We start from the raw sequence: 108,307 nt of genomic DNA on the forward strand, positions 1-108,307 counted from the left end.
CCTGTGCCGGATCCTCGCTCTCACAGCGGCGATATGGCACAACGACAAGACCGGACAGTCGATCAAGCGGTCACTGACTGCCTATGATCACTGACTGCAACGACACTCCTTGGACTCATTCATCTAGGAGGGCCAGCATCAGGGCGGCCCCATCGGTACGCATGTCGACCGCCCAGGTCACGGTCTCGGCCAGGCCGATGACGTCGGCCAGGAGTCTCACCGGCGGGTCCTCGTCATTGGCGACTCTCCGCGACAGTGGCCGGTTTCCGTCGGCGTCGATCACCACCGCGTGGTGGTGGGTCTTGCCGATGTCCACCCCGGCCCACACCTGCTGCTGCATCGTGCCTCCCCCGATCGGGTCTGATCACGGTTCCCGCAGACGGCTCGCCGGCCAAGTCCCTACGCAGCGACGGTTCGCAATTCTCAATCGGCGGCCGAGTCGTCATGTGGGTACCGGGCGGCCAATCAAGAGCAACCACACCAGCGGCAGACAGGTTCCAGCCACACCCGGTACCCCTGGGGCACCAGCACCGCACTTAGGAGCGAGTGACCCGTGAGCCAGAAGGTAGGGACAGGTTCCGGCCGCCGCCATCATCGACGGCGCGGGGTCGGGGGGAGCCCCGCACCCTTCCAGCCCAGCCACGCGACTACAGGTCCGTGGCGTACCCCTCGATGTAGTAGGACTTGCCGACCTCGGGAGGTGGGCAGTCCAGTACCTCGATGAGCCGCGGCCAGTGCTCGGCCCTGACTGGTTACGAATTCACGAACCACTCATCGTCGCCGTAGTCGAAGAGGTCACGGACCCTGATGAACTGCTCCCGGCTGATGGGGAGGGCGGCACTGGGCTGCTCGTCGCTGTCGTTGAACGAGATCTCCGGGCATGGCGCGATCTTGGCAGTGCTTCGGGCGGTGGTGCGACCCCGGGGCGGCCGGACGGGGCGGAGCCGGCGGACGCGTCGCGATGCGCGGCGCGGCCAGGGGCGGGGCCGCGCCAGCGGCCCAAGCGCCGCCGCCCCTTGATCCCAAACAGCCCAATTCGGCAAGCCACGATCTGGTCTATGTCCTGTCCCGGGTGATGCTTGAGACCTCTGTCACATCACGAGTCTGTCGTTCCTTCCACGCTCCAAGTAGGCCCAACGGAGCGCTCAAGCGGACGGTGGCTGCGTGGCGGGTCGGCCTGCGTACGGCTATGGCTCCGTAGGAGAACAACGCAGCACGGCTTTCAAGCCGAGGGACATCCAAATCCCAGTCGTGTGTCCGACACCGCCCGGAAGGTCGCGATCAGCAATGTCTCGAACGCGGTGAGTTGGAGGACAACCAGGCGGTATGCGCAAGCCTGGTGCAGACAGAGCCTGCTTTTCGTGCGGCTCTTACGATCACGGCCATGTGTCTGCAGGCTAGGTGCGAGGTAGGGTGGGTCCATGCTGATCAGGTTCGAGGCGAGGAACTATCGCTCCATCTGGGAACCAGTTGAGCTCTCGATGGTTGCGATCGATCTGGACCGCGAAGCAGTGCGCCCCGCCCCCCGTCTCGGTGTAAGCCTCCTTCCACTCGCTGCTGTCTACGGACCGAACGCTTCCGGGAAATCTAACGTACTTGCAGCGCTCTCATGGGTCCGTGATGCAGTCCAGCAATCCCTTCGTTTCTGGGAAGACGAAATTCCGATTGAGCAATTCGCCTTCGGGGAAGGGGGTGCGTCATCAAGTGAGTTTGTACTCGAACTTGAAATTAAGGGGATTCGTTTCGAGTATGTTTTGGAAGTAGATCGTGAGCATGTAATCTATGAAGGCCTGTTTCATTATCCAGAAAAGAAGCGCAGGCGAATTTTTGAGCGGGAGGAAAATGACCTAAAGTTGCAACGCGGTTTGGGTGAATTGTCCGGAACTCGAGAGTTGCTCACTCAAAGGGTTCTTGCGCTTTCAATTGCAAGAAGATTTGAGGAGCGACTTGTTTCTGAATTTACAGAAGCACTTCTTGGCATGCAAATTCTGGGCCATCGTCCTATCAATCGTATGCAGCAGGGTGTCATAGTCGGATCGCGACCATACATGAGTCGCCCTACATTGCGGTGGTTTGATGACCAACGCAATGATCAGCTGTCACTGTTCTCCGAAGAGGATATCGAGGATCCAGTCCTAAGGGGACGAAGGCAGGCATTGGCCCTGCTGCGAATGGCAGATCTTGGCATCGAGGACGTGGTTGTTGATAACCAGGAGATCCGCTACTCCGATTCATCGGAAGTCCGCACAAGGCGCAGGGTTCGCCTAGTACACAAAACAACGGATGAGAGTATTCCGTTCGATCTCGGCGCCGAATCTGAGGGTACGAGAACTTGGTTCAATCTTATCGGGCCAGTTCTCTCTGCTCTGCAATCGGGATCGGCAGTAATATTCGATGAGTTGGATGCTAGTTTGCATCCAACTCTGTCAGCGGAGCTGCTTCGGGTTTTCCATAGCCCGACTACCAATCCTCGTGGAGCCCAACTTATCTTCTCTTCTCATGACACTAGTCTGCTTAATCATCTAAACCGTGATGAGGTTTGGTTGACCGAGAAGCAAGATGATGGCTCAACTCGATTGGGGGCATTGTCTGATTTTGCAGGAGAGCGTGTGCGTAAATCTCAGAATCTTGAAAACGCGTATCTTCATGGCCGGTTCGGCGCGCTGCCTCAGGTAGACCAAGTCGATCTACTAAAGGCCCTAGGGTTGATCGGCTGATGGCCGCCCGAGAGCAAAGGAGACGGGGAAGCCGTACTCTTAAGAGGACCACTGAAAAGCGGCCAGAACTTCGCACGGTCGTAGTCTTCTGCGAAGGCGTTAATTCTGAGCCTGACTATGTTCGTGCCCTGAAGAAGTTGCCAAATGTGGCCTCGAATACTGCTCTCGATCTACAAATTCATCCCGAGCAAGGCGTGCCCCTCACTTTGGTCCGCAGAGCCCAAGAATATAAGCGTGATCCTGAGGTTGATGAATGCTGGTGCCTCTTTGATGTTGAATGGCCAAAGCATCATCCCAATCTTCAAGAAGCGATTGATTTAGCGCATGCCAGCGACATAAATCTGGCTATTTCTAACCCCTGCTTCGAAATTTGGCTTATTTTGCATCATCAAGATCAGGCGTCGTTCATAAATACGGCTCCTGCTGAGCGTCTGTCTCGAAAATTGGATAACCGTCCAGGAAAAAGTATCGATGCGGCGGTCTATATGCCGCTACGAAAAGAGGCGGCTCGACGGGCCCGTCTGTTCGATAAGAGACATGATCGAGACGGCACTCAATTTCCCCATGACAATCCGTCGTCGGGGATGTACAAGTTTCTGCAAGAAATTGAAAAAGAGTGATGGATGTCGACTGCATCCCCTTGGCCTTTATAGATGATGTAACTCGGATTCCTGTATCCTCTGAGTGGCTCAAGGTGTGTCTACGGCGAGAATGCTCGAATTTCATTCGAGAAGGTTCCTGGCATGCTTTAGTCAACCCAGTCGAGCACTTGACTCCAAGGATAACTATCTAGACGACTGTCGCCGCTTCCGGGAGCATGAGGTTCAAATCCGCCAGACCCGAGGAGAATGCGGATGCCTTCGTCATGAAGGGTGTTGACGCTGTGTTGGAAGGCGGTGCGCCCCGCTAGCGCGGTGTTGACGAAGGGGAGGACTACTACGGGAATGCCTAGGCCAGGGGCTTCGGCGAGGATGCCGAGGGCGTAGGTGTCGCTGATTCCTGCGGCCCATTTGTTGATGGTGTTGTAGGTGGCGGGGGCGACGATGATGGCGTCTGCTTTGGGGGAGCGGGGTTCGCCTGGTTTGCGGTAGTGGCTGCGGACGGGCCGGCTGGTTTGAGTTTCAAGGGCTTCGGCGTCGATGAAGTCCAGGGCTGAGGGTGTGGCGATGATTTGGACGTCCCAGCCTCGTTGGTGGGCGAGGGTGACGAGTTTTCCGACGTCGCCGGCGGGGCCTGCTGCGCAGACGATGATGTAGAGGACGCGGCGGCGGTCGTCGTCGGTCATAGGCGCACCCCGATCTCTGTTGTGAACTCCTTGAGCTGCCGCTTGATGCTAGGCGGGGCGGTGGCCATGAGGTCGTCGAGCAGGCGGTGGACGGCGGGGCGGGCTGAGATCTCCTCGGGCGCGAGCTGGTGTGCGAAGAGCAGGACGTCGTATGCCTTGTCGTGCTTGCCCCATTGGGTGAGCGCGCGGGAGGTGTCGACGAGGAGTTTCGCCTTGCGTTCGGTGAGGGGAATGCGGTTGAGGTCGACAGCGCGGGCGTGCTGGATGGCGGCTCCGGCGTCGCCGAGTTGGAGGGCGATGTTGACGCGGTGGAGTTGGACGTTGGTAGGGCCGAATGCGGTCCAGCGGTGGTTGTAGTCGCCGCCGAGTTCGCGGCCTGCGGCTTCGGCCTCGTCCAGGAGGGTGGCTGCGGTGTGGCGGTCGGAGCGTTGGGCGGCGGCGACCGCGCCGCGGAGGAGGAGCGCGCCGTAGACGGACAGGAAGTCAGGGGTTCGCTGGTCGACGTCGTGATCGATGCGTTCGGCGTAGGTGCTGGCGGTCTTGGTGGCGGCGCCGTGGTGGCCGCCGTTCATCAGGGCGTGGGTGATGATGCGGGCGCTGGATCCGATGATGGTGAGGTCCTGGCTGCGGCGGCTGGCCTGCATGCTGCGGTCGGCGGCGAGCCAGGCGAGTCCTTCGTGGTCGAGTTTGAGCAGGATGCTCGCGGCGACGTGGTGGGCCTCGGCCGACAGCGCTTCGGCCTGAAGGCGGGCGTCTGCGTCGTGGGTGGCGCAGGCGTTGCGCAGGTCCGCCAGCAGGGCGGGCAGAGAGTTGACAACGGTGGAGTACTGGCAGTTCTGGTAGTCGCGTTTGGCTGCGGCTACGGCGGCGTCCAGGCGGGCGATGCTGAGGGCGACCGGGGACGGGGCGTCATTGATGGCGGGGTATCCGGCCAGGGCGGCGGCGAAGGCCTCGACGCCTTCCAGCGGTGCGCCGTCGGACGGTAAGTCGGCGAGGATGGCGCTGAACACGCCGGCTCCGGCGAGCTTGCCGAAGGTTCTGCGGTGCACGGGGTCCCCTTCCTCGACGTCGGGATCTACGTCCAGGGAACCCAGGAACGCGGGCGGAACCAAGTCCGCGAGGGCATCCCGTGGTGTGAAGGCCGTCGCGCCCGTGGTGGCGAGCGCGGAGATGGCGCGCGGGGCCAGACCCAGGGCCATGCGGGCGGGATCGGGCATCCGGAGGCCGTCGGCGATGCGCTCGAACACCTCCAGGGTGGTGACCTGGCGGCCGCCCTTCTTCATGATCTCGCTGACCTTGCCCTGCGACATACCGCAGGCGATCGCGATCTGAGTTTGGCTGGCGCCTGCGTACTGGCGCAGCAGGTGGAAGACGGCTCGGATGTCGCGGGCGGTCAGGGCTTCGATCATCTGCGGGCGCCGCCACAGTGAGCCGGGGATGATGATGAGGTCTGACGCCCGTCCCGACATCGGGCCTCCCTCCCTGTAACCGGCAATCACTGAGCGTATATCCCGTCGCGGAATACCGCCTGGGAATGGGAGCCGCCGGGGATTTGGCGAATCTTGGTCGGCATGACGCAGCAGCAGGGAACCGGCAAGCCGGGAAGCCGTTCGTGCGGTGACCGTAGCCGGTTCGGTCGCCTGCCCGTCAGCCGGTCCCGCTTCAACCCTGGGAGTTCTCGGTCATGAACGTGGTCAACAGGCGTCCTCTGACAGACACCGCGTGGCGTCCGGCGGCGCTGGCGCTGGTCGACGCATTGAAGCGGCGGGGCCTGGATGCGCAGGTGTGCGGGCATAGTGCGGTGCGGGTGAACAACCCGGCCGGTGAGCCCGACCCGGATGATCCGCACGGCGCGTTGATGCATCCGGGGATGCGGCAAGAGGTTCTGTGCCGCCGTCACGAGGGGGCGTTGTGGTGGCTGTGGGTGTGGTCGGGGCCGACCCGCAAGTCTCCGCCGGAGCTTGAGCCGTTGTGTCCTCTGCTGGAGACCGATACAGCGGCGGACCGGATCGCGCGAGTGTTGGCGGTCCCGTTCACCGGATCGCCGGACGGCTCGTGATGGGCGCGATACCGGTGGTGCTGCCGGACGGGCTGAGTGGACGGCCGGTTGCCGCGCAGATCGAACGCGAGTTCTCCGGCGTGTGGGCCTGGTACGGCGAAGCCACCGGTTCATGGTGGGCGATGGTCCGGCTCGGCGGTGAGGCTTGTCTTCTAGAGGCGCTCAACCCTGACGAGCTGCGGAACGCGATCGTCCACGCGCGGGGCCGGCCCTGGCCAGGGTGATGTGTCCGCTTGGGTGCGGTTAGAAGACCGAGATGTGGACGTGGTCGTAGTGGTTGGCGGTTACGCCGCCGCGGTTCTCCATCATGCGCCAGCCGGGGCTGCGGAGGTCGTAGATGCGCTGGCGCCAGATGATGTACTTGATGCCGAGGGCGCTCGCGTGGGCGATGGCGTAGGCGGCGGTGGCGTCGCCGTGGGCCTTGGCGGCGCCGGTGGCCATGACACCGCCGGTGGTGACCATGAAGTCGCAGGCGTGGCCGGTGCCGTGGTCCTGCGGGTCGCCGGTGTGGCGGACGCAGCCGATCGTGGGGAAGGGGCCCTCTTCCTGGTCGATGACGGTCTTGACGTGCGCCATGCGGGCGGTGACGCCGCCCATGCCGACGCTCGGCGACTGCGGCTTGTACTTCTTGACCAGGGCCTCGATGCGCTTCTTCTGCGACGCGAGGTCCTTGATCTCCTTCTGCAGGTCGGTGATCTTCTGCTGGGCCTGGTCGTGCGCCTTGGCCTGCTCGTCGACGAGCTTGCCGATCTGCGCGACCTTCGCGGTCTTGTTCTGCGCGAGGTGCTCGATGAGGGTGTAGCCGCTCAGCATGTCGGACGGGTCGCCCGCGGCGAGCATGGAGATGGTGGGGCCCTGGCCGTCCGTCATGTACTGGTTGGCGGCCATCTCGGCGACGAGGGAGCGGGCGTCGTTGAGGTCGCCCTGCAGGCTCTCGGACTTCTGCAGCGCCTTCTTGGCGGCGTACTGCGCGTCCTTCAGCTTGGCGAGGTCGCCGCCGTAGGCCTTGTCGAGCTTGGTGATCTGGGCGTTCAGCTTGGCGAACTTGGAGCTGTCGCCGGGGTCGGCCGGCAGGGCGGCGGGCGAGTGCGGCGCGGCGGAGGAGGGGGCGGCGGTGCCGGCCAGGGGGAGGGCGACGGCGACGAGGGTCAGGGCCGCGCGCCGGATCCGTCTCCGGAGGGTGGAGGTGGGGGACTCCACGTCTGCTCCTCTCCGGCCGGACCCGGGGGCGCCCGGCCGAACGCCAAGGGACGGTGAGGGGGACCGTCCTAGTCCTCGCCAAGATTAAACGGCTGTGACGGGTGGGGCGGTTCAACCGCCAAGAAGCCCGGCTCCCCGTGGGGGAGCCGGGCCATCCTACGGGAGTGTCAGAGGTTGCTCTTGTAGAGCAGCCGGTTCGCCTGGCTGCGCATGCGGCCGAGGACGTTCTTGGTGGAGTTGTCGTTCAGCCACTTCTGCACCGTGGGGAAGGTCGCCTTGGGGTGCGTCTGCAGGTAGAGCGCGGCGGTGCCGGCGACGAACGGGGAGGCCATGGACGTGCCGCTCATCAGGCCGGTCTTGTTGCCGGGCAGCGTCGACCTGATGTCGTAGCCGGGGGCGTTGATGTCGACGCACTTGCCCCAGTTGGACCAGGTGGCGCGGTTGTCGTAGGACGTGCTGGCGCCGACGGCCATGACCCAGCCGGCGCTGGCCGGGGAGCTCTTGCAGGCGTCCTGGTTGTCGTTGCCGGCGGCGACGGAGACGAAGACGCCGGACTTGGACAGGTTCGTGATGGCGGTGTTGAGCGCCGTGGACTTGGCGCCGCCGATCGACATGTTCGCGACGGCCGGCTTGGCGGCGTGGGTGCGCAGCCAGTTCACGGCGGACATGATGTCGGAGACGTAGCCCTCGCCGTTGCAGTCGAGGACGCGGAGCGCGCGCAGCTTGACGCCCTTGGCGACGCCGTAGGTGGACGAGCCGATGATGCCGGCGACGTGGGTGCCGTGGCCGTTGCAGTCGCCGCCGTTGCCGTTGAAGGTCGGCGCGACCCAGGCGACGGCGGCGCGGCCGCCGAACTGCGGGTGGCCGGTGGCGAGGCCGGAGTCGATCACGTAGGCGGTGACGTTCTTGGCGAGCGAGCTGTAGTGGTACGACTTCGACAGCGGGCGCTTGCGCTGGTCGATGCGGTCGAGGCCCCAGGGCGCGGAGCCCTGCGTCGACTGGGTCTTCATGACCTGGTCGTGCTCGATGGCGGCGACGCGGCTGTCGCGGCGCAGCTTGTTGAGCTGGTCGGGGGTCAGCTTGGCGGCGAAGCCGTTCAGGACGCCGTCGAAGCGCTGGGCGCCGGTGGCCTTGACGGTCTTGACGGCCGACTCGGCGGACGCGCCCTGCTTCAGGGTGACGATGTAGCGGCCGGGCACGGGGGTGCCCTCGGCGGCGGTCACCTTGACGAGGGAGGGGGAGGAGGAGTCCGCGAGGACGGGGAAGGCAGCCGCGCCGCCGACGCATGCCGCGACGACGCCGGCCAACAGGAGCCTCCGGTGGACAGCCCGCAAGGCTTGTCTCCTTCTGCCGGGGGGCCGCGCTCTCGGCGGCCCGTCAGAAGATCGAGGAATTCGATCGAGGGGACACCATAGCGGAACTGTCCCGATATAGACGGAGAAAATGGACGGGTCGGACGGGGCGTGAAAAGGCCGGAGTCGGCCGTCAACCGGAAGGCCCCGCCAGGAGACGCCTCCGATCCGTCAGGGCGGGCGGGGCTCAGCCGCGCGACAACTTCCCGGCGTAGGCGAGGTTGGTGCCGGGCTTGCTCCACGCGTACTGGAGCGTCCCGTCCAGCATCCGCTTGATCTGGACGGTCCCGGGCGTGCACGGCGCCGGGATGGCGAGGTCCATGGTCAGGTTGCTCTGCGTGCCCTTCTTGAGGGTGAGCGTTCCGGTGCAGTGCTCCTGCGGGTACACCGCGCGTGCGGTGGTCGCGCCGGTCTGGAAGGTGACCTCGACGGGGAAGGCCGCGTGCTGGGCGGTGTTCACCAGCGTGCCCTTCCAGGTGCCCGCGAACGACCCGGGCACCGTGCTCACCGGCTGGTTGGCGGACGTGTTGGTCTGGTTGGGCGGCGGGGCGCCGTCGTCCTTCAGCTGCGGCCACAGCACCAGCACGATGATCGCGATCCCCACGCTCACGCCGATGACCAGGGACAGCGCGAGGCCCAGGACGTGGTTGCTGGGCCGCCGCATCCGGCCGAGGGCGAGGCGCGCCGACGTCCTGCGCTCGCCGCGCTCGGCGCGCAGTCCGGGGATCAGGTGCGACGCCGTCGTCTCGTCCGCCGCCGGCATGTCGAGGGGGTCGAAGACGGCGGTCGGGGTCGGGTCGGGCCGGTCGGCGTGCTCGGTGACGGCGCTCATCGTGGCCGTGGCGTCCGCGGACGGGGCGGCCACGTTGAACGTGGTGGTCGCCTCGAACGCCGAGGGGTCGAGGTCCGGCGCGGACGTTCGCGGCCCGCCGGAACCGCCGAGGTCTTCCGGCGCGGGCTTCTGCTTCGCCTTGCCCGGAGAAGCGGAGGACAGGAGCTGCGAGAGCTTCCGGAAGGGACGCGACGGCGGCGGATGGTACGCGTGCCGGGCGGCCGTGGAGGGCGGCGGCGTCGTCTGCGGCTCCGTCTGCGGCTGGGGCGGCGTGTTACCGGGCTGCGGAGGCTCGAACCACATGAACCCCTGCTGAGGCGGGCCGGATGGGCCGCCCATAGGCGAGCGCGGCGGTCCCGGTGGCATGGGTGCGGACCCGGCGCTCGGCGGTTGCACAGGAGGCGGCCCTGCGGGCTGCCCTTGGCCGGTGGACGGCGGAGGCGGTGGAACCGGTGGCCGTGCCGGAGGCGGAGGCGGCGCGGGGGAGGGCTGCGCCGCCGGCACGGCGTTCGTCGCGAGCGCACGGCCCTCGTCCGCCATCGATGCGGGCATCCGCGCCGCGAGCGCGCTGTTCTCCTCGAGAAGCCGTTCGAGGAGCTGCTTGGAGGTGGGACGTGCGGCGGGGTCCTTCGCGAACGCGGCGCGCATCACGTCGCGCAGTGACGGCGGCACCTCGGACAGGTCCGGGTCCTCGTAGAGGATGTGCCGCATCACCTCGGACGGGGAGCCGGTTCCGAAGGGCGCCTTGCCGGTCGCGGCGAAGAGCATGGTGGCGGCCCAGGCGAAGACGTCGGCGGCGGGGCCTACGCCGCTGCCGGTGAGCTGCTCGGGCGCCTTGTAGGCGGGGTCCTCGGTGATACGTCCGGTGGGCGCGGCGTTAACGGCCTCCAGCGCGCGCGCTATACCGAAGTCGGCCATCCGAGGACCGTTCCTACCGAGCAGGATGTTCCCCGGCTTCAGCCCGTGGTGGACGGCGCCGGCCCGGTGCACGGCGGCCAGTGCGACCGCCGTGCCGACGGCGACGCGTTCCACTACGGCGCCGCCGCGCTTTCCTTCCTCGTCCACGAGCTGCTGCAGGGAAGGACCGTCCACCCACTCGCTCACCACGTAGGGGCGGTCGCCCTCCACGTCGGCGGTCAGGATGGCCGCGGTGCAGAAGCCGGAGACCTTCTGCGCGGACGCGAAGGCGTTGGCGAACCGGGAACGGGCCACCGGCTCGCCGCTCAGCCGGACGTGCAGCAGCTTCACCGCGACGAGGCCGCCCGCGGGGTCCCGGCCGAGGAAGACGGCGCCCTGCTCGCCGACGCCCAGCCGGCCCGTGACCTCGTACGAGCCGAGCCGTCGCGGGTCACCGGGCTGCAGGGGCAGCGCCTCGGGCATCTGACGAACCTCCGTGTCCTCCGGGGACCGCGTCCCCGGCCTCCCCGTTCCTCTCACTCCCCCATGCGTGCTGCTGCCGGGGTCCATTTTTACCGTGTGCGCGGCGTCAGGGCGCCATCGACGGCCGAGCGCGCCCGCCGCGACGGCTCCGGTGGCCTTCTTGCCCGGCGGCTCCCGCTCCTTCCTTCGGCGGCGACCCGGTAGCGTCGGGTCGATGCCGCGAACACCGCTCTCCACCGCCGTCCTGAACGAGCAGCGCGCCCTCCTGGGCCTGCCGCCCCACGCCGGCCCGGACGAGCCCGCCGCGCTGCGCCGCGCGGCCCTGGAGACCGTGCTGGCGGCGCTGGACGCCGGCAAGGACCCGGCCGGGGACGTGTCCCGCCCGGTCGTCCGGGGCGCCGTCCGGTTCCTGCTCGACCGGCTCGCCGAGTCGGCACCGGGCCGGTCGGTCGAGGTGCGCGTCCCTCCGCACGCCGCCGTGCAGTGCATCGCCGGCCCGCACCATACCCGGGGAACCCCGCCGAATGTGGTGGAGATGGACGCCGGAACCTGGATCGCGCTGGCGACGGGACGGCTGACCTGGGCGGACGCGGTCGCCGCGAACCGGGTGCGGGCCAGCGGCGCGCGCGCGGACCTGTCGGAACAGGTCCCGCTGTCCCTGGGCTGATCCGGGTCCAGCGCCCCTTCCGTCCCGTTCCGGGACTTTCTCCGTCGCTGACCTGCGGTATTGGGCGAAAAGTCCAACTCGGGTCTTGCCTGGCGCGCCGGGCGCTGCGAGCGTGGGTGCCGACCGTCGGGGCACCGCATCGGCGAGACGCCGTGCAGGAGGTGGACCCGTGCTCGTTGCGCATTGGACGTTCGACGTCGAGACCGTCGACGGCCGCCGGGTGGCGGACGCCGCCGGCGGCGGACCGGTCGCCGAGCTGAACGAGTCCGCGCAGATCGTCCCGGGCCGGGACGGCGGAGCCCTGAGCCTGGACGGCCGCGGCCGCGCGCTGATCCCCGCCATGCCGCAGCTCGTGCTGAGCCAGGTGTTCGGGTTCAGCGTGGCGTTCTTCGTCCAGGTGGTGGAGGAACCGACCGGGGAGTGGCGCAGCCTGCTCTACAAGCCCGTCGCGGAGCACGATGCGCGCGCGCTCGGCATGTGGCTCTACCCGGACGAGATGCGCATGCGTGTCCAGTTGTTCACCGTCAAGGGCCCCGAGTATGTGGATGGTCACACAAGGCCGGTCGTGGGGGAGTGGACCCACGTCGCCTTCGTCGTTGACCAGGAAGGCATGTTCCTCTACATCAACGGCCGTCTCGATACCGGCATGTCGCTGGAGCACGCCGTCGTGACGCCCGCCGGCCCCATCTACCTGGGCAGCGAGCCCACCAAGCCCGGTTTCGGCGGCCTGATGGACGATTTCCGTGTGTACGCGTCCCCGCTGACCGCCGAGGCCGTAGCCGCCCTGGCCGGCCAAGAGCGCGGTTAGGAAACCACAGGTCGAACGTCAGGGATCCGTCGTCTTGCGGACGAACGGGAACTCCTGCTCCACGCACCTCTGCCGCGCCTCGTCGTTCGGGTAGCGGGATGTGTCCCCGCATATGGCCGCTTTACTCAGCAGCCAGAAGAGCGCCAAGGCGCCCACCACGACGGCTATGCCGCAGCACACGACCCCCGCCACAGCAGGCCACCGCTCGGACTGTCCGCGGACGAGGGCGACCGTCCCGAGGACGAGCCCCACCAGCGCAGGGATCAGCCCCAGGAGGCACAGGGCGAGTCCTAGGAGGCCGACGATGCCGAGCACCAGCGAAGCCCGTGCCAGCCCGCTCCGCATGGGCGGAGCGGGAGGCGAATAGGTCCGGTACCCAGGCAGCGTCATGGCTTCCTCCACGTGTCGGCCACCAGATTTGCGCGCGGACGCCGAAAGCCGTGCTCGCGTGGAGTAAAGGTCGCTTAAGGAGATCCACCGATCCGAGCAGGTGAAGGGGGCATCTAGACTGGCTGGTGTGCCTCTCCGTGACGGACGTCTGAGCCACGACATCGATCCCTCCGACCGCCCCCCGCAGGACGCCTGCGGCGTGTTCGGCGTCTGGGTCCCCGCGGACCAGGCGCCGAAGGCGGAAGTGAGCAAGCTCACCTACTACGGCCTGTACGCGCTCCAGCACCGCGGGCAGGAGTCGGCGGGCATCGCGGTAAGCGACGGCTCCCGGATCGTCGTCTACAAGGACATGGGCCTGGTCGCCCAGGTCTTCGACGAGTCGGTGCTGAACACCCTGCGCGGCCACATCGCCGTGGGCCACTGCCGCTACTCCACGACCGGCTCGCCGACGTGGGAGAACGCCCAGCCCACATTCCGCTCGACCGACACGGGCGGGTTGGCGCTGGTGCACAACGGCAACTTGATCAACACGCCGGACCTGGCCGCGCGGCTGGAGCCCGGCGTGCTGACCGCCACCAGCGACACCGAGGTCCTGACCGCGCTGCTGGCCACCCGCGCGGGCGGCCCGCTCGCGGCGGCGCGGGAGATCCTCCCGGTCACCCGCGGCGCGTACTCCCTGGTCTTCATGGACGAGGGCGTCCTGTACGCGGCCCGCGACCCGGAGGGGATCCGGCCGCTGGTGCTGGGCTCGCTGGAGGACGGCGGCTGGGTCGTCGCGTCCGAGACCGCCGGTCTCGACATCGTCGGCGCCCGGTTCGTCCGGGAGATCGAGCCCGGCGAGCTGATCGCGATCGACGGCGGCGGCGTGCGCTCCGAGCGGTTCGCCGAGCCGCGCCCGAAGGGCTGCCTGTTCGAGTACGTGTACCTGGCCAGGCCGGACACCGCGATCGCCGGGCGCAGCGTCCAGGCGACGCGGGTCGAGGTCGGCCGCCGGCTGGCCCGCGAGCACCCGGTCGAGGCCGACCTGGTGATCCCGACGCCGGAGTCGGGCACCCCGGCCGCGATCGGCTACGCCGAGGCGTCCGGGATCCCCTACGGCCAGGGCCTGGTGAAGAACTCCTACGTCGGCCGGACGTTCATCCAGCCGTCGCAGACGATCCGCCAGCTCGGCATCCGGCTCAAGCTGAACCCGCTGCGCGAGGCGATCGAGGGCAAGCGCCTGGTGGTGGTGGACGACTCGATCGTCCGCGGCAACACCCAGCGGGCGATCGTGGGGATGCTGCGGGACGCGGGCGCCAGGGAGGTGCACGTGCGCATCTCCAGCCCGCCCGTGTCGTGGCCGTGCTTCTACGGCATCGACTTCGCCACCCGGGCCGAGCTGATCGCCGGGAACCTGTCGGTGGAGGAGATCCGCGACTCGATCGGCGCCGACACGCTCGGCTACATCTCGCTGGACGAGCTGATCTCCGCGTCGCGGATCCCCAAGGACAACCTGTGCCGGGCCTGCTTCGACGGCGTCTACCCCATCCCGGTGGAGGACGCCGCCCGCGGCAAGCACCTGCTGGAGGCCACCCGATGACCTCGTACGAGGCCGCCGGTGTGGACATAGCGGCGGGCGAGCGCGCCGTGGAGCTGATGAAGTCGCGGGTGGCGCGCGCGCGGCGTCCCGAGGTCGTCGACGACGCCAGCGGCTTCGCGGGGCTCTTCGACGCGTCCGCCCTTTTGCGCTACAAGCGGCCCCTGCTGGCGACGTCCACGGACGGCGTCGGCACCAAGGTCGACCTGGCGCGGCGCCTCGGCGTCTACGACACGGTGGGGCACGACCTCGTCGGCATGGTCATCGACGACCTCGCCGTATGCGGCGCCGAACCGCTGTTCATGACGGACTACATCGCCTGCGGCAAGGTCGTGCCGGAACGCATCGCCGACATCGTCGGCGGCATCGCGGACGGCTGCGCCCTGGCGGGCTGCGCGCTGGTCGGCGGCGAGACCGCCGAGCACCCGGGCCTGCTGGAGGCGGACGAGTTCGACATCGCCGGCGCCGGGACGGGCGTGGTGGAGGCCGGGGAGCTGCTAGGGCCGGACCGTGTCCGCCCTGGGGACGCGGTCATCGCGATGGCGTCGTCCGGTATCCACTCCAACGGGTACTCGCTCGTGCGCCACATCCTGGCCACGACCGACCTCGCCCTGGAGGCGCAGCCGGTGGAACTGGGCCGGCCGCTGGGTGAGGAACTCCTCACCCCGACCCGCATCTACGCGCAGGACTGCCTCGCCCTGACCCGGGCCGGGGGAGTGCGCGCGTTCGCCCACATCACGGGCGGGGGGCTCGCGGCGAACCTGGCGCGGTCCCTGCCGCCGACCGCGGACGCGGCGCTGCGCCGCTCGTCGTGGGAGGTGCCCGCGGTGTTCCGGGTCCTGCAGGGCCACGGCGACGTGCCGCAGGCGGAGATGGACAAGACGTTCAACCTGGGCGTCGGCATGGCCGCCATCGTCGCCGCGGAGGCCGCCGACGAGGCGCTGCGGCTGCTGGCGGCGCGCGGCGTGCCCGCGTGGGCCCTGGGCGAGATCACCGAGGGGACCGGGCAGGCCGTGCTCGCCTGAGCCGTCCGTGCCGGCCGTTCGTCCTTGATCGTCTGTTCCGTCCCGTCCGATGCCCGAATGGGGCGGTACGGCGCTGAGCGCGACGCTGGGACGGCTGAGAGGCTCGCGTGCCCGCTGATGTGCCGGAGGCGCGGAACGCGACCCCTGGCGGCTCTCAGCCTCGCACGCGGCCGCTCGTGACAAACGCCACCGCCCGCGCGAGCGGGCAGTGGCGTGTTGTCAGCCGGTCAACCGGAGGTGCCGTCCTTGCGGTCCTCGGTCCCGTAGTCATCGGCGTAGTCCGCGTACTTCTCGGCGAGCTCGTCGTAGGAGTCGTCGCCGGAGTCGTTGACTCCGAGTTCGTGCTTCAGGCGGTCGAGGTCCGTGTTGCCGCTGTTGTACTTGAGCTGGCGGGCAACCTTCACCTGCTTGGCCTTGGCTCGGCCGCGACCCATTGGCTCGACCCCCTCGATGGTCAGGGCTTTCGTGGGCCCATCAACGCGCGCGTGTACCACACGAACCGGTGCCTGATGAGCCATGCGTCAGTCACGGGTACAACCGTACCCGTTTTGCGCCCGGCTCGGTACATCGACGGTACGTGGCGGCGCTCTTGTTGCTGCTCGCTCCAGTGTATCCGGTGGTCAGGGCGGCCCCGCAGGGCGGTGTGCGGGGCCCCGCGACGCGCGCACCAGGGCGGGAGCTATTGGTAGAAATGTGACGACCGCCGCGGAACCGGACATCCGGCGTCCGCGGCGGTCCGCGCGGTCAGTGACGGTCGGTGACGTCAGTGACGGTCGGCGACGCCGTCCGCTCAGAGGAGAATGCCGCGCAGCCGTCCGATCTCGGACATCCGCCGCTCGGCGAGCCGGTCGGCCGCCACCGCCGGCGGGACGCCCTCGTCGGCGGCCAGCGCGAAGATCTTCCGGGTCGTGTCGTAGATCTTCGACGCGCGCGCCTTGGCCCGGTCGAAGTCGAAGCCCTCGATCTCGTCCGCGACCTGGATCACGCCGCCCGAGTTCACCACGTAGTCGGGGGCGTACAGCACGTCCCGGTCGGCGAGGCGCTTCTCGATGCCGGAGTGGGCGAGCTGGTTGTTGGCCGCGCCGCAGACGACCTTCGCCGACAGCACCGGCACCGTATCGTCGTTGAGGGAGCCGCCCAGCGCGCACGGTGCGTACACGTCCAGCTCCGTGCGGACCATCTCGTCCTTGTCCGCGACGACGTCCACCTCGGGGTGCAGCGCCTGCACGCGCTCCACCGCCGCCTCGCTCACGTCGCAGACGACGACGTCCGCGCCGTCCTCGCGCAGGTGCTCCACCAGCCTGTGGCCGACCTTCCCGACGCCCTCCACGCCGACCCTCCGGCCGCGCAGGGACGGGGTGCCCCACACCGTCTCCGCCGCGGCCCGCATGCCCTGGAACACGCCGTACGCGGTCAGGATGGACGAATCCCCGGCGCCGCCGTGCGCGACCGTCCGCCCGGTGACGAACCGGCACTCCCGCGCCACCACGTCCATGTCCTCGCTGTACGTACCGACGTCGCACGCCGTGTAGTAGCGGCCGTTCAGCGACTGGACGAACCGCCCGTACGCCCGAAGCAGCGCCTCGGACTTGTCCTTGGCGGGGTCGCCGATGATGACGGCCTTGCCGCCGCCGAGGTCGAGGCCCGCCATGGCGTTCTTGTAGGCCATGCCGCGGGACAGGTTCAGCACGTCGGCGAGCGCCTCGTCCTCCGACCCGTACGGGTAGAAGCGGGTGCCGCCCAGCGAGGGGCCGAGCGCGGTGGAGTAGATCGCGATGATCGCGCGCAGGCCGCTGGCCTCGTCCTGGCAGAAGACGACCTGCTCGTGTCGGGGCTCTGTGCCCTTGTGGGGCGACCCGAAGACATTAGGCACGGTAGTGCCCTCCTCTCTGTCTGCAGATCAGACTAAGGGGCGCGGTATGGCGTGTTCGCGGCAGCGTTCGTCCGGTCTCATGTAACGATGCGGTTGTGTTTCCGTACGCGGCGTACCTACGGATATATGAACCGGTGACCGCCTTCCCGGAGCCCGCGCGGACCCTGTGGACGGCCTATGCCGACTCCAGGCGGCGGCCCCGCCGGATCCACGCGCTCGGCGCCGAGCACCGCGACGCGGCGCGCCGCGTTGTCAGCGCGCCGCCGGAGGTCGCGCCGGACCGGGAGAGCCGGGACGCCTACGTCCGGCGCGTCGACGACACGATCTACGTCTCCCCGTGGGAGACGCGGCTGCGGTCCTGGCTGGCGTTCGAGCGGTTCCGCGGCGAGCACGCGGCGGCGCTCGCCGCCGCGTTCGTCCCGCCGCCGCAGGCCGAGCGCGTCACGCGCCAGTTCGAGCAGTGGAAGCGGGCCGGCCGCCCGCTGCGGCCGCACATCCTGACCAGTACCTGGCACGTCCCGCTGGACTGGTTCGTGCCGTTCGCCCGCGGCGAGCGGTGCCTGATGCTGGGCGCGCCGAGCACCGGATACGCCGCCGCGGACGGCCGGGCGGCCGACGCGCCCGAAGAACATGCAGGTCATGGCCCTGCTACGGCGGCTCCTGCGCGTACCCTCATCTACGTCACCTCGATGGGTGAGGCGCGCCGCCGCGTCGCCGCCGCCCTCCCGGTGGTGCGCGAGAACCTCGGCGACGGGTCGGGAGAGGTCTTCCTGCTGTCGGCGGGCCGCCTGGACACGCTCGCCCGGTGGCTCGGGGAGTTCCATCCCCGGGCGCTGGTGGAGCTGGACTACGGCGGCCTGGTCCACCTGCTGGACGACCGGACGCTGCAGGGGGACGAGTCGGTCGCCGAGATGGCCGTCGCGCTCACCGGGATGGAGCGCGGTGAGGTCGAGCTGACCGTGGCGATGTACAAGCGTCTCCTCGCGCGCTGGAGGCCCGTGCGGGCCCTCGAATCGGCGAACTAAAACAAATTTCCCGAATCCGCGCGCGATACGACTATACGTGTCGCTAGAATCACACAGCGTGACCCAGTCATCACCGGACACGCGCAGCTCCCGGCCTCGGCGGGGATGTTTGCACGCAACTACCGCCAGGAACTTGCTTGTTGCGCTGAGTGGTGGCAAGGTTACACGTTGTGATGTCATAGTGGCTCTTTCGGGCCATAGGGGACATCAGTGACCGCGCGAGGATCAATCGCAGGATCGCTGTCATCGGTCCACGGAGGAGAGGCCGCAAACATGTCAGCACGTACGCCAGAGGCCGAGCCCCTGTTGACGCCGGCGGAGGTGGCGACGATGTTCCGCGTCGACCCCAAGACCGTCACGCGGTGGGCGAAGGCGGGAAAGCTCACGTCCATCCGCACGCTCGGGGGGCATCGGCGCTACCGCGAGGCGGAGGTGCGCGCGCTGCTGGCGGGCATCCCGCAGCAGCGGTCGGAGTAGCCGCTCCGGCCGGCCGGGCTCGGTCCGAGCCCTGCCGGAAGCACCCGGCCGAACACATGGGGGGGCGGTCAGGAGGCCCCTGGACGACCTCGCACGCCGATTGCGCGCGGGGAAGCCGCAGCGGCCTCCTGGACGAACGGGCCGGGACCACGGTCATCCGAGAATCGCGGTCCCGGACCGATCACCGTCCGGTCTGGACGTCCCGCTCGCAACCGGCGAGCGGGACGGTCCTTATCGGCCTCCGGGCCGAGGACCGGCCTCCGGGCTGAGGGCGCTCGCCTCCGGGCCGAGGATTCACGTCCGGGCCAGGGGTTCGCCTTCCGTCGTCCCACCGGCCGGCCGACGCGCCCGCGCGGATGATCGGGCCGGGCGGCGGCTCGCACGGCGGCTCCGGCCGACCGCGCGCGTGACCGGATCAGGTCACCGGGTCTTCCCGGAGCGGCAGAACGGGCCGGCGGTCAGACGCTCAACTCTTCCTGGGCGAGACGGTCGAACAGGGCAGCGGTCGACGGGTCGTGCTTGCCGGCGACGTGCAGCATCACCACCAGCTGATCCACCACGAGCGCCTCCAGCTCGGGGCGGGTCACGTCGCGGTTGTCCAGCCAGTCCAGGCCCGCGGTCTCCACCGACGCCATCCACGAGCGCAGCGTGATGCGCAGGATCGGCGGCGGCGTCCGCACGTCCAGCGAGTGCAGGATCCGGTCCAGCAGCAGCTGCCGGATCCCGTCGACGATCTCCCCGACCTCGCCGGACCGGTCCGCGGGCCCGCCGCGCAGCAGCGCGGTGTAACCGGCCGCGTGGCTCTCCACGAAGTCGAAGTAACGCTCCAGCGACACCCGCAGCCGCTCCAGCGGCTTGCCCTCCGCCGGCGGCTCCAGCAGGACCGACAGCTGCTTGGCGGCGCTGCCGAGCGCCGCGAGGTACAGCTCGTACTTGCCGCCGAAGTAGTGGTACACCAGCGCGCGCGAGGCGCCCGCGGCGGCCGCGACGTCGTCGATCGAGATGTCCTCGGGCGAGCGGGTGCTGAACAGCTGCAGCGCCGCCTGGATCAGTTCCTCTCGCCGTTCGTCCACGCTGAGCCTGCGGCGTCCTTGCCCGCCGCCCTGCCGGCTCCGCGCCTTACCGCCGGCCACCGCACGTTCTGCCACGTGGGCAGCGTATCCGAGGGCGGCGCGGGCGGGTCCCGGTCGCGCCGGGCGCAGCGGGCTCTTCACCGGGTCGTGATCGCCCGCCGACACCGTTGTGATCCGGAACACCACAGGCCGCAACTGCCATTGTCGTATGCCCGTTACTCACTGTTGCGACGATTCGGGGCGAAGGAGGGGCATCATGGCATCTCCTCCGCGGCGCAGGAGGCGTGCCGGCCCCTGCGGCGCGCCGCCGCGGCAGGTGCCGCCAAGACCCTTTGAGGCATGCCTAGGCCCCCCTGGACGGAGTGCCATGTCAGCTGGTGAAGCAAGCCCCCCGCACGAGACGCCCGTGGTGGGAGGGGGCGCGGTGCCCCCGCCGCGCGAGCCCGCCCCCGCGGCGCGCGGCGACGAGGGGAGGCCGGTGCCCGCGCCGAAACCGACCATCCGCAACGTCGCCGAGCGGGCCGGCGTCTCCAAGTCGCTCGTCTCGCTGGTGATGCGGGGGTCACCGCACGTGAGCGAGCGGCGCAGGCAGGCGGTGCTGCAGGCGGCCCGGGAGCTCGGCTACCGGCCGAACGCGGTGGCGCGCAGCCTCGTCGAGGGCCGCACCCGGCTGATCGGCGCGATCGTCGCCGACCTGCACAACCCGTTCTTCGCCGAGTTCCTGGACGGCCTGCAGGAGAGCCTGCACGGCGCCGGGCTGCGGATGCTGGTCGGCAGCGGCCGGTGGGACCCGCTGTTCGAGGCGGAGGCCGTGGAGGCGTTTCTGGAGATGCGGGTGGACGGCCTGGTCCTGCTCAGCGTCGTCCCGGAGTCGCTGAAGGAGGCCGCGGCGAGCGTCCCGGTGGTGGTCGTCGGCGAGCGCGACGTCGTCGGGGTCGACATCGTGGTGGACGACGACGAGCTGGGCGCGAGCCTGGCCGTCGACCACCTGGTCGGCCTGGGGCACCGGCGGATCGCGCACATCGAGGGGACGCGCTCGACGACCGCGCGGTACCGGCGGGCCGGGTACGAGAAGGCGATGCACCGGCACGGGCTGAGCGACGAGATCGTCGTCGAGCCCGGCGACTTCACCGAGGACGGCGGCTACCGGGCGGCCCGCGAGCTGCTGCGCCGCGAGCACCGGCCCACCGCGATCTTCGCGCCGAACGACCTGGTCGCGACCGGCGCGCTGTCGGCGGCGGACGAGCTGGACATGCCGGTGCCCGAGCAGCTGTCGATCGTCGGCTACGACAACACGCATCTCGCCGCGATCCGGCACATCTCATTGACCAGCGTCGACCAGCCGCGCCGGGACATGGGGAGGGTGGCCGCGGAGCTGCTGACCGCGCGGATCGGCGACCCGTCCCGGGCCGCGAAGCAGAACCTCGTCGTCCCGCACCTGGTGATCCGGTCGACGACCGGCCCCGTCCCCGCCGTCTAGCCGCGGCCCCCGCCGTCCTGCGCGGCCGCGGCCCGCGGGTGCTCCCCTCGCACTGCCCGCCGGTTCCCTTCGCGCTCGCCCGGGTCTCCCCACGATGCTCGCGGGCGCTCCCCTCGCACGTGCTTCGGGCGCTCCCGCGCGCCCGGCCCGCGGCTCTGGACGGCCCGGCGAGTCTCGAAGTGGTGTGGCGCGGGTAAGGGGCTGGCCAAGCCTGCCGCATTCACCGGTCCGCGTGCGCTTTCCGGCGCCTTAATGGACTCACCGCTCGGCGTGGCGTGCGGGCGGCTCCGGTATGGAGCCGTCCGCACGGCCGGGCGGACGGGCAAGGGTCGTGTTCACCCAAGGGGGTTCAGCTCGTGCGTGATCCGGAACTGGTGTCGTGCGCGCAGCGTGCGGCGAGCGAACTGGAGCAGGCGTGGTCGCAGTGGCGGCACGCGCGCGGCCTGGCCGAGCAGGTCTCGGAGTCGGTCGCCAGCTACGTCGCTCATTCGATCGACCACCCCTGGGGGCGCCCCCGCGTGGTCCTCGGCCTGGACGCGGACGAGGCGCGCGCGCTGGCGGCGCTGCTGGGCAAGGAAGACCCGCTCCTCTGACAGGGCCTGCCACTCCGGGCCGGTCGCGTCGCATACCGGCCCTGTACGGCCGTCCCCGTTGACCGGGTACGGCCGGGACTCGCCGTACCCGTTTCACCGACTTCGTTTGACGAACTCCCGCGCGTGTGCAGACTGTCAGGGTCGGTAACGGAGTCATCACGGAGGACGGCCTGTGCGCATCCAACGAGGCGGCCCAGCGGTCGCCGGTCTCGCGCTGTGCCTCGGCGCGCTCGCCGCGTGCGGCGGGTCGTCCGGAGGGAAGGCGTCGCCGGCCGGTGACACCGCCGAGCCGCCGACGGCGGGAGCGACGAAGGGCACCTCGGCGGGCGGCCCCGCCTCGCCCAAGGGGTCCGGCGGGCGCCCGCTGGCGGGCAAGGTCGTCGTCATCGACCCCGGCCACAACGGCGGCAACGCCTCCCATCCGCGCGAGATCGCCAAGCAGGTGTACGTCGGCAACGGCACCAAGGAGTGCGACACCACCGGCACCGACACCGTCTCCGGCTACTCCGAGCACGCCTTCACCTGGGACGTGTCGAACCGGCTGGCGAAGATCCTGCGGGCCGAGGGCGCGAAGGTGACGCTGACCCGCAAGAACGACACGAGCGTCGGGCCGTGCGTGAACCAGCGGGCGGCGATCGGCAACGAGGCGCACGCGGACGCCGCGATCTCCATCCACGGCGACGGCGCCGCCGCGTCCGGGCACGGGTTCCACATCATCGAGCCCCTCGCCGTCGGGAAGAACGCGAAGATCGTCGCGCCGTCCGCCGAGCTGGGCACGGCGCTGCGCGACGCCTACCACTCCGGCACCGGCATCGCCTACTCCACCTACCTGGGCAAGAAGGCCATCGACAAGCGCAGCGACCTCGGCGGGCTGAACATGTCGACGGTCCCGAAGGTCTTCATCGAGTGCGGCAACATGCGCAACAAGGGCGACGCGGCCAAGATGACCAGCGCCTCGTTCCGGCAGCGCATGGCGGAGTCCCTCGCGAAGGGCTTCGAGAACTACCTGTCCTGACCGGCGGCCGAACCGGTCGGCGGGCGCGCACCGGCGTGCCGGAGGGCGGCGGTCGGGCAGGATGGGCGGATGCGTGATCTTCGGGAGCCGCTGCGCCGCGTCCGTGCCGCGTTCGAGGACGCCGGCTACACCGTCGGCGCGGTGCGCGAGCTGCTCGGGCCGGTCGCGGGCGGTGCGCTGGCGCGCGACGAGATCGTCCCGGCGCTGCGGGCCACGGGCGGCGGGTCGCCGCTGGAGCTGCTGACCCGGCTGTTCTGGCTGCAGGTTCCGGTGGACGCGGCCGCCCTCGACGCCGCGGGCCTGGACGGCCGCGACCTGGTCGCGGCGGGGCTGGCCGAGCCGTCCGGTGCGCAGGTACGGCCGCTGCTGCACGTCGAGCCGCTGGAGTCGGTGAGCGGCGAGGGGCACGCGGGATACGCCGTCTCCGACCTGAAGGTGCGGCCCGGCTCCGGGACGGTCCCGGCGCCCGGACACGTCGTGGGGACGGGCGGCGCGTCGGGGAATCTGGCCCGCCTCGTCGTCCACAGGCCTGTGGATAACGTGCTCGACCTCGGCACCGGATGCGGGGTCCAGGCGGTGCATCTGCACGACCGGCTGCGCCCCGGCCGGATCACCGCGACGGACGTGAACCCGCGCGCGCTGGAGCTCGCCGCGATGAGTTTCGAGCTGTCCGGAATGGACGGCGTCGAGCTGCTGGAGGGCTCGCTCCTGGAGCCCGTGCGGGGCCGCCGCTTCGACCTGATCGTGTCGAACCCGCCGTTCGTGGTCGCGCCGCCCGGCGACCGGCGGTTCACCTACCGGGAGTCCGGGTTGCCGGGCGACGACTTCTGCCGGCGGCTCGTCGGAGCGGCGCCGGAGATGCTGGAGGACGGCGGATACTGCCAGCTCCTGGCCAACTGGCTGCACGTCGAGGGCGTCCCGTGGGAGGAGCGCGTCGGCGCGTGGACGGCCGGGTGCGACGCGTGGATCGTCCAGCGGGACGTCCAGGACCCCGCCGAGTACGCCGAGTTGTGGCTGCGCGACTCGTGCGAGGCGGGGACGCCCGAATACCGGGCGCGCTACGACGCGTGGCTCGGCCACTTCGAGCGGCAGGGCGTCACGGGCATCGGCTTCGGGTGGATCACGTTGCGCCGCAGCGAGCGCCCGGCCGTCCGGATCGAGGAGCTGCGGCAGGCCGTCGACCAGCCGGTCGGCGCCTATGTGGAAAGCATCCTGGACGGGTTCGGGAACGCCGAAAAGTTTTCCACAGGCTGTGGATCGCGCTTGCGGGCGGCGGCCGGGCTCGTCCAGGAACAGCACGGCGCGCCGGGCGCCGAGGACCCGGAGCGGATCGTGCTGCGGCAGACGGCGCGGCTGCGCCGGGCCGCCGGCGTCGGCACGGTCGAGGCGGCGCTCGCCGGGGTCTGCGACGGCACCGTCCCGCTCGACCGGCTGCTCGCCGCGATCGCCCAGCTCACCGGCATGGACGCGGACCAGGTCCGGGCGCACGCCGAGGCCGTCCTGCCCGAACTGATCGCCGACGGCTTCTTCGAACCGGCCTGACCGGCGGGCTAGCGGCGGAAGACGGCCTCCATCGCGCGGCCGAGATCGCGGTACCGGTTGATCAGGACGGTGAAGCCGACCGCGAGGTAGATCCCGGAGAGCACCAGCCGGGCCTGCTCGCCCGGCAGCGCGAACTGGATCACGAACAGCACGAACAGCAGCGCGGCCTCCCATCGCCGCAGCACCAGGTCGATGAGCAGGCCGAGGCCGAGGACGGTCTGCGACGCGGTCAGCAGCACCTCCTCCACCTGCCGCGAGTCCAGCGGCAGCGACCAGGCGCCGCCGCCCGCCTTGTAGGCCAGGGGCAGGCTGCCGATCAGCAGCGTCCACTGGTTGACCTTGCTGGACAGCAGCGCGCCCATCGCGTCGGCGTCCCGCAGCCGCCACGCGAACACCACCGCGACGATCAGCTCCGGGGCCTCGGACGCGAGCGGCGCGAGCCACTGCACCAGCAGGAACTCGTCGATGCCGAGCGCGGACCCGGCGTCCACCAGCGCGTTCGCGAACGGTTCGGCGGAGATGAACACCAGCACCGCGCCGATCGCGAACCCGGCGGCGGTGGCGGTGCGGCGCATCCGGCGCGGCAGCGTGACGAGCCGCGCGGGCACCCCGGCGAGGTCCTCCACGTCCTCGCCGCCGCCCCGGGCGATCCGCCCGAGGTAGACGATGTACACGCCGATGAGGACGATCGCGATGTACCACCCGATCTCGGCGGTGAGCGCAGGGACGAAGCCGAGCACGGTCGCGAGCGCGAGGAAGCCCAGCTCGGTGCGGTGGTGCGGGGTGAGCCGCACGTCGCGCTTCTCGCCGCGCGGCAGTGCCCGCCGCCTGCCGTGCCGCCCGCCCCGTCTGCCGCTCCGGGCCGTCCGGCGGACGCCGAGTGTGAACGCCAGCACGACCAGCGCCCATCCGACGCCGACGAGGAGCCGGTTCGCGCCCGTCATGTTCGCCGCCGCATAGCCCGCGTACTGCGGTTTCGTGCCGGCCGCGTACGCGTAGTACACGTCGACCGCGTACTCGGGGAGTACCGCGATGAGGGCGAGCAGCGCCAGCGCGAGCGCGCCGGACATGTCGGCGCGGGCCGTCTCGGCCGCCCACATCAGCAGGACGGCGGCGGCCAGCACCCCGGCGCCGTAGATCACCGCGGCGGCGACGGCGGACGGGTGCAAACCGGCGACCCGTGTCACGACCGCGGGGAGCGCAATGGCGAGCGCGGCGCCGATGCGGACGAGCAGGGTCGTGCGGGGCACCAGGTCGCCGGGCATACCTGCACTCGTGCCCGCGCGATGCCCAGCTCACGGCAAAGCGCCGATCTCCGTTGCGTCGCGGCGTGCCGCGCTCACCCGCCGCCGCGAAACGGCGGCGTGCCGCGGCTCAGGAGTGGTGGCGTGCGGCGGCGAGGGTGGGGAACGCGCTGCCCTTCAGGCGGGCCGCCAGGTCGCGGTGGACGCGGCGGGCCCAGAGCGGGCCGCCGTAGATCATCCCGGTGTAGCCCTGGACGAGGGTCGCGCCGGCGCGGATCCGCTCCCACACGTCGCCGGCGTCCTCGACACCGCCGACCGAGACCAGGACGAGCCGGTCGCCGGCCCGGGCGCGCAGCCGGCGCAGGACGTCCAGGGAGCGGTCCTTCAGCGGCGCGCCGGACAGCCCGCCGGTCTCCTTCGCGAGCGCGGCGTCGCCGCGCAGGCCGGCCCGCTCGATCGTGGTGTTGGTGGCGATGATCCCGTCCAGGCCGAGGTCGAGGGCGAGGTCGGCGACCGCGTCGACGTCGTCGTCGGCGAGGTCCGGCGCGATCTTGACCAGCAGCGGGACGCGGCGCGGCGCGGACCGGTCGGCGGCCTCGCGGACGGCGCTGAGCAGCGGCCGCAGGTGCTCGACGGCCTGCAGGTTCCGCAGCCCCGGCGTGTTCGGGGAGCTGACGTTGACCACGAGGTAGTCGGCGTAGGGGGCGAGCCGTTCGGTGCTCGCGACGTAGTCGGCGGCGGCCTCGGCCTCCGGGACGACCTTGGTCTTGCCGATGTTGACCCCGACGATCGTCCCGGGACGGCGGTTCCGCAGCCGATCGGCGGCGGCCTCTGAGCCGGCGTTGTTGAACCCCATCCGGTTGATGACCGCCCGGTCGCGGACGAGGCGGAACAGCCGGGGCCGCGGGTTGCCGGGCTGGGGCCGCCCGGTCACGGTGCCGATCTCGACGTGGCCGAACCCGAACGCGCCGAGCGCCTTGTAGGCGACGGCGTCCTTGTCGAACCCGGCGGCGAGGCCGAGCGGGCTCGGGAAGTCCAGGCCGAGCGCGTGCACGGCGAGCGCCGGGTCACGCGGTGCGAGGACCCGCCGCAGGAGCGGCGCCGCCCCCGGGACGGCCTGGATCGCGCGCAGCGCCCGCAGTGTCAGGTGGTGCGCGGCCTCAGCGTCGATCCGGGCGATGACCAGTGAGAACAGGAGTCGATACATCGCCGCCAGTATCGCAGCCCCGGCCCGCCGGAGAACACGTCGCCCGCCGCGCGGGGCCGGGCCGCGGGTCAGGGGCCGAGGAAGGTGCGGCGCAGGGTCCGGCGGACGTCGCGGCTCGCCTCCCGCAGCGTCCGGCGGACGGCGCGCAGCGGGTCGCGGACGGTGACGCGCCACGCCGCGCCGATGCCGCGCCCGACCGGCGCCAGGACGTTCCGGCCGAACCAGCGGAGCGGGATCACCACCAGCACGCGCACGGGCGCGACCACGAGAGTGCGCCACAGCCAGGACAGGACGCGGGCGGCGAGCCGCCACGTCCCGGCGATGCCGGCGCCGATGGGTGCCAGGACGTACCGCCACAGCGCGCGCGCCGGGACGACCACGAGGACGCGTAGCAGCCAGCCGAGGCAGCGCCCGGTCTGCCGCCACGACCACACGACGGCCGCAGCGAACGCCCGCCATGCCGCGGCGAGGCCGCGTCCGGTCCAGCGCGCGAGCCAGGCGAGCCCGAGCAGCGGCGGCAGCAGCACGTACCGCCAGAGCAGGGTGAGGGGCAGGACGATCACGACGGCGAGGATCCGCCCGATGCCCCGCAGCAGCCACGCCGACCCGCGCCCGATCCATCGGCCGAGCCAGGCGAGGCCTCGCCCGAGGGCGCGGAGCGGCGCGAGCAGGACGAGGTCGAGGACGCGCCCGATCGGGGTCAGCACGTACCGGTGGAGCCACACCGCGGCGGCGGCTATGCCGAGGCCGAGCATCCGCAGCGGCCACCACAGCGCGAGGCCGACCGGCCGCAGCAGCCACCGGTACAGCGCGACGGCGACGATCAGCGGGATCCGGATCAGGAACCGCCAGCACGCCGCGATGCCGCGTCCGATCACCACCAGCAGGTCGTACAGGAGCCGGAACGGCACGACGACGATCAGCGCGATGACCCGCGCCGGGACGACGAGCCAGGCCGGCCCGGCCGGCGGCTCCGGTTCGGGCGGCGGCAGCTCGGCGAAGAGCCCGGCCGTGTCGGGGGACGGGCGGCTCGGCCGGTCGGGGGTCGACAACTCGTACCTCTATCGCGCTGTTCGGGGGCTTTTCCTCGGACGTGCCCGAGGTTGAACCCGTTCCGCGCCGTTCACCGTACTGCTCCTCGATCAGGACGAGCGGTGCGGCCGCCTCCTCGATCGGCGTGCGGTACCCGGACCGAGCCGGGACCCACAACACATGGAGGACACGAGATGCATTTCCCACGTTGGGCGTTCCCCGCCGCGGCCGCCCTCATCGCGTCCGGGATGGTGCTGTCGGCGTGCGGACAGGAGCATGGGAGCGGGAAGGGGCAGCGCAACGCCGCCGCGGGGAGCAAGGCCCAGGCGGACCCGGCGGCGTCGCCGTCGGCCTCGCCCTCCGCCGAGCCGACGACGCTGGAGGTCGCGAGCGTCACCAAGCTCGGCAAGGTCGTCACGGACGGGCAGGGCAGGACGCTGTACCGGTTCGACGACGACACGGCGAAGCCGCCCGCGTCGACGTGCTCCGGCGCGTGCGCGAAGGCGTGGCCGCCGGTGTGGGCGAACGGCTCCGCCACGCAGGTCAAGGGCGTCGAGGCGAAGCTGGTCGGGAAGGTGCGGCGGCCGGACGGCAAGTGGCAGGTGACGCTCGCCGGCTGGCCGCTGTACCGCTACGAGAAGGACCAGAGCCCGGGCGACGTGCGCGGCCAGGGCGTCGGCAAGAAGTGGTACGCGGCGGCGCCGACCGGCAAGAAGGCGCTCGCGGCGGCCAAGACCGCGAACAAGTGGAAGGGCTGGACGGTCGTCAAGGCCAAGAACGACCCGAAGTTCGGGATGATCCTGACCGACGGGGACGGCCGGACCCTCTACCGCTACGACAAGGACACCAGCAAGCCGCCGAACTCGACGTGCTTCAAGGCGTGCAAGAAGGCGTGGCCGCCGGCGGTGTTCAACGGCTGGAAGCACCTCAAGCTCGAGGGCGTCAGCAAGAAGGTCGTCAACTTCATCGAGCGCAAGGACGACGGCAAGTGCCAGCTCACGATCAACGGCTGGCCGATGTACTACTACGAGAAGGACAAGGAGCCGGGTGACACCAAGGGCCAGGGCGTCGGCGGGGTGTGGTGGCTGACCCGGCCGAGCGGCGCGCGGGTCATGACCGGCGCGGGCACTGGCTCCGGATCGGGCTCGGGCACCGGCTCGGGCGGCGGCTCCGGTTACGGGACGGGCGGCGGCTACTGAGCCTGCGCGCCGTCCCCCACAGGCGAAGGCGCGGGAGGATCGCGGGTCGGTCGGGGTCCGCGAGCCTTCCGCGCCTTCTTCACGTGCTGGGTCAGGCGCCCTGTTCCCGCTGCTGGGCGAGGCCGAGCGGCGAGGGGCGGGCGAGCCGGCCGACGGGGTTGGCGTGGCCGTTCACGCCGTGCTCGTAGGCCGTCTCGGCGTGCAGGGCGAGGTCGACGCCGCTCGTCTCGTCCTCGGCGGACACCCGGAACCCCATGACCTTGTCGATGAGCTTCCCGACCGCGAACGTGACGGTGAAGGCGAACAGGGCGACGACCGGGACCGCGATGGCCTGCTTGCCGAGCTGGCCGCCGCCGCCCCCGGTGAGCAGCCCCGCCGCGCCGCCGGTCATCGAGCGCACGGCGAGCAGCCCGATCAGCAGCGTGCCGATGATGCCGCCGACGAGGTGGACGCCGACGACGTCGAGGGAGTCGTCGTAGCCGAGCCGGTGCTTCCAGCCGACCGCGTAGGAGCAGACGACGCCGGCGGCGAGCCCGACGGCGAGCGCGCCGAGCACGTCCACCGACCCGCAGGACGGGGTGATCGCGACGAGCCCGGCGACGACGCCGGACGCGGCGCCGAACGTGGTGGGCCGGCCGTCGCGGCGCTGCTCGACGAGCAGCCAGCCGAGCAGGCCGGTGCAGCCGGCGACGAGGGTGTTGAGGAAGACGGCGGCGGCGGTCCCGTTCGCGGCGAGCGCCGACCCGGCGTTGAAGCCGAACCAGCCGAACCAGAGCAGCCCGAGGCCGAGCAGCACCATCGGCAGGTTGTGCGGCCGCATCGCCTCCTTGCGGAACCCGATGCGGGGGCCGAGGACGAGCGCCATCGCGAGCCCGGACGCGCCTGACGCGATCTCGACGACGAGCCCGCCGGCGTAGTCCAGGGCGCCGAGGTCGGAGATCCAGCCGCCGCCCCAGACCCAGTGCGCGACCGGCGCGTACACGACGAGGGCCCAGACGGGGACGAACACCATCCAGGCGGAGAACTTCGCGCGGTCGGCGATGGCGCCGCTGATCAGTGCGGTGGTGAGGATCGCGAAGGTGAGCTGGAAGGTCACGAACAGCAGCGCGGGGACGTGACCATGGGGTGTCGCCGGGGTGATGCCTTTGAGGCCGACGTGCTCGAATCCGCCGAGCAGGCCGAGGCCGCCGAGATCATGGCCGAAGGCGAGGCTGTAGCCGGCGACGAGCCAGCAGACGGTCACCAAAGCGACCGAGACCAGGCTCATCATGATCATGTTCAGCGTGCTCTTGGCGCGCACCATCCCGCCGTAGAACAGCGCGAGTCCGGGCGTCATCAGCAGGACGAGCGCGGTGCTGGCGAGCAGCCACGCGGTGTCGCCCGCATCGATCCCTGTGGGCACGGCGTCTCCCCCTTCGCGGGTCCGGTGTCCGCCATCGAGAATCACCCGTGTCCGTTTCGTGTCTTATGCCGCTTTGTTTCGGATGTGTTTCGTGTTGCCGTTACGTTGCGTTCTGCTCACCGCTCACTCTTCGCATCTCGACAGTTACCCGATCCGGTGTTCTTATGAGTTCGGACCCGCCATGGATGCGTTCCGGCGAAGCGCCCGCGCATGGTGGGTGGCTTCGGGAGGCCCGATGGTCGAGGGAGTCGGACGAGCGGAAAGAACCGGACGGAACGGTCCGCGGGGGCGCGGGGGCGCCGGGACCGTGCGGAAGGCAAGGGTCGCGGTCGCGCTGAGGGCGGCGGTCGCGCTGGCGCTGGCGGCGGGCGGCCTCGCCGCCTGCGGAGGCGCCGGAACACCCACCCTGAACTGGTACATCAACCCCGACAACGGCGGGCAGGAGAAGCTCGCCGCCACTTGCTCGAAGGCGTCCGGCGGCAAGTACCGGATCAAGACCTCGCTGATGCCGGACGACGCGACGCAGCAGCGCGAGCAGCTCGTCCGGCGGCTGGCCGCCAAGGACGGCGGGCTCGACCTGATGAGCCTCGACCCGGTGTTCGTCGCGGAGGCCGCGAACGCCGGGTTCCTGCGGCCCTTCCCGGCGAGCGAGGCCGCGCGGTTCACCCAGGGCGTGTTCCCCGTCGCGGTGCAGAGCTCCACCTGGAACGGGAAGCTGTACGCGGCGCCGTTCTGGGCGAACACGCAGCTGCTCTGGTACCGAAAGTCCGCCGTGAAGAAGGCCGGCGTCGATCCGAACGCGCCCGGCTTCACCTGGGACGAGATGATCGACGCGGCGCTGCGCACCGGCACCACGATCGGCGTGCAGGGCAACAAGTACGAGGGCTACATGGTGTGGATCAACGCCCTCGTCGCGTCCGCCGGCGGGCGGATCGTCAGCGACGCCGGCAAGGGCGACGACGCAAAGATCGACATCGACTCCCCGGCGGGGCGGGCCGCGGCGACGATCGTCCGCCGGCTGGCGACGTCCCGGGCCGCGAGCCCGACGCTGTCCACCGACATCGAGGAGCAGTCCCGCGCCCTGTTCAACGGCGCGCGCGGCGGCTTCATGGTCAACTGGCCCTACATCTGGGCCGCGGACGCCAGCGACGCCAAGGCCGGCGTCATCGGCAAGACGATCCCGTCCGACATCGGCTGGGCCCGCTACCCGAAGGCGACGGCGGGCCAGGACAGCAAGCCGCCGTTCGGCGGCATCGAGGTCGCGATCGGCGCCTACGGCAAGCACAAGAACACCTTCGCCGTGGACGCCGTCACGTGCATCACCTCAACCGAGCACCAGAAGGAGTACATGCTCGCCGAGGGCAACCCGGCCGCGCGTCCCGCCGTCTACGACGACCCGGAGATCCGCAGGGAGTTCCCCATGGCCGGGCTGATCCGCGACTCGATCAACGCGGCGGCGCCGCGCCCGATCACGCCGTACTACACCGACGTGTCCGGCGCGATCCAGAGCCGCTGGCACCCGGCGTCGTCGGTGAAGCCGAACTCGACGCCGCGCGAGTCCGCGACGTTCGTCCACCAGGTCCTGCGCGACCAGCGCCTGCTCTGAAGGGACCGACGATGACCGCAGTGCACACCGCCCCAGCGGCCGGCAAGCCCGCCGCGCCCGCCGCGGAGCTGTCCGACCGCGGCCGCGCCGAACGCCGGCTCGGCCTGCTGCTGTCCGCCCCGGCCGTGATCGTCATGCTGGTCGTGACCGCGTACCCGCTGGTCAACGCGCTGTACCTGTCGCTGTTCAGCTACCGGATCACCGCCCCGGACGACCGCCGCTTCGTCGGCCTCGGCAACTACGGGACGGCGCTGTCCGACCCGCTGTTCTGGCAAGACGTCCTCACCACGTTCATCATCACCTTCGTCACCGTCGCGGTCGAGCTCGTCATCGGTTTCGCGCTCGCGATGGTGATGCACCGGGCGGTCTTCGCGCGGCGGACCGTCCGCACCGCGATCCTGCTGCCCTACGGGATCGTCACGGTGATCTCCGCGTTCGCCTGGAAGTACGCGTTCGACCTGCAGTCGGGGTTCGTGAACTCCTGGTTCGGGCTCGGCGACCACGCCTGGTTCTCCGGCCGCTGGTCCTCGCTGTCCGTGATCGTCCTGTCGGAGATCTGGAAGACGACCCCGTTCGTGTCGCTGCTGCTGCTCGCCGGGCTCGCGCAGGTGCCGGGCGACCTCGGCGAGGCCGCGACCGTGGACGGCGCGACGGCGTGGCAGCGGCTGCGCCGGGTGACGATCCCGAACATGAAGGCCGCGATCCTCGTCGCGGTGCTGTTCCGCACGCTCGACGCGTGGCGGATCTTCGACAACGTCTTCGTCATGACGTCCGGCCAGCAGAAGACCGAGACGCTGTCGTTCCTCACCTACCGGCAGACGATCACCCGGACCGCGATCGGGCTCGGCGACGCGGTCGGCGTGCTGCTGTTCCTGTCGGTGGTCCTCATCGCGGCCGTGTTCATCAAGGGGTTCCGGGTCGACCTGGCGCAGGCGCGCGGCGAGCGCGGGGGAGGCGAGAAGTGATGGAGACCGCCCGTTCCAGATGGCTGTGGGCCCTGGCGTCCCTGCTGATCCTCGTCTGGACGGTGTTCCCGATCCTGTGGATCGTGATGCTGTCGTTCAAGCAGCCCGGCGAGATCGGCAACCAGAAGGGCTTCCTGCCGCACCACTGGACCTGGGACAACTACCGGACGGTCTTCGAGACCGACCTGTTCACCTCGGCGCTGGTCAACTCGATCGGCATCTCGCTGATCGCGACCGTGATCGGCGTCGTGTTCGCCACGCTCGTCGCGTACGCGATCGCGCGGCTGGAGTTCCCCGGCAAGAAGGCGATCCTGTCGTTCGCGCTCGCGATCGCGATGTTCCCGGTCGTGTCGCTGGTCGGGCCGCTGTTCGACCTGTGGCGCGACGTCGGACTGTACGACACGTGGCCGGGGCTGATCATCCCGTACATCTCGTTCGCGCTGCCGCTCGCGATCTGGACGCTGTCGGCGTTCTTCCGCGAGATCCCGTGGGAGATGGAGCAGGCCGCGCAGGTCGACGGCGCGACGACCTGGCAGGCGTTCCGCAAGGTGATCGTCCCGCTGGCCGCGCCCGGGGTGTTCACCGCCGCGATCCTCACCTTCTTCTTCTGCTGGAACGACTTCGTCTTCGGGATCTCGCTGACCTCGTCGGACCGCGCCCGGGTCGTCCCGGCGGCGCTGGCGTTCTTCACCGGCGCGTCGGAGTTCCAGCAGCCGACGACCGCCATCTGCGCGGCGGCGGTCGTGGTGACCGTCCCGATCGTCGTCATCGTCCTTTCGTTCCAGCGCCGCATCGTCGCCGGGCTGACGTCCGGCGCAGTCAAGGGCTGAGGGCCCGAGGGGGTTGAAGCATGGCCGCCATCACCATGAAGAACATCGTCAAGCGGTACGGCGACGGGTTCCCGGCCGTGAACGAGGTGTCCCTGGACGTGCGGGACGGCGAGTTCATGATCCTGGTCGGGCCGTCCGGCTGCGGCAAGTCCACCCTGCTGCGGATGATCGTCGGGCTGGAGGACATCACCGGCGGCGAGATGCGCATCGGCGAGCGGGTCGTCAACAAGATCGCGCCGCGGCAGCGGAACCTGTCGATGGTGTTCCAGAACTACGCGCTGTACCCGCACCTCACGGTGTTCGAGAACATCGCGTTCCCGCTGCGGCTGGCGAAGGTGCCGCGCGAGGAGGTCGACCGCCGCGTCCGGGAGACCGCCGAGCTGCTGGAGCTGACCGAGCACCTGGATCGCAAGCCCGCGAACCTGTCCGGCGGGCAGCGGCAGCGGGTCGCGATGGGCCGCGCGATCATCCGGCAGGCGAACGCGTTCCTGTTCGACGAGCCGCTGTCGAACCTGGACGCCAAGCTGCGCGGCCAGATGCGCACCGAGATCTCCCGGCTGCAGCGCCGGCTCGGCGTCACCACCGTGTACGTCACGCACGACCAGACGGAGGCGATGACGCTCGGCGACCGCGTCGCAGTGCTGCGCAAGGGCGTCCTGCAGCAGGTCGGCAGCCCGCGCGAGCTGTACGAGGAGCCGGTCAACCTGTTCGTCGCGGGGTTCATCGGCTCGCCGTCGATGAACTTCCTGCCCGCGTCCGTCGACGGGACGGCGCTCGACACCCCGCTCGGCCGCTTCGAGGCCGGCGACGCGCGCAAGGCCGCCGCGATCGAGGGCCGCGACGTCGTGCTCGTCGGCATCCGTCCCGAGCACTTCGAGGACGCGTCCCTGGTCGGCGCGGAGAAGAAGGCGCGCGGCAGCACGGTCAGCGCCCGCGTCGACGTCACCGAGTGGCTCGGCAACGAGCTGTACGCGTACGTCCCCTACGAGGCGCCGGACGACCTCGCCGCCCAGCTCCGCGACCTGTCCCGCGAGCTGGACAGCGACCAGCTGCGCACGCAGGCGGTGATCTCGCTGGACGCCGCCAGCGAGATCACGGCGGGCGACGCGGCGGAGCTGTGGATCGACACCTCGAAGATCCACATCTTCGACCCGGCGAGCGGCGCGAACCTCACCCGCGACGAGGCGCGGGTCGCGGAGCTGGCGCGGGTCGCCGAGCGCGCCCGCGAGGCGCAGCGCCGCGCGCAGCGCCCCGGCGAGGGCGCCGGCGCGGCGGGCGACCTGTCCGGCGGCGGGGCGGTCACGGCGGCGGGGGAGGAGGGAGCGCCGGCGGCGGGCGCCGCGGAGACCTGACGGCACCGCGTCGGCCTATGCTGGCGCGGTGCCGTCCCGTCCCGTGCCCGCCGAAGCGGTCACGCCCGACCCGCCGGGCTCGATCGACCGTCCGCTGCTCACCCAGTCGTGGCTGGACGTGGCGCTGGTGCACTGGGCGGCCGACCCCGCCGACGTGGCGGAGCTGCTTCCGGCGGGCACCCGGCCGGACACCTTCGGCGGCGCCGCCCACGTGGGTTTGGTCGCCTTCCGGATGGACCGCGTCGGGTGGCTCGGACTGCCGGGCGTTCCGTATCTCGGTGCGTTTCCGGAGACGAACGTCCGCCTGTACTCGGTGGACGGCGACGGCCGGCGCGGCGTCGTCTTCCGCTCCATGGACGCCGCGCGGCTGATCCCCGTCCTGCTGGGGAGGATCGGTTTCGGCCTGCCTTATCTGTGGTCGCGGATGTCGGTCCGGCGCGTCGGCGACGTCGTCCTCTACACCGGTTCGAGGCGCTGGCCGGGGCCGCGCGGCGCGGGCGGCAGGATGGCCGTGCGGGTCGGGGAGCGGATCGGCGAGCCGACGGAACTGGAGCATTTCCTGACGGCCCGGTGGGGCCTGCACAACGCGTCCTTCGGCCGGACGCTGTTCCTGCGGAACGCCCATCCGCGCTGGCCGCTGCATCGCGCGGAACTGCTGGCCTGCGATGAGAACCTGGTGGCCGCCGCCGGGCTGCCCGCGCCGGCGGGCGAGCCGGTGAGCGTCCTGTACTCGCCCGGTGTCCCGGCTCGTTTCGGCCTTCCGGCCGGTCCGCTGCGCGCCGGCTGACACCTGGTGGCGGTGGGACGAGACCCGACTGAACGGACCCATGGGGCAGGCGGTAAGTTCTGCGGCATGGGGGGCTTTTGGGGGCGGTCCGTCCGCGTCGTCGCGGGGGCCGCGGTCCTCGCCCTGGCGCTCGCGGTGTGCCAGCGATCCGCCGCGGAGAAGCCGAAGGCGGCCGCCGCGCCTGCCCCGGCGCCGCACGCCCCCGCGGCGCCCGCCGTCGCGGCGCCCGTCGTCCGGCAGGAGCCGGACACGGGAGCGGTCTGGCGGAAATGGGGCCTGAAACCGCTGCTTCCCGCGCCCGCGCCGCCCGCCGACAAGCCGCTGAAGCTTCCGGGGAAAGGCCCGGCGAAGGTCTTCGACAGCGTCCCCACCAAGGACCGGGTCGTTTTCGTGACCATCGACGACGGCCAGGAGAAGGACCCGAAGTTCGTCGAGATGATGAACGACCTCAAAGTGCCCGTCACGATGTTCCTCACCAAGGACGACGTGCAGGACGACTACGGGTACTTCAAGCCGCTGCAGGCGCTCGGCAACCGCGTCCAGGATCACACCGTCACCCATCCGGTGCTGCCTACGCTCGGCCTGGAAGGGCAGAAGCGGGAGATCTGCGGCGACCGCGACGCCCTCACCGAGCAGTACGGGACGGCGCCGACGCTGCTCAGGCCGCCGTTCGGGCGGTGGAACTCGCTGACGCAGGAGGCCGCGCGGGAGTGCGGCATCAGCGGCATCGTGATGTGGCGCGCGTCGATGCAGATCCACGACTTCCAGTACGACGACCCGGACAAGGAACTGCACCCCGGCGACATCCTGCTCGCGCATTTCCGGGGCCCGGAGCAGCTCAAGGGCGAGACGATGACGGAGATGTTCGCCCATCTCCTCGAGCAGATCGAGAAGCGCGGCTTCGCGGTCGGGCGGCTGGAGGACTACATCAGCGTTCGATGAACACCCGGACGCTCTCCAGCGACGCGTCGGCGGTGTCGGCCGGCACCTGCTCGGCCGGGCCGAAGAACGCGTCGCGGGGCAGCACGACCTGCTCGAGCACCCGGACGGACGAAGCGGACGAATGGGACGACCGACACCGGGTAGGGCGAACGCCATGAACGATCGCATACCGGCCGAGGCGGAGCTGGCCTGGGAGGACTTCCACCGGCTCGTCAACATGACGTCCGACGAGCTGCGCACCTGGCTGCTCACGGACGCCTCGGGCGAGGAGGCGTTCCCGGCGGAGCCGGAAACCGGGGTCTCCGAGCTCGGCGCCCGTGTGGTGGATCTGCTGCGCAAGCGGAAGGTCGACCTCACCGACGGCGACGCCGACGTGATGCGGCAGGTCGTCGACTACGTCGAGGAGCACCTGGACGCCCCGCCGCCGGACGGCGCGGGCAACGAGCGGTGGCGGCACGAGCTGATGACGGTGGGCCACGACCCGCTGCGCCCCGAGCCGTCCAGCGCATAGGAGGGGGGACCATGCCGAACCCGCAGCAGCCCGAGATGAGGCGGTCCGGGCGGACCGCCGTGACCGAGGAGGCCGCGCCGGAGGGCACCGACCCGAAGTCGACGCGGGCGAAGGGGCACGCGCACGGCACCGACAAGGGTGACAAGGGCGGCGGTAAGGGCGGCGGCACGCCGCCGGACCAGCGGCCCCCGCACCCCGAGTAGACGACGAAGTCGGGCCGCCCCGGACACAAGCCGGGGCGGCCTCGTCGCGTTCAGCGAGCGATCCGCTAGATCTGGGTCTGCGGGCGGTAGCCCTCGTCCTCGCCGCCGGGGGTGTCTGCCTCGGCGTTCGGCGGGTCGGTCTCGCTGGGCGTGTGCTCCTCGGCGAAGTCGGCGTCGTCGGTCTCCTGCGGCGCGCCCGCCTCGGCGCGGCGGTCCGCGAGCGGCTTGTCCTCGTCCCGTTTCTCGGTCATGGGGTTGCTCTGCTCCGGGGCGCCGCGGATAAACGCCTGCCGCGGACAAACGCCTGCCGCGACGCGTCCGCCGCCGCGATGTACGAGTCCGCCGCCGGGCTGAGCCCCGACCCGAGCGCGCGCGGGCGCAGGCTCGCCGCCGCCGCGCGCGCGTACGCGTTCGCGCGGATGCCCGACCGCGCCGCGGAGCTCGCCGCCCGCGCCGAACCCGACCTGCCCGACCCGATCGCCCGCGCCGACCTCACGCTGATCCGCGCGTCCCTCGCCGACGAGCAGGACCGGACGAAGGAGGCGTACCGGATGTTCGCCGACACCGCCGCGTCCGTCGCCGACCTCGAGGCCGCCCGCCTCACCCCGCAGGAGCTGCAGGTCGTCCGGCTCGCCGCGGCCGGCCTGAGCAACCGGGAGATCGGCGCGCAGCTGTTCCTCAGCCCGCGCACCGTCGGCTACCACCTCTACAAGGCCTACCCGAAGCTGGGCGTGGCGTCCCGAGGCGAACTGGCCCGCCTCAACCTCACCTGAACCCTCGTTCACTTGTGGCGTGTCGTGGTTATAGGGCGCCGCATAACCACGACACGCCACAAGTCGGCGGGGTCAGGCGCGCATCGAGCCGGCGATCTGGCGGGTCGTGACGTTGATCCGGTTCCACGCGTTGATCGCCGCGATGCACATGATGAGGGAGAGCAGGCTCTGCTCGTCGTAGACGTCGGCGGCCTCGTCCCAGACGTCGTCGGGGACGCCCGCCGGGTTGTCGGCGATGCGGGTGGCGGCCTCGGTGAGGGCGAGCGCGGCGCGCTCCTCGTCGGTGAAGTACGGGGACTCGCGCCAGGTCGCGACGGACCAGAGACGCTCGTCGGTCTCGCCGGCCTTCTTGGCGTCGTAGGCGTGCATGTCGGCGCAGAAGCCGCAGCCGTTGATCTGGCTGGCGCGCAGCCGGACCAGTTCGAGCGTGCTCTTCGGGACGCTGCTCTTGGCGAGCGCGCCCTCCAGTCCGAGCAGGGCCTTGTAGGCGTCGGGGGCGATCTCGGGGAGTCCGGTCATCCGTGCCTGCATGATTTACCCTTTCTGAGATGGGGGATATCCAGATTTGCGGCGCACCTGGACCGGGGCGGCCCGGGTGCGGGTCAGCGGGTCAGTTGCGGGCGTACCAGGCCCGCACGTTCTCCTCGATCTCCGGCACCCCGCGCTTCACCGCCGCGCTGACGTCGGCGAGCGTCTGCTCCGCCAGCGCCCTGCGCCAGGCGAGCTCCGCCTTCCGCATGGCGGTGCTGACCGCGCAGGGCCGCCGCAGGACGGACGCGGGGGTGCCCGCCCCGGCGCCGCGGCTGCGGATCTCGGTGCACTGGAACGCCTCCTCCGGGCCCTCGATCGCGGCCACCACGTCCATCATGGTGATCTTCTCCAGCGGGCGGGCGAGCCGGAAACCGCCGCGCGCGCCCGCCGTCGAGGTCACGAGGCCGGCCTTGACCAGGGCCTGGAGCTGCTTGTTCAGGTAGGGCGGGGGGAGCTCGAAACCGGCCGCGAGCCGTGCCGTCGGCACGGGCCGGTCCTCGCCCATCCAGTCGAGCAGCAGCAGGCAGTGCGCCGCCCACTCGACCCCTTCCCCGATCCGCATGATCTGGATACTACACGTCTAGATTCGAGTCGTCCACCCGCGCCACCAGCCGCCGCGGGTCGTCGCCCTCCAGGACGATCCCGAACTCCTCGGCGAGGACGTCCGGCAGCCGCGCGGGGGCGACGGTCCGCCTCTCGGTCTCGCCGGACGGGCGCGTCGCGGTCAGCGCCGTCCCGTCCAGCACGAGGTGCTCCCCGGCGGAGAACCGCTGGACGAACGGCCGCCGCGTGAACGGCGACCGCGGGCTCGTGGACACGAAGTGGTTGAGCACGTCGAAGTCGATGCGGAACGCCTCGACCAGCGGGAACGAGTGCCGCCGGAACCAGCCGTCCGGGCCGCGCTGGTGCATCTCCCACAGCTGGGCGCCCGCCGGCAGCGCCTCGGTGACCCGGCCGGGACGCAGCCGGAAGCCCCAGCCGTCCTGGTCGGCGTCCGCGCCGTCGCCGGGGAACGGGAGCGGTTCGAGCGGGCCGCCGCCGAAACCGACGTCGCACAGCAGCGCGGGCTCGTCCGCGGCCTGGCCGGGGGAACGGACGAGCAGCAGCGCGTGCGTGCCCGGCAGCAGCTTCTCCGCGCCCATCGACACCCGGCCCGTCAGTGCCGTGACCTCGAAGCCGATCTTCTCCAGGACCGCCGCGAACAGCCGGTTGTGCTCGAAGCAGTACCCGCCGCGCGGCCGGTCGACGAGCTTGCCCTGCACGGCGGCGAGGTCCAGCTCGACCGGCCGGCCGAGCATGATCTCCAGGTTCTCGAACGGGATGGACGTGACGTGCGCCCGGTGCAGGGCGCGCAGCGTCGCGGCGTCCGGCCGCGCGGCGCCGTCGTAACCGATCCGCTTGAGGTAGGCGGGCAGGTCCAGCCGGTCGCCCTGCCAGCCGTAGCCGAGATCCTCGCTCATGTCGCTCCCTCCGTCCGCGCCCGCGCGCGGCCGTGCTCGAATGCGCGTGTGAACGGGGCAACGCCGATCGCCGCCGTGATCGTCCCGACGGCTCGGTTGATATCGCCCATTTCGGCCTCCGGGAGCGGTGCGCCGGCGGACTCGCGCAGCGCGGACGCCTCGCCGAGCAGCCGCGCCGCCTCCGCATGCTCGCCCGCCAGCGCGCGCGCCCCCGCCACCCCTTCGAGCGCGAGCGCGACGGCGCGCGGGTCGCCGACGGCGCGCGCGCAGGCGAGCCCGTCCAGTTGCAGGGCGAGCGCGGCGCCGGCGTCCCCGCGCAGTTCCGCGACGTACCCGAGCTGGGCGTGCAGGAACGCGATCCCGGCCGTCCCGCCGATGCCGCGCAGCCAGCCGAGCGGGGCGCGCAGGTGCCGCTCGGCGGCGTCGAGGTCGCCGCGGGCCCGGGCGACCAGCCCGAGCCCGGCCTCGGCGAACTCCTCCGCCGACCGCGCGGCCTGCCGCCTCGCGATCTCCAGGGCCCGTTCGTGCAGGTCGCGGGCCTCGTCGAGCGCGCCGGTCAGCAGCGCGACGCGGCCGAGCCCGGACGTGCGGAACGACACCTCGGCCCACATCCCGAGCGCTTCGGCGAGCCGCAGGCCCTCGCGGTGGTGCGCGGCGGCGGCCGCGTAGTCGCCGGTGATCTCGGCGCGGCGGCTGAGCGCGTCGGTCGCCTCCAGCCGTCCCCACGCATCGCCGAGTGCGGTGAAGAGGTCCATGCTCTCGACGCCGTCGCGCTCCATGGCGGTCGGACCGCCGTGGACGAGCGCGAACTTGGCGCGCGTCGCCAGCGCGGCGGCCGTGTACCAGGGATCGGCGCGCGCGGAACACGGCGAGAGCGTGCTCTACACGGGCTTGATTAGCGGAGATCGCGGCGCCGTCCGCGGGCCGGGGCCCTTCGACGGGTCGTCCTCCAGCATCGACCGGTAGAGCGAGGCCAGCTCCGGGCCGGGGTCGACGCCGAGCTCATCGGCGAGGCGTTCCCGCAGGTCGTGGTACCCGGCGAGCGCCTCGGCGCGCCGTCCGGCGCCGTGCAGGGCGCGCAGGTGCGCGGCGCGCAGCCGCTCTCTGAGCGGGTGCTCGGCGACCGCCGGGGCCAGCTCCGCCGCGACCGCCGCGTGCTCGCCCGCCCGGCATCGGGCGGCCCGGCGCGTACGTCTTCTACAGCGGCCCGGAACCCGAGTCCTCGACCGGCACCGCGACACCCTCGCCGAACTCGGCGACCCCACGTTCGTCGGCACCGACCCGGGCCTGTCGATGCTCTACTACCAGGCGCAGCTGTACCTGTTCTGGTCCACGCTCGTCGCGTACATGCACGGCGCGGCGCTGCTCGGCACCGCGTGGGTGCCCGCCGAGCGGTTCCGGCCCTTCGCGTCCGCGGCCCTGGCAGCCCTGACCGGCGACGGCCCGATGGGCTTCCTCGGCATCCTCACCCGCGAGATCGCGGGCGGCGCGTCCCCGGGCGGGGCGAACAGCCTGCGCATGCAGGCCGCCGGCGCCGGCCACGTCGCCGAGGCGAGCCGCGAGGCCGGGATCGCGCCGGGCCGCTCGCGCTGCGGGACCTGTTCCGGCGCGCCGTCGACGCCGGGCACGGCGACGCCGGCCTGTCCGCCGTCATCGACGTCATCCGCCGTCCGGCGCGAGCGGGAGGCGCATGACGAAGCACGCGCCCCGCTCGCTGTCGGCGATGGTGAGGGTGCCGCCGTAGATCTCGACGATCTCGCGGGCGATCGGCAGCCCGAGGCCCGTCCCCTGCGGATCCCGCTCCCGCGACTCGGCGAGCCGCGCGAACCGCTCGAAGACCCGTTCCCGCTGGTCCGGGGGGATGCCGTGGCCGTCGTCCAGCACCTGGAGCACCGCCGTCGCGCCGTCGCGCCGGACCGTCACCTCGACGCCGGACGCGGCGTGCCGCTCGGCGTTGGACAGCAGGTTGCCGAGCACCCGCGCGATCCGCACCGGGTTCGCCCGGACGACCACGCCGGGCTCCAGCCGGGCCGCGACCCGCACGCCGTCGCCGCGCCGGTCGACCTCCCGGCGGGCCGCCTCCGCCAGGTCGACCGGCTCCACCGGCTGCGGCGCCCGCGCGTCCAGCCGGGACAGCTCCAGCAGGTCGATCACGATGTCGTTGAGCCGCTCGGCGTCGCGCAGCGCAGAGCGCAGCAGCGGCCGCGACTCCTCGTCCGCCTCGTCCAGCGCCATCTCCAGCTGCACGTGCAGCCCGGCGATCGGGTTGCGCAGGTCGTGCGAGGCGTCGGAGATGAACCGGCGCTCCCGGTCGGTCGCCTCCTCCAGCCGCTGCAGCGTCGCGTTGACCGTCTCGCCGAGCGCCTGGATCTCCCCGTGCGTGTGCGGGACGAACACGCGCTGGCGCAGGTCCCGCGCGTCGAGGTCGGACAGCTCCCGGCGGATCCGGTCGATCGGGGCGAACGCCCGGCCGATCGTGTGCCACGTCCACCACGCGACGAGGGCCAGCAGCACGAGCAGGAGCGCGACGAGGCTCAGCGGCAGGCCCCACACGTTCAGCAGGCCCGGCAGCGGCTCGGCGGAGACGACCATCACCCCCGGCCCCCACGGCGACCTGTTCACCACCCGCAGGCCGAAGATCCACGCGCAGCCGGAGATCGACCCCGGGCAGGCCCGCCGGTCGATCAGCAGGTTCCCGGACGGGAGGGGGACGGACGCCAGCGGCGGCTTGCCGCGCGCCGGGGGCGAGGCCGCCAGCACCCGCCGGCCGTCCGGGCTGACGATCTGCACCAGGCCGGTCTCGTCCGGACGGGTCGTGAGCCCGAGGTCGGCCTGCCCGCGCAGGATGTCGAACGTGATCCGCTCGGTGGTGCGCTCCGCCTTGTCCGCCTCGCGGCGCTCCAGCCAGTCGCGGACGAGGAGCATCCCGAGCACGAGGATCACGGTCAGGAACAGCGCCGCGAACGCGACGGTGATGATCGTCGCTCGCCCCCGCACGGACACCAGGAGCCGGTTGCGCCAGTACTCGACGCGCTCGCTCCTGCCCTGCGTCACGTCCGCACCTCCGAGAGTCGTCACACTATGTGATCAATAACTACCAAGAGTACGGGGCGGCGCCTGTCCCGTCCGGGTCCGGCGGTTGCCGATGCTCAAATGATCGATATATAAAGAACGCATGAGCAAGCCGATGCAGGAACCGACGTTCCTGATCCTCACCGCGCTCGCGGACGGCGCGCAGCACGGCTACGGGATCATGGCCGACGTCGAGCGGATCTCCGCCGGCCGCACCCGGCTGCGCGCCGGCACCCTGTACGCCGCCCTCGACCGGCTCCAGGCCGAGCGCCTCATCGCCCCCGACCGCGAGGAGGTCGTCGACGGCCGCCTCCGCCGCTACTACCGGCTCACCGAGGACGGCGCCGCCGCCCTCGCCGCCGAAGTGGACGCGCTCCGCCGCCGCACCGAGGCCGCCGCCCGCCGCCTCGCCGCCTTCCGCCTCCCCGGCGGCGGCACCGCCCCGGCCTTCTCCCTGAGGGGACTCCGTTGAGCACGCTCGAAGACCGCTACCGCCGCCTCCTGGCCTGCTACCCGGCCGCCCACCGGGAGGCGCACGGCGAGGAGATGCTGGACGTGCTGCTGTCGGCGGCGCGTCCCGGCCAGACCCGCCCGTCCATCGCCGACACCGCCGACCTCCTGCTCGGCGCCGCCCGCATCCGGCTCCGCCGCGCCGCGTCCGGCACCGGCGCCTCCCCCCGGCGGGACGCCCTCGCCATCACCGGCCTCCTCGCCGCGCTCCTGCTGATGGCCGAGGCCGCGCGGTTCGCCGTGGACGTGCCCACGCTGATCGGCGCCGCCACCGCGCAGGGGAACGGAACCATCGGGATCTACGGGCTGCTCTACTTCTTCGGCACCGGACCGTACTGGCTCGCCTGGACGGTCATCGCGGTGCTCGCCTGGCGGGGCCGACGCCGCCGCGCCGCCACCGCCGCCTGCGCGGTGACCACTGCCCAGATCGCCTTCGCGGTCTACGGGACGGCCCTCCCGGACCACTCCTACGCGTATCTCGGCAGGGACTTCGCGGGAACCTCGCTGCCGCTCGCGCTGCTCGCCACGGCGTCCCTCGCCGCGTCGCCCGGCCCGCGCCGCGGCGCCCGCCTCCTCGGCCGCGCCCGCCTGGCCGGGGCCGCGACCGTGGCCGCCGCCCTGCTCGCGCTCCACACCTACCCGGCCTTCTCCCTGCTCACCGGCGGCCAGACCGGCGTCGACCCGCGCGCGAGCATGGACCGCCTCATCGACGCCGCGCAGACCATGGGCGAACTGCGGGCCGCCGGTGCGCTGGTGGCCGCCGTCCTGGCCGCCGCCGCGCTCGCGCGCGACCGCACGAGCCGCCGCGCGTTCGTCCTGCTCGCCCTCGTCGGCGCTCCCGCCCTGGTCAACGCGGCCGGAGAGGCCCTTCCGGACAGCGTGCCCGGCACGGCGATGCTGCTGCCGGGATCGCTGATGGTCGGCACGGCCGGCCTCGTCATCACCGGGCTCTGCGTCCGCCTCGTGGAGAGCCCCGCCGGGACCCGGGCCCGCCGCCGCGTGCGGTCGTCGGCCTGATCAGCCGATCCGGATCAACGCGGTGCGCTCGTCGCGGGTGTCCGGGCGCGGGCCGCGAACGCGCCGGGGGCGAGGCCGGTGCGGGCGCGGAAGAACTTGGAGAAGTTGGCGGTGTCGTCGAACCCCGTCCGCCGGGCGCATTCGGCGACGGTGATGCCGGTGTGCGCGAGCAGCCTCTTGGCCTCCAGCACCACCCGGTCGTCCAGGAACCGCTTGGCGCCGCACCCGGCCGCATCCCGCGTCGCACGGCTGAGGGTGCGCGGAGAGTAGCCCAGCCGGCGGGCATACCAGGAGACCTCCCGCGACGTCGCGAAGTGCGCCTCGACGGCCGCGGCGAACGCGGTGAAGGCCTCCCGCCCGGCGGGCGGCGGGGGCGCGCACTCGCCGGCGCGGAGCAGGAGCACCTCCAGAAGGGCGCGCAGGATCGCGGCGCTGCCGGGCATCGGACGGGTCCGGGACGCGTCGTACTCGCGGCGCAGATGGTCGGCGGCGAGGCGGACCAGCGCCGGACGCCCCGGCCGCCGCCAGGTGACCGGGCCGAACGGCGCTGCGCCCGGGGAGCCGAGCGGCACGTACTCGGGGCGGAAGAGCACGAGGGTCCCGTCGACGTCCGCGATGTCGTCCCAGCGGTGCACGCGGCCCGGCCGGATCCAGACGATCGTGCCCGGCTCCAGGCGGTGGTGGACGAAATCCACCGTCACCGTTCCCCGTCCCGAATCGACGATCGCGAGCACATGGAAATCGGCCCGCTGCACCGGCTGGGGCGCGCTGCCTGCCGGCATGTCCCGCAGCCGAGGGAACGCGATCACCTCGACGCCGCCGTCCGCCGCGTAGCGCAGCGACCGGATGCCGGCCTGCTGTCCGTTTTTCACCATAGCCAGACCGGAGCCTACCTGTTCCGCGAGGTCACCGGTCCTTAGCGTCGAAGCAGACGAAGGGAGAGTCCGAATGGACATGCGATACGTGGAAGTGCAAGGCGGACGGCTGCCGGTGCGGACGCGGGACGGCTCCCCGGCGGCGCTGGTGTTCCTCCACTACTGGGGCGGTTCCCACCGCACCTTCGCCCCGGTGATCGACCGCCTCGCGTCCGGATCCGCCGTCGTGTCCTACGACCACCGCGGCTGGGGCGCGGCGCGCGACCTCCCCGGGCCCTACGGGATCGAGCGGCTCGCCGACGACGTCCTGGACGTCGTCCGCGGACTCGGACTCGGCAGGTACGTGCTCGTCGGGCACTCGATGGGCGGGAAGGTCGCCCAGCTGGCCGCGGCGCGCCGGCCCGAGGGGCTCGCCGGACTCGTCCTCGTCGCCCCGGCCCCGCCGCGCCCGACCGTGGACGCCGCGGCGGCGGAGGCGCTGGCGCACGCCTACGACAGCCGCGCCACGACCGGTGACGCGCTCCAGCACGTCCTGACCCACCGGCCCCTGCCCGCCGACCTGCGCGAACAGGTGCTGGCCGACAGCCTCGCCGCCGGCGGCGACGACGCCCGCCTCGCCTGGCCGCGCCACGGCATCACCGCGGACATCACCGCCGCCGCCCGCGCCATCGACGTCCCCGTCCAGGTCCTGGCGGGGCGGCACGACCAGGTCGACCCGCCCGCGTCGCTGGAAGCCGACCTCCTGCCCGTCATCCCGGGAGCGCGCATGACGGTCATCGAGGACACGGGCCACCTGTCCCCGCTGGAGGCGCCCGGCGAACTCGCGACCCGGATCGACCACTTCACCGCCAACCTCCCTTCGGCCCGACCGTGACACCGCGCCGCCGAGGTCCGGCTAGCATCACGGAGCTGCTGAGCAATGCACGGTTCGAAGCGCGCATCCCCGCTCAGGACCTGGCCCGGGCCCGGCGCTGGTATGCCGAGAAGCTCGGCCTCGAACCGGTCGAGGAGCGCCCCGGCGGTCCTCGCGGTGAGCGGGCCGCCTGGTTCTGCGACAGCGAGGGCACATGCCGGGCCTCGCGGAGATCGTGCCGCAGTCCGGCGACGTGCTCGTGGAGTTGCGGGGGGGGGGGGGGCGGCCCCCCCCCCCCCCCCCACCCCGACGGGGCCCGGGTCAGTGGTTCTGGGCTTTGAGCTGCTGGTTCTCCTTCTCGATGTACGGCTTCTGGCTGCTCCAGGGGACGATCCGGCCCGGCAGCGTGTCCGTCCAGCCGGACGTCGTCTGGGAGGGCCCGAAGGGATTGGGCCCGCCTCCGAATCCGCCCCAGCCCTCGACGCGCAGCCGCGTGCTCTTCGGGTCGACGACGATCGTCTCGGTGCCGTCGACGTGCGTGCCGCTGTCGTTCATGAACGAGATCTTGAGCCGGTAGCCGCCGGCCGTCCTGCCGAGGTTGTCGATGTGGGGCAGCGCCGCGAGGGCGCGGTAGGCCGCGGCGCGGACCTGCGGCGGGGCGGGCGCCTCGGAGAGCACCGACTGGAGCAGATTGATGGTCCAGAGCTGCGGGTTCTCCCGGGCGGCCGGATATCTGGCGCTCTTGAGCAGCCCGGCCTTGAGCCGGTCCGGGTCGGTCGGCAGCCGCTGGACGCCGGCGAAGTCGAGGTCGGAGCCGCTCATCACCGGACGCTTCGCCACCCGGCTGACCAGGCCGGGCGCGCCGCTCAGCCAGGTGGCGCCGTCGCGCCGCGTCCACGTCTCGGTGACGTGGGTGACCTTGCCCATGGTGAGGACCAGCTTCGTGTGCCAGTACGTGCCGGTGGCCGCGGGCTTGGCCGCCGCGGTGGTCGCGGCGGCGAGCATGACCTGCCGCCCCGAGAGCACCGGCTCCTTCTTCGCTTCGGGTGCCGACGGGTCGGAGACGACGACGGCGCCGGCCGCCGCGGCGGCGGTGAGCCCGACGCCGGCCGCGATCCAGCGCTTGCGGCGCCCGCGCTCGGCGGAACCGCCCCGCATCGCGTTCTGGAGCCGGTGCCGGCTGCGGTCGACGACGTCGGCGGACGGTTCGGGCCCGGCCAGCGCGGTGCCGAGCATTTTCAGGTCATCCATGGAACGCCTCCGGGCGGATAGCGTCGTGCAGTTTCTTGCGGGCGCGGGAGAGGCGGGAGCCGACCGTGCCCTGGGGGATGCCGAGCGCGTCCGCGACCTCGTCGTAGCTCAGCTCGGCCAGCGCGACGAGGAGCACCACGTCGCGCTCGCCGGCAGACAGCGACGCGAGCGCCTTGGCGAGCTGCGGCCGCATCCGCACGGCCGCCGTCTCGGTGACGACGCGGTCCTCGTGGCTGCCGGCCGCGGGCGCGTCGACGGCGCTGCGCGCCATGGCCCGGTAGCGGCGCGCCTCCTTGCGGCGGTGCTGCGCGACGAGGTTCGTGGCGATCCCGAACAGCCAGGCGCGCAGGCTGCCCCGCTCCGGATCGAACCTGTCGCGCTTCCCGAACGCCAGGCAGAAGGTCTCGGCGGCGATGTCCTCGGCCGTGTGGACGTCCAGCCGGCCGGCGACGTAGCGGTAGACGTCCCGGAAGTACCGGTCGTGGACGTCGGTGAACCGCTCCGGATCCCGCTGGAAGCCGGTGGCGATGTCGAGGTCGGTCGGTGATTCGCCCACCTCGGCGGTCACGTACCTGTCCTGCTCATTGCGGAACCTTTCGGGTGTTCGGCCAACGATCACCCTTACTTCGCCGAACCCCGATCCCGTCTTCCACGAGGGCCCCGACGGTACCCTGCCGAGTACCGCACCGCCCCGACCGGAGGCCCCAGGAGCCATGCGCGCGCTGACTGTTCCGTTGCCGTCCGGCGACACGTGGACGCGGGCAGACTACGAGGCACTGCCGGAAGACCTCCCGGCGCGCGTGAGCCTCGTCCACGGGAAGCTCGTCGTGAACCCGCGCCCTCGTCCGATCCGCCGGCGCGTCGCGCGGCGGTTGGCGACCCGTATCGAGGACGCCGCTCCCGACGCGTGGCAGGTCGACACCGACGTGGACGTCCTTCTCGACGACGACGAGGTGGAGCCGGTCGAGATCGCTCCCGACATCGTCGTGTACTCCGCCGAGCATGACGTCTACGAACGTCCCATTCCGGCGGGGCTGGTCGTGCTCGTTGCCGAGGTGGTGCCGCCGTCGACCAAGCGCAAGGAGCCCGCCCTGTACGCGGAGGCGGGAATCCGGCACTACTGGCAGGTGGAGACCGATCAGACCGCCGTCCACACCTACGAGTTGGACGACGCGACCGGCGGATACGTCGCGACCGGGGTGCACCATGACCGGATCGTCGTGAACGTGCCGTTCGACCTGGACGTCGAGCTCAAGCGCTGACGGTCCGTCACTTGCCGCGGGCGCCGTCGATGCGTTCGCGGAGCAGGTCCGCGTGCCCGTTGTGCTGGGCGTACTCCTCGATCATGTGGACGAGCACCCAGCGCAGCGACACCGGCCCGCGCCAGCCGTCGCGGCCCTCGACGTCGAGGTGCGGCGCGGCGGCCGTGAAGGCGTCGGCGAACGCGACCTCGTCGCGCCAGGCGTCCCACGCGGCGGCGATCACGGCGGGGTCCGGGACGGCGCCGTCGAAGTCGCCGTCCGGGTCGGCGGCGGACGAGAAGCGCGGCGGCGCGTCCTGCCCGGCGAGGACCCGCCGGAACCAGCGGCGCTCGACGTCGGCGAGGTGCCGGACGAGCCCGAGCAACGACAGCGTCGACGGCTCCACCGCCCGCACCGCCAGATCGGTGCCGAGGTCCGCGCACTTCAGCTCCAGCGTGGCCCGCTGCGCGCCGAGGACGTCGCAGAGCATGCGGCGCTCGTCGCCGACGGCGGGGAAGTCGAATCGGCTCTCGTCGCCGCCGAACAGTTCGGCCCGTCTGGCGGTCACGGCGCCGCCGTCCGGACGCGGCGGCGGGCGAGGGCGTCGGCGGCCTGCGCGGGGGTCTGGCCGAGGCGGTCGGCGGTGCCGAGCAGGCCGGTGACGGTGTCCTCGATGGCGGCGACGCGGGCGCGGGCCTCGCCGGGGCCGAGGCGGTGGAGCTCCGTGCTGACCGCGTGGATCACCCCGCCGGCGCCGGCGACGTAGTCGGGCACCCACAGGATGCCGCGCCGGTGCAGCAGGTCGGCGACGCCGGGGGAGGCGAGCTGGTTGTTCGCGGGCCCGACGACGGCCCGGCAGCGCAACCGCGGCACGGTCCGTTCGGTCAGGACGCCGCCGAGGGCCGCGGGGACGAGGACGTCGACGTCCGCGCCGAGGATCTCGTCCGGGCCGGTCCAGGCGGCGCCGAGCGCCTCGGTCCGCGCCCGCTTGCCGGGGTCGATGTCGGTGACCGTCAGCGCGGCGCCCTCCGCCGCGAGCAGGGCCGCGAGGTGCTCGCCGACGTGCCCGAGGCCGATGATCCCGAACCGGCGGCCCGCCAGGTCGCGGGTGCCGTACAGGTGGCGGGCGGCGGCGCGGAGCGCGGCGAGCGTGCCGTGCGCGGTGTGCGGGGACGAGTCGCCGCTGCCGCCGGACTCGGCGGGCCGGCAGAACACGTGCGGCGTGATCTCGCCGATCACCGCCATGTCGGCGGGCGCGGTGCCGACGTCGGGCCCGGCGGAGTACGCGCCGTCCAGCGCGGCGATCGCGTCGCCGACGTCGTGCAGCGCGTCGCGCCGCCGGGGGCCCTCCAGAACGGTGCCCTCGGGGAGCGCCACCACGGTCTTGCCGCCGCCGTTGGACAGCCCCGCCGCCGCGAACTTGGCGGTCATCGCGGCCGACAGCCGCAGCGCGTCGGCGAGCCCGTCCCGCCAGGCGGGGTAGCGCCACATCCGCACGCCGCCGGCGGCCGGGCCGAGCGCCGTCGAGTGCACGGCGATGATCACCGGCAGGCCGGTGCGGCGGCCGGTCCGCAGGACCACCTGTTCGTGCTCGAACATCCCTGCCCCTTCATCTGCGCCTGCATTCCCTCGAGAATCGGGCAACTGGTCGTGCAAGGCCAGAGGCACCGAACGATTGGTCGAAACCGGTGTTACGTTCCCGGGCATGGACGAACTTGATTCGGAGATCGTGCGGCTTCTCCAGACGGATGCGCGGCAGTCCAACCGGGAGCTCGCCCGCAAGCTCGGCATCGCGCCCTCGACGTGCCTGGAGCGGGTCCGCGCGCTCACCCGCCGGGGCGTGATCCGCGGCTACCACGCCGACATCGACCCGGCGGCGCTCAACCGCCGCGTCCAGGCGCTGGTGTCGATCCAGCTGCGGCCGCTGAACCGCACCTCGATCGACGCGTTCAAGGAGTTCGCGGGCGGGCTGCCGGAGGTGCTGCGGGTCTTCGTGCTGTCCGGCGGCGACGACTTCCTGCTGCACGTCGCCGTCCAGGACCTCGACCATCTGCACGCCTTCCTCGTCGACCGGCTCGCCGGCCGCCGCGAGATCACCGGCTTCCGGTCGTCGATGATCTTCGAGGAGGTGGCCGACCGCACCCCCGCCCGCCTCTCGTCCCCGCCCGTCTGACCCCGGGGCGCGTTCTTCAGGGCGTGGGCGCGGTGAGGTACCGCTGGATCGTGGGTCCGAGCCAGTCCACGATCTCCTCGCGTCCGAGCGCCACGCTCGCCGGGAACCGCAGCACGTAGCGCGTCAGCGCGAGCCCCAGCACGGTCGAGGCGCACAGCGCGGCCCGCGCCGGCGCCTGCTCCGGTTCGGGGCCCACCTGGCGGGCCAGCGGGATCAGCTGGTCGCGCAGCACGCTCTGCATGCGCTCGGCGGCGGCCGGGTCGGTGGCGCCGACCCGTATCAGCGCGGTGAGCTCCTCGTTCTCCTCCCACAGGGTGAGGAAGTGGCGCACCAGCGTGCGGCCGAGATCCTCGCGGGGTTCGACGGGCAGGCCGGGCAGCCCGGGGTCGATCGCGACGGCCGCCGCGAACAGGGCCGCCTTGTTGCCGTAGTAGCGCATCACCATCGACGGGTCGATCTTCGCGTCGCGCGCGATGGCCCGGATGGTCGCCTTCTCGTAGCCGTCGGCCGCGAACCGCTCGCGGGCCGCCGCGAGGATCGCGGCGCGGGTGGCGTCGGAACGCCGTGCGGCCTGGTGGTTCTCCGTGGCGCCGGTCATGCCAACGAGTGTAGGCCAACACCTGTTGACAATGCAGGTCCACCCGCCCTACGTTTGCCAACACGCGTTGGCCAACGAACGTTGGCAAGCCGCGCGGAACGACGACCGATGGAGAGAGGAAGTGCCGAGGATGGCCGAGCTGGAGAGCCTGGACCCGAACACGCCGATGTTCGCTCAGTTCAAGGAGAAGACCGGGCCCATCGTCCTGGCGAACACCTTCGTCGTTCCGAAGGAGCGGACCGAAGCTTTCCTGTCCCTCTTCCGGAGGCAGGCGGAATTCATGAAAACTCAGCCGGGATTCGTCTCCCTGCGGATGCACCGGGGAACGGCGGGCAGCCGACTCCTGATGAACGTCGCGGTCTGGGATTCGACCGAGGCCCTCGCCACCGCGTTCGGCAGCCCGGAGTTCCAACGCATGGCCGCCGAGTTCCCCGACGACATCGTCTCGTACCCGCACATCTTCGAGCAGATCGACGTCTGACACGGCCGCAGTGATCGAAGGGGGGCGGCCGGAGCCGCCCTGCCCTCTCCGGAAGGTCACGCATCCATGCGCCGGGCCAGGCCGCCCCGCACCCCGTCCCCGAAAGGGAGTCCGTATGACCGTGGAACTGAATCACACCATTGTCCCCGCCCGTGACCCGGAAGCGTCGGCGCAGTTCCTGGCCGGAATTCTCGGTCTGACCGTCGATCCGCCGCTGGCGCACTTCACGCCGGTCACGCTGGCCAACCGGGTCAGCCTCGACTACGACCGGCTGGACGACTTCGAGCCGCACCACTACGCGTTCATGCTCGGCGAGCAGGAGTTCGACGCCGCCCTCGCCCGCATCCGGCACGGCGGGATCGCCCACTACGGCGATCCGGCATGCCAAGAAATCGGGCAGATCTACCACAGCAAACACTTCAGGGGCCGCAGGGGCACCTACTTCCACGACCCCGATGGGCATCTCATGGAAATTCTCACGCCGGGCGACGCCGGATCGTGAGGCCGACGGCGCCCCGAGCGTCCGCTGTCTCGGGCCGTCCTTCATCCTGGCCCGGGAGGGGCGCACCCGCGCGGGCGGTCCGGGCACCGCTGCTGGGATCATTGGCGGGAATGCTGAGCGCAAGTGCGAGGGGGACGGCGTGGAGTTGCTGCACTCGGGGAAGGTCCGGGACGTCTACGCGGACGGGGACGACCTGATCCTCGTCGCGTCGGACCGGGTGAGCGTGTACGACGTCGTGCTGCCGACGCTGATCCCCGACAAGGGGAAGATCCTCACGCAGCTGTCGCTGTGGTGGTTCGAGCAGCTCGCCGGCGTCGTGCCGAACCATGTGATCTCGGCCGACCAGGTGCCGGACGAGTGGGCGGGCCGGGCGATCCGCTGCAAGCGGCTGACGATGCTGCCCGTCGAGTGGATCGCGCGCGGCTACCTCGCGGGCCTCGGCCTCAAGGAGTACGAGAAGGGCGGCACCGTCTCCGGCATCGCGCTGCCGGACGGGCTGGTCGAGGCGTCGAGGCTGCCCGAGCCGATCTTCACGCCGACGACGAAGGCGTCCGAGGGGCACGACGAGTTCATCACCTACGACGACGTCGTCGCGGAAATCGGCGCGGACACCGCCGCGCGGCTGAAGGACGTCACGCTGGAGGTCTACAAGCGGGGCGCGGCCATCGCGGCGGAGCGCGGCATCATCATCGCGGACACCAAGCTGGAGTTCGGCCGCGCCGCCGACGGCACGCTCGTCCTCGCCGACGAGGTGCTGACGTCCGACTCGTCGCGGTTCTGGCCGGCGGACGAGTGGGAGCCCGGCCGCGCGCAGCGCTCCTACGACAAGCAGTACGTCCGCGACTGGAGCAGCACCCTGGACTGGGACCGGACCCCGCCCGGCCCGGCCATCCCGCAGGACGTCGTGGACGCCACCCGCGCCCGCTACATCGAGGTCTACGAGCGCCTGACCGGCCGCCCCTGGAAGTCCTGAGCCCGGCTGCTCACAGCAGTGCCAGCAGGTGTCCGGCCTGGTGGGCGAGGGTGCCGGGCGGGTTGCGCGGGTGCTGCGGGTCGTCGGACAGGAGGGCGAGGAGCCAGAAGGCGGCCAGCAGGCGCCGGCATTCGGGGAGCCGCGCCCGCTCGGACGGCGCCAGCTCGAACCGGCCGAGCAGGGCGTCCGGGGCCAGCGCGTTCTTCGCGGAGACGTGCTCGGCGACCTCGGCGAGCTCGTAGGCCCGGTCGCCGCGTCCGGAGAACTCGAAGTCGACGAGGCGGACGCGCGAGCCGTCCCACAGGAAGTTGGCGAGGTTGCCGTCGCCGGTGCCGAACACCGGCGGCGGTTCGGCGGCGAAGACGGTGTCGAGGTGCGGGCGGCGGAGCCACTCGCGCGCGCCGGTGAGCGCGCGGGCGGCCAGGGCGTCCGGGGGTGGTGCGACCCGCTCCGACCAGGCGCGGAGGTTCTTCAGGGCGTCGAGCGGGTGCAGGAGCCGCGGCGGCAGGGCGGCGAGGGCGGCGGCGGGGATCGCGTTCTGGGAGCTGGAGATCGCCTCGGCGAGGGCGGTGAGCTGGGCGTCCGTGAGCGGCGCGGTGAGCGGCTCGCCGGGCAGGCGGGACATGGTGACGCTCGGCGGGGTCTCCGCGGCGGCGTAGTGCAGCGGTCGCGGGGCGAGGCCGGGGGCGTGCTCGGCGAGGAGGGTCAGCGCCCGCCATTCGCGTTCGGGTTGGTCCAGGTCCCAGGACCGGTACCGCTTGGTGACGGTCGCGGGGCCCATCTCGACGCCGTGGGTGGTCGCCATGGCGGGGAGCGTACCGGCGGGGTGAACGGGGCGGGGGTGCGGAGACGTACTGCGCGGTGACGGGCTGCTTTCGGGAAGAGGGGGGCCGTCTGCGTGGGCGTCGAGGACGTGCTCGGAACCGCCGGCCGCGTCGCCGGCCTTGGCCGGGGCGGGGGAGGCGGTGGTGTGGACGGGGACGGGCTCGTGGTGCTCGGCTCGGTGACGCTGCCCGGGGTGGGACGGTCGGTGGGGTGCGCGCGGGCGTTCGTCCGGGACGTCCTGGCGGGGCTGCCGGACCGCGACGACGTGGTGCTGGCGGCCAGCGAGACCGTCGCGAACGCGGTGAGGCACACGGCGTCGGGCCTGGAGGGCGGGCTGGTGACGGTGACCGTCGCCGCCGGGCCCGGGGCGGTGCGGCTGGAGGTGGCCGACGACGGGGCGGCGGGTGCGCGGCCGTACGTGAAGGACGATCCCGGCGCGGAGACGGGCCGGGGCATGCGGATCGTGCAGGGCCTCGCCGCGCGGTGGGGGTACCGGGCGGACGGGTCGCGGACGGTGGTGTGGGCGGACTTCCCGGCCCCGGACGCGTGGGTCCGGGGCCGGGTCGCCGTCAGCGGCCCCGGTTGAACTGCCGGGTGGGCATCCGGCCGGTGTTGCGGCGGTTGTTCGCGAACGACGCCGACCTGAAGTCGGTCTTGCTCTTCTTGACCTTCTTCTTCGTCGGGAAGGGCACGTTTTCAGGGTTGTGTGAACGCATGGGGAAACCACCTTTGGGCATGGGCGCATCGCCGCCGTGAAAGGGTGTTGGAAAAGGCCGGAGGCGTGGCGAAAACGCTGGTCACGCGGGTGCGCGTCGACCAGTGGGTGTTCTCGTGGAATGTCGCCTGCGGCGTGGAGAATGGGAGCGGGCCCGGCGTGGGGCGGGCGGCTCGACCGTGAAGTATCAAAGCTCCATACCGATGATCATGCCTGAGGCGGGCAATGGTGTCAACCGTCTTTTTTTCGCGGAGCAATGACGCGATCCGTGGGGTAGCTGTCGTTGACGCCATGTCCGGCGGGGACACACCCTGGAGGCATGCGCGTCGCGTTCGTGGTCTACGCGGGGTTCCAGGGGCTGGACCTGACCGGGCCGTTCGAGGTCCTGCGGGCGACCGGGCGGTACGAGTGCCTGGTCGTGGGGCCGGAGGCGGGTCCGGTGACGTCCAGCAGCGGGCTGTCCGTGGTCGCCTCGCACGGTGTCGGCGACCTGGCGCCGGAGGGGTTCGACACGGTGCTGGTGGTGGGCGGGGCCGGCGTCGACCGGGCCCGCGAGGACGCGGCGCTGGTCGGCTGGGTGACGGACGCGGCGCGGGACGCGCGGCGGGTCGCGGCGGTGTGCAGCGGGGTGATCCTGCTCGCCGAGGCCGGGCTGCTCGACGGGCGCCGCGTCACGAGCCACTGGTGCCGCGAGGAGCAGCTCAGGGCCGAGTGCCCGGCGCTGCGCGTCGACTGCGACCCGATCTTCATCCGGGACGGGCGGATCTGGACGTCGGCGGGGGTCACCGCGGGCATGGACCTCGCGCTCGCGCTCGTCGAGGACGACCACGGCCGCAAGGCCGCGCACGCGGTCGCGCGGGAGCTGGTGATGTTCCTGCGGCGGCCGGGCAGCCAGTCGCAGTTCAGCGTGCCGCTGTGGTCGGCGCAGCCGGCGTCGGACCCGATCCGGGTCGCGGTGACGGCCGTGCAGACCGATCCGGGCGCCCGGCACAGCGTCGCCGACCTGGCCGAGTGCTCGGGGCTGAGCCCGCGGCACCTGCAGCGCCGGTTCACCGCCGAGATGGGGGTGCCGCCGTCGGTGTACGTGGAGCGGGTGCGGATCGAGGCGGCGCGGCGGGCGCTGGCGGAGGGCGACGAGCCGGTCGAGGCGCTGGCGCGGCGGCTCGGGTTCGGCACCGGCGAGACGCTGCGGCGGGCGTTCCACCGGCGGGTCGGGGTGGCGCCGTCCGACTACCGGGACCGGTTCCGAGGGACGAGGGAGCACGCATGACGACCTATGGGCTGCTGGTGTTCGAGGACGCCGAGGAGCTGGACTTCGCGGGGCCGTGGGAGGTGTTCACGGTCTCGGCGATGCTGCGCGAGCAGGGCGACGCGGCGGTGCTGGTGGCGGAGGGCTCCGGGCCGGTGCGCTGCGCCAAGGGCATGAGGGTCGTGCCCGACCGCACGTTCGGGGACGCTCCGGACCTGGACGTCCTGCTGGTGCCGGGCGGGCGGGGCGCGCGGGAGACGCAGATCGGGAACGCGGCGCTGACGGGCTGGATCGCGAAGACCGCCGAGCGGGCCGATTGGGTGGCGAGCGTGTGCACCGGCGCGTTCCTCCTGCACGAGGCGGGTCCGGCCAGGGGACGCAGGGTCGCGACGCACTGGGCGTCCGAGGACGCCCTCCAGGCGCGCGGTGACGTGACGGTCGTCCGGGACGCGCGCTATGTCGTGGACGGGAACCTGCTCACGAGCCAGGGCGTGTCCGCCGGTATCGACATGGCGTTGTGGCTGGTGGGCCGCATCCACGGACGGGACCACGCGCGGGCGGTGCGCCGCTACATCCAGTACGAGCCGGCCCCGCCGTACATGGCCGACGAGCCGCTGTAGGGGCGGTGTCGGTCCCGAATCGGGATCGAACATTCCGCCATACCAGTGATGATCTTCGCTTATCGGCATAATCACGCGAATGGCGATGGTGCTTCCGGTGCGGATCCGCGGTGACGGCGTGCGCGTCGCGGTCGAGACCGACCCGGCGCACGCCCCGCTGCGCGACTTCCTGCTCAACGACCTGGGCGAGGACGTCGCCGCGATCATCCGGGCCAGGGGCCTGCTGAGCACCGGGACGGCGGGGGCCGGCGCGCACCGGCCCTGGCAGGAGCTGTACCGCTTCCACCGGCTCGACTTCGACGGCGCGGTCGTGCACCTGCGGGACGTCGGCGGCTGGTCGTCCTGCGACCTCGACCCCGGCGTCCTGCTGCGCTGCCTGGAGGAGTACCTGGAGCAGGTCGGGGCGGTCCGGCACCGGCAGATGCTCCAAGGCGTCCTGCGGGCCGGCGCGGAGCGGTTCGTCCCGGACCGGGAGCTGCCCGTCGCGTTCCGGGTGACCGGCCCGGGGGACGTCGAGTGCGTCCCGGCGCCGGGCAACGAGCCGCTCGCCGGGCTCCTGCGCGACACCGAGTTCGTCCTCGGGCTGGACTGGATGCTCGCCGAGCTCGGCCGGCCGGGCGCCGCCGTGACGTGGCCGGGCCGGGTCTTCCGGGTCGGCGTCGCGGACGGCGTCGCCACCATCGAGGGCGAGGACGGCGCCTACCTGTGCCTGGACGCGGAGACGTTCCGGCAGGTCGTCGCGGCGTTCCGGCAGGCGCACGCGGACGCGCACCGGCCCGCCGGCCCGCAGGGCGCCGCCGAGCCGGGGCGCGGCGAGCCGGTCGCGGCGGTGCTCGCGCTCGGCGGGACGTCCCCGCACACGCGCGGCTGGGCGCTCGTCCGGACGCCCCGCGCCACCCTCGAGGACGTCGCCGGCCTCACCCCGCACCCCGACGCGTGCCTGCCGCACGGCGTCCTCGGCACCGGGTCGGGCGCGTGCTGGGCCGACCTCGCCGTGCTGGACGAGGCGGGCGGCCGGCTGCGCGGCGGCACCAAGACCTTCATGCCGCGCGGCATCGACGCCGACCGGCTCGTCGCGGACCTGCGGGACGCGCTGACCCGCGCCCGGTTCCTCAGATCCGTCCCGGGGGCGTGGGCGTCGTTCGTCGCGGGCGTCCCCGTGCACGGCTACGTCGACCCGGACGCGGTGCTGCGGCTGCCGTGCGCGCCGGTGGAGGCGGAGGGCGTCGCGCAGCACGTCCGCGTGTTCTTCCCCGAACTGGTCGAATCCGGCGTGGACCTGGAGGCGGCGGCCGCGCGCGCCGCCGGGACGGCCCGCGCGGTGACCGGCGCGCCGCACGTCCTGACCGCGTTCCTCCTGCACGACGTGCAGTGCCACCGGCACCACCTCGACGTCGTCCGCGCGGCGCGCCCCGGCTGGGAGCACACCGGGAACACCTGCCATCTGCGGGTGGACGTCCGGACGGTCCGGCTGGAGCACCTCTGGCTGGACGGCCACGCCTGCGAGCTGCCGACCGGCGAGTTCGCGCGCGTCCTGGCGGAGTACGAGCGCCTCGCCGCGCTCTAACGTGGAGGCCCACGTCTGCGGAGGTTGCGCATGTCCATGGCGGGACGGCTCGTCGACCGCTTTCTCGGGCTCCCCGAGTCCGCCGCCGATGCCGCGCCTCCGGACGTCGGCATCGGCCGTGACCTGCGCGTCCCCATGCCGGACGGCGTGGTGCTGGTCGCCGACCTGTACCGGCCGCGCGGCGCCGGGCCGCTGCCGGCCGTGCTGATCCGGACCCCGTACGGCAAGCGGCAGGGGCTCGTCCGGCTGTTCGCCGGGGTCCTCGCCAGGCGCGGCTTCCAGGTCGTCGTGCAGAACGTCCGGGGGATACACGGATCGGGCGGCGAGTTCCACGCGTTCCACGACGAGCGCGAGGACGGCCTCGCCACGCTGAAATGGGTGCGGGCCCAGCCCTGGTGCGACGGGCGCGTCGCGACGGCCGGCGCCAGCTACCTCGGCTACACGCAGTGGGCGATCGCGCCGTACGCGGACCCGCCCCTGGCGGCGATGGGGCTCGGCATCACCGCGTCGGAGTTCGTCAGCTCCTTCTACCCGGGCGGGGCGCTCGCCCTGTACAACACGCTGGTGTGGTCGTCGCTGATGGGGACGCGTGACGACCGGAGACGCCCGCTCCATAACCGGCGCGTAAGGCGCGCTATGCGGCACCTGCCGGTCGGCGAGGCAGACATGGCCGCGATAGGGCGAGCCGAGTCGTTCCTACGCGAGGTCACCGGCAACGCCGAGAACGCGGCGTTCTGGCGGGAGACCGACCACAGCGCGGGCGTCGCCTCCACCACGGCACCCGCGAGCATGGTGACGGGCTGGTGGGACCTGTTCCTGCGCGGGCAGCTCCGCGACTTCGCCGCCCTGCACGCCGCCGGACGCGACGTCCGCATCACCATCGGCCCCTGGGGGCACGACGCCAAGGCGCTGCGCGCCGTCCTCGCCGACCAGGTGTCCTGGCTGAACGCGCACCTGCACGGGGACGCGGCGGAACTGCGGCGCGCGCCTGTCCGGCTCTACCTGCAGAAGGCGGACCGCTGGCTCGACTTCCAGCAGTGGCCGCCGCCGGAGACCACGCCCGCGCCGCTGTACCTGTCCCACGGCCTGACCTGGGACGAGCCGTCCGCTCCGCTCGGTCCGGTGGCGTTCACCTACGACCCGTACGACCCGACGCCGTCCACCGGCGGGCCGCTGCTGGCGCCCGGACGCGGCGGGCAGCGCGACAACGGCCGGATCGAGGCGCGCGGCGACGTCGCCGTGCTGACCGGCGCCCGCCTCGACCGTGACCTCGACCTGATCGGCCCGGTGTCGGCCGCGTTCCACGTCCGGACGGACACCGGGCACGCCGACCTGTTCGTCCGGCTCTGCGACGTCGGCCCGGACGGCGCGTCCCGCAACGTCACCGACGGCATGCTCCGCATCGGCGCCGCCCCCGGCGCGACCGTCGAGGCGGAGATCGAGATGCACCCGACCGGCTACCGGTTCCGGCGCGGCCACCGGCTGCGCGTCATGCTCGCGGGCGGCGCGTTCCCGCGCTTCGCCCGCAACCACGGGCGCGGCGAGCCCGCCGGACGGGCCGTCGCGTCCCGCCGCGTCCGCATCGAGGTGCTGCGCGGCGCCGGGTACCCGTCGGCGCTGAACCTGCCCGTCTGGGCGCCGTGACCTAGGCGCCGGCCGCGCGGAGCTCCTCGTACTCCTTCAGGACCTTCTTGCGTGCGCGGGCCGAGAGCCGGTCGATGTAGACCTTGCCTTCGAGGTGGTCGGTCTCGTGCTGGAGGCAGCGCGCGAGCAGGCCCGTCCCCTCGACCGTGACCGGGTTGCCCTCGACGTCGAAGCCGCGCACGGTGGCGCGGTCGGGACGGGCGACGCGGGCGTGCGGGCCGGGCACCGACAGGCACCCCTCCTCGCCGTCGTCCAGCCGCCGGTCCGCCGGGCCGGGCAGCTCCAGCACCGGGTTCACGACCGCCCCCTTGTGCCGCGCACCGTCCTCGTCGGGGCAGTCGTACACGAATATCCGCAGGTCGACGCCTATCTGGTTGCCGGCGAGGCCCACGCCCTCCGCCGCGTACATGCTGGCGAACATGTCGTCGGCGAGCTCGGCCAGCGCCGCGTCGAACTCCTGCACCGGCCGGCACGCCCGGTGCAGGACCGGCGTCCCGACCAGCGTGATCGGCCGCACCCGTCCCGCCATCGGATCTCCCTTCGCGCTCGGTGACCATCCTGCCCCGGCGCCACTTTTTTCGCACGGCCGTGCAAAATTACCGCACCGAACCCGGCGTGACTTTGATCAAATGGTGGAGTTCACTTTGCGGGGAGGCGACGTCGGGAGTGACGGGCATGCGCACCGAGCGCGGGTCTGAACACGGAGCCGAGCACGTCCGGATCGTCGTGCTCGGCCGGGTCGGCGTGGAACGGGCCGGCCGGCGGACGCTGCCCTCCTCCGGCATCGCCCGCGCGCTGCTCGGCGCGCTCGCCCTCGCCGGGCTCGCCGGGCTGTCCGGCCTCGGCGACGACACGCTCAAGTCGCTGCTGTGGGGCGCCCGCGAGACCGTCATCTCCGACTCGACCCTCGCCGTCGCCGTCTACCGGCTGCGCCGCTGGCTGACCGAGACCGCGGGGCCGGGCGTCGAGGTCGTCCGCACCACCAACGGGTACGCGCTGGAGCTGCCGGGCGCCGACATCGACGCGGCCGCGTTCCGCCGCGCGGTCGCCGACGCGGCCATGCTGCCGACCGACCGGCGCGCCGGCGCGCTGGAGCGGGCGCTCGGGCTGTGGCGGGGCCGCGCGCTGGAGGACGTGTCGCCCGACTCCGTCGACCAGGCCGCCGTCGACCGGCTGGAACGCGAGCGGGTCGAGGCGGCGATGGAGCACGCCCGGACGGCGCTCGCCGCCGGTTCGCCCGAGCGCGCGCTGCCGCACCTGAACCCGCTGGTGCGCGCCCACCCGCTCGACGAGCAGCTCCTCACCGTGTGGATCGAGGTGCTCGCGGCGTGCGGGCGGCAGGCCGAGGCGCTGGAGGCCTACGAGGAGGCGCGGGTCCGGCTGCTCGACCAGCTCGGCGTGGATCCCGGGCCCGAGCTGCGCGACGTCCACGTCCGCGTGCTGCGCCAGGAGACCGCCGCCGGTCCGGGCCCCGCCGGGCCGCCGCGGGACGAGCCCGCCGCCGCCGCCGCAGACGCCGAAGCCGAAGGCGCTGCCGACACCGACGCCGACGGTGACGGCGACCGCGTCCGTCCCGAGCGGCCGAGCCAGCTGCCGCCCGCCGTGCCCGACTTCACCGGCCGCGGCGACCAGATCGACAGCATGCTCGCGCTGCTGTCCGCCGGCGACGGCGACGAGCCCGTGTCGGTGCCGGCCGTCGCCGGGATGGGCGGCATCGGCAAGACGGCCCTCGCCGTGCACATCGCGCACCGCGTCCGCGACGCCTTCCCCGGCGGGCAGCTCTTCGTGGACCTGCGCGGCGCCGAACGCGACCCCGCCGACCCCGCCGAGGTGCTCGGCCGGTTCCTGCGCGCGCTCGGCGTCAACGCCGCCGCCGTCCCGGAGAGCCCCGGCGAGCGCGCCGCGCTGTACCGCAGCATCCTCGCCGACCGGCGCATCCTCGTCGTGCTCGACAACGCCGCCGACGAGACGCAGGTCGAGCCGCTGCTGCCCGGCGGCCGGCTGTCCCGCGCCGTCATCACCAGCCGCACCCGGCTCACCGCGCTGCCCGGCGCCCGGCTCATCGAGCTGGACGTGCTGCCCCCCGCGCAGTCCCTCGACCTGCTCGCGCACATCGCCGGCCGGGACCGGCTCGCCGCCGAGCCGCAGGCCGCCGCGGAGCTCGCCGGCATGTGCGGGCACCTGCCGCTCGCGCTGCGCGTCGCCGGCGCCCGCCTCGCCGCGAAGGCGCACTGGAGCATCGCCGGGTTCGTCCGCCGGATGCGCGAGCAGGGCCGGCTGGACGAGCTGACGCAGCGCGGCCTCAGCGTCCGCACCACCCTGCACCTCAGCTACCGGGGGCTCGGCGCCGAAGCGCGGCGGCTGTACCGGCTCCTCGGCCTCCTCGACGCCCCCGACTTCGCCTGCTGGACCGCCGCCGCGCTGCTGGACCGCCCGCCCGCCGAGGTCGCCGAACTGCTGGAGACGCTCGTCGACGCGCAGCTGCTGGAGGCCCGGCTCCCGGGCGCGAAGGTCCGCCCCGCGGTGCCCGGCACCGTCCGGTACCGGTTCCACGACCTCGTCCGCGACCACGCCCGCGAGCTGTGCCGGGAGCAGGACGCCCCGGACGAGCGCGCCGCGGCGCTGCGCCGCGCCCTCGGCGGCCTGCTGGCGCTCACCGACCGGGTCGTCGACCTGGTCACCGGCGGCGGCGACCGCCTCGCCGCGGGCCGCGCCGTCCGGTACCCGCTGGACGAGGCGGTCGTGCGGGGCACGCTCGCGCAGGCCCCCGACTGGTTCGAGGCCGAGCGGTTCGGGCTCACCACCGCGGTCCGGCAGGCGGCCCGGCTCGGCGAGGAGGCGCTGGCCTGGGAGATCGCGGTCCGCTCCGCCATTCTGTTCCAGCCCGCGCACTACACCGACGACTGGCAGCAGGTCATCGCGGACGCGCTGCCGGTCGTCCGGGCGGCGGGCGACCTGCGCGGCGAGGCGGCGCTGCTGGAGCGCTCGACGGACCTCGCGTGCGCGCGCCGCGACTACGACCTGGCGCTGCGGTCCGTCCGGGCCGCGCTGCGGCTGTTCGAGGAGACCGAGAACCCGCACGGCACCGCGCTCGCGCTCCGCCAGCTCGCGACCGTGCACCGGATGATGGGGCGGTTCGGCGACGCCGAGTCCGACGGAGGGCGGGCCCGCGAGCTGTTCCAGCGGGTCGGCGACGTCGCGGGCGAGTCGCACGCCGTCCTGGTGATCGGCTGCGCCCAGTACGAGCGCGGCGACGCCCGCGACGCGCTCGGCGTGCTCACCATGGCGCGCGACCTGGCGCGCCGCGCCCGCTACACCGGCGTCGAGCTGCAGGCGGTGTACTGGATCGGGCAGGCGCTGCTCGCCCTCGGCCGCCCCGGCGAGGCTAGGCCGCTGTTCGAGCACATCGACGAGGCGGGCACCGCGGCGGGCAGCAGGCTCGTCGGCATGTACGCCGCGCACGGCCTCGGCTGCACCGGCTTCGCGCTCGGCCGCACCGAGGAGGCCGAGCGGTCGCTGCGGCTGGCGCTGCGGCTCGCCGAGGAGCGCGCCGACCCGCTGATGCGCGCGCGCATCATGTACGTGCTGGGCGACCTGTACTGGGATCGCGGGGACCTCCTCACGGCGAGGCGGCTGCTGGAGCGCGCCCTGACGCTGGCGACCGAGGTGTCGGTGCCGCTCTGGCGCGCCAAATGCCTCTTCCTGCTCGGCGCCCTCCTCCAGGTGTCCGGCGATCAGGTGTCCGGCGACCGCGTGCCCGGTGACGGCGCCGCCGGCGCGGGGGAGCCGCGCCGCGAGGCGCTGGAGATCTTCGCCGCGCTCGGCGTCCCGACCGAGGACGGGACCACCGCGCACCTGCTGTGGTGACGGCGGCCTGCGGACCCACCCCCGTGCGGCCCGCCGGCCGGCCTCCACGAGGCAACCGTAGGCGGGGCCGATTACACCTCGCTTACACCTCGTCCGGCGCCCGAACCGATCGGGCGCGGCGGACGTCCGTGCGCGGGTGAAAAGGACGGCCGATCGCGGAGCGTGGTCCGTTCGTCGCACACAGTGCACCGTTCGTCGACGCGGGCGGTCGAAGCCTCGAACGGCGGGCGACGGGCTCGCTACCGTCTTCTCATCCGCAGGGCGCCCCGCGCCGAAGCCGCTTCGGGGGGAGCGGCCGTCCCCAGTGCGCGTATCGGGCCGGCCCGCGGAACGGGGGGAGAGGGGCCACTCTGGGGGGAGTGGCCCCTCTCCGTTGTCCCCCCGCGTTTGTAAGTCGTCTATGAACGCCGCGAAATTAAGGCGTCGCCGTATAAGCAGCGCCCGGCGGCCGTGCGGCCCACAATCCTGGCACCCGCGGAGACTCACCCGCCGCGGTTCCGGCCAGTGAAGGGACGCATCCGATGCACAGGAATCTCGCGCATTCGTTCCGGCTCCTCTCCGTCGCCGCCGTCCTCGCCTCGGGCGCGGCCCTGGCTCCGTCCGCGAGCGCCGCCACGCCGGCGAGACCCGCGTCCGTTGCCGCCGCGCCCGCTGCCGTGCAACGCGCCGCCGATAATCCGTACCAGCGCGGGCCCGCGCCGACCGAGGCGAGCATCACCGCGGAGAAGGGCCCGTTCGCCGTCGAGACGATCCCCGTTCCGGCGGGCAGCGGTACCGGGTTCAACAAGGGCACCGTCTACGCGCCCACCGACACCAGCGAGGGCACGTTCGGCGCCATCGTCGTGTCGCCCGGCTTCGTCTCCCCGGAGGCGTGGATCTCCTGGTACGGGCCGCGGCTCGCCTCGCAGGGGTTCGTCGTGATGACGCTGGAGACCAACAGCCTCGTCGACGTCCCCGCCTCGCGCGGCGACCAGCTGCTCGCCGCCCTCGACTGGCTGACCGGCAAGAGCAGCGTGAAGAACCGCATCGACGCGTCCCGCACCGCGGTCATGGGCCACTCCATGGGCGGCGGCGGGACGCTCGAGGCCGCCAACAAGCGCCCGTCCCTCAAGGCCGACATCCCGCTCGCGCCGTGGGACACCAACTACAACTTCCCGAACATCAAGACCCCGACCCTGATCATGGGCGCGGACAACGACCTCATCGCGCCCGCGTCGTCGATGGCCGAGTCGTACTACAACAACATCACGACGGCGCCGGAAAAGGCGTACCTGCTGCTGAAGAACGCCGGTCACATGACCTTTGTGTCGCCGAACACCACCATCGCGAAATACTCCATCGCGTGGATGAAGCGGTTCGTCGACAATGACACCCGCTACGACCAGTTCCTGTGCCCGGCGCCGAAGCCCGACGCGAACATCGCCAAGTACCTGGACACCTGCCCCAACGGCTGACCCGTTCCCGTGACGGCGGCGGCGTCCACCACGGCGCCGCCGCCTCGCGTCACGCGGGCGACAGCCGCCGGTCCCCGGAGTCCATGCGGACGAGGTGGTGCAGCAGGAGCAGCAGCTCGATCCGCCGGTCCGGGTCCAGCATCGCGCCGCCGAGGACCTCCTCCAGCCGCCGGATCCGGTACCGGACGGTCTGCTCGTGCACGAGGAGCCGCTCCGCCGCCGCCACCGCGTTGTCGCGGCACTCCATGTAGGTCAGCAGCGTCCGCGTCAGCGCGTCCCGGCGGTGCGGCGCCAGCTCCATCAGCGGCCCGAGCCGGGCGCCGAGCGCCACGTCCAGCAGCTCCTCGCTCTGCGCCGCGACCAGCGCCGGCAGGTGGTCCAGGCAGCGCAGCGGCTCCTTGCCGGGCAGGGCGCCGCGCTCGATCAGCGCGAGGCCGCGCCGGGCCCAGCGCAGCGACAGCGCGGCCCGCGCCGGCGGGACGGTCGGCCCGATCGCCGCCGCCCGCGTCCCCTGCACTGCCGCGGGCAGCCGGTCGCGGCCGGGACCGTCCGGGTCCGGGCAGATCAGGTAGGGGTCGGCGGCGTCCCAGTCGGCGAGGAACGCGGGCGGCAGCACCGGGACGGCCCCGCCGGGCGCGGGGCGGAACGCGACCACCGCGAGCGTCCGCGGCACCTGCCAGCCCGCCTCCCCGGCGAGCTCCCCGATCGCCGCGTCGCTGGCCGGCGGGTCCATGACCAGCAGGTCGCGCAGCCGCCGCCGGAACCGCTCCCGCTCGCCCGCGAGCTCGCCCTGCGCTCGCGCGTACCCCTGCCCGGCCGCGGCGGCGATCCGCTCCAGGAACACGAACAGCGACTCGGTGATCTTCCCGAGCACCTCCAGCGACCAGCCGAGCCGCCGCGCGTCCTTGATGAACCGGCGGCACGCGACCTGCCCGCCGACCCGGATCGCGGTCTGGAGCCCGTCGAGGCTGCGGCCCTTGCGCGCCTCGTACGCGCCGATGTCGGCGAAGATGCCGGTGACCGTGCCCCAGTCGATGTCGGGCCGGCCGATCGCGTCGACGAACTGCCGGACCGTCTGCTCGACGGCCCACCGCATCCGGCGCCCGTAGCGGCTCTCCGGCGGCCGCGCGTACTCGGGGACGAGCCCCTCGATCTCGCCGACCATCTCGATCGCGGCGGCCCGCAGGTACGGCCGCAGCGGCTCGGCGAGGCCGGCGGGGACGCCGCGGAGCGGGAAGTCGGCGGCGGCGGGATCGGCGGACCGGCTCAAGGCACCCTCCTGGAACTCGCGACCCCCGATGCCACTGGGCTTTCCAGGGTCCGCCGATCATGCCCGGCGACGCTAGGCAGGGCCGGGATGGATCCGGCCGCCCTGATTGTCAGCGCACTGACAGCGGGACCGGACAAGCGCGGGTCAACGTCGGGCTACCGGCGTGCGCGGGGTTCGGCGGCGGCGTCGATGACGGCGAGGAGTTCGCGGAGGGTCTCGCGCTGCTCGTCCGACAGGGGCGACAGCACCTCGCGGGCTGCCTCGCGGCGGGTGCCGGCGATGCGGGCGCGGACGGCGAGGCCCTCGGCCGTCGGGCGGACGAGCAGGGACCGGCGGTTGGCCGGGTCGGGCTCGCGGGTGACGAGGCCGTCCGCCTCCAGCGCGTCCACCAGCGTCGTCGCCGAGCGGGGGACGATGTCGAGGCGGCGGGCGAGGTCGGTCATCCGCAGCGGTCCTTCGGTACCGATGATCACCCGGAGCGCGCGCGACTGGGCGGGGGTGAGGCCGAGCGGCGCGAGGCGCTCGATCTGCTGCCGGCGGATCCGCTTGGCCGTCCGCAGGAACAGGTCGGCCAGATCGTTCTCCATGGGTCCGAGCCTAGCTCATAGTTGTGCGGAAATAATTATGAGCTAACCTCAGTTACGTTGAGGGTCGTCCCCCGGAAGGAGCCGCCCATGGCGAAGGCCCCCACCACCTTCAAAGACACCGCCTCTCACCAGGAGGCCGCCACCGACCGCCGGCGCATCCTGCGCCTGTTCGTCCCGTACCGCGCCCGGCTCGCCGCCGTCGCGCTGCTCGTCGGCCTGTCCGCGCTCGTCTCGCTGGCCTCGCCGTTCATGCTCCGGCACATCCTGGACGTCGCGCTGCCGCAGCACCGCACCGGGCTGCTGTCGCTGCTCGCCCTCGGCATGATCGCGATCTCGGTGGCGACCAGCGTGTTCTCCGTCCTGCAGACCTACATCTCGACCGGCGTCGGGCAGCGCGTCATGCACGACCTGCGCACCGCCGTCTACGCGCACCTGCAGCGGATGCCGCTGGCGTTCTTCACCCGGACCCGTACCGGCGAGGTGCAGTCCCGGATCGCCAACGACATCGGCGGCATGCAGTCGACCGTCACCACCACCGTCACCTCGCTCGTCTCCAACTTCACCTCGGTGACCGCGACCGCCATCGCGATGCTCGCCCTCGACTGGCGGCTCACCCTCGTCACGATGGTCACGCTGCCGTTCTTCGTGTGGATCAGCCGCCGAGTCGGCGCCGAGCGCCGCAAGATCACCTCCCGGCGGCAGCGGCAGCTCGCCGCGATGTCGGCGATCGTCGAGGAGTCGCTGTCGGTCAGCGGCATCCTGCTCGGCCGCACCATGGGCCGCTCGCCCGCGCTCACCGACCGGTTCGCCGGCGAGTCCCGCGACCTTGCCGACCTGGAGATCCGCGCGAGCATGGCCGGACGGTGGCGGCAGTCCACGATCCAGATCGTCATGGCGGCGATGCCCGCGCTCACCTACTGGGCCGCAGGCCTGACCGTCTCGCAGGGCCACCCGCTGGTGTCGATCGGCACCCTCGTCGCGTTCACCACGCTGCAGACCAGCCTGTTCCGGCCGACCGTCCAGCTGCTCCAGACCGCGGTGGACGTGCAGAGCTCCATGTCGCTGTTCCGGCGCATCTTCGAGTACCTCGACCTCGAACCCGGCCTGGAGGAGCCGGCCTCGCCGCGCCCGCTGCCGCGCGCCCGGGGCCACGTCCGCTTCGAGGACGTCGGCTTCGCCTACGACACCGGCTCGGACGCGCTCACCGGCATCGACCTGGACGTCCCCGCCGGCACGTCCCTCGCCGTCGTCGGCGAGACCGGATCGGGCAAGACCACGCTCAGCTACCTGGTGCCGCGGCTGTACGACGCCACGTCCGGGCGCGTCACCATCGACGGCACCGACGTGCGGGACCTGTCGTTCGCCGACCTGTCCGCCGCCGTCGGCGTCGTCTCCCAGGAGACCTACCTGTTCCACGCGTCCGTCGCCGACAACCTGCGGTTCGCCAAGCCCGACGCGACCGACGCCGAGCTGCACGCCGCCGCCCGCGCCGCGCAGATCCACGACCACATCGCCGGCCTGCCGGACGGCTACGACACCGTCGTCGGCGAGCGCGGCTACCGCTTCTCCGGCGGCGAGAAGCAGCGCCTCGCCCTCGCCCGGACGATCCTGCGCAACCCGCCGGTCCTCGTGCTGGACGAGGCGACCAGCGCGCTCGACACGCAGACCGAGCACGCCGTCCAGCGGGCCATCGACGCGCTCGCCGAGGGCCGCACCACCATCACGATCGCGCACCGGCTCTCGACCGTCCGGGACGCCGACCAGATCGTCGTCCTCGACCACGGGCGCGTCGCCGAGCGCGGGACCCACGCCGAACTGCTCGCCGCCGGAGGCCTCTACACCGCGCTCGTCTCCCGCGACGAGGACCTCACCCCCGCCGCCTGACCTTCCCGGGGACCGGGCCGGATAGGGCGCCGCGTGCCGGAAAAGGCGATCTCCGTGCGGCCGCCCAACCGGAACGTTCGGCAAAGGAATCGGCAACATCGAGCCAAAAGGAACCGGATTTCCGGACAATGGCGAGAAGATCGGTGCGGCCGATGGGACGGTTCCGGCGGACTGTCGCGATCACGCTTTTCCGCGATCAAGCGCGAAAAACTTGACGCGTCGGAGGTCGACTTCCGCGGCACGCTGCGGAATGGTCTCCCGCATGGATTCCCGAATTCGAACCTTCACCGCCGCCGGCCCCACCGGGTGGCTCCTCACCTTTCTCGGCGCGCGGGAACAGGGCGTGCGCCCGCACAGCGGCCTCGCGGCGGGTCCCGCGGAATGGCTGCTGGTCTTCCTCGATGCCGAGCGCGCGGAACGGGCCGCCCGGCAGCGCCCCGAGGCCGTCCCCGCCCGCGCCGGCCGCACCGCGGAGCACCCGTTCGGCCGCATGAACGCCCGCAGCGCATAGGGACGAAGGTCATGATCATCGAGATGTTCCTCGCCGCCCTGATCGGCGGCGCGATCGGAGTCGCCGAACTCCTCGCCCGCTACCGCGACAAGCCCATGGCGGCGCTGCTGTCCCCGGGCGGCCTGCTGTTCGCCCTGGTCAACACCGGCGCGTCGGTGGTCGCGCTGATCGCGGTCACCGCCGCCGGCTGGCGGTTCGGGCTGCCCTACACGATGCCGCCGACCGCGCTGCTGGTCGTGCACGTGATCGCCGCCGGGCTCGGGTCCGCCGCCGTGCTGCGCATGTCGTTCGCCCCGGCGCAGGCGTCGTCGCCGGGCATCGGGCCGATCGCGCTGCTCAACGGGATCCTGCGGATCGCCGACGGCGAGCTGGAGCGCAAGCGCGCCCTCAGCCGGCTCTCCCGCAACGACCTCGCGGACCTGTCGTTCGAGCGCGACCATGCCGCGCTCGCCGAGCTCTGCTGCCACCTGCTGCGCGAGTTCGACCTCGCCGAGGCGCAGCGGCTCGGCGGGCACGCCGCCGAGCTCAGCGCCCGCGACGACCTCACCGACGCCGACAAGCTGGACTGCTGGGGCCTGGAGCTGACCCGGCTGGTCGGCGAGCGCGCGCTGCGGCAGGCCGCCCGCCGGCTGCGCGACCGGCCGCGGCAGGAGCCCCCCGCCGCCACCGACGACGACGAGCGGCTCGCCCCGGTCACCGCCGAGCCGGACCCGCCCGCCGAGCCCGCGTCCGTCCCGCCGCCCCGGCCGCCGCTCGGCAAGACCTCCCGGCTCGCCCCGCACGCCAACGGCCGGATCGAACGCAGATCGTTCAGCGATGTCTGACGCGCGGTGAGAACCGGTGTGCCCCCGCCCGGGGCACACCGGTATTTCATTGGACGCGCTAATTCGGCCGGACGGCCGCAGGTGCCGTTTCGTCGCGCTCTTCCAGAACCGCGGCGATCCGGTGCAGCGCCTCCGCCATCGAGATCATCGCCTGCACCTGCGCGGCCGCCATGAGATTCGCCGGCGACGGGTCCGCGGCCTGCGCCTCCGCCGCCGCGTCGCACGCTTGCTGGCTCCACCAATGCACCCGCCGATCCTATTCGAACCGACCATTCCGCACCGGCCGCCGCGCGGTCGCAACCGAAAGGCCGCAATTCCGTGAGCACCCGTCAGCCCGCGCCCCGTCCCGGCCGGCCGAACGTCCCGCAACCGCGCTGGGTCGGCAAGCCGCTGCGCCGCCTCACCGCCGGCGAGCTCGCCGAGGCCCTGGAGTACCTGGAGCGGCACCGTCCGGACGACGACGTCCTCGGCCGCGCGCTGGCCGGCGAGTTCGCCCGCCGCACCGCCGCCGAGCACCACGCCTTCCACTTCGACTGACTCATGCCGGCCGCGGGCGGGGTATGAACGGGCTCATGGGACGTGACGTGAGGGTGCGCCGGGTCTACGACGGCGCCGCGGACGGGGACGGCCGGCGGATCCTGGTGGACCGCGTGTGGCCGCGGGGCCTGGCGAAGGAGAAGGCCCGCCTCGACCGGTGGGAGAAGGACGTCGCCCCGTCCACCGAGCTGCGCAAGTGGTACGGGCACGACGTGGAGAAGTTCGAGGAGTTCCGGCGGCGCTACGGCGCCGAGTTGGAGGACCCCGAGCGCGCCGCGGCCCTCGACCGGCTGCGCGGCGACGCCGATCCGGGTCCGTTGACGCTGCTCACGGCCACCAAGGACGTCGACCACAGCCAGGCCGCCGTGCTCGCGGACATCCTCGGCTCCTGACGTCCAGCGGCGCTCTACTCGCCGGTAATTGAGTATCAGCGCTCATGCCCCGGACCGCCCGGTGCGGCATCGTGGCGGGCATGAACGATCGCGCGCCCGTCCTCGGCCGCCGCCTGGTCGTCGCGGCGCGCGCCGTCCTGTGGGCGCAGGCGGCGCTGCTCGTCGCCGCCGGGTCGGCGATGGTCGCGTTCGGGGAGGCGGCGACCGGCGCCGAGGCCCGGGTGGGCAGCGCGATGATGTTCCTCGCCGTGTACCCGTTCGCGCTCGCGGCGGCGGCTGTCGCGCTGGCCGCCGCGTTTCGCGGGCGGCGCGCGAGCACCCGCGGCTGGGCCGCCGGGTACGAGGCGTTCCTCCTGCTGGTGACCGGGCCTTTCGTCAACTACCCGTCCCCCGGCGTCGCCGCGCTCGGCCTGTGCTCCATCGTCACCACCGCGTTCGTCATCGCCGTCATGGCCTCTCCCGCCGCCGCCGCGCACTTCCCGGTCCGCAGCCATTCGAGCGCATGAGACGGGCCGGCTGGCGGGTCAGCGGGAGGCGATGCCGAGGGCGCGGAAGGTGACCCGCTGGTCGAACCAGAGCAGCTCGACGGTCGCGGCGGCCATGACCGCGGCGAGCGCGAGGTGCGCGGCGGTCCCGGTCACGTCCGCGCCGGCCGCGCCGAGCACCACGTGCAGCCCGACCCGCAGCGCGATCAGCCCGAACGCGATCATGCGGGTGCGGCCGTTCTTCAGCATCGCCTTGACGAGCTTGATCCGGCGGCGCAGCACCGTCATGCCGAGGACCGCGTTCACCGCCGCGATCCCCACGATGACCATCCAGGCGGAGTGCCATGCGTGGCAGATGTCGTACGCCGCGCCGAGCACGCCCTCGAAGGCGAAGAACCAGATGGGGAGCGGCTTGATCGCGTCCAGCCCGTCCTGCCGGACGGGCTGGGCGGCGGTCTGCTGACGGGTGAGCGTGGAGTTCATGCCCCTGATCGTGCCGCACGCACCGGATCCGGCGGCAGAGCCGTTCCGCGCACTTTCGACAGGGACAAATGTCCCGGTGCACCCGCCCCGGCACCGCCCACCGGTACGGGACGGGCTCCCGTCGACGCCCCGGCGAGCGGGATCCGTTCGTCAGCCGACGTCGGCCAGCGTGGTGGCGTGCGCCGTGACCAGGGTGCGCAGCGCCCGCTCGGTCGGCTCGTCCCCCGGAGTGAGGACGAGGAGCCGCTGGTCGGAGCCGTCCAGCCCTGCCCGCCCGCCGGGGACCGTCCGCACCGCTACGAGATCACCGTGCTGGCCCTGGACGTCCCGGACGCCGGCGTCCCCGCCACCGCGAGCCCGGCGCTGGCGTCGTTCACCATGGGCCCCCACGTGGATCGCCTACGCCCGCCTGACCGCCACCGCCACCCGCTGACCCGTGCGATGCCCGCAGGTGACGCGGATCCTCGGTGCGCCGTCGCCGGCCCTGAGGATTCCGCCCGGCCGATGCGCCATGATCTGCCCATGACATGGGGCATCGGCGGCATCCCGCGCCCGGGCGTCCGGCCGTCGGCCAAACCCGTCCTGTACCTGGACATCGACGGCGTCCTGAACCCCGAGGCGCCCAGCCATCCGGAGGAGTTCACCGAGCACCGCATCGGCAGGATGACCGTTCGCCTTTCGAGCCGGCACGTCGAATGGCTGGCCGAGCTGGGGAAGTGCTACGAACTGGTCTGGGCGAGCACCTGGGAGGAGCACGCCAACACCTACATCGGCCCGCTCCTCGGGCTGCCGCAGCTGCCGTACGTGGCGCTGGCGGCCTACAGGTACCGGCCCGACGACCCCAAGCTGCCGGTGACGCAGCTTCCGCGGATGCGGAAGTGGGCGCCGATCCTCCGGCACGCCGACGGGCGGCGCTTCGCCTGGCTGGACGACGTCATCCCGTTCCGGGCCCGGCGCCAGGCGTGGCCGCATCGCGGCATCCGCCTGGTCCCCGTCGCCCCCGCCGACGGCCTCCGGCGACGGCATGTGGACGCCCTGCTCGCCTGGGGCGGGCAGGGGCGCTGAACGGTGGCGGGGACCGTGTCCGGGTTCCCGGCATGAATACTTACTTTTCCGGCATTGTGGACATAGGTTGCTAAGTGGAATGGAATGGGGCCATCGCCCGTCGATGGTGAATGGAGACGTCCATGCCCGGGATCACCCAGCGGTCGACGAAGGAACCCGCGGTGAAGACGCGGTTCCTGTCCCACGGAACGCTCAAGATCACCGATGTCGCGGCCAGCCGGCGGTTCTACGAGGAGGTCCTCGGGCTGGAGGTCGTCCAGCCGATGAAGGCGGCGCTCTATATCCGTCTCGGTGGCGACCACACGTATGTGTGCGTCGAATCGAAACCGGATCGGCCGGATATGCCGCTGCTTTATCACAATGGCCTGGACGTGGGCAGCGATGAGGAGGTCGACGAGGCGTACCGGGCCATCAGCGAGGTCGCGGACGAGTACGGCGTCAAGGAGCTGAACAAGCCGGTGCGGCAGCACGGCGTGTACTCGTTCTACCTCAAGGACCTCGACGGGAACTGGTGGGAGATCGGGCATCTGCCTCCCGGCGGGTACCGGTTCCGGTTCGCCGATCCGCGCAACGACCTCACCGGGCGCACGGACCTGACGGCCGCGGAGATCAAGGACGTGTTCGTCAACCCGCACATGGAGGAGTGACCGCGCTCAGCGGGTGCGGGCGACCTCGGCGGCGACGGCGCGGAAGGCGGGCAGGGTCTCGCCCTCGTCCGGGTTGAGGAACGTGCTCTTGACGATCACGACGCGGTACTTCGTCGAGACATAGATGAGCTGGCCGCCGAGGCCGCTGGCGTAGTAGCCGTCGGTGCCGTCGACCCACCAGCCGAGGCCGTAGGACGGGCTGACCCCGGACGGCGCGCCCACCCGCGCCACCCAGGACGCGGGGACGACGCCGCGCCCGCCGTCCAGCATGAGCTTGCCCATGCGGGCGAAGTCGCGGTCGGTGGCGTAGATGCAGCAGTAGCCGAGGGCGTCGCCGTGCGAGTCGTTGCCGACGTAGGCGGTGCCGGCCATGCCGCCTGGGCTCCAGATCTTCTCCTGCATGTACCGGTAGTACGGCATGCCGGTGGCGCGCTGCAGGACGAGGGCGAGCACGGCCGTGTTGAGGCTGGTGTAGTTGAACTGGGTGCCCTGCTCGACGGCCTTGGTGCGGGTCGCGGCGAACTGGAGCGTGCTGTAGAGGCCGAGGCTGACGCCGACGTGCAGCGGGACGTCGTCGACGGTCTCGTTCCACCCGATCCCGGACGCCATGCGGAGCAGGTTGCGGATCGTCACGGCCCCGTAGGCGGTGTTCGCGAGTTCGGGGACGTATTCGCCGGCGGTGTCGTCGATGGAGCGGATCTTGCCCTCGGCGAGGGCGACGCCGATCGCGTCGGCGGTGTAGGACTTGGCCATCGACCAGGACTGGAACAGCGAGTCCTTCGAGTAGCCGGGCGCGTACCACTCGTCGAGGATCCGGGTGCCGTCCAGCACGAGGAAGCCCTGCGCGGCGCGGTTCAGGTAGTCCCGCACCGTGTGCGTCCGGCCGTTGTAGGTGTAGGTGACCTTGTCGAGGTCGCGGGGGTCGCTGGTCAGCTCGACCGGGTGCGCGGACGGGGTGAGCGGGTCGAAGTTCGGCAGGTCCGCCGCTTCGAGGGCGGACGCGGCGGGCGGCGAGACCGGCGGGCCGGGCGGGCCGGGCGCGGCGAGCGCGGGGGCGGCGGTGAGGCCGAGGGCGAGGGCGGTGACGAGCGCGAGGGCGGCGGGCCTGCGGCGCATGGGGGCTCCCGGGGGGTGGGACGGTCGGGCATGCGACGTCGAATCGAATAGCGATCGTTTCGGATTCGGTCTACCGCGACGGTAATCCGGCCCGCCGGTCCCGGCTATGGCCAACGGTGACAAACCTGCGGGCCCGGGTGCAGGCGTGGCCGGAGAGTCGTAGTGGCCTTACCTGCGGGGGCGGCTGTGGTCCGCCGTCCCGAGTTCGACTAACTTATTGCGAGAAGCTCGCAACTGCGGCTTCTGTGCGTCGTTGAGTGTGAGTGGGTGGGCATGCACATTCCGGACGGGTACCTCAGCCCGCAGACCTGCGCGGTGGGCTACGCCATCGCCGTGCCGGCCTGGGCGGTCGCGGTCCGCCGCGTGCAGCGGGTGGTCCGCAACCGGCACGTGCCGACGCTGGCCGTGCTGGCCGCCGTCAGCTTCCTGGTGATGATGTTCAACATCCCCATCCCGGACGGCACCACCGCGCACGCCATCGGCGCCACCATCGTCGCGATCCTGCTGGGGCCATGGGCGGCGGTGCTGGCGGTCAGCGTGGCGCTGGGCTTCCAGGCCCTGCTGTTCGGCGACGGCGGCGTCCTGGCGTTCGGCTTCAACTGCGCGAACATGGCCGTCCTCGCGCCGTTCGTCGGCTACGGGGTGTACAAGCTGGTAGCCGGACGGTCCGAGTTGACCGCCCCGCGCCGCGCCCTCGCCGCGGCCGTCGGCGGATACGCCGGGATCAACGCGGCGGCGTTCGCGGCGGCGATCGAGTTCGGCGTCCAGCCCGACCTGTTCCACAACTCCGCCGGCGCGCCGCTGTACGCGCCGTACCACCTGGACCAGACGATCCCCGCGATGATGCTGGCGCACCTGACCATCGCGGGCATCGCCGAAGCCATCCTGACCGGCGGCGTCGTGGCGTACCTGCAGCGCGCCAACGTCCCGCTGCTGCGCGTCAACCACGCCGGCGTCACCGCGTCCGGCGGGGCGTCGTCCGGTGACACGCCGGCGGGAACGCGCCGCGTCCGGCCGCTGCACGTCGCGCTCGGCGCCGTCGCGGTCATGGCCGTCCTCACCCCGCTCGGGCTGCTCGCGCCCGGCGGCGCGTTCGGCGAGGACGCCCCCGAGGACCTCGACCTGCACAAGTACGGGCTGTCGGCGGTGCCGAGCGGGCTGAACAAGTACAACGGCTTCTGGCACCACGCGCTGTTCGACGGCTACGACTTCACCTCGGACGCGCACCCGACGATCGGCTACATCGTCTCCGCCGTCGTCGGCATCGCGATCGTCGGCGCCGCGATCTTCCTGATCACGGCGGCGGTCCGCTGGGCCGCCGCGCGGCGCGGTGCGTCCCATGAGACCGTGCCGGGCGAGGCACGGTCATGAGCGGGGCGAACCGGGGGGTGTGGGGGGTCGTCCCCCCTCGGGGGGAACGGTCATGAGCGAGCAGGCCGTTTCGGAGCGGGTTCAGGTGCCGCAGTGGCTGCTGCAGCCCGAGCTGGGGATGTGTCCGTGCGGGTGCGTCGGCAAGCGGAAGAAGGGCAGCTACCTGCGCAAGACGCTGAACGGCGGCGCCGGGCTGCTGCGCCAGGTGATGTTCAGCGACGACACGGCGCGGCAGGACGGCCTGCTCCAGCGGATCGACCCGCGGGTGAAGTTCCTGGCGGTCATCGTGCTGCTGGTCGCGGCCGGGCTGGCCCGCAACATCCCGACGCTCGTCGCCGTCTACGCGGTGACGCTGGCGCTGGCCGCCGCGTCGCGGCTGCCGGTCGGGTTCTTCGTCAAGCGGGTCTGGCTGTTCGTGCCGATCTTCACCGGGATCATGGTGCTGCCCGCGACGCTGTCCGTCGTGACGCACGGGGACGTGGTGCTGACCCTGTGGCACTGGCACGGCCGCGCGGAGGGGTTCACGAGCCAGGGCCTGACGTCGGCGGGCCTGATCGTCAGCCGGGTCGCGGTGTCGATCTCGCTGGTGGTGCTGCTGACCCTGACGACGCCGTGGGTGCGGCTGCTGGCGGCGCTGCGCTCGGTCGGCGTCCCGCGGATCTTCATCCTGATCATCGGGATGGCGTACCGGTACATCTTCCTGCTGCTCAACACCGTCACCGACATGTACCAGGCGCGGACGTCCCGTACCATCGGGGCGGCCAGGCACGACGGCGGCGCCCGCGCCTTCCTCGGCGCCAGCGGCGGCGCGCTGTTCGGCAAGGCGAACCAGCTGTCGGAAGAGGTGCACCAGGCGATGACGGCGCGCGGCTACCGCGGCGACGCCAAGACCCTCCAGTCGTTCCGGCTGACCGGCCGCGACATCGCCGCCGCCCTCTGCTGCGCCGCGCTCGCCGCGGCGATTCTCATCGGAGATCGTCTCCTTGGAAGCTGAAGCGGCGGCGCAGACCCTCGGCACGGACGTCACGTTCGAGTGCCGGGACGTCTCCTACTCCTACCTCGACCGGTATCCGGCGCTGGACGGGGTGTCGCTGACGGTCCGGCCCGGGGAGCGCGTCGCGCTGCTCGGCGCCAACGGCTGCGGCAAGTCGACGCTGCTGAAGCTGCTGGACGGGCTGGTCTTCCCGAGCGCGGGGGAGTTCACCGCGTTCGGGCAGCCGGTCACCGAGGACACGCTGGAGGACGAGCAGTTCTCGCGGGCGTTCCGGTCCCGGGTCGGGTTCGTGTTCCAGAACTCCGACGCGCAGGTGTTCTCCCCGAACGTCCGGGAGGAGATCGCGTTCGGCCCGCTGCAGCTCGGCCTCACCCCGGACGAGGCGTCCGCGCGGGTCGACGAGGTGCTCGCGATGCTGGACATCGCGGCGCTGGCGGACCGGGCGCCGTTCCAGCTGTCCGGCGGGCAGAAGAAGCGCGTCGCGATCGCGTCGGTGCTGGCCACGAACCCCGAGGTGCTGCTGTTCGACGAGCCGACCGCGGCGCTCGACCCGCGCTCGCAGTACTGGCTCACCGACCTGATCGAGCAGCTCGGCGCCGCCGGGAAGACGATCGTGCACGCGACGCACGACCTGGACGTCCTGCCGCGCATCGCCGACCGCTGCGTGGTGTTCTCCGAGGAGCACCGGATCGTCGCGGAGGGCGCTCCGGAGGAGGTTCTCGGCGACCGCGAGCTGCTCCTTTCGGTCAACCTCATCCACCCCGGCTCCCGCCTTCCGTAGCCTCTCACCTGGGGTTTCCGGCGGATGCGCGCGGGCACGGTCCACTCGTCGCCATCGTGGGACCAAGCACGGGACGGGAGGCTCTTCATGACGGCGTGGTACGGATCCGGCGGGATGGACCCGTTCGAGGAGATGCTCGCCCGGTTCTTCGGGACGCGCCCGCATCGACGGCCGACCGAGCGGATCAACCTCGCCCGGCTGATGAGCGAGCCCGCGCGCGAGCTCGTCCGGGACGCGGCGACGCAGGCGGCGCAGTGGGGCAGCCGCGACCTCGACGCCGATCATCTGCTGTGGGCGGCGACGCGGCAGCAGGGCACCCGGCACTGGCTGGAGCGCGCGGGCGCCGACCCGGACGCGATCCAGCACGAGATCGAGAACCACGCGTACCGGGGCGAGCCGCGCGACGTCCAGCCCGAGCTGACGCCCGCCGCCAAGCGCGCGCTGCTGGACTCGCACCAGGTGTCGCGCGCGCTCGGGTCGTCCTACATCGGCCCGGAGCATCTGCTGTTCGCGCTGGCGCTGGACCGCGGGTCGAGCGCGGGCCGCATCCTGGACGCGGCGCACGTCACGCCGGACTCGCTGAAGTCGGCGGCGGGCGGCGGCGGGCAGCCGCCCGCGAACGGCGGCGGCGAGGGCCCGTCCGGCACCCCGACGCTGGACGAGTTCGGCCGCGACCTGACGGCGCTGGCCCGGGAGGGCCGGATCGACCCGGTGATCGGCCGGGACGAGGAGATCGAGGAGACCGTCGAGGTCCTGTCCCGGCGGACCAAGAACAACCCGGTGCTGATCGGCGACCCGGGCGTCGGGAAGACCGCGATCGCGGAGGGCCTCGCGCAGCGGATCGTGGACGACGACATCCCCGAGACGCTGCGGAACAAGCGGATCGTCCAGCTCGACCTGTCCGGTGTCGTCGCGGGCACCCGGTACCGGGGCGACTTCGAGGAGCGGCTGAAGAAGGTCGTCGACGAGATCCGCGAGCACGCCGACGAGCTGGTGGTGTTCATCGACGAGATCCACACCCTCGTCGGCGCCGGCGGCGCCGAGGGCGCGATGACCGCCGGGAACATGCTGAAGCCGGCGCTGGCGCGCGGCGAGCTGCACGTGGTCGGCGCGACGACGGTGGACGAGTACCGCCGCAACATCGAGAAGGACGCCGCGCTGGAGCGCCGCTTCCAGCCGATCATGGTGCCGGAGCCGTCGCCCGACGACAGCATCGAGATCCTGCGCGGCCTGCGGGACCGGTACGAGGCGCACCACCAGGTCCGCTACACCGACGAGTCGCTGGTCGCGGCCGTCGACCTGTCCAGCCGGTACCTGACGGACCGGTTCCTGCCGGACAAGGCGATCGACCTGATCGACCAGGCGGGCGCGCGGGTGCGGCTGCGGTCCGGGACGCGCGACGGCGGGCGCCGCGAGCTGGAGGACCGGCTCGACCGGCGGCGCCGGGAGAAGGACCAGGCCGTCGCCGACGAGGACTACGAGAAGGCCAAGGAGCTGCGCGACGAGATCGACCGGCTGCGGACCGACCTCGCCGGGATGCGCGACGACCACGAGCCGGTCGGCGTGCCGGAGGTGACGACCGAGGACATCGCGGAGGTCGTGTCGCGGATCTCCGGCGTCCCGGTGACGCAGCTGACGCAGGCGGAGCGGGAGCGGCTGTCGCGCCTGGAGGAGCACCTGCACGAGCGCGTCATCGGGCAGGAGGACGCGGTCGCGGCGGTCGCGCGGGCCGTCCGGCGGTCCCGCGCGGGGATGGGCGACCCGGACCGGCCGATCGGGGGGTTCCTGTTCCTCGGCCCGACCGGCGTCGGCAAGACGGAGCTGGCGAAGGCCCTCGCCGAGGCGCTGTTCGGCAGCCGGGACCGGATGATCCGGTTCGACATGAGCGAGTTCCAGGAGCGGCACACCGTCAGCCGGCTGATGGGCGCGCCGCCCGGATACGTCGGCTACGAGGAGGCCGGGCAGCTCACCGACGCGGTGCGGCGCCAGCCGTACTCGGTGATCCTGCTGGACGAGATCGAGAAGGCGCACCAGGACGTGTTCAACGTGCTGCTGCAGCTGCTCGACGACGGCCGGCTCACCGACGCGCAGGGCCGCACCGTCGACTTCCGCAACACCGTGGTGATCATGACGAGCAACCTCGGCTCCGACCTGATCACCGGCCGGACCGAGATCGGGTTCGGCGGCCGGGAGGGCGAGGACACCGCGCTGCGCGACCGGATCATGCGGCGGCTGCGCGAGTCGTTCCGCCCCGAGTTCCTCAACCGGATCGACGAGATCATCGTGTTCCAGCGGCTGGAGGCGGGCCAGCTCCGGCAGATCACCGACCTGCTGCTGGACGAGACGCGCCGCCGGCTGCGCGCGCAGGGCGTCACCGTGTCGTTCACGCCGGAGGCGGTCGACCGGATCGCCGAGCGCGGCCACCAGCCGGAGTTCGGCGCGCGCCCGCTGCGCCGCACCATCCAGCGGGAGGTGGACGACCAGCTGTCGGACCTGCTGCTGTCCGGGGACCTCGCGCAGGGCCGGCACGTGCAGGTGTCCGCGGGGCCCGGCGGCCTCCAGTTCGACGTGAGCACGTCGGCGTCGCCGTCGGACCAGCCGCTCACGTCGCGCTGACGGCACCGCGCGGCGCGGCCTTGCTTCAGGGCGAGGCTTTCCTCGCGGCGGGGCCCCAGCGGCCGGCGCCGGGCCATCATGGGTGAGTTCGGCACCGGGCATACAGGGCACATCCCGACGTGAGGAGGGCGTGTGCGAAGGAGCGTCAGGCCGGCGCACGCAGTGACCTTCGCCGTTGCCGCCGCCGCGCTGTGCGCGTGCGGGGGCGGAGGCTCGGGCGCTTCGCCGACCCCGTCCAGGACGGCGACCGCCGCACCGCCGCCGTCACCGTCGCCCCCGCCGCCCGAACCCACGGCACCCACGGCGTCCGCGCCGCCGGGGACGTCCGGGCCGTCCAAGGCTTCGGACCGGTGCCGCACGGACGGGCTGAAGGTCCGCATCAGCACGGCCGGACCGGCGGCCGGGCAGCGGTTCGCGTTCCTCACGCTGACGAACACCTCGGGGGCGGCCTGCCACGTCCGCGGCTATGTCGGGATGCTGCTGCTCACGGCGTCCGACCACCCGATCAAGACGAACCTCGAGCGGCTCTCCCCGCCCGGCCCGCAGACCGTCCTGCTCAGGCCGGGCGGCAGCGCCTACGCGCGCCTGCAATGGACGGTCGTCCCGGGGGAGCGCGAGCCCGCGCACGGCGCCTGCGCGCCCACGCCCGGCCTCGTCTGGATCACCCCGCCGGACGAGCGCGCGCACCTCGCCGTCGCCTGGAACCAGGGCGTCGTCTGCGGCGGCGGCCACGTCTCGACGACCCCGCTGCGTCCCGGTCCGGCGCCCCGCTGACGGCAAACTATTGCATAATGCAATGGATTCGGCAGGGGGAGGAGACCGGGAGTGCCGCGACGCAATGCCGTCCCGTACGGGTACCGCCGCATCGACGACGCGCAGGGCAACTACGTGACCCAGCTCCCCGTCGAGCCGCAGGCGAGCGTCGTCCGCGAGATCATCAGCCGCGCGGCGCAGGGGCAGGCGATCGCGGGGATCCTGCGCGAGCTGGAGTCGCGGGGCGTGCCGGCGCCGCGCGGCGGCCCCCGCTGGTCGTGGACGGTCGTGCACGACATCGCCCGCAACCCCGCCTATATCGGACGGCCGCCGGGCGGCGCCGACCCCGACGACCTCGACCGCGTGCACTGGGCGCCGCTGGTCCCCGACCAGCTGTTCTTCACCGCGCAGCGCGCCCTCGCCCCGCCGCCGCAGGGCGGCTCGCTGCCCGGCTACCAGGCGTTCGGCCTGCTGCTGTGCGCCCTCGCCTCCTGCCGCGAACTCCTCGCGTCCTGCCTGCCGTCGGTGCCCTGACTACGATGATGCGGCAGTGCCAGCGCGCAGAAAGCAGGTCGCAGTGCCGCCGCGTGACCAGACGACGCCCCGCCGGGCCGGCGGAGCGACCCGCCCGAAGGGCGCCTACCACGTCGAGGCGCTCGCGAAGGGGCTGCGCATCCTCGGGCTGTTCTCCGAGCAGCGCCCGTCGATGAAGCTGACCGACATCGTCGCCGAGACGGGCCTGCCGATGCCGACCGCGTTCCGGATGGCGGCCACGCTCGCCGCCGAGGGGTTCCTCGAGCAGCTCCCGGACGGCGCGTACCGGCCCGCGCCGAAGGTGCTCACGCTCGGCTTCTCCGCGCTGCGCAGCCTCGACCTCGTGCAGCTCGCCGAGGGGCCGCTGCGCCGGCTCGTCGAGGCGACGGGGCAGACGGCGAACCTCGGCGTGCTGTCCGGCGACCACGTGCTGTACCTGGTCAGGCTGCGCAACAACGACCTGGTGACGGCGAACATCCAGGTGGGCTCGCGGCTCCCGGCCGTCCGGACGTCGATGGGCAAGCTGCTGCTCGCCTACCTGGACGGCGACGCCCTGGACCGCGCGCTCACCGGCGACTCGTTCGCCGGGACGGCGGGCCCGAACGCCCTGGCCTCGCCGGCCGAGCTGCGCCCCGCGCTGGCGGAGGCCCGCGAGCGGGGCTGGGCGGTGCAGGACGAGGAGCTGGCGTACGGGCTGCGGTCGGTGGCGGGGCCCGTCCGGGACGCGTCCGGCGCGGTGGTCGCGGCGGTGAACGTGGCGGTGCCCGCCACCGAGGTCTCGACGGAACGGCTGCTGGCGGAGATCCGGCCGCAGGTCCTGCGGACGAGCGCCGAGATCACGATGCTGCTCGGCGGCCGCTGACCCTCGTTCAGGTCCCGTCCCCGGTGCCGCCGGTCTTGTCGGGGACGAGGACGAGGCCGATGATGTGCCGGACGCGCCCGTCGCCCGGCTCGGTGCGGGTGCGGCGGGCGACGACGGCCTCGAGCTCGTCGACGAGCTCGGCGAACTCGTCCTCGGTGACGTAGACCGCGCCCTGCCGGTACAGGACGCCCTCGCGGGGCGGGTCGGCGTCGTCGCGGGCCAGGTACCGGTCGAAGTCGGCCAGCACGGCGCCGGCGAAGGCGGCGAACGCCCGCCGGTGGTCGTCCTTGGTCATCGCGGCGCGGGCGTCCTCGTCGACCAGGGCCTTCTCCTGGCGGACGCGGCCGCCGCACCCGACGCGCTCGCCGCCCAGTCGCCTGACCGTTCACTTGCGGCGAGTCGTCGTCATCCGAGCGCGGATAGCGACGACTCGCCGCAACTCAACGCGTCGGGGGCTTGTGGAAGTGGCCGGCCTGCATGATCGCGGTGAGGTTGGCGGAGTCCTGGAGGAGGGCGATGTCGTCGGTCGGGTCGCCCTGGACGACCAGGAGGTCGGCTAGGTAGCCGGGGGCGAGGACGCCCAGCTCGTCGGCCATGCCCATGACCTCGCCGCCCCACCTGGTGGCGGCGACGAGGGCCTCGGACGGGGTGTAGCCGAACAGGTCGACGAAGAGCTGCAGGTCGCGGGCGTTGCGGCCGATCGGCGTCTGCGGGAAGCCGTAGTCGCCGCCGGGCAGGACGCGGATGCCGCGCCTGCGCATCTCCGGGTACAGCGCGGTCTGCGCCTCCAGCTGCGCGACCGACCCCATGCGCTCGGCCATCGCCCGGTCGATGCCGAACTCCTCCGCCTCGTGGACGTTCGCCCACATGATCCCGACGGCCGGCGCGGCGAAGAGCTCGTCCTTGTGCTCTTCGAGCAGGTCGAGGGCCTCCTCGTCGGCGTACGAGCAGTGGTACACCGACCGGAACCCGTTGCGGACGGCCAGCTTGATCGACTCGGGGTTCTGCGCGTGGCAGTTCAGCCACACGCCCGCCGCCCGCGCCGCCGCGCCCGCCGCCGCGGCCTGCTCGGCGGTGTACTGGGTCTGCATCGAGCCGCCGGGGACGAACACGTCGTCGTTGCTGAGCAGCAGCTTCACCGAGTCGAACCCGAGCGCGGCCTGCTCGGCGATGAAGCGCGCGACGCCGGTCGGGGTGGTGTTCTCGGCGCCGTGCCGGACGGGGTTGTTGTCGCGCTCGAAGCTCGCGGCGCGCAGCCGCGGCCCCGGCGTCCCGCCCGCCGCGATCCGGTCGCGGAGCTGGACCTCCACGTTGCCCGGCGTCAGCGACCCGGCCGAATAGGCGCTGGTGAAGCCCGCGTCGAGGAGGATCCGGGCGTTGCGCTCGGCGAGCGCGAGGTGCTCCTCGGCGGTGGGCGGGTTTCCGAAGAACGAGACGTCCACCGGCGGATTGAAGCCGGGTTCGAGGTGGCCGACGGCGGACGGGAACGTCAGGTGGGCGTGCCCCTCGACCAGGCCGGGCATGACGGTCGCGCCCGCGCAGTCGACGACGGTGGCGCCCTCCGGGGCGGGGGAGCGGCCCGGACGGACGGCGGCGATCCGGTCGCCGCGCACGACGACCTCGCCGGGGAACGGCTCCCGGCCGGTCCCGTCGAACACCGATCCGCCGGTGAAGACGATCTCGTCCATCGCAACACTCCTCACGTCCATACGCCACGGGTGAAGTCGAGCGACGCCGCGAACACGGCGGCGACGTCCGGCGCGTTCCGCCAGCTGTGGTCGGCGCCCTCCACCGGCCGGAACTCCACCGGTACGCCCGCCGCGCGCAGCGCCTCCGCCATCCGCTCGCTCTGCGCCATCGGCACCAGCCCGTCCGCCGTCCCGTGCCAGAGCTGGAACGGAGGCGCGCCCGCGTGGACGTGGTTGATCGGGCCGGCCTCGGCGGCGAGGTCCGGGACGCTCGCGACGGGCGCGCCGAGCAGCCGCGACTCCCGCGTCTCCGGGTCGTCCGGGTCCGGCATCGCGGACAGGTCGTACACCCCGTACCAGCCGACGACGGCCGCGATCCCCGGGCCGGTGAGGGCGGCGAGCGCGGCCAGGTGCGCCCCGGCCGACTGGCCCCACGCCACGATCCGCGACCCGTCGAACCCGTGCTCGCCGCCGTGCTCGCGCAGCCATCCGACCGCCGCCCGCACGTCGTGGAGCTGCGCCGGATGCGGGGCCTCGCGCGACAGCCGGTAGCCCACGGACGCGACGGCGAACCCGGCCTCGGCGATCCGCTCGAGCGGGGACGGCCGCCAGCCGGCGAACTCGCCCCCGAACTCGCGGCGCGTCCCGCGCTGCCAGCCGCCGCCGTGCACGAACAGCACGACCGGCGCGCCGTCCGCGGAAGGCAGGTAGAGGTCGAGCTCAAGCGGCCGGTACCCGACCTCCACCGCGTACTCGACGCCCTCCAGCACCCGGACGGTCACGACGCGCCGCCCGCCGCGACGAACCGCTGCGTGATGCTCCCGACCCCTTCCAGTTCGCTGACCAGGACCTCGCCCGGCCGGACGAATCGCTTCGGGGTGCGCGCGTTGCCGACGCCCGGCGGCGTCCCGGTGAAGACCAGGTCGCCGGGGAACAGCCGGCAGACCCGCGACAGCCGGACGACCAGCTCCGGGATGTCGTAGATCATCGACGAGGTGCGCGCGCTCTGCACCGTCTCGCCCGCGAGGCGGCACGAGATCGCCAGGTCGCCGGGGTCGGCGAACGCGTCGGGGGTGACCAGCCAGGGTCCGGTGGGCCCGAAGTTCGCGTGCGACTTGGCCAGGCTGAACTGCGGTTTCGCGCCCGCGAGCTGCGCGGTCCGCTCGGACAGGTCCTGGCCGAGGGTGATGCCGGCGACGTGGTCCCAGGCGTCCTCGCGCCGCACCCGGTACGCCTCCCGGGAGATCGCGACGACGGCCTCGACCTCCCAGTCGACGGTGTCGGACGGCAGCTCGACGTCGCAAACGGGCCCGGCGAGGCAGCTCGGGAACTTCGTGAACGTCACCGGTGCCGAGTCCGGCGGGTATCCGGCTTCGGCGGCGTGCTCGGCGTAGTTGATCCCGATCGCGAACACCTGTGCCGGGCGCGGGACGGGCGCCCCGAGGTCCTCGACCGCGAACGGCGCGCCCTGCGCGGCGTCGAGCCCGGCGGCCCAGTCGCGGAACGCGTCCCACTCGGCGAAGACGGCCTGCGGGTCGGCGGCGAAGCGCCCGCCGCTCGCCTCCGCGACGTCCACGGCCCGGTCGCCGTCGACGACCACGACCAGGCGGCCCTTGAGGTTGGCGATCCTCACCAGTCGACCCTTTCCGGGGCCGGCTCGCCGTGCGCGTCCTGCCAGGACACGACGTGGTTGCGCAGCGTCCCGACGCCCTCGATCTCGGCCTCGACGACGTCACCGGGACGCAGGTAGAAGTCGAACGGGTTCGGCTGCACGGCCGCGACGCCCGAGACGGTGCCGGTGGTGATGATGTCCCCGGCGCTGAAGATCTGCGGCGAGTGGTAGGCCACCAGGTGCGGGATCGACACGCGCATCTGCTTGGTGTGCCCGGTCTGCCGGACGTCGCCGTTCACCCGCAGCTGCATCGCCAGGTTCTGCATGTCGTCGATCTCGTCGGCGGTGACGATCCACGGGCCGATCGGGCAGAACGTGTCGATCGCCTTGCTGAAGGAGAACACGCCCGACTCCATCTCGCGGCGCTGGATGTCGCGCGCGGTGATGTCGTTGAAGACGGTGAACCCGGCGATGTGCTCCAGCGCCTCGTCAGGGCCGAAGAACTTGCCGGGCTTGCCGATGATGACGGCCAGCTCCAGCTCGTAGTCCAGCTCCTTGGTGAGGTGCTCGGGGTAGACGATCGGGTCGTCCGGGCCGATGATCGCGTCGACGTTCTGGAAGAACACGATGCCCTTGTGCACCGGGTGCGACCAGTTGACGGCCTGCAGCTCCTCGTGGTGGTCGGCGAAGTTGCCGGCGGTGTGGAAGAACTTCTTCGGCGTGATCGGGGCGCGCAGCCGCACGTCCGGCAGCTTCAGCCGCTCGCCGGTCTCGCCGACCTTCCCGTCGCGCTCGAAGTACGCGCGGGTGGACGGGACGTCCAGCTCGATGACGTCGTCGCCGTCGAGCCGCCCGACCCGGCCCTCGTCGAAAGTGATCAGTTTCATGGTGTCCAGTTTCCTCGGTGAATGGGGGAATGAGCAGGTCAGGGACGATCCGGCCGGCCGCGCGAGGCGCGCCTCTCGATCGCCGACAGCAGCGCGTTGACGGCCAGCGCGCCCGCGCAGACGACCAGGACCATGGCGTCCAGCGGGGCGGCGCCGTGGTTGGTGATCTGGGTGGAGATGAACGTGCCGACGCCGTCCACCGAGATCATCAGCTCCGCGAGCAGCACGCCGAGCAGCGACAGCGCCGCGCCGATCTTCAGCGCGCCGATGATGTCCGGCAGGCAGGCGGGCACGACCAGGAACAGCAGCCGGCGCAGCCGCCCGGCGCCCATGGCGCGGCCGGAGTCCAGCACGGCGGGCTCGACCGCCGCGCCCGCCGTCATCGTCATGAGGATCACCGGGATGATCCCGTGGATGGCGCCGAACGCGATCTCCGAGCCGTCGCCGAGGCCGAGCCAGAGCACGAACAGCGGGTACAGCGGCGCCATCGGCAGCGCGTACAGCACCGACACGACGTCGCGTCCGCCCAGGTAGACGTGCTTGTTGAGGCGTCCGAGCAGCAGCCCGATCGCGGGCCCGGCGACGGCGGTGACGGCGAACGCGGCCAGGAACCGGTACGTGGTGTACCCGACGAGGGTGAGCGAGTCGCCCTCCAGCACCTTCGGCAGGCCGTCGGCGACGATCCGGCTCGGCGAGGTGAGGTAGTCGCCGGAGCCGGTCAGCCGGGTCACCGCCTCCCACACCGCGACCAGCGCGGCGACCGTGCCCCAGCGGACGAGCCGGACCGCCGCCGCCTCCCGCGGCCGCGCCGTGCGCCGCGCGGCCGCGGGAGCGGCTCCGGTGATGGCCGTCATGTCACTTCGCCGAGGTGATCGCGGTGCTGAGGTAGGAGTCCTGCGCGGGCGACGACGTCGCGATGCCGAGCTTCGGCAGCGCCTTGGCGTAGCCGGCCATGCCCGCGGCGCTGATGCCGCCGTCCGGGGTGAAGGCGCCGATCAGCGCGTCGTAGGTCTGCTCGGCGATCGGCTGCGGCATGCCGAGCTTGGCGACGGCGAGCTGGACGGTCGGCTGCTTGTTGGCCTTCATCCAGTCCAGCGCCTTGGTGTAGGCGCCGGCGAGCTTCTGCAGGTTCGCCTTGTTGCCGGAGATCGTGGACTTCTTCGCCATCAGGACGGCGAACTGCGAGTTCGGGCCGAGGACGTCCGACGCCTTCTGCGCGATCTTGCCCTCGTGCTTGGCCTGGAGCAGGAACCCGAAGTTGACCGGCAGGACGAACCCGTCGACGTCGCCGCGCTTCATCGCCGACATCGTCGCGGCGGGGTCGCCGAGCGGGACCTCCTTGACCTTCTCGAAGTCGACGCCGGACGCCTCGGCGGTCGCGCGGGTGATGTAGTCGGTGAGCGAGCCCGCCTTGGAGATGCCGAGCTTCTTGCCCGCGATGCCGGAGAAGCCGGTGATACCGGACTTCTCCGGGACGATCAGCGCCATCGGGCTCTGCCCCATCACCCCGAAGAACGCCTGCGTGTCGAGCTTCTTCGCGGCGCCCGACACCGCGTCCAGCCCGGTCGCGGCGCCGACGTCGATCGACCCGCCGGTCATCGCCTTGGTGAGGTCGGACCCGGCGCTGAAGTCGACGACCTTGACGTCCAGCCCGGCGTCCTTGAAGAACCCCTGCTGGACGGCGACCCGCGCGGGCATCGCGTGCACGAAGTCCTGCGCCTGGACGAGCCCCAGCTTGATCGAGGTGGACGGTCCGGACGACCCGCCGCCACCGCACGCGGTGAGCGCGGCGGCGCACAGCGCCGCGACCGCGGCGATCCTTGCGGTGACCTTCATCGGGTTATGCCCTTCTGCAGCATGTGGGTGGTGAGCGAGAACAGGAGGTTGACGGCGACCGTGACCAGGCAGGCGATCACGATCCAGGCGAACAGGCCGGGGCTGTCCAGGCTCTGGCTGGCGGTGCCGAGCTGGTAGCCGATCCCGGCGGCGCCCGCGATGAACTCGGACGCGATGACGGTGACGAGCGCGAGGCCGAGCGACACCCGCATCGCGGCGAGCACCGGGCCGAGCACCGCCGGCAGCACGACCCCGGTCAGCCACTGCGCGCGCGACGCGCCCATGGTCCGCGCGGCGGTGATGAGCCGGCCGTCGACGGTGCCGGTCGCGCGGGCCGCCGCGATCGCGACGGGGAAGAACGCGTACACCGCACCGAGCGCGATCTTGGAGGGCGAGCCGACCCCGAGCGTCGCGGCCAGCACCGGGTAGAGGATCACCAACGGCAGCGCGTTCAGGCCGGTCAGGACGGGTTCGTACGCGCGCCGCAGCAGCCGCGACGACCCGATGAGCACCCCCAGCGGGAGGGCGATGACCGCCGCGATCCCGAACGCGATCGCGGTCTCCTCCAGCGTGGTGCCGACCGGATCCAGCAGCTTCGACGGCTCCCCGGCCAGGTCGGAGAGCGCCTGCCACACGTCGCCGATCGGCGGCAGCAGCAGCGGCGCCACCGCCCCCGTCCCGGCGAGCAGCGCCCACACCGCGAGGACGAACGCGACCGTCCCGGCGTAGACGAGGACGCGGCGCGGCGCGATCACCGCACGTCTCCGGGGTCGTCCTCCAGCAGCAGCGCCGACAGCCGGTCGGTGAGCGCGTGGAACTCCGGTGTCCGCAGCACCTGCGGCTCGCGCGGGCGCGGCAGCGGTACCTCGATGACCTCCTTGATCGTCGCGGGGCGCGGCGTCATCACGATGATCCGGTCCGACAGGTACGCCGCCTCCGACAGGCTGTGCGTCACGAACAGCACCGTCTTGCCGTGCTCCTCCAGCAGCGTGACGAGCTGCTCGCCGATCTTCAGCCGGGACAGCTCGTCCAGCGCCGCGAACGGCTCGTCCAGCAGCAGGATCGACGCGTCCGACACCAGCGCCCGCGCGATCGCGACCCGCTGCCGCATCCCGCCCGACAGCTGGTGCGGGAACCGGTGCGGGACATCGCCGAGCCCGACCGCGCGCAGCGCGTCCAGCGCGCGCGCCCGCCGCTCGGCGCGGCCCACACCGGCGAACTGCAACGCGATCTCGACGTTGCGCACGGCGCTGCGCCACGGGTACAGCGCGAGGTCCTGGAACACGAACGCCACGTCCCGGGGGCGCGGGCCGTCCACCGGCGTGCCGTCCACCGGCGTGCCGTCCACCAGCAGCTCCCCGGACGCCGGCGCGAGCAGTCCGCCCACCGCGCGCAGCGCCGAGCTCTTCCCGCACCCGGACGGCCCGATCAGGCTGACGAACTCGCCCGGCCGCACGTCGAACGTCAGGTCCGTCGCCGCGGTCGTGTCGCCGTAGGCGAGGGTGAGGTCGCGGGCGGCGACCCTGGGCCGCTCGGCCTCCCGGACGCCCCCGGCCCTGGCGCTCTCCTCGCGCTGTCCCGCCACGGCCCTACGCCCCGACCATGTTGAACCCGCCGTCGGCGAGCATGTAGGCGCCGGTGATGTGCGAGGCGTCCTCGGTCGCGAGGAACAGCGCGGTGCCCGCGACGACCTCGGGCGGCGGGATCTGGCCCATCGGGGTCTGCGAGATCAGCTTCTCGCGGCGGCCCGACTTCCAGTCCTCGCGCTCCAGCGTCGCGCCCGTCTCCATGAACCCGGGCGCGAACGTGTTGACCCGCACCGCCGGTGCGAACGCCGCCGCGTACGACTTGGTGATGCCGAGCAGCCCGTACTTGGCGGCGGCGTACTGCGGGGCGCGCGCGCTGCCGCGCACCACGACGGTCGAGCCGATGTTCACGATCGAGCCGTGGCCCTGCTCCAGCATCCGGGACCCGAACTCGTGCGTCATCAGCAGCGTGCCCTTGACGTCGACGTCGATGACGCGGTCGAGGGACTCCTGCGTCAGCTGCCGCCACGACATCTGCTCGGTCGCGACGTCCCCGACGTTGTTGACCAGCACGTCCAGCTCGCCGGCGATCCCGAACACCTCGTCGGCGAGGGCGCGGATCGCGTCCCACGAGCCGATGTCGGCCTGCACGACGAACGCCTCGGCGCCCGCGTCCCGGACCCGCTGCGCGGTGCGCTCGGCGCCCTGCTTGGAGGAGTTGTAGTGCACCCCGACGCGGGCGCCCTCCTGCGCGGCGCGGACGGCGATCTCGGCGCCGAAGCCGGTGCCGGCCCCCGTGACCAGCACCGTCTTCCCCTCGAACCGCGGGAAGATCTTCTGAGCCATGTGCTTGTTCTCCCTTGTCAGACGAGCGTGCGTCCGCCGTCGACGTACATGACGTGGCCCGTCATGAACGCCGCGTGCGGTGAGGACAGGAACAGGATCGGGCCGACGACCTCGGCGGGCGTGCCGAGCCGGCCCGCCGGCACGAGCCGGACGAGATCCTCCCGGACGCCGGGCCGCGCCAGGTACTCGGCGGTCAGCGGCGTCTCGACGTAGCCGGGCGCGATCGCGTTCACGGTGACGCCGTGCCGGGCCCACTCGGCGGCCATGACCCGCATCATCTGGTTCATCCCGCCCTTGGACGCGGCGTACGGCCCGTGCTTCTGGTGCGCCAGGTGCCCCGACACCGACGACAGGAAGACGATGCGCCCGCCGCCCGCGTCCACCATGTGCCGCCCGGCGGCCTGCGCCGCGCCGAACGCGGTGAACAGGTTGGTGCGCAGGATCCGCTCCCACTCGGCCTCGGTGAAGTCGAGCACCGGGCGCCGGTCGTTGATCCCGACGCAGTGCAGCAGCACGTCGAGCCCGCCCATGGTCTCGATGGCTTGCGCGACGACGGCGGCGCCGGCGCCCTCCTCGGTGAGGTCGGCGGCGATCGTGTGCGGCTTCGTCCCGCCGGGGCCGGGCTCCAGCGCGTCCAGCCGGTCCCGGTCCCGGTCGACCGCGGTGACGACCGCGCCCGCGTCGAGGTAGCCGCGGGCGCACTCGGCGCCGATCCCGCCCGCGCCGAGCACCAGCACCCGGGCGCCGTGCAGGCCCAGCCACGCGGTGCCCGTGCCGGGCGCCGCCTGAGTCGTCCCGTCTGCCACTTGCGGTTCCTCGCCTTCCCCAGCTAGCTTTCACTCTGTGAAAGCCACTTTCAATGAACCCGAGTATGGTGTGATGCCGGTCATGGCGTCAAGGCGAACGCCCGGAGGCGGGCCGTGACCTCCGGCGCCGCGGGCGCCGAGCCCGACCGGTCGCGCTACCACATCGCCGCCCTCGCCAAGGGGCTGCAGGTGCTGAGCCTGTTCGACGGCGCGACGCTGGCCCTGCGCACCAGCGACATCGCCGCGCTGACCGGCATCCCGATGCCCACCGCGTTCCGGATCGTCGCCACCCTGGAGGACCTCGGCTACCTGGAACGGCGCCACGACGGCACCGTCCAGCCCGGCGTCAAGGTGCTCACCCTCGGCTCGGCCGCGATGCGCGGCTCCGGCCTCGTCCAGCTCAGCGACCGGCCGCTGCGGCTGCTCGCCGACGCCACCGGCGAGACCGTCAACCTCGGCGTCCTCGTCGAGGACCGCGTCCTGTACCTCGCGCGGCTCCGCAACGCCGACCTCGTCACCGCCAACGTGCACGTCGGCTCGACCCTGCCCGCCACCTACACGTCCATGGGCAAGCTGCTGCTCGCCCACCTCCCGCCGGACGAGCTGGACCGCCGCCTCACCGCCGCCTCGTTCGCGCCCGGCGCCGGGCCGAACGCCGTGCCGGACCGCGCCGCGCTCCTCGCCCAGCTCGACCGGATCCGCCGCGACGGGTACGCCGTCCAGGACCAGGAGCTCGCGCAGGGCCTGCGGTCGGTGTCGGTCCCCGTGCTCGGCCCGGACGGCGCCCCGGCGGCCGCGGTGAACGTCGCCGTGTCCGCCCTGCGCCGCCCCCTCGCCGACCTGCACGGCGAGATCCTCGACCGGCTCCGCGCCACCGCCGCCGACATCACCACGAGACTGAGGACCCGATGACCCGCAAGCACCCGTTCCGTCCCGCCGACCTCGACGGCGACCGGCTCGCCCTCTACCGCGCCATCACCGAGGGCCCGCGCGCGCAGGGCCCCCGCCTGTTCGACCTCGTCTCCGACGACGGCGTGCTGCTCGGGCCGTTCAACGAGTTCCTGCTGCGCCCCGCGCTCGGCGACGCCCTCCAGCGGGTCGGCGCCGCCGTCCGGTACCAGGGCGCCCTCAGCGGACGGGCCCGCGAGATGGCGATCCTCGTCGTCGCCGCGCACTGGGACAGCGCCTTCGAGCGGACCGCCCACGAGGCCGTCGGACGCGCCGCCGGCCTCACCGACGCCGAGCTCGCCGCGATCGCCGGCGGCGCGCCGCTGGACCTCGACGACCCCGCCGAGGCCGCCGCCCTCCGCCTCGCCCGCGCCCTCGTCGCCGGCGACGTCGACGACGCGACCTGGGCGGCCTGCGTCCCGCCGCTGGACCGCGAGACCGTCTTCGAGCTGACCACCCTCGTCGGCTACTACGCGACCCTCGCCCTCCAGATGCGCGTCTTCCGCGTCTGACGCGCGTCCCGTCGCGGTGTGATCGGCGGGCCATGAGTACCCGTCCGGCCTGCGGGAACGACCTGCGCGTGCGGGCCCCGAGCCGGGGGCCGCCGCTGACGGTCGCGCGCCGAGCGGAAAGGACCTGCCATGCCGTCAGAGCCCGAACCCGCGACCCCCGAGGAGCCCGAGGACCCCGGGACGGACGAGCCCGCGGCCCCGCCCGTCCGGCCGGACGCCGAGCCGATGGTCGTCGTCGACCGGCTGCACGTCACCTACCGCGTGCTCGGCGCCGAGACCGGCTCCGGCTCCTCCCGCGTGCGCCGGGCGCTGCGCCGGAGCAGGCCCCGGCCGCGCGAGGTGCACGCCCTGCGCGGCGTCTCGTTCGTCCTGCACCGCGGCGAGGCGGTCGGCGTGATCGGCTCGAACGGCTCCGGCAAGACGACCCTGCTGCGCAGCATCGCCGGCCTGCTGCCCGGCGACCGCGGGCAGGTCTTCACTTGCGGGCAGCCCGTCCTCCTCGGCGTGAACGCCGCGCTCATGAACGACCTCACCGGCGAGCGCAACATCGTCCTCGGCTGCCTCGCCATGGGCATGCCGCCGCGCGAGGTCCGGGAGAAGTACGCCGACGTCGTGGAGTTCTCCGGGCTCGGCAAGTTCGTCGACATGCCGATGAAGACGTACTCGACCGGCATGGCGCAGCGCCTCCGGTTCGCCATCGCGACCGCGCAGACCAGCGAGATCCTGATGATCGACGAGGCGCTCGCCACCGGCGACGCCCGCTTCCGCCGGCGCAGCGAGGACCGGCTGAAGGAGCTGCGCGACGAGGCCGCGACCGTCGTCCTCGTCAGCCACAGCCTCGGCACCATCGAGGAGACCTGCGACCGGGCGATCTGGCTCGACCACGGCCGCGTCCGCATGGACGGCCCCGCGCCCGAGGTCGTCGCCGCCTACCGCGGGGACTGAGCGTCGGCTCCCGCCGGCGGGCGCCTAGCATGTTCGCCGCTTCACGGCAAGTGGCCGCGGGCATCATCGACCTCGCGGTTCTTGTGCTTTTTGCACCTATTCGATTGGCCGATGTTGTGGCTGTGCATAAGTGTCGCAGCGGGTTTTCATAAGCCATCCAAGAATTGTCAAAAAGGGTCTAGTTCGCTGTTGACCAGTCGACTAAATCTGCTTACATTCATTGTGGAGCGCGTTCCCGAGAAGACGGGCGTCGTGTCGAGTCGGACAAGACTCCTGCCCCCCGCCCCCCACCCCCAATTCTCTGGAGGAACCTGCATGAGACCCCGCATGCTCCTTGCCGGGTTCGGCATCGCCGCGGTCACCGCCGGCTTCACCACGGCCACCGCGCACGCCGCCGCCCCCGGAACGGTCGACGGCACCCTCGCCGCTCTCGGCTACTCCTGCGGCTTCACCGCCGCCACCAGCGACACCCCGCCGAACACGCTGACCATCGACCAGAGCACGGTCGTCCCGGACTGTGGCGGCGGCGTCCAGCTGACCCTCGGCAACTCGCCGACCTTCACCTTCGACGACACCGCCGGCACCGCGTCGGCCGCGGAGATCGATCTCAGCGGCGGCGCGCTCGGCATCACCTGCACCTACCAGGTGAGCGACGCCACGCTCACCCGCAGCGGAACGACGCGCACCTACAACGGCGGCCCCTTCACCGCCACCAAGACCGCGGGCAGCGGCCTGTGCCCGGCCACCACCTCGGTGGACACCGCGACCTTCGATTTCCACTGATCCTCCGACACTGATTCCCGAACGGCCGCGCGCCGGGAAACGGGCGGGGCTCCCGCGAATGGGAGTCCCGCCCGTGCCCGCGTTCAATCGGCGCGCATCGCCAGGCCCCGTCAGATCAGGTAAATGACCAGCAGGGCCGACCAGAGGACGGCGAGCCATCCGTCAGTCGCGAACCGCAGCCAGCGGGGCGCGTGGCGGACCTCCATGAAGCAGCGGAGGACCAGGCGGCATTTGACGAGGCCGAGCACCACGATGGCGGCGACGAGCTCGTCGCCCAGCGCCGTCGCGGACTGGGATTCGCCGGGAGAAAGGAACCGGGCGAGGACGGTCGCGGCCGTCAGTGCGGCCCAGGCGGCGAAGACGGTCCGCCTGTCCTTCCTCAGGAGCCGGTCGTCGGGTGCGCTCACGCGGGTCACCTCATCAGGTAGAGCAGGGCGAAGATGACGACCCACAGCAGGTCGACCATGTGCCAGAACAGGACGCACTGCTCGACGATCGCGGGCCGCCGCCTGCGGGGATTCCGCAGCTCGCGGCCCGCGACGCCCAGGACGAGCAGGCCGAGCGCCAGGTGGACGAGGTGGACGCCGGTGAGGACGAAGTAGAAGCTGTAGAACTCGTCGTGGATCGTGTGGCCGTGGCTGATCTCGGCGTGCCACTCGTAAGCCTTGATCAGGGTGAACAGCACGCCGCACGCGCCGGTGGCCAGCAGCAGCCGCTGGGCCTGCCGCGACGCCCCCTCCCGGACGGCGAGCACGGCGAGGGCGGCGAACAGCGAACTGGTGAGCAGGACGACGGTGTTGACGACGCCGACGTCGATGTCCAGATGCCGCTGGGAGGCGGTGAACTCGTCTGCCGACATGGCGCGGAAGACCATGTAGGTCACGAAGTAGCAGCCGAAGATGAACAGGTCGCCGAGGATCATCACCCACATGTCGGCGTCGCCGGGCAGGCGCCGTTCGCGGGCCGGAGGGCGGGGGCGCGCCGTGGTGCCGGGGGCGGTCATCGGGCGCCCTCCGCCTCGTAGAGGGCGGGGGTGTGCGCGCTCTCGCGGCCGGCGGCCTTGCGGAGCAGCACCAGCAGGCACGCGACCCACAGGCCGAAGATGGCGATGGCGATGTAGAGGGTGATCATGCCGTTCCAGGCGAAGGCGCCGGCATGGTGGACCCACATCTGGCTGGCGAGGATCTCGGTGACGATCTGCCAGACGGTGACGTAGCCGAACCACTTGGGGAAGATGCGGTTGCGGTCGTAGAAGACGGCGATGGCCAGGACGGTGTACGCGGCCGTGAAGCAGCCGAGGGACCCGTTGTACGACAGCATGCCCAGGTCGTAGAGCAGGTACAGGATGTCGGGAGAGCGGTCGGGGCGGAACGTCGCGGTGAGCCAGCAGACCAGCAGCACCTGGAACCCGGGGACGGCGCCGACGCCCATCGTGGCGATGTAGGCGTAGGCGAGCATCTTGCCGGACGACATCCGCTTCATGAAGTAGCCGATGATGCCGTTGGAGATCGCGGCGCCTCCGGCGATCACCAGCAGGAACACGAAGCCGATCTGGATGCCCAGGTGGTGCTGGTACAACCAGGCCGCGGCCTGCGCCCGGGTGACGTCCGGGCGGGGCGGCGGGGTGGCGCGCCCCAGCAGGCATATCCCGACCGACAGGGCGGTGTAGAAGACGGTGAAGGCCCAGTAGACGAGCCGGACCTCCCGCTTGCCCGCGCGCTTCGGCTCTCCGAACTCCTCGGCGCCCTCGTCGGCGGGAGCGGCGTCGGTGTCCGTCATGACGCCCGCCCCTCCTGTTCGGCCTGGCGCCGGAGGGCGGCGCGCAGGACGAAGAACATCACCGCGGCGAACAGCGCGAAGGCGCCGTTGCGCAGCCAGAACGACACCAGCCCGTCCCAGGCCAGGGGACCGTGGCGGAACACCGCCGCGCCCGCCGACGGCGCCATCGCCAGTGCGGTCAGCAGCGCGTAGTGCCCCACCCACCGCGGGAAGACCGGCGCCCTGCGGTCGTCGGCGTAGACGGCCAGGGCAAGCAGGACGAACTGGGCGACCAGCATGCCGATCGGGGCGATGAAGAAGATCCAGCCGAGGTCGTTGAGCAGCTGGATCAGGTCGTCTCCCCGGTCCGGCCGGAAGGCCGCCGCGGCGAAGAAGATGTCCGACAGCGCGAACAGCGTCGCCCCGGCGACGACGGCGGTGAGGTAGGAGAAGGCGTAGATGTGGCTCTCGCTGCGCATCCGCTGCATCTGCACCATGATCAGGACGAAGAACGGGACGATCAGGATGCCGAACAGGTTGAAGCCGACCATGCTGAGCTGGATCAGCGCGGTGTCGTCCCGGTAGAACGCCCCGACCTCGGCCGCGCTCATGTCCGGCGACATGGGCGGGAAGAAGCCGGGGAAGGCGGCGAACAGCACCAGCAGGACGAGCGCCAGTACGGGCGCGGACCACAGGACCACCTGCTGGGCCCGCAGAGCGGAGGCGGACGCCTCCTGTTCCTCGGTGAGGACCTGCATGCGCTTCCTCTCCCTCGCCGGATCTGGAAAGCAGGTTCTCTCTCTAAGGAAAGCAGCCTGCCGTAGCTGGAGCATGCCCGCTTTCCTGACGGTAGTCAATAATCGTGCTGCGGTAAGATCCTTGCCATGGCGCATGTCCCGCACGGACCGAAGGATGACCATGGTCAGAAAAGGGCCGTCCCGGTGCGCGCCCGTTCGCATGCAAGCCGGGACGCGATCGTCCAGAGCGCGCTGGCCCTGTGGCGCACCAAGGGCTTCGCCGAGACCACCGTCACCGACATCTGCAAGGCCGCCGGCGTCTCCAAGGCGCTGTTCTACGTGTACTTCGCCCGCAAGGAGGACGTGCTCGCGGAGCTCGAGGTGTTCACCATGCGCGACGCGCACCTCGCCGCCGGCGCCGTCGCGTCCGGCCCCTACACGCTCGCCGATCTGATCGAGGCCGTCGTCGGGGTCCTGGAGCGCACCATGCGCCGCTACCCGCCGGAGCTGGTCTTCGAGACCGTCATCGAGACCTACCGCTTCGAGCGGCGCGCGCTGGCCGACGGCGCGACCGACGCCGACCTCGCCTTCCTCTTCCTCGAGCCCTTCCGGCAGGCGCACCGCGACGGCAGGCTCCCGGCGGACGCGGACGTCGCGCGGACCGCGCGCGTCGCCCAGCTGCTCGTCGCCGACGGCATCAGGGACTGGGCCGCCGCCGGCTTCACCGACCGACCCCTGGCCGGCCCCCTCGCCCGGGAGATCAGCGCACTGATCGGCGGCCGCTGAGCCGCGCCGTCCCTCCAGGAGCGGTGTCCGCTCCTGGAGGGACGTCTCCCGTCAGCCTTCTATGCGGTGCTGGGTCCAGAACGAGGTGAGGTCGGTGGACGTGGCGGCCTGGGCGGCCTTCTTGAACTCGGCGGTGGCAGAGATGCCGTACCAGTGGCTCTGGGCGTAGGTCTTGAGGAGGTTCGCCATGGCGGAGTCACCGATCACGCGCCGCAGGTCGTGCAGAGCGCACTTGCCGTAGTTGTAGACGACGGTGGAGTAGCGGGACGAGTGCGCGTCCCAGTACGCCATCGAGTTCGTGATCTTCTCCTCGGACGACGCCCACGACACGCTGTTCCAGCAGCCCGCGCCGGTGATGCCCCGGTACAGGTCGGTGGCGTAGTCGGCGAACGCCTCGTCCAGCCAGGGATGGTCGTACTCGTCGTCGCCGACGATGCCGTACCACCACTGGTGCGCCAGCTCGTGCGGGAGCGCGACGTTGCTGACCAGGTCGAGGACGAACCCCGGGTACTCCATGCCGCCGAACCAGAAGTCGTTGTCGAGGATCGCGTCGACCTCCCCGTACGGGTAGGCGCCGAAGCGGCCGGAGTGCGCGTCGATCGCGTCGGTGGCGAGCGACAGCATCTGCTGGGCGCTGGACTGGCTGATGCCGCTCACCCAGTACATGTTCACCTTGACGCCGTCCGGCGAGGTGGCGGAGATCTTGGAGAACGGGCCGGCGCCCCAGGCGAACTCGCGGACGTGGGTCGCGGTCGCGGTGGTGACCGTCCGGCCGGACGAGCCGGGCGTGTCGACCGAGGTGCCGGTGGCGGGGACGGAAAGCGAGCTGGGGTGGTCGAGCGTCACCTTGTAGTCGCTCGCGAGGCCGTAGAACGACTCCCCGTTGTTGGTGTACGGGTCGAGGTGCCAGCCGTCGCCGTCGTGGACGGCGAGGACCGGCAGCGCGTTGCCGAGGAAGTTGTACGGCCCGTCGTGCCCGAACCGGTCGGCGCCGGACGGCACCGCGATGGCGAGGTCGAACGCGACGGTCGCGCTCTGCCCCTGCGGCAGCGGGTCCGGCAGCGTCACCTTCATGGCGGTGCAGCCGACCGAGAGGGCGGACGCGGTGCCGCCGGTCACGTTCGTGACGGTGATGGGGGTGCTGGACGGGCAGCTGCCGTGGGCGTTGTCCCACAGCCGCAGGTAGACCTCCGACAGCGGGGCGGAGTCGGTGTTGGTGAACGCGACCGACTCGTGGCCCTGCCAGTTGGCGCCGGACGCGTCGCTGGTGAGGTCGACGGTGTAGGACTGCGCGTCGGGCGTGCGGGTGCCGTCGCCGGTGGGCGGGGGCGTCGTGCCGCCGGACACGTCGAGGGCGACGTCGTCGAGGACGAAGCTGGTCTGGGCGCCGGAGTCCTCGGTTCCGCCGAAGGCGAGCGTGACGGTCTTGCCCGCGTAGGCGGACGCGTCGACGCTCTTCTTCACGTAGCCGGAGGCGGCGTCGAGGTTGGTGTAGGTGGCGACGGTGTCGCCGCCCATCGTCACGGTGAGCTTGTCGTAGGCGGTGCCGGGCGACTCGTCGGTGTCGATGTGCAGGTAGAACGACAGCGTCGCGGTGCAGCCGGCGGGCAGCGTCACGGACTGCGACGCGGTGTCGGTGTGGGACGAGCCGTAGCCGTCGAGCCAGGCGAAGTGGGTGCCGGAGTGGGCGCTCTCACCGCTGCCGTTGGCCGAGACGACGCCGGACGTGGTCGTCCACGGCGAGGTGCCGTTCTCGAACCCGCCGTTGGAGACGACCTGGGCCGAGGAGCAGTCGGTCGTGGTGGTGGCCTGCGCGGGCGCGATGGTGGCCCGCGCGGGCGCGATCGCCGTGACCAGGCCGGCCGCCGCGGCCGCCACGGCGGTGGCGGCGGCCAGGAGTCCGCGTCTGCTGCTCATTGGGAAACTCCTTGCTCATGACTGTCGCCGGCCCCCCGAGCGGAGGGGACCGGCGACAGAGCGGGGGGGGGTGGGGGGTTACCGGGTCAGCCGGCGTTCAGGGCCACGTCGTCGAGGACGAAGCTGGTCTGGAGGTACTCGTCCTCCGTGCCGGAGAAGGAGAGCGTGACCGTCTTGCCCGCGTAGGCGGACAGGTCGATGCTCTTCTGCGCGTAACCCGAGTTGGCGTCGAGGTTGGTGTAGGACGCGACGGTGGTGCCGTTGGCCTTGACGGTGAGCGTGTCGTAGGCGGTGCCGGGCGACTCGTCGGTGTCGATGTGCAGGTAGTAGGTGAGGGTCGCCTTGCAGTTCGCCGGGATCGTCACCGACTGGGTGGCCGAGTCGGTGTGGGACTGGCCGTAGCCGTCGAGCCAGGCGAAGTGGGTGCCGGAGTGGGCGCTCTCGCCGCTGCCGTTGGCCGAGACGACGCCGGACGTGGTGGTCCACGGCGAGGTGCCGCTTTCGAATCCGCCGTTGGACACCTTGTCGCCGGGCGAGGAGCACGCTCCGCCACCGGGCGGGTTCACCGTCCAGGTGAAGGTGGCCGTGCCGGTCTGGCCGGAGGCGTTCCTGGCGGTGACCGTGACGGTGCTGGTGCCCGCGGTGGTCGGGGTGCCGGAGACGACGCCGGTGCTCGCGTTGATCGACAGCCCGGCCGGCAGGCCGGTGGCGCTGTAGGTCAGCGCCTGCCCGTTCGGGTCACTGGCGTGGATCTGGACGCTGACCGCCTGGCCGACGGTGCTGGTCTGGTCGCCGGGGCTGGTGACCGTGGGGCCGCCGCCCTGGCCTGGGCAGGTGCCCGGGACGGGGTCGGACCCGGTGACGCTGACCGCCGCCCACGCGGCGTTGATGGTGTTGTACTCGGTGCAGTGCGCGCCGTACAGGTCGGCCGCGGCCTTCAGCGAGTCGGTGCGCGCCCGCGCGTAGTTCTCGTTGCTGTTGGCGTACGACGCCAGGGCCTTGTACCAGATCTTGGCGGCCTTGTCGTTGCCGATGCCCGTGACCGTGGAGTTGTTGCAGGTCGGGCTGTTGCCGTAGCCGTGGTCCCCGCTGCCGACGGCGGCGAGGAAGAACCAGTGCGCGAGCGGGCCGAGCGAGTAGTGCGGGTCCAGGCTGCCGTTGCTGCTGCTGTAGCAGTCGGGCGAGTTCCCGTCGAGCGACGGGTGGTACATGTACCGCAGCGGCGAGCCGTCACCGTAGATGTCGATCAGCTCGCCCATGGTGTAGTCGGGCCTGTCGTTCGGGTTGTTGGCATAGAACTCCACCATCGTCCCGAAGATGTCGCTGGTGCCCTCGTTCATCCCACCGGTCTCGCCGTTCTCCTCCCAGCCGGTGAGGGCGCCGCTGACGCCGTGGCTCATCTCGTGGCCGGCGACGTCGATCTCGACCAGCGGCCGCGCGTTGCCCTCGCCGTCGCCGTAGGTCATCTGGGTGCCGTCCCAGAACGCGTTGACGTAGGCGTTGCCGTAGTGGGTGCGGGACGGGACGCCGCGGCCGTCGCCGAAGATGCCGCTGCGGCCCTGGACGTTCTTGAAGTAGTCGAAGGTCATCGCGGCGCCGTAGTGGGCGTCGACGCCGGCGGAGGCGGGGTCGCTGTTGGAGCCGTTGCCGAACGAGCCGGTGGAGTTGCTGAAGATGCTGCCGGTGCCGGACGTGGCGTGGTTGAGGTTGGTGGTGTACCCGTTGCCGTGCGACGGGTCCCTCATCTGCCACGTGCTGCCGGACTGCGTCAGGTCGAGGTTGACCGTCCCGACGTAGATGCCGCGGCCGGTGCCGGTGGTCAGCGCGGTGCGCGGGGCGGCGGGAGCGGCGGGAGCGGCGGGAGCGGCGGCGCGGACGCCGGCGGGGGCGATGGTGTGGATCTCGTCGCTGCTCTGGACGACCCGGCCCTTGCGGGCGTCGACCATGACGTGCAGCCTGCTCGGCGTCTGGTCGGCCTTGGTGCCGGACACGACGGTCTCCCAGACCAGGGTGGCCGACCGGCCCTCCATCCTGATCGCGAGCTTGGGAGCCGCGACCGCCGAGACGGTGCCCTTGAGCTGCTTGCGGGCGACCGCGGCGGCGTCCTTGGAGCTGATGGACGGGGTGGTGCGGATCGCGCCGGAGGTCGCGGACGCGGTCTCCAGCGTCCGGTAGGAGCCGTTGGGCTTGAGGTGGACGATGAGGTCGCCGCCGTAGACGGGCAGTCCCTTGTAGGTGCGGTCGAAGCGGACGTCGGCGGCGCCGTCGCGGCTGACCGCGACGGTCCGGACCTTGAACGCCTGGCCGCTCGCGCGGTGGGCGCGCGTGCCGTGCGCGTCGAGGGCCTTCTGCGCGTTCTTGATGGCCTTCTTGCGGGTGGTCGGCGCCGGGTCCAGCGTGAAGCCGGCCGTGGAGAAGGCGTTCGGGCCGGCGGGCTGCGCCTTGGCCTTGGGGGTGGGTTTCGGGGTGGCCGCGGCCTGCGGTGCGGCCGCGACGCCGGTGAGGGCGATCAGCGCGGCCGCCGATGAGGCGATCGCGATGGTCCGTTGGGACATGGGGGTGGGTGTCCTTTCACCACTGAAACGGGTATCCCGTGGTGACGGGGGTGGACGTCCGGACGCCGCGACATCCGCTCCCTTCTACGTGAAATCCACTAAGTCCGGCATCACGGACAAGCGCGAGTCTGTGGACACGTGAGCGTTTTCAGAAGCCTCACGGCGAACGCATAGGGATATCCCTATGGCCGCGGGGACACCGCCGCGGCGATCCGGAAGGACTCGGTGAAGCCGCAGGTCAGCGGCCGGATACCGCCACCCGCGCGACGTCCACCCGGGAGCGGACGCCGAGCTTGCGGAACGTCCGGGTGAGGGCCGCCTCGACGGTCTTCACGCTGAGGAAGAGCCGGGACGCGATCTCCCGGTTGGTCGCGCCCTCGGCGACCAGGACGGCGACCTCCCGCTCGATGTCGGTGAGGACGTCCAGCGGGTGCGCGCCGGCGGACCCGTGGTCCCGGTCCGCGCTCTGGTGGTCGTGCCGGCCGTGGTCGAGGCCCCGCAGCTCGTCCTGGACGAGGTCCAGCCACGGCTCGGCCTGCGCGCGCGCGAAGATGTTCCGCGCGCGCTGCAGATCGGTGCGTCCCGCGTCCGGGTCGCCCGTGCGCGCGCGGAACAGACCCAGCTCCAACCAGGCCCGCCCCTCCTCCAGCCGGTAGGGCAGCGCCTGCGACTGCTCGACCGCGCGGACGAGCCCGTCCAGCGCGGCGTCCCGGTCGCCCTCCGCCGCGCGGACCAGCGCGGACGAGCGCTCCAGCACCGCCAGGACGCTGCGCCGGCCGAGCCGCGCGGCCTGCGCCCTCGCCTCGGCCAGCACGTCCGCCGCGTCCTTCGTGCGGCCGACGGCGACGAGCGCGTCGGCGAGGTCGGCGTGCCAGCGGCGCACCGCCGGGTCGCCGAGCCCCTGCGAGGTCTCCATCAGCCGCACCCGCTCCAGGATCCGCACCGCCGCGGCCGCGTCGCCGAGCCGCAGCCGCACCTGCGCCTCGGCGTGCAGCGCGCGCGGCAGGAACAGCAGGTCGCCGTCGCTCTCGCTGTGCTGCAGCGCCTGCTCCGCCGCGGCCAGCGCCCGTTCGAGGTCGCCGCCCGCCGCCTCCGCGAGCGCCATCGCGTACCAGGACGGCCCCTGGCTGAGCCCGGAGTCCTCCGCGAGGTCGAGGCTCTGCCGGGCGAGGCTGAGCGCCTGCCGGCAGCGGCCCCGGTGGATCTCCACCTGGCTCATGCAGAACTGGCTCAGGCACAGGCTCTCCACGACGCCGCGCTGGCGGACGCCGTAGATCAGCGTCCGCAGCTCGTTGCGGGCCTCCTGCAGCCGGTCGTGCATCAGATGGTGCCGGTGCTTGAGATAGATCGGCCCGTTGTGGTGCCACATGACCTGCGGCTCCTGCGGGTCGGCGAGCGCCCGGCGCAGCGTCTGCTCGCCCTCCGGGCGGCCCAGGAAGAACTCGATGTTCGCCTGCTTGGTCAGCGCCAGCTGCTCGGTCGCGCGGTCACCGGCGACGGCGGCCAGCTCGGCGGACCGGCGCGCGTGCTCCAGCGCCTCCTCCGCCGAGCCGAGCACCATCCAGGCCCGCCAGCTCAGCCGGTAGTGCAGCGGCGCGAGCAGCTCCGGCTCGCCCCGCGCGTCCTCCATCGCGCGCGGGAACACCTCCTCCACCTCGGCCAGCGCCTGGCCGGAGGAGTCCATCACGACCATCCAGGCGCGCACCCGGTCGCGCGGCACCGCCGTCGTCTCCAGCACCAGGTGCGCCAGCCGCCGCGCCAGCGGGTAGTCGCCCGCCGCGACGGCGTCCTCCGCCGCGCGCAGCCGCCGGCCGACCTCGGCGTCCCGCTCGGACTCGGGGGTGTGGTCGGCGGCCAGCTCGCCGAGGTGCGCCGCCGTCGCCAGGCCGCCGCGGCGGCGCGCCACGGCGGCGGCGTCCTCCAGCGTCCCGGCGATCCGCCGGTCCCGCCCCGAGGTCAGCTTCGCCAGGTGCAGGGCCCGCTCCACCGGATCGCGGACGGCCTGCGCCAGCGCCGCGTGCGCCGCCTTCCGCTCGACGGCCTCCGCCTCGGCGTAGATCACCGCCGATAACAGCGGATGGGCGAACCGGATCTGCCCCCCGCCGTCCACGTCCACGATGCCCTGCCGCTCGGCCTCCGCCAGCGCCGCACCGCCGGCCCGGCGCAGCAGCTCGACCGACGGGCGGCTCGCCGCGCTCGCCAGCAGCAGCGTCTCGCGGGTGGCCCGGGGCAGCGCGCTCACCCGCTTGTGGATCAGCACCGACAGGCTCTGCGGGATCGGCAGCGCGCCGCCGGACGCGCGGCCGTCCTCCAGCGCGCCGCTCTCCACCACGCTGCGCGCCAGCTCCACGGCGAAGAACGGGTTCCCGCCGCTCACCCGGTGGATGCGGGCGAGCTGGGAGCGCGGCCAGGACCGGCCGAACCGGTCCTGGAGCAGCGCCGCGAGCTCCGCCGCCGACATCGGCGGCACCTGCAGCGTCAGCACCGGCTTCGGGCACAGCCCGGCCGCGTCCCGCCACTGCCCGCCGGACCCGCGCGGGTCGCCGAACGACGCCCGGACGGAGGCGACCATCCGCAGCGGCGGCGCCAGCCGCCCGGCCCGCCGCGCGACGAACGCCAGCAGCTCGCCGGTCGGCCGGTCCAGCCACTGCGCGTCGTCGACGAGCACGAGGCCGGGCCGGTCGGCGCACAGCATCCGCAGCGTGTGCAGCACGCCGAGGCGCAGGCACAGCAGGTCGCGCTCGCCGATCGGGACGTCGTGCAGCAGCAGCGCGGAGCGCAGCGCGCGGCGCTCCGGCTCGGGCAGCCGGTCGACGACCTCGTCGGCGCCCTGCGCGACCAGGTCGATGAGGCCGAGGAAGGGCAGGTGCCGCTCGGTCTCGGCGGGGCAGCACGCGAACACCCGGTACCCGGCCGCCGCGTACTCGTCGGCGAGCGCCGTCACGAGGGTGGACTTGCCGATCCCGGTCGGCCCGACGAGCAGCGCGCCGCCGCCCCCGGCGAGGTGGCCGCGCACGTCGCTCAGCACGCTCGCCCGGCTCGGCGCCGGAGCGCCGCGGACGCGCCGGAGCCGTTCGCCGTCTGTCGCCGGAGGACGCGCAGGTGGGACGCTGCCCGTCGCGTCTCCGCCGGCCGGCCGGATCGCATGCTTCATCGCGTGGCCTCCGCACCGCCTGGGTCGGCGTGTGAACCCGTCGCGGACGGTAACCCGCTCCGCAACCGCAGTCAAGATCCCGGTGACGGCCGGGCCGCGACGTCCGCGCGGTGGGTCGATCCCCGCGATTGCCTGAACCTCCTTACCTCCTAATGTCATGACAAAGTCTTGACATGGCTCGGCCGGCTTCAGCAGACTCGGCGGGGCCGGCCGCGGCGCCGGCGTCGCCTTTCACCGGGATGGAGTGTTGATGATCAGAGACCGCGTCGCAGGAGCGCCGATCTCCTGGGGGGTGTGCGAGGTGCCCGGCTGGGGCCACCAGATGGCGCCCGCCCGGGTGCTGGCGGAGATGGGCGCCCTCGGCCTCGCCGCCACCGAGTTCGGCCCGGACGGCTTCCTGCCCGCCGGCGCCGCAGAGCGCGCGGACCTGCTGGCCAAGCACGGGCTGCGCCCGCTCGGCGGCTTCGCGCCCGCCGTGCTGCACGACCCGTCCCGCGACCCGCTCCCCGGGATCCGCCGCGCGCTGGCCTCCTTTGGTGTGGAGCGTTCCAAGGCGGGCGCGGGCACCCCGGCCGGGCTGACGCTCGTGCTCGCCGCCGTGCACGGGCTCGACGGCTACGACGAGCGGCCCGCGCTCGACGCGGCGGGCTGGACGGCGCTGCTGGCCAACCTCGACCGGATCGCCGCGCTCGCCGCCGAGTCCGGCGTCCGCGCCGTGCTGCACCCGCACGTGGGCACGATGGTGGAGCGGTCCGACGAGGTCAGGCGGGTCTTGGACGGCTCCGGGATCCCGCTCTGCCTCGACACCGGGCACCTGCTCATCGGCGGCGCCGACCCGGCCGAACTGGCGGCGCGCGTCCCCGAGCGGATCGCGCACGTCCACCTCAAGGACGTCGACGCCGGGCTCGCCGCCGACGTCCAGGCCGGCCGGACCGCCTACACCGACGCCGTCCGCAAGGGCATCTACCGGCCCCTCGGCGGCGGCGACATCGACATCGCCGGCATCGTCCACTCCCTCGAAGGCGCCGGATACGGCGGCTGGTACGTCCTCGAACAGGACACCATCCTCGACCGCGAGCCGGACGACGGCGCCGGGCCGATCGCGGACGTCCGCGCGTGCCTGGACTTCCTCGCCGGGATCGCCGCATGACCGGCGTCGACATGTGCCCGCGCGCGCTCGGCGCGCTGGTTCTCCGCGATCCGGCGGCCGCCGCGTCGCAGCCCGCGCGTGCCGCCGCCATGCCGGTCGCGGTGCTCCTGGACGGGGTGCCGGCATGAGTAGCCCTGTGTCAAGCAGCAGTGGGTTGATCTTGTTTGAGGAGGGTCTGGAGGGCTCGGTGTTGGGCGGGGTCGTAGGGGACGCGGTCCTGCCAGCAGTGCCAGATCACGAACAGCCAGG

114 protein-coding genes and 2 pseudogenes are annotated in these 108,307 nt (G+C 72.3%); 62 read left to right on the plus strand and 54 right to left on the minus strand.

All coding sequences use genetic code 11. The features are described from left to right. Positions 1-115 precede the first annotated feature (115 nt). Positions 116-340, minus strand: coding sequence for an IS110 family transposase (locus F8568_RS32905; protein ID WP_151597595.1), 225 nt, complete (start codon positions 338-340; stop codon positions 116-118). A gap of 1,081 nt (positions 341-1,421) precedes the next feature. On the opposite strand from F8568_RS32905, the gene F8568_RS32910 reads away from it, so the two are divergent. Together F8568_RS32910 and F8568_RS32915 are read left to right on the plus strand one after the other, a co-directional pair. Continuing rightward, positions 1,422-2,717, plus strand: a complete 1,296-nt coding sequence (locus F8568_RS32910) for an AAA family ATPase (protein ID WP_151597596.1) — start codon at positions 1,422-1,424, stop codon at positions 2,715-2,717. Then, on the plus strand, positions 2,717-3,337 hold the full coding sequence (locus F8568_RS32915) for an RloB domain-containing protein (RefSeq protein ID WP_151597597.1): 621 nt from the start codon (positions 2,717-2,719) through the stop codon (positions 3,335-3,337). The genes F8568_RS32910 and F8568_RS32915 overlap by 1 nt, the downstream gene beginning before the upstream one ends. A gap of 128 nt (positions 3,338-3,465) precedes the next feature. On the opposite strand, the gene F8568_RS32920 is transcribed toward F8568_RS32915, so the two are convergent. Then, entirely contained in the window at positions 3,466-4,002 is a 537-nt protein-coding gene (locus F8568_RS32920) for a flavoprotein (RefSeq protein WP_151597598.1), read from the minus strand. Continuing rightward, positions 3,999-5,471 (minus strand): helix-turn-helix domain-containing protein, encoded by a 1,473-nt coding sequence (locus F8568_RS32925; RefSeq protein WP_151597599.1) that lies wholly within the window; start codon positions 5,469-5,471, stop codon positions 3,999-4,001. Before F8568_RS32925 ends, F8568_RS32920 begins: the two co-directional genes overlap by 4 nt. Before the next feature lie 215 nt (positions 5,472-5,686). Here F8568_RS32925 and F8568_RS32930 point away from each other — a divergent pair, with 215 nt between their 5' ends. Continuing rightward, complete coding sequence (locus F8568_RS32930; RefSeq protein WP_151597600.1) at positions 5,687-6,061, plus strand: hypothetical protein; 375 nt, start codon at positions 5,687-5,689, stop codon at positions 6,059-6,061. Further along, positions 6,061-6,285, plus strand: a complete 225-nt coding sequence (locus tag F8568_RS32935; RefSeq protein ID WP_151597601.1) for a hypothetical protein — start codon at positions 6,061-6,063, stop codon at positions 6,283-6,285. Before F8568_RS32930 ends, F8568_RS32935 begins: the two co-directional genes overlap by 1 nt. A 19-nt stretch (positions 6,286-6,304) precedes the next feature. Here F8568_RS32935 and F8568_RS32940 read toward each other — a convergent pair whose 3' ends face one another. The 3 genes from F8568_RS32940 to F8568_RS32950 form a co-directional block, all read right to left on the minus strand. Continuing rightward, the gene (locus F8568_RS32940; protein WP_151597602.1) at positions 6,305-7,261 is read right to left on the minus strand and encodes a coiled-coil domain-containing protein; all 957 of its coding nucleotides are present in this window, start codon (positions 7,259-7,261) and stop codon (positions 6,305-6,307) included. Between the two features lie 167 nt (positions 7,262-7,428). Next, complete coding sequence (locus F8568_RS32945; RefSeq protein WP_151597603.1) at positions 7,429-8,595, minus strand: S8 family peptidase; 1,167 nt, start codon at positions 8,593-8,595, stop codon at positions 7,429-7,431. Between the two features lie 205 nt (positions 8,596-8,800). Next, positions 8,801-10,825 carry a serine/threonine-protein kinase gene (locus F8568_RS32950; protein ID WP_160573852.1) on the minus strand — a complete coding sequence of 675 codons (2,025 nt, stop codon included), beginning with the start codon at positions 10,823-10,825 and terminating at the stop codon, positions 8,801-8,803. Positions 10,826-11,039: 214 nt separating this feature from the next. Between F8568_RS32950 and F8568_RS32955 the strand changes: the two genes are divergently transcribed. After that, positions 11,040-11,492 (plus strand): sterol carrier family protein, encoded by a 453-nt coding sequence (locus F8568_RS32955; protein ID WP_151597605.1) that lies wholly within the window; start codon positions 11,040-11,042, stop codon positions 11,490-11,492. Between the two features lie 169 nt (positions 11,493-11,661). Beyond that, a complete protein-coding gene (locus tag F8568_RS32960) occupies positions 11,662-12,300 on the plus strand; it encodes a LamG domain-containing protein (RefSeq protein WP_151597606.1) in 639 nt (212 codons plus the stop codon). A gap of 18 nt (positions 12,301-12,318) precedes the next feature. Here the strand turns inward: F8568_RS32960 and F8568_RS32965 are convergent, their stop codons facing one another. Beyond that, positions 12,319-12,690 carry a DUF4190 domain-containing protein gene (locus tag F8568_RS32965; protein ID WP_151597607.1) on the minus strand — a complete coding sequence of 124 codons (372 nt, stop codon included), beginning with the start codon at positions 12,688-12,690 and terminating at the stop codon, positions 12,319-12,321. Positions 12,691-12,817: 127 nt separating this feature from the next. Between F8568_RS32965 and purF the strand changes: the two genes are divergently transcribed. Beyond that, the gene (gene purF, locus F8568_RS32970) at positions 12,818-14,269 is read left to right on the plus strand and encodes an amidophosphoribosyltransferase (protein WP_151597608.1); all 1,452 of its coding nucleotides are present in this window, start codon (positions 12,818-12,820) and stop codon (positions 14,267-14,269) included. Then, complete coding sequence (purM, locus tag F8568_RS32975) at positions 14,266-15,291, plus strand: phosphoribosylformylglycinamidine cyclo-ligase (protein WP_151597609.1); 1,026 nt, start codon at positions 14,266-14,268, stop codon at positions 15,289-15,291. Before purF ends, purM begins: the two co-directional genes overlap by 4 nt. Positions 15,292-15,518: 227 nt before the next feature. Here purM and F8568_RS32980 read toward each other — a convergent pair whose 3' ends face one another. Further along, entirely contained in the window at positions 15,519-15,725 is a 207-nt protein-coding gene (locus F8568_RS32980) for a DUF3073 domain-containing protein (protein ID WP_151597610.1), read from the minus strand. 356 nt (positions 15,726-16,081) lie between these two features. Next, positions 16,082-17,164 (minus strand): Leu/Phe/Val dehydrogenase, encoded by a 1,083-nt coding sequence (locus F8568_RS32985; RefSeq protein WP_151597611.1) that lies wholly within the window; start codon positions 17,162-17,164, stop codon positions 16,082-16,084. A gap of 134 nt (positions 17,165-17,298) precedes the next feature. Here F8568_RS32985 and F8568_RS32990 point away from each other — a divergent pair, with 134 nt between their 5' ends. Next, the gene (locus tag F8568_RS32990; RefSeq protein ID WP_328601129.1) at positions 17,299-18,189 is read left to right on the plus strand and encodes a hypothetical protein; all 891 of its coding nucleotides are present in this window, start codon (positions 17,299-17,301) and stop codon (positions 18,187-18,189) included. 273 nt (positions 18,190-18,462) lie between these two features. Then, positions 18,463-18,666 carry a developmental transcriptional regulator BldC gene (gene bldC / locus F8568_RS32995; protein WP_012850682.1) on the plus strand — a complete coding sequence of 68 codons (204 nt, stop codon included), beginning with the start codon at positions 18,463-18,465 and terminating at the stop codon, positions 18,664-18,666. Positions 18,667-19,124: 458 nt separating this feature from the next. Here the strand turns inward: bldC and F8568_RS33000 are convergent, their stop codons facing one another. Continuing rightward, the gene (locus tag F8568_RS33000) at positions 19,125-19,814 is read right to left on the minus strand and encodes a TetR/AcrR family transcriptional regulator (RefSeq protein ID WP_328601130.1); all 690 of its coding nucleotides are present in this window, start codon (positions 19,812-19,814) and stop codon (positions 19,125-19,127) included. Between the two features lie 403 nt (positions 19,815-20,217). On the opposite strand from F8568_RS33000, the gene F8568_RS33005 reads away from it, so the two are divergent. The 4 genes from F8568_RS33005 to F8568_RS33020 all read left to right on the plus strand — a co-directional run bounded on the left by F8568_RS33005 (position 20,218) and on the right by F8568_RS33020 (position 24,369). Beyond that, the gene (locus tag F8568_RS33005) at positions 20,218-21,219 is read left to right on the plus strand and encodes a LacI family DNA-binding transcriptional regulator (protein ID WP_151597692.1); all 1,002 of its coding nucleotides are present in this window, start codon (positions 20,218-20,220) and stop codon (positions 21,217-21,219) included. A 356-nt stretch (positions 21,220-21,575) separates the two neighbouring features. Beyond that, on the plus strand, positions 21,576-21,812 hold the full coding sequence (locus F8568_RS33010; protein WP_151542608.1) for a hypothetical protein: 237 nt from the start codon (positions 21,576-21,578) through the stop codon (positions 21,810-21,812). Between the two features lie 172 nt (positions 21,813-21,984). Beyond that, on the plus strand, positions 21,985-22,827 hold the full coding sequence (locus F8568_RS33015; RefSeq protein WP_328601132.1) for an N-acetylmuramoyl-L-alanine amidase: 843 nt from the start codon (positions 21,985-21,987) through the stop codon (positions 22,825-22,827). Between the two features lie 69 nt (positions 22,828-22,896). Continuing rightward, positions 22,897-24,369, plus strand: a complete 1,473-nt coding sequence (locus F8568_RS33020) for a DUF7059 domain-containing protein (RefSeq protein WP_151597613.1) — start codon at positions 22,897-22,899, stop codon at positions 24,367-24,369. An 8-nt stretch (positions 24,370-24,377) separates the two neighbouring features. On the opposite strand, the gene F8568_RS33025 is transcribed toward F8568_RS33020, so the two are convergent. From F8568_RS33025 to F8568_RS33035, 3 genes are all read right to left on the minus strand, one after another. Continuing rightward, positions 24,378-25,634, minus strand: a complete 1,257-nt coding sequence (locus F8568_RS33025; protein ID WP_151597614.1) for a sodium:proton exchanger — start codon at positions 25,632-25,634, stop codon at positions 24,378-24,380. 109 nt (positions 25,635-25,743) lie between these two features. Further along, a complete protein-coding gene (locus tag F8568_RS33030) occupies positions 25,744-26,820 on the minus strand; it encodes a quinone-dependent dihydroorotate dehydrogenase (protein WP_151597615.1) in 1,077 nt (358 codons plus the stop codon). Positions 26,821-26,888: 68 nt separating this feature from the next. Continuing rightward, a complete protein-coding gene (locus tag F8568_RS33035; RefSeq protein WP_151597616.1) occupies positions 26,889-27,872 on the minus strand; it encodes a hypothetical protein in 984 nt (327 codons plus the stop codon). Positions 27,873-28,046: 174 nt separating this feature from the next. Between F8568_RS33035 and F8568_RS33040 the strand changes: the two genes are divergently transcribed. After that, positions 28,047-29,051, plus strand: coding sequence for an SCO0930 family lipoprotein (locus F8568_RS33040; protein ID WP_151597617.1), 1,005 nt, complete (start codon positions 28,047-28,049; stop codon positions 29,049-29,051). 91 nt (positions 29,052-29,142) lie between these two features. Here F8568_RS33040 and F8568_RS33045 read toward each other — a convergent pair whose 3' ends face one another. Next, complete coding sequence (locus tag F8568_RS33045) at positions 29,143-30,453, minus strand: ammonium transporter (protein WP_151597618.1); 1,311 nt, start codon at positions 30,451-30,453, stop codon at positions 29,143-29,145. A 307-nt stretch (positions 30,454-30,760) separates the two neighbouring features. Between F8568_RS33045 and F8568_RS33050 the strand changes: the two genes are divergently transcribed. The 8 genes from F8568_RS33050 to F8568_RS33085 all read left to right on the plus strand — a co-directional run bounded on the left by F8568_RS33050 (position 30,761) and on the right by F8568_RS33085 (position 37,649). Continuing rightward, positions 30,761-32,059, plus strand: coding sequence for an extracellular solute-binding protein (locus F8568_RS33050; protein ID WP_202125637.1), 1,299 nt, complete (start codon positions 30,761-30,763; stop codon positions 32,057-32,059). 11 nt (positions 32,060-32,070) lie between these two features. Further along, positions 32,071-33,024 (plus strand): carbohydrate ABC transporter permease, encoded by a 954-nt coding sequence (locus tag F8568_RS33055; RefSeq protein WP_151597620.1) that lies wholly within the window; start codon positions 32,071-32,073, stop codon positions 33,022-33,024. Next, positions 33,024-33,854 (plus strand): carbohydrate ABC transporter permease, encoded by an 831-nt coding sequence (locus tag F8568_RS33060; protein ID WP_151597621.1) that lies wholly within the window; start codon positions 33,024-33,026, stop codon positions 33,852-33,854. The genes F8568_RS33055 and F8568_RS33060 overlap by 1 nt, the downstream gene beginning before the upstream one ends. Positions 33,855-33,874: 20 nt before the next feature. Further along, on the plus strand, positions 33,875-35,206 hold the full coding sequence (locus tag F8568_RS33065; RefSeq protein WP_151597622.1) for an ABC transporter ATP-binding protein: 1,332 nt from the start codon (positions 33,875-33,877) through the stop codon (positions 35,204-35,206). A gap of 28 nt (positions 35,207-35,234) precedes the next feature. Next, positions 35,235-35,993 (plus strand): YqjF family protein, encoded by a 759-nt coding sequence (locus F8568_RS33070; protein ID WP_151597623.1) that lies wholly within the window; start codon positions 35,235-35,237, stop codon positions 35,991-35,993. Between the two features lie 66 nt (positions 35,994-36,059). After that, positions 36,060-36,935 carry a polysaccharide deacetylase family protein gene (locus F8568_RS33075; protein ID WP_151597624.1) on the plus strand — a complete coding sequence of 292 codons (876 nt, stop codon included), beginning with the start codon at positions 36,060-36,062 and terminating at the stop codon, positions 36,933-36,935. A 154-nt stretch (positions 36,936-37,089) separates the two neighbouring features. Beyond that, positions 37,090-37,446, plus strand: a complete 357-nt coding sequence (locus tag F8568_RS33080; RefSeq protein ID WP_151597625.1) for a DUF3140 domain-containing protein — start codon at positions 37,090-37,092, stop codon at positions 37,444-37,446. An 11-nt stretch (positions 37,447-37,457) separates the two neighbouring features. Next, entirely contained in the window at positions 37,458-37,649 is a 192-nt protein-coding gene (locus tag F8568_RS33085; protein ID WP_151597626.1) for a hypothetical protein, read from the plus strand. A gap of 65 nt (positions 37,650-37,714) precedes the next feature. Here the strand turns inward: F8568_RS33085 and F8568_RS33090 are convergent, their stop codons facing one another. Further along, positions 37,715-37,900, minus strand: coding sequence for a hypothetical protein (locus tag F8568_RS33090; protein WP_151597627.1), 186 nt, complete (start codon positions 37,898-37,900; stop codon positions 37,715-37,717). Positions 37,901-38,242: 342 nt separating this feature from the next. On the opposite strand from F8568_RS33090, the pseudogene F8568_RS33095 reads away from it, so the two are divergent. Further along, positions 38,243-38,422, plus strand: a pseudogene (locus tag F8568_RS33095) (response regulator transcription factor); the annotation flags it as partial. Positions 38,423-38,494: 72 nt separating this feature from the next. Here the strand turns inward: F8568_RS33095 and F8568_RS33100 are convergent. The 5 genes from F8568_RS33100 to F8568_RS33120 form a co-directional block, all read right to left on the minus strand. Then, positions 38,495-38,953, minus strand: coding sequence for a carboxymuconolactone decarboxylase family protein (locus tag F8568_RS33100; protein ID WP_151597628.1), 459 nt, complete (start codon positions 38,951-38,953; stop codon positions 38,495-38,497). A gap of 79 nt (positions 38,954-39,032) precedes the next feature. Next, entirely contained in the window at positions 39,033-39,515 is a 483-nt protein-coding gene (locus F8568_RS33105; protein ID WP_151597629.1) for an RrF2 family transcriptional regulator, read from the minus strand. Between the two features lie 10 nt (positions 39,516-39,525). Beyond that, a complete protein-coding gene (locus tag F8568_RS33110; protein ID WP_151597630.1) occupies positions 39,526-40,413 on the minus strand; it encodes an arylamine N-acetyltransferase family protein in 888 nt (295 codons plus the stop codon). Further along, positions 40,410-41,192, minus strand: coding sequence for a hypothetical protein (locus tag F8568_RS33115; RefSeq protein WP_151597631.1), 783 nt, complete (start codon positions 41,190-41,192; stop codon positions 40,410-40,412). The genes F8568_RS33110 and F8568_RS33115 overlap by 4 nt, the downstream gene beginning before the upstream one ends. A gap of 102 nt (positions 41,193-41,294) precedes the next feature. Further along, entirely contained in the window at positions 41,295-41,690 is a 396-nt protein-coding gene (locus tag F8568_RS33120; protein WP_160573853.1) for an AfsR/SARP family transcriptional regulator, read from the minus strand. Positions 41,691-41,706: 16 nt separating this feature from the next. On the opposite strand from F8568_RS33120, the pseudogene F8568_RS51215 reads away from it, so the two are divergent. Continuing rightward, positions 41,707-41,931 (plus strand): annotated as a pseudogene (locus tag F8568_RS51215) (imine reductase family protein); the annotation flags it as partial. A gap of 141 nt (positions 41,932-42,072) precedes the next feature. On the opposite strand, the gene F8568_RS33130 reads toward F8568_RS51215, so the two are convergent. Next, the gene (locus F8568_RS33130; protein ID WP_328601133.1) at positions 42,073-43,467 is read right to left on the minus strand and encodes a sensor histidine kinase; all 1,395 of its coding nucleotides are present in this window, start codon (positions 43,465-43,467) and stop codon (positions 42,073-42,075) included. 121 nt (positions 43,468-43,588) lie between these two features. Here F8568_RS33130 and F8568_RS33135 point away from each other — a divergent pair, with 121 nt between their 5' ends. Together F8568_RS33135 and F8568_RS33140 are read left to right on the plus strand one after the other, a co-directional pair. Beyond that, positions 43,589-43,957, plus strand: a complete 369-nt coding sequence (locus F8568_RS33135; protein WP_151597634.1) for a PadR family transcriptional regulator — start codon at positions 43,589-43,591, stop codon at positions 43,955-43,957. Beyond that, positions 43,954-45,012, plus strand: a complete 1,059-nt coding sequence (locus F8568_RS33140; protein WP_151597635.1) for a hypothetical protein — start codon at positions 43,954-43,956, stop codon at positions 45,010-45,012. Before F8568_RS33135 ends, F8568_RS33140 begins: the two co-directional genes overlap by 4 nt. A gap of 14 nt (positions 45,013-45,026) precedes the next feature. Here F8568_RS33140 and F8568_RS33145 read toward each other — a convergent pair whose 3' ends face one another. Beyond that, positions 45,027-45,887 carry a helix-turn-helix domain-containing protein gene (locus tag F8568_RS33145; protein ID WP_151597636.1) on the minus strand — a complete coding sequence of 287 codons (861 nt, stop codon included), beginning with the start codon at positions 45,885-45,887 and terminating at the stop codon, positions 45,027-45,029. Positions 45,888-45,960: 73 nt separating this feature from the next. Here F8568_RS33145 and F8568_RS33150 point away from each other — a divergent pair, with 73 nt between their 5' ends. Further along, positions 45,961-46,761, plus strand: coding sequence for an alpha/beta fold hydrolase (locus F8568_RS33150; protein WP_202125638.1), 801 nt, complete (start codon positions 45,961-45,963; stop codon positions 46,759-46,761). Positions 46,762-47,061: 300 nt separating this feature from the next. Here the strand turns inward: F8568_RS33150 and F8568_RS33160 are convergent, their stop codons facing one another. Continuing rightward, positions 47,062-47,991 (minus strand): CU044_5270 family protein, encoded by a 930-nt coding sequence (locus F8568_RS33160; RefSeq protein ID WP_151597637.1) that lies wholly within the window; start codon positions 47,989-47,991, stop codon positions 47,062-47,064. Continuing rightward, the gene (locus F8568_RS33165; RefSeq protein ID WP_151597638.1) at positions 47,984-48,559 is read right to left on the minus strand and encodes an RNA polymerase sigma factor; all 576 of its coding nucleotides are present in this window, start codon (positions 48,557-48,559) and stop codon (positions 47,984-47,986) included. Before F8568_RS33165 ends, F8568_RS33160 begins: the two co-directional genes overlap by 8 nt. Positions 48,560-48,704: 145 nt before the next feature. Between F8568_RS33165 and F8568_RS33170 the strand changes: the two genes are divergently transcribed. Next, a complete protein-coding gene (locus F8568_RS33170) occupies positions 48,705-49,253 on the plus strand; it encodes a Uma2 family endonuclease (protein WP_160573855.1) in 549 nt (182 codons plus the stop codon). Between the two features lie 7 nt (positions 49,254-49,260). On the opposite strand, the gene F8568_RS33175 is transcribed toward F8568_RS33170, so the two are convergent. Together F8568_RS33175 and F8568_RS33180 are read right to left on the minus strand one after the other, a co-directional pair. Then, a complete protein-coding gene (locus tag F8568_RS33175) occupies positions 49,261-49,800 on the minus strand; it encodes a DinB family protein (protein WP_328601134.1) in 540 nt (179 codons plus the stop codon). Then, on the minus strand, positions 49,797-50,831 hold the full coding sequence (locus F8568_RS33180; RefSeq protein WP_151597640.1) for a Glu/Leu/Phe/Val dehydrogenase family protein: 1,035 nt from the start codon (positions 50,829-50,831) through the stop codon (positions 49,797-49,799). Before F8568_RS33180 ends, F8568_RS33175 begins: the two co-directional genes overlap by 4 nt. Positions 50,832-50,937: 106 nt before the next feature. Between F8568_RS33180 and F8568_RS33185 the strand changes: the two genes are divergently transcribed. After that, positions 50,938-51,405, plus strand: coding sequence for an Lrp/AsnC family transcriptional regulator (locus F8568_RS33185; protein WP_151597641.1), 468 nt, complete (start codon positions 50,938-50,940; stop codon positions 51,403-51,405). 16 nt (positions 51,406-51,421) lie between these two features. Here F8568_RS33185 and F8568_RS33190 read toward each other — a convergent pair whose 3' ends face one another. After that, the gene (locus tag F8568_RS33190) at positions 51,422-52,003 is read right to left on the minus strand and encodes a TetR/AcrR family transcriptional regulator (protein WP_151597642.1); all 582 of its coding nucleotides are present in this window, start codon (positions 52,001-52,003) and stop codon (positions 51,422-51,424) included. A gap of 130 nt (positions 52,004-52,133) precedes the next feature. Here F8568_RS33190 and F8568_RS33195 point away from each other — a divergent pair, with 130 nt between their 5' ends. From F8568_RS33195 to F8568_RS33205, 3 genes are all read left to right on the plus strand, one after another. Continuing rightward, positions 52,134-52,484, plus strand: coding sequence for an antibiotic biosynthesis monooxygenase family protein (locus tag F8568_RS33195; RefSeq protein ID WP_151597643.1), 351 nt, complete (start codon positions 52,134-52,136; stop codon positions 52,482-52,484). 115 nt (positions 52,485-52,599) lie between these two features. Continuing rightward, positions 52,600-52,986 (plus strand): VOC family protein, encoded by a 387-nt coding sequence (locus F8568_RS33200; protein ID WP_151597644.1) that lies wholly within the window; start codon positions 52,600-52,602, stop codon positions 52,984-52,986. A gap of 139 nt (positions 52,987-53,125) precedes the next feature. Beyond that, the gene (locus F8568_RS33205; RefSeq protein WP_151597645.1) at positions 53,126-53,959 is read left to right on the plus strand and encodes a phosphoribosylaminoimidazolesuccinocarboxamide synthase; all 834 of its coding nucleotides are present in this window, start codon (positions 53,126-53,128) and stop codon (positions 53,957-53,959) included. A gap of 10 nt (positions 53,960-53,969) precedes the next feature. Here the strand turns inward: F8568_RS33205 and F8568_RS33210 are convergent, their stop codons facing one another. Further along, positions 53,970-54,764: an aminoglycoside phosphotransferase family protein gene (locus F8568_RS33210; protein ID WP_151597646.1), complete on the minus strand. Its 795-nt coding sequence runs from the start codon at positions 54,762-54,764 to the stop codon at positions 53,970-53,972. Between the two features lie 165 nt (positions 54,765-54,929). On the opposite strand from F8568_RS33210, the gene F8568_RS33215 reads away from it, so the two are divergent. Next, entirely contained in the window at positions 54,930-55,370 is a 441-nt protein-coding gene (locus tag F8568_RS33215; RefSeq protein WP_160573856.1) for an ATP-binding protein, read from the plus strand. On the opposite strand, the gene F8568_RS49915 is transcribed toward F8568_RS33215, so the two are convergent. Beyond that, positions 55,354-55,476 (minus strand): hypothetical protein, encoded by a 123-nt coding sequence (locus tag F8568_RS49915; RefSeq protein ID WP_268896447.1) that lies wholly within the window; start codon positions 55,474-55,476, stop codon positions 55,354-55,356. The two genes, F8568_RS33215 and F8568_RS49915, sit on opposite strands and share 17 nt — an antisense overlap. 342 nt (positions 55,477-55,818) lie before the next feature. Here F8568_RS49915 and F8568_RS33220 point away from each other — a divergent pair, with 342 nt between their 5' ends. From F8568_RS33220 to F8568_RS33235, 4 genes are all read left to right on the plus strand, one after another. Next, a complete protein-coding gene (locus tag F8568_RS33220) occupies positions 55,819-56,769 on the plus strand; it encodes a GlxA family transcriptional regulator (protein WP_151597648.1) in 951 nt (316 codons plus the stop codon). Next, the gene (locus tag F8568_RS33225; protein ID WP_151597649.1) at positions 56,766-57,368 is read left to right on the plus strand and encodes a DJ-1/PfpI family protein; all 603 of its coding nucleotides are present in this window, start codon (positions 56,766-56,768) and stop codon (positions 57,366-57,368) included. The genes F8568_RS33220 and F8568_RS33225 overlap by 4 nt, the downstream gene beginning before the upstream one ends. A 79-nt stretch (positions 57,369-57,447) precedes the next feature. After that, complete coding sequence (locus F8568_RS33230; protein ID WP_151597650.1) at positions 57,448-58,935, plus strand: hypothetical protein; 1,488 nt, start codon at positions 57,448-57,450, stop codon at positions 58,933-58,935. Between the two features lie 30 nt (positions 58,936-58,965). After that, positions 58,966-60,579 (plus strand): CocE/NonD family hydrolase, encoded by a 1,614-nt coding sequence (locus F8568_RS33235; RefSeq protein WP_202125639.1) that lies wholly within the window; start codon positions 58,966-58,968, stop codon positions 60,577-60,579. Position 60,580: 1 nt separating this feature from the next. Here the strand turns inward: F8568_RS33235 and def are convergent, their stop codons facing one another. After that, the gene (gene def / locus F8568_RS33240; RefSeq protein ID WP_151597651.1) at positions 60,581-61,108 is read right to left on the minus strand and encodes a peptide deformylase; all 528 of its coding nucleotides are present in this window, start codon (positions 61,106-61,108) and stop codon (positions 60,581-60,583) included. 146 nt (positions 61,109-61,254) lie between these two features. On the opposite strand from def, the gene F8568_RS33245 reads away from it, so the two are divergent. Together F8568_RS33245 and F8568_RS33250 are read left to right on the plus strand one after the other, a co-directional pair. Further along, positions 61,255-64,446, plus strand: coding sequence for an AfsR/SARP family transcriptional regulator (locus tag F8568_RS33245; RefSeq protein ID WP_151597652.1), 3,192 nt, complete (start codon positions 61,255-61,257; stop codon positions 64,444-64,446). A 521-nt stretch (positions 64,447-64,967) separates the two neighbouring features. Continuing rightward, positions 64,968-65,900, plus strand: a complete 933-nt coding sequence (locus F8568_RS33250; protein ID WP_151597653.1) for a dienelactone hydrolase family protein — start codon at positions 64,968-64,970, stop codon at positions 65,898-65,900. Positions 65,901-65,949: 49 nt separating this feature from the next. Here F8568_RS33250 and F8568_RS33255 read toward each other — a convergent pair whose 3' ends face one another. Together F8568_RS33255 and F8568_RS33260 are read right to left on the minus strand one after the other, a co-directional pair. After that, on the minus strand, positions 65,950-67,170 hold the full coding sequence (locus F8568_RS33255; RefSeq protein WP_236009747.1) for a helix-turn-helix domain-containing protein: 1,221 nt from the start codon (positions 67,168-67,170) through the stop codon (positions 65,950-65,952). A gap of 155 nt (positions 67,171-67,325) precedes the next feature. After that, a complete protein-coding gene (locus F8568_RS33260) occupies positions 67,326-67,757 on the minus strand; it encodes a MarR family winged helix-turn-helix transcriptional regulator (RefSeq protein ID WP_151597654.1) in 432 nt (143 codons plus the stop codon). An 87-nt stretch (positions 67,758-67,844) separates the two neighbouring features. On the opposite strand from F8568_RS33260, the gene F8568_RS33265 reads away from it, so the two are divergent. The 3 genes from F8568_RS33265 to F8568_RS33275 all read left to right on the plus strand — a co-directional run bounded on the left by F8568_RS33265 (position 67,845) and on the right by F8568_RS33275 (position 70,976). After that, positions 67,845-69,641: an ABC transporter ATP-binding protein gene (locus F8568_RS33265; RefSeq protein WP_151597655.1), complete on the plus strand. Its 1,797-nt coding sequence runs from the start codon at positions 67,845-67,847 to the stop codon at positions 69,639-69,641. A 262-nt stretch (positions 69,642-69,903) separates the two neighbouring features. Further along, positions 69,904-70,152: a hypothetical protein gene (locus tag F8568_RS33270; RefSeq protein WP_151597656.1), complete on the plus strand. Its 249-nt coding sequence runs from the start codon at positions 69,904-69,906 to the stop codon at positions 70,150-70,152. Positions 70,153-70,163: 11 nt separating this feature from the next. Beyond that, the gene (locus F8568_RS33275; RefSeq protein WP_151597657.1) at positions 70,164-70,976 is read left to right on the plus strand and encodes a hypothetical protein; all 813 of its coding nucleotides are present in this window, start codon (positions 70,164-70,166) and stop codon (positions 70,974-70,976) included. A 58-nt stretch (positions 70,977-71,034) separates the two neighbouring features. Here F8568_RS33275 and F8568_RS33280 read toward each other — a convergent pair whose 3' ends face one another. Continuing rightward, the gene (locus F8568_RS33280) at positions 71,035-71,223 is read right to left on the minus strand and encodes a hypothetical protein (protein WP_151597658.1); all 189 of its coding nucleotides are present in this window, start codon (positions 71,221-71,223) and stop codon (positions 71,035-71,037) included. Between the two features lie 71 nt (positions 71,224-71,294). Here F8568_RS33280 and F8568_RS47150 point away from each other — a divergent pair, with 71 nt between their 5' ends. From F8568_RS47150 to F8568_RS33290, 3 genes are all read left to right on the plus strand, one after another. Further along, a complete protein-coding gene (locus F8568_RS47150; RefSeq protein WP_151597659.1) occupies positions 71,295-71,513 on the plus strand; it encodes a hypothetical protein in 219 nt (72 codons plus the stop codon). A gap of 35 nt (positions 71,514-71,548) precedes the next feature. After that, positions 71,549-71,905, plus strand: coding sequence for a DUF488 domain-containing protein (locus F8568_RS33285; RefSeq protein ID WP_151597660.1), 357 nt, complete (start codon positions 71,549-71,551; stop codon positions 71,903-71,905). A gap of 80 nt (positions 71,906-71,985) precedes the next feature. Then, complete coding sequence (locus F8568_RS33290; protein ID WP_151597661.1) at positions 71,986-72,411, plus strand: hypothetical protein; 426 nt, start codon at positions 71,986-71,988, stop codon at positions 72,409-72,411. 18 nt (positions 72,412-72,429) lie between these two features. Here the strand turns inward: F8568_RS33290 and F8568_RS33295 are convergent, their stop codons facing one another. Beyond that, the gene (locus F8568_RS33295) at positions 72,430-72,873 is read right to left on the minus strand and encodes a hypothetical protein (protein WP_202125659.1); all 444 of its coding nucleotides are present in this window, start codon (positions 72,871-72,873) and stop codon (positions 72,430-72,432) included. A 150-nt stretch (positions 72,874-73,023) separates the two neighbouring features. Continuing rightward, positions 73,024-73,263, minus strand: coding sequence for a hypothetical protein (locus F8568_RS50720; RefSeq protein WP_328601136.1), 240 nt, complete (start codon positions 73,261-73,263; stop codon positions 73,024-73,026). On the opposite strand from F8568_RS50720, the gene F8568_RS47160 reads away from it, so the two are divergent. Both F8568_RS47160 and F8568_RS33305 read left to right on the plus strand, forming a co-directional pair. After that, positions 73,183-73,938 (plus strand): HAD domain-containing protein, encoded by a 756-nt coding sequence (locus tag F8568_RS47160; RefSeq protein ID WP_328601135.1) that lies wholly within the window; start codon positions 73,183-73,185, stop codon positions 73,936-73,938. The two genes, F8568_RS50720 and F8568_RS47160, sit on opposite strands and share 81 nt — an antisense overlap. Positions 73,939-74,060: 122 nt before the next feature. Further along, entirely contained in the window at positions 74,061-74,585 is a 525-nt protein-coding gene (locus F8568_RS33305; RefSeq protein ID WP_160573858.1) for a VOC family protein, read from the plus strand. A 6-nt stretch (positions 74,586-74,591) separates the two neighbouring features. Here the strand turns inward: F8568_RS33305 and F8568_RS33310 are convergent, their stop codons facing one another. Further along, positions 74,592-75,701 carry a serine hydrolase domain-containing protein gene (locus tag F8568_RS33310; protein ID WP_151597664.1) on the minus strand — a complete coding sequence of 370 codons (1,110 nt, stop codon included), beginning with the start codon at positions 75,699-75,701 and terminating at the stop codon, positions 74,592-74,594. Between the two features lie 273 nt (positions 75,702-75,974). Between F8568_RS33310 and cbiM the strand changes: the two genes are divergently transcribed. The 7 genes from cbiM to F8568_RS50725 all read left to right on the plus strand — a co-directional run bounded on the left by cbiM (position 75,975) and on the right by F8568_RS50725 (position 83,612). Next, positions 75,975-77,072 (plus strand): cobalt transporter CbiM, encoded by a 1,098-nt coding sequence (cbiM, locus tag F8568_RS33315; RefSeq protein ID WP_151597700.1) that lies wholly within the window; start codon positions 75,975-75,977, stop codon positions 77,070-77,072. 52 nt (positions 77,073-77,124) lie between these two features. Beyond that, a complete protein-coding gene (cbiQ, locus tag F8568_RS33320) occupies positions 77,125-78,066 on the plus strand; it encodes a cobalt ECF transporter T component CbiQ (protein WP_151597665.1) in 942 nt (313 codons plus the stop codon). Continuing rightward, positions 78,056-78,847 (plus strand): energy-coupling factor ABC transporter ATP-binding protein, encoded by a 792-nt coding sequence (locus tag F8568_RS33325; protein ID WP_202125641.1) that lies wholly within the window; start codon positions 78,056-78,058, stop codon positions 78,845-78,847. The genes cbiQ and F8568_RS33325 overlap by 11 nt, the downstream gene beginning before the upstream one ends. Positions 78,848-78,934: 87 nt before the next feature. After that, entirely contained in the window at positions 78,935-81,463 is a 2,529-nt protein-coding gene (locus F8568_RS33330) for an ATP-dependent Clp protease ATP-binding subunit (RefSeq protein ID WP_151597667.1), read from the plus strand. Positions 81,464-81,625: 162 nt separating this feature from the next. Next, positions 81,626-82,237: a DUF4232 domain-containing protein gene (locus F8568_RS33335; protein ID WP_160573859.1), complete on the plus strand. Its 612-nt coding sequence runs from the start codon at positions 81,626-81,628 to the stop codon at positions 82,235-82,237. Positions 82,238-82,288: 51 nt separating this feature from the next. After that, on the plus strand, positions 82,289-82,750 hold the full coding sequence (locus tag F8568_RS33340; protein ID WP_151597669.1) for a recombinase family protein: 462 nt from the start codon (positions 82,289-82,291) through the stop codon (positions 82,748-82,750). A gap of 16 nt (positions 82,751-82,766) precedes the next feature. Then, positions 82,767-83,612 (plus strand): IclR family transcriptional regulator, encoded by an 846-nt coding sequence (locus F8568_RS50725; protein WP_202125642.1) that lies wholly within the window; start codon positions 82,767-82,769, stop codon positions 83,610-83,612. 7 nt (positions 83,613-83,619) lie between these two features. Here F8568_RS50725 and F8568_RS33350 read toward each other — a convergent pair whose 3' ends face one another. The 11 genes from F8568_RS33350 to F8568_RS33400 all read right to left on the minus strand — a co-directional run bounded on the left by F8568_RS33350 (position 83,620) and on the right by F8568_RS33400 (position 92,813). After that, positions 83,620-83,907 carry a hypothetical protein gene (locus F8568_RS33350; RefSeq protein ID WP_202125643.1) on the minus strand — a complete coding sequence of 96 codons (288 nt, stop codon included), beginning with the start codon at positions 83,905-83,907 and terminating at the stop codon, positions 83,620-83,622. A gap of 145 nt (positions 83,908-84,052) precedes the next feature. After that, positions 84,053-85,300, minus strand: coding sequence for an amidohydrolase family protein (locus tag F8568_RS33355; protein WP_151597670.1), 1,248 nt, complete (start codon positions 85,298-85,300; stop codon positions 84,053-84,055). Between the two features lie 11 nt (positions 85,301-85,311). Further along, a complete protein-coding gene (locus F8568_RS33360; RefSeq protein WP_202125644.1) occupies positions 85,312-86,082 on the minus strand; it encodes an alpha/beta hydrolase fold domain-containing protein in 771 nt (256 codons plus the stop codon). Beyond that, positions 86,079-86,933, minus strand: a complete 855-nt coding sequence (locus tag F8568_RS33365; protein WP_151597671.1) for a fumarylacetoacetate hydrolase family protein — start codon at positions 86,931-86,933, stop codon at positions 86,079-86,081. The genes F8568_RS33360 and F8568_RS33365 overlap by 4 nt, the downstream gene beginning before the upstream one ends. Beyond that, entirely contained in the window at positions 86,930-87,799 is an 870-nt protein-coding gene (locus tag F8568_RS33370) for a fumarylacetoacetate hydrolase family protein (protein ID WP_151597672.1), read from the minus strand. The genes F8568_RS33365 and F8568_RS33370 overlap by 4 nt, the downstream gene beginning before the upstream one ends. A 38-nt stretch (positions 87,800-87,837) precedes the next feature. Further along, positions 87,838-88,653 carry an ABC transporter permease gene (locus F8568_RS33375; RefSeq protein WP_151597673.1) on the minus strand — a complete coding sequence of 272 codons (816 nt, stop codon included), beginning with the start codon at positions 88,651-88,653 and terminating at the stop codon, positions 87,838-87,840. A 1-nt stretch (position 88,654) separates the two neighbouring features. Beyond that, on the minus strand, positions 88,655-89,635 hold the full coding sequence (locus tag F8568_RS33380) for an ABC transporter substrate-binding protein (RefSeq protein ID WP_151597674.1): 981 nt from the start codon (positions 89,633-89,635) through the stop codon (positions 88,655-88,657). Continuing rightward, positions 89,632-90,390, minus strand: coding sequence for an ABC transporter permease (locus F8568_RS48885; protein ID WP_151597675.1), 759 nt, complete (start codon positions 90,388-90,390; stop codon positions 89,632-89,634). Before F8568_RS48885 ends, F8568_RS33380 begins: the two co-directional genes overlap by 4 nt. Continuing rightward, on the minus strand, positions 90,387-91,220 hold the full coding sequence (locus tag F8568_RS33390; protein WP_151597676.1) for an ABC transporter ATP-binding protein: 834 nt from the start codon (positions 91,218-91,220) through the stop codon (positions 90,387-90,389). Before F8568_RS33390 ends, F8568_RS48885 begins: the two co-directional genes overlap by 4 nt. Before the next feature lie 4 nt (positions 91,221-91,224). Beyond that, positions 91,225-92,007 carry an SDR family NAD(P)-dependent oxidoreductase gene (locus F8568_RS33395; RefSeq protein WP_151597677.1) on the minus strand — a complete coding sequence of 261 codons (783 nt, stop codon included), beginning with the start codon at positions 92,005-92,007 and terminating at the stop codon, positions 91,225-91,227. 17 nt (positions 92,008-92,024) lie between these two features. Further along, on the minus strand, positions 92,025-92,813 hold the full coding sequence (locus F8568_RS33400; protein WP_151597678.1) for an SDR family NAD(P)-dependent oxidoreductase: 789 nt from the start codon (positions 92,811-92,813) through the stop codon (positions 92,025-92,027). A gap of 114 nt (positions 92,814-92,927) precedes the next feature. Between F8568_RS33400 and F8568_RS33405 the strand changes: the two genes are divergently transcribed. From F8568_RS33405 to F8568_RS33420, 4 genes are all read left to right on the plus strand, one after another. Continuing rightward, entirely contained in the window at positions 92,928-93,725 is a 798-nt protein-coding gene (locus F8568_RS33405; protein ID WP_151597679.1) for an IclR family transcriptional regulator, read from the plus strand. Continuing rightward, positions 93,722-94,273: a carboxymuconolactone decarboxylase family protein gene (locus F8568_RS33410; protein ID WP_151597680.1), complete on the plus strand. Its 552-nt coding sequence runs from the start codon at positions 93,722-93,724 to the stop codon at positions 94,271-94,273. Before F8568_RS33405 ends, F8568_RS33410 begins: the two co-directional genes overlap by 4 nt. Before the next feature lie 129 nt (positions 94,274-94,402). Then, positions 94,403-95,218 carry an ABC transporter ATP-binding protein gene (locus tag F8568_RS33415; protein WP_151597681.1) on the plus strand — a complete coding sequence of 272 codons (816 nt, stop codon included), beginning with the start codon at positions 94,403-94,405 and terminating at the stop codon, positions 95,216-95,218. A gap of 315 nt (positions 95,219-95,533) precedes the next feature. Then, complete coding sequence (locus tag F8568_RS33420; RefSeq protein WP_151597682.1) at positions 95,534-96,001, plus strand: hypothetical protein; 468 nt, start codon at positions 95,534-95,536, stop codon at positions 95,999-96,001. Positions 96,002-96,111: 110 nt separating this feature from the next. Here F8568_RS33420 and F8568_RS33425 read toward each other — a convergent pair whose 3' ends face one another. From F8568_RS33425 to F8568_RS33440, 4 genes are read right to left on the minus strand one after another with little or no spacing between them, the layout of a single operon-like run. After that, on the minus strand, positions 96,112-96,408 hold the full coding sequence (locus F8568_RS33425) for a cytochrome C oxidase subunit IV family protein (protein ID WP_151597683.1): 297 nt from the start codon (positions 96,406-96,408) through the stop codon (positions 96,112-96,114). 5 nt (positions 96,409-96,413) lie between these two features. Next, positions 96,414-97,004 (minus strand): cytochrome c oxidase subunit 3, encoded by a 591-nt coding sequence (locus F8568_RS33430; RefSeq protein ID WP_202125645.1) that lies wholly within the window; start codon positions 97,002-97,004, stop codon positions 96,414-96,416. After that, the gene (locus F8568_RS33435; RefSeq protein ID WP_151597684.1) at positions 97,001-97,780 is read right to left on the minus strand and encodes a hypothetical protein; all 780 of its coding nucleotides are present in this window, start codon (positions 97,778-97,780) and stop codon (positions 97,001-97,003) included. Before F8568_RS33435 ends, F8568_RS33430 begins: the two co-directional genes overlap by 4 nt. Continuing rightward, positions 97,777-98,517 carry a hypothetical protein gene (locus F8568_RS33440; RefSeq protein WP_151597685.1) on the minus strand — a complete coding sequence of 247 codons (741 nt, stop codon included), beginning with the start codon at positions 98,515-98,517 and terminating at the stop codon, positions 97,777-97,779. The genes F8568_RS33435 and F8568_RS33440 overlap by 4 nt, the downstream gene beginning before the upstream one ends. Before the next feature lie 183 nt (positions 98,518-98,700). On the opposite strand from F8568_RS33440, the gene F8568_RS33445 reads away from it, so the two are divergent. Further along, the gene (locus tag F8568_RS33445; protein WP_160573860.1) at positions 98,701-99,282 is read left to right on the plus strand and encodes a TetR/AcrR family transcriptional regulator; all 582 of its coding nucleotides are present in this window, start codon (positions 98,701-98,703) and stop codon (positions 99,280-99,282) included. 51 nt (positions 99,283-99,333) lie between these two features. Here F8568_RS33445 and F8568_RS33450 read toward each other — a convergent pair whose 3' ends face one another. The 3 genes from F8568_RS33450 to F8568_RS33460 form a co-directional block, all read right to left on the minus strand. Next, positions 99,334-101,199, minus strand: coding sequence for a M1 family metallopeptidase (locus tag F8568_RS33450; protein ID WP_151597687.1), 1,866 nt, complete (start codon positions 101,197-101,199; stop codon positions 99,334-99,336). Between the two features lie 86 nt (positions 101,200-101,285). Next, on the minus strand, positions 101,286-103,754 hold the full coding sequence (locus tag F8568_RS33455) for a M4 family metallopeptidase (RefSeq protein WP_151597688.1): 2,469 nt from the start codon (positions 103,752-103,754) through the stop codon (positions 101,286-101,288). Positions 103,755-103,992: 238 nt separating this feature from the next. Continuing rightward, positions 103,993-106,782: a helix-turn-helix transcriptional regulator gene (locus tag F8568_RS33460; protein ID WP_160573861.1), complete on the minus strand. Its 2,790-nt coding sequence runs from the start codon at positions 106,780-106,782 to the stop codon at positions 103,993-103,995. A gap of 376 nt (positions 106,783-107,158) precedes the next feature. Between F8568_RS33460 and F8568_RS33465 the strand changes: the two genes are divergently transcribed. Further along, entirely contained in the window at positions 107,159-108,058 is a 900-nt protein-coding gene (locus F8568_RS33465) for a TIM barrel protein (RefSeq protein WP_151597690.1), read from the plus strand. Continuing rightward, positions 108,055-108,186: a hypothetical protein gene (locus F8568_RS49935; protein ID WP_268896448.1), complete on the plus strand. Its 132-nt coding sequence runs from the start codon at positions 108,055-108,057 to the stop codon at positions 108,184-108,186. Before F8568_RS33465 ends, F8568_RS49935 begins: the two co-directional genes overlap by 4 nt. Positions 108,187-108,307 lie beyond the last annotated feature (121 nt).

The sequence above is a fragment of the Actinomadura physcomitrii genome, assembly GCF_008923205.2.
Lineage (GTDB): Bacteria > Actinomycetota > Actinomycetes > Streptosporangiales > Streptosporangiaceae > Spirillospora > Spirillospora physcomitrii.

Excerpts from the sequence above, each read along its gene's own strand:
- F8568_RS33060 (WP_151597621.1), top strand. The coding sequence starts at position 33,024 with ATGGAGACCGCCCGTTCCAGATGGCTGTGGGCCCTGGCGTCCCTGCTG.
- F8568_RS33260 (WP_151597654.1), bottom strand. The coding sequence starts at position 67,757 with ATGGAGAACGATCTGGCCGACCTGTTCCTGCGGACGGCCAAGCGGATC.
- F8568_RS33410 (WP_151597680.1), top strand. The coding sequence starts at position 93,722 with ATGACCCGCAAGCACCCGTTCCGTCCCGCCGACCTCGACGGCGACCGG.
- F8568_RS33090 (WP_151597627.1), bottom strand. The coding sequence starts at position 37,900 with ATGACCGAGAAACGGGACGAGGACAAGCCGCTCGCGGACCGCCGCGCC.
- F8568_RS33465 (WP_151597690.1), top strand. The coding sequence starts at position 107,159 with ATGATCAGAGACCGCGTCGCAGGAGCGCCGATCTCCTGGGGGGTGTGC.
- F8568_RS33350 (WP_202125643.1), bottom strand. The coding sequence starts at position 83,907 with ATGACCAAGGACGACCACCGGCGGGCGTTCGCCGCCTTCGCCGGCGCC.
- F8568_RS32910 (WP_151597596.1), top strand. The coding sequence starts at position 1,422 with ATGCTGATCAGGTTCGAGGCGAGGAACTATCGCTCCATCTGGGAACCA.
- F8568_RS33395 (WP_151597677.1), bottom strand. The coding sequence starts at position 92,007 with ATGGCTCAGAAGATCTTCCCGCGGTTCGAGGGGAAGACGGTGCTGGTC.
- F8568_RS33190 (WP_151597642.1), bottom strand. The coding sequence starts at position 52,003 with ATGACCGGCGCCACGGAGAACCACCAGGCCGCACGGCGTTCCGACGCC.
- F8568_RS32955 (WP_151597605.1), top strand. The coding sequence starts at position 11,040 with ATGCCGCGAACACCGCTCTCCACCGCCGTCCTGAACGAGCAGCGCGCC.
- F8568_RS33295 (WP_202125659.1), bottom strand. The coding sequence starts at position 72,873 with ATGAACTCCACGCTCACCCGTCAGCAGACCGCCGCCCAGCCCGTCCGG.
- F8568_RS33160 (WP_151597637.1), bottom strand. The coding sequence starts at position 47,991 with ATGGATGACCTGAAAATGCTCGGCACCGCGCTGGCCGGGCCCGAACCG.
- F8568_RS33030 (WP_151597615.1), bottom strand. The coding sequence starts at position 26,820 with ATGTATCGACTCCTGTTCTCACTGGTCATCGCCCGGATCGACGCTGAG.
- F8568_RS33235 (WP_202125639.1), top strand. The coding sequence starts at position 58,966 with ATGTCCATGGCGGGACGGCTCGTCGACCGCTTTCTCGGGCTCCCCGAG.
- F8568_RS33025 (WP_151597614.1), bottom strand. The coding sequence starts at position 25,634 with ATGCCCGGCGACCTGGTGCCCCGCACGACCCTGCTCGTCCGCATCGGC.
- F8568_RS32905 (WP_151597595.1), bottom strand. The coding sequence starts at position 340 with ATGCAGCAGCAGGTGTGGGCCGGGGTGGACATCGGCAAGACCCACCAC.
- F8568_RS33200 (WP_151597644.1), top strand. The coding sequence starts at position 52,600 with ATGACCGTGGAACTGAATCACACCATTGTCCCCGCCCGTGACCCGGAA.
- F8568_RS33265 (WP_151597655.1), top strand. The coding sequence starts at position 67,845 with ATGGCGAAGGCCCCCACCACCTTCAAAGACACCGCCTCTCACCAGGAG.
- F8568_RS33455 (WP_151597688.1), bottom strand. The coding sequence starts at position 103,754 with ATGTCCCAACGGACCATCGCGATCGCCTCATCGGCGGCCGCGCTGATC.
- cbiM (WP_151597700.1), top strand. The coding sequence starts at position 75,975 with ATGCACATTCCGGACGGGTACCTCAGCCCGCAGACCTGCGCGGTGGGC.
- F8568_RS33250 (WP_151597653.1), top strand. The coding sequence starts at position 64,968 with ATGCACAGGAATCTCGCGCATTCGTTCCGGCTCCTCTCCGTCGCCGCC.
- bldC (WP_012850682.1), top strand. The coding sequence starts at position 18,463 with ATGTCAGCACGTACGCCAGAGGCCGAGCCCCTGTTGACGCCGGCGGAG.
- purM (WP_151597609.1), top strand. The coding sequence starts at position 14,266 with ATGACCTCGTACGAGGCCGCCGGTGTGGACATAGCGGCGGGCGAGCGC.
- F8568_RS33075 (WP_151597624.1), top strand. The coding sequence starts at position 36,060 with ATGGGGGGCTTTTGGGGGCGGTCCGTCCGCGTCGTCGCGGGGGCCGCG.
- F8568_RS33185 (WP_151597641.1), top strand. The coding sequence starts at position 50,938 with ATGGACGAACTTGATTCGGAGATCGTGCGGCTTCTCCAGACGGATGCG.
- def (WP_151597651.1), bottom strand. The coding sequence starts at position 61,108 with ATGGCGGGACGGGTGCGGCCGATCACGCTGGTCGGGACGCCGGTCCTG.
- F8568_RS32915 (WP_151597597.1), top strand. The coding sequence starts at position 2,717 with ATGGCCGCCCGAGAGCAAAGGAGACGGGGAAGCCGTACTCTTAAGAGG.
- F8568_RS33285 (WP_151597660.1), top strand. The coding sequence starts at position 71,549 with ATGGGACGTGACGTGAGGGTGCGCCGGGTCTACGACGGCGCCGCGGAC.
- F8568_RS32935 (WP_151597601.1), top strand. The coding sequence starts at position 6,061 with ATGGGCGCGATACCGGTGGTGCTGCCGGACGGGCTGAGTGGACGGCCG.
- F8568_RS33330 (WP_151597667.1), top strand. The coding sequence starts at position 78,935 with ATGACGGCGTGGTACGGATCCGGCGGGATGGACCCGTTCGAGGAGATG.
- F8568_RS33055 (WP_151597620.1), top strand. The coding sequence starts at position 32,071 with ATGACCGCAGTGCACACCGCCCCAGCGGCCGGCAAGCCCGCCGCGCCC.
- F8568_RS33040 (WP_151597617.1), top strand. The coding sequence starts at position 28,047 with ATGCATTTCCCACGTTGGGCGTTCCCCGCCGCGGCCGCCCTCATCGCG.
- F8568_RS33370 (WP_151597672.1), bottom strand. The coding sequence starts at position 87,799 with ATGAAACTGATCACTTTCGACGAGGGCCGGGTCGGGCGGCTCGACGGC.
- F8568_RS33375 (WP_151597673.1), bottom strand. The coding sequence starts at position 88,653 with ATGACGGCCATCACCGGAGCCGCTCCCGCGGCCGCGCGGCGCACGGCG.
- F8568_RS33275 (WP_151597657.1), top strand. The coding sequence starts at position 70,164 with ATGATCATCGAGATGTTCCTCGCCGCCCTGATCGGCGGCGCGATCGGA.
- F8568_RS33195 (WP_151597643.1), top strand. The coding sequence starts at position 52,134 with ATGGCCGAGCTGGAGAGCCTGGACCCGAACACGCCGATGTTCGCTCAG.
- F8568_RS32920 (WP_151597598.1), bottom strand. The coding sequence starts at position 4,002 with ATGACCGACGACGACCGCCGCCGCGTCCTCTACATCATCGTCTGCGCA.
- F8568_RS33355 (WP_151597670.1), bottom strand. The coding sequence starts at position 85,300 with ATGGACGAGATCGTCTTCACCGGCGGATCGGTGTTCGACGGGACCGGC.
- F8568_RS33430 (WP_202125645.1), bottom strand. The coding sequence starts at position 97,004 with ATGACCGCCCCCGGCACCACGGCGCGCCCCCGCCCTCCGGCCCGCGAA.
- F8568_RS33145 (WP_151597636.1), bottom strand. The coding sequence starts at position 45,887 with ATGGTGAAAAACGGACAGCAGGCCGGCATCCGGTCGCTGCGCTACGCG.
- F8568_RS32965 (WP_151597607.1), bottom strand. The coding sequence starts at position 12,690 with ATGACGCTGCCTGGGTACCGGACCTATTCGCCTCCCGCTCCGCCCATG.
- F8568_RS33080 (WP_151597625.1), top strand. The coding sequence starts at position 37,090 with ATGAACGATCGCATACCGGCCGAGGCGGAGCTGGCCTGGGAGGACTTC.
- F8568_RS32930 (WP_151597600.1), top strand. The coding sequence starts at position 5,687 with ATGAACGTGGTCAACAGGCGTCCTCTGACAGACACCGCGTGGCGTCCG.
- F8568_RS33245 (WP_151597652.1), top strand. The coding sequence starts at position 61,255 with ATGCGCACCGAGCGCGGGTCTGAACACGGAGCCGAGCACGTCCGGATC.
- F8568_RS33110 (WP_151597630.1), bottom strand. The coding sequence starts at position 40,413 with ATGAGCGAGGATCTCGGCTACGGCTGGCAGGGCGACCGGCTGGACCTG.
- F8568_RS33290 (WP_151597661.1), top strand. The coding sequence starts at position 71,986 with ATGAACGATCGCGCGCCCGTCCTCGGCCGCCGCCTGGTCGTCGCGGCG.
- F8568_RS33100 (WP_151597628.1), bottom strand. The coding sequence starts at position 38,953 with ATGCAGGCACGGATGACCGGACTCCCCGAGATCGCCCCCGACGCCTAC.
- F8568_RS33225 (WP_151597649.1), top strand. The coding sequence starts at position 56,766 with ATGACGACCTATGGGCTGCTGGTGTTCGAGGACGCCGAGGAGCTGGAC.
- F8568_RS32950 (WP_160573852.1), bottom strand. The coding sequence starts at position 10,825 with ATGCCCGAGGCGCTGCCCCTGCAGCCCGGTGACCCGCGACGGCTCGGC.
- F8568_RS33230 (WP_151597650.1), top strand. The coding sequence starts at position 57,448 with ATGGCGATGGTGCTTCCGGTGCGGATCCGCGGTGACGGCGTGCGCGTC.
- F8568_RS33305 (WP_160573858.1), top strand. The coding sequence starts at position 74,061 with ATGCCCGGGATCACCCAGCGGTCGACGAAGGAACCCGCGGTGAAGACG.
- F8568_RS32925 (WP_151597599.1), bottom strand. The coding sequence starts at position 5,471 with ATGTCGGGACGGGCGTCAGACCTCATCATCATCCCCGGCTCACTGTGG.
- F8568_RS33135 (WP_151597634.1), top strand. The coding sequence starts at position 43,589 with ATGAGCAAGCCGATGCAGGAACCGACGTTCCTGATCCTCACCGCGCTC.
- F8568_RS33450 (WP_151597687.1), bottom strand. The coding sequence starts at position 101,199 with ATGAGCAGCAGACGCGGACTCCTGGCCGCCGCCACCGCCGTGGCGGCC.
- F8568_RS33170 (WP_160573855.1), top strand. The coding sequence starts at position 48,705 with ATGCGCGCGCTGACTGTTCCGTTGCCGTCCGGCGACACGTGGACGCGG.
- F8568_RS33105 (WP_151597629.1), bottom strand. The coding sequence starts at position 39,515 with ATGCGGATCGGGGAAGGGGTCGAGTGGGCGGCGCACTGCCTGCTGCTG.
- F8568_RS32980 (WP_151597610.1), bottom strand. The coding sequence starts at position 15,725 with ATGGGTCGCGGCCGAGCCAAGGCCAAGCAGGTGAAGGTTGCCCGCCAG.
- F8568_RS33115 (WP_151597631.1), bottom strand. The coding sequence starts at position 41,192 with ATGGAGCGCGACGGCGTCGAGAGCATGGACCTCTTCACCGCACTCGGC.
- F8568_RS33270 (WP_151597656.1), top strand. The coding sequence starts at position 69,904 with ATGGATTCCCGAATTCGAACCTTCACCGCCGCCGGCCCCACCGGGTGG.
- F8568_RS49935 (WP_268896448.1), top strand. The coding sequence starts at position 108,055 with ATGACCGGCGTCGACATGTGCCCGCGCGCGCTCGGCGCGCTGGTTCTC.
- F8568_RS33085 (WP_151597626.1), top strand. The coding sequence starts at position 37,458 with ATGCCGAACCCGCAGCAGCCCGAGATGAGGCGGTCCGGGCGGACCGCC.
- F8568_RS33180 (WP_151597640.1), bottom strand. The coding sequence starts at position 50,831 with ATGTTCGAGCACGAACAGGTGGTCCTGCGGACCGGCCGCCGCACCGGC.
- F8568_RS33310 (WP_151597664.1), bottom strand. The coding sequence starts at position 75,701 with ATGCGCCGCAGGCCCGCCGCCCTCGCGCTCGTCACCGCCCTCGCCCTC.
- cbiQ (WP_151597665.1), top strand. The coding sequence starts at position 77,125 with ATGAGCGAGCAGGCCGTTTCGGAGCGGGTTCAGGTGCCGCAGTGGCTG.
- F8568_RS33415 (WP_151597681.1), top strand. The coding sequence starts at position 94,403 with ATGCCGTCAGAGCCCGAACCCGCGACCCCCGAGGAGCCCGAGGACCCC.
- F8568_RS33065 (WP_151597622.1), top strand. The coding sequence starts at position 33,875 with ATGGCCGCCATCACCATGAAGAACATCGTCAAGCGGTACGGCGACGGG.
- F8568_RS33420 (WP_151597682.1), top strand. The coding sequence starts at position 95,534 with ATGAGACCCCGCATGCTCCTTGCCGGGTTCGGCATCGCCGCGGTCACC.
- F8568_RS33150 (WP_202125638.1), top strand. The coding sequence starts at position 45,961 with ATGGACATGCGATACGTGGAAGTGCAAGGCGGACGGCTGCCGGTGCGG.
- F8568_RS33210 (WP_151597646.1), bottom strand. The coding sequence starts at position 54,764 with ATGGCGACCACCCACGGCGTCGAGATGGGCCCCGCGACCGTCACCAAG.
- F8568_RS33435 (WP_151597684.1), bottom strand. The coding sequence starts at position 97,780 with ATGACGGACACCGACGCCGCTCCCGCCGACGAGGGCGCCGAGGAGTTC.
- F8568_RS33440 (WP_151597685.1), bottom strand. The coding sequence starts at position 98,517 with ATGCAGGTCCTCACCGAGGAACAGGAGGCGTCCGCCTCCGCTCTGCGG.
- F8568_RS33020 (WP_151597613.1), top strand. The coding sequence starts at position 22,897 with ATGCGTGATCTTCGGGAGCCGCTGCGCCGCGTCCGTGCCGCGTTCGAG.
- F8568_RS33380 (WP_151597674.1), bottom strand. The coding sequence starts at position 89,635 with ATGAAGGTCACCGCAAGGATCGCCGCGGTCGCGGCGCTGTGCGCCGCC.
- F8568_RS33220 (WP_151597648.1), top strand. The coding sequence starts at position 55,819 with ATGCGCGTCGCGTTCGTGGTCTACGCGGGGTTCCAGGGGCTGGACCTG.